Origin of the sequence: Calothrix sp. NIES-2100 (assembly GCF_963875285.1) — a bacterium.
In the GTDB taxonomy this organism is placed as follows: Bacteria; Cyanobacteriota; Cyanobacteriia; order Cyanobacteriales; family Nostocaceae; genus Aulosira.
Genome location: NZ_CAWNLA010000001.1, coordinates 8,625,659 through 8,741,001, shown reverse-complemented (window position 1 = coordinate 8,741,001; position 115,343 = coordinate 8,625,659). Strand labels below are relative to the sequence as shown.

General features: G+C 41.9%; 100 protein-coding genes, 1 tRNA gene and 2 riboswitches (2 of these 103 running past the window's edge). Of the genes, 59 read left to right on the top strand and 42 right to left on the bottom strand.

Annotated features, from left to right (window positions below; translation table 11 throughout):
- The 7 genes from AACU32_RS35625 to ntrB all read right to left on the bottom strand — a co-directional run.
- Positions 1-1,832, bottom strand: the 5' portion of a protein-coding gene (locus AACU32_RS35625; RefSeq protein ID WP_096606975.1) for an OmpA family protein. Its footprint begins 34 nt before the window's first position; 1,832 of the gene's 1,866 nt are visible here — the first part of the coding sequence; its start codon is at positions 1,830-1,832; its stop codon lies off the left edge, out of view.
- A gap of 215 nt (positions 1,833-2,047) precedes the next feature.
- The gene (locus AACU32_RS35620) at positions 2,048-2,659 is read right to left on the bottom strand and encodes a hypothetical protein (protein ID WP_096606974.1); all 612 of its coding nucleotides are present in this window, start codon (positions 2,657-2,659) and stop codon (positions 2,048-2,050) included.
- Positions 2,660-2,883: 224 nt separating this feature from the next.
- Positions 2,884-4,221 (bottom strand): SLC13 family permease, encoded by a 1,338-nt coding sequence (locus tag AACU32_RS35615; protein WP_096606973.1) that lies wholly within the window; start codon positions 4,219-4,221, stop codon positions 2,884-2,886.
- Positions 4,222-4,457: 236 nt separating this feature from the next.
- Positions 4,458-5,105: a universal stress protein gene (locus tag AACU32_RS35610; RefSeq protein WP_096606972.1), complete on the bottom strand. Its 648-nt coding sequence runs from the start codon at positions 5,103-5,105 to the stop codon at positions 4,458-4,460.
- Between the two features lie 218 nt (positions 5,106-5,323).
- Positions 5,324-5,446, bottom strand: a riboswitch (cyclic di-AMP (ydaO/yuaA leader).
- A 31-nt stretch (positions 5,447-5,477) separates the two neighbouring features.
- Positions 5,478-6,314, bottom strand: coding sequence for a nitrate ABC transporter ATP-binding protein (locus AACU32_RS35605; RefSeq protein ID WP_096606971.1), 837 nt, complete (start codon positions 6,312-6,314; stop codon positions 5,478-5,480).
- 52 nt (positions 6,315-6,366) lie between these two features.
- Positions 6,367-7,809 (bottom strand): ABC transporter substrate-binding protein, encoded by a 1,443-nt coding sequence (locus AACU32_RS35600; RefSeq protein ID WP_096606970.1) that lies wholly within the window; start codon positions 7,807-7,809, stop codon positions 6,367-6,369.
- A gap of 104 nt (positions 7,810-7,913) precedes the next feature.
- Positions 7,914-8,765, bottom strand: a complete 852-nt coding sequence (ntrB, locus tag AACU32_RS35595; protein WP_096606969.1) for a nitrate ABC transporter permease — start codon at positions 8,763-8,765, stop codon at positions 7,914-7,916.
- 88 nt (positions 8,766-8,853) lie between these two features.
- Positions 8,854-9,063: riboswitch (cyclic di-AMP (ydaO/yuaA leader) on the bottom strand.
- A 425-nt stretch (positions 9,064-9,488) separates the two neighbouring features.
- Here ntrB and AACU32_RS35590 point away from each other — a divergent pair.
- Positions 9,489-10,679, top strand: a complete 1,191-nt coding sequence (locus tag AACU32_RS35590; protein WP_096606968.1) for a sensor histidine kinase — start codon at positions 9,489-9,491, stop codon at positions 10,677-10,679.
- 77 nt (positions 10,680-10,756) lie between these two features.
- Positions 10,757-11,419, top strand: coding sequence for a Uma2 family endonuclease (locus AACU32_RS35585; protein WP_096606967.1), 663 nt, complete (start codon positions 10,757-10,759; stop codon positions 11,417-11,419).
- A 75-nt stretch (positions 11,420-11,494) separates the two neighbouring features.
- Here the strand turns inward: AACU32_RS35585 and rnc are convergent, their stop codons facing one another.
- The 4 genes from rnc to AACU32_RS35565 all read right to left on the bottom strand — a co-directional run bounded on the left by rnc (position 11,495) and on the right by AACU32_RS35565 (position 15,017).
- On the bottom strand, positions 11,495-12,178 hold the full coding sequence (rnc, locus tag AACU32_RS35580) for a ribonuclease III (RefSeq protein WP_096606966.1): 684 nt from the start codon (positions 12,176-12,178) through the stop codon (positions 11,495-11,497).
- A 156-nt stretch (positions 12,179-12,334) separates the two neighbouring features.
- Positions 12,335-13,189 (bottom strand): NYN domain-containing protein, encoded by an 855-nt coding sequence (locus tag AACU32_RS35575; protein WP_339378555.1) that lies wholly within the window; start codon positions 13,187-13,189, stop codon positions 12,335-12,337.
- 625 nt (positions 13,190-13,814) lie between these two features.
- On the bottom strand, positions 13,815-14,423 hold the full coding sequence (locus AACU32_RS35570) for a hypothetical protein (protein WP_096606965.1): 609 nt from the start codon (positions 14,421-14,423) through the stop codon (positions 13,815-13,817).
- Between the two features lie 6 nt (positions 14,424-14,429).
- Complete coding sequence (locus AACU32_RS35565) at positions 14,430-15,017, bottom strand: Uma2 family endonuclease (RefSeq protein WP_096606964.1); 588 nt, start codon at positions 15,015-15,017, stop codon at positions 14,430-14,432.
- Positions 15,018-15,114: 97 nt separating this feature from the next.
- Here AACU32_RS35565 and bchD point away from each other — a divergent pair, with 97 nt between their 5' ends.
- Positions 15,115-17,148 (top strand): magnesium chelatase ATPase subunit D, encoded by a 2,034-nt coding sequence (gene bchD / locus AACU32_RS35560; RefSeq protein WP_096606963.1) that lies wholly within the window; start codon positions 15,115-15,117, stop codon positions 17,146-17,148.
- 103 nt (positions 17,149-17,251) lie between these two features.
- Here the strand turns inward: bchD and AACU32_RS35555 are convergent, their stop codons facing one another.
- The gene (locus AACU32_RS35555) at positions 17,252-18,037 is read right to left on the bottom strand and encodes an RNA polymerase sigma factor SigF (protein ID WP_096606962.1); all 786 of its coding nucleotides are present in this window, start codon (positions 18,035-18,037) and stop codon (positions 17,252-17,254) included.
- A gap of 650 nt (positions 18,038-18,687) precedes the next feature.
- On the opposite strand from AACU32_RS35555, the gene AACU32_RS35550 reads away from it, so the two are divergent.
- The 4 genes from AACU32_RS35550 (at position 18,688) to AACU32_RS35535 (ending at position 23,279) form a co-directional block, all read left to right on the top strand.
- On the top strand, positions 18,688-19,416 hold the full coding sequence (locus AACU32_RS35550; protein WP_096606960.1) for a Bax inhibitor-1/YccA family protein: 729 nt from the start codon (positions 18,688-18,690) through the stop codon (positions 19,414-19,416).
- Positions 19,417-19,555: 139 nt separating this feature from the next.
- Positions 19,556-21,019 (top strand): tyrosine-type recombinase/integrase, encoded by a 1,464-nt coding sequence (locus AACU32_RS35545; RefSeq protein WP_096606959.1) that lies wholly within the window; start codon positions 19,556-19,558, stop codon positions 21,017-21,019.
- Between the two features lie 476 nt (positions 21,020-21,495).
- Positions 21,496-22,089: a SprT-like domain-containing protein gene (locus AACU32_RS35540; RefSeq protein WP_096606958.1), complete on the top strand. Its 594-nt coding sequence runs from the start codon at positions 21,496-21,498 to the stop codon at positions 22,087-22,089.
- Between the two features lie 85 nt (positions 22,090-22,174).
- A protein-coding gene (locus AACU32_RS35535; RefSeq protein ID WP_096608325.1) for a PCRF domain-containing protein occupies positions 22,175-23,279 on the top strand; the annotation gives its coding sequence in 2 pieces (ribosomal slippage) (positions 22,175-22,246 and positions 22,248-23,279; 1,104 coding nt in all).
- A 172-nt stretch (positions 23,280-23,451) separates the two neighbouring features.
- On the opposite strand, the gene AACU32_RS35530 is transcribed toward AACU32_RS35535, so the two are convergent.
- A complete protein-coding gene (locus AACU32_RS35530; protein WP_096606957.1) occupies positions 23,452-23,718 on the bottom strand; it encodes a hypothetical protein in 267 nt (88 codons plus the stop codon).
- A gap of 263 nt (positions 23,719-23,981) precedes the next feature.
- Here AACU32_RS35530 and prfB point away from each other — a divergent pair.
- The 6 genes from prfB (at position 23,982) to AACU32_RS35500 (ending at position 28,067) form a co-directional block, all read left to right on the top strand.
- Positions 23,982-25,104, top strand: a protein-coding gene (gene prfB, locus AACU32_RS35525) for a peptide chain release factor 2 (RefSeq protein ID WP_096606956.1) whose coding sequence is annotated in 2 segments (ribosomal slippage) — positions 23,982-24,053 and positions 24,055-25,104 — 1,122 coding nt in all. Because the reading frame shifts where the segments join, the coding sequence is not laid out codon by codon here.
- Positions 25,105-25,277: 173 nt separating this feature from the next.
- Positions 25,278-25,433 carry a DUF3285 domain-containing protein gene (locus AACU32_RS35520; protein WP_096606955.1) on the top strand — a complete coding sequence of 52 codons (156 nt, stop codon included), beginning with the start codon at positions 25,278-25,280 and terminating at the stop codon, positions 25,431-25,433.
- A 42-nt stretch (positions 25,434-25,475) separates the two neighbouring features.
- The gene (gene ybeY / locus AACU32_RS35515) at positions 25,476-26,003 is read left to right on the top strand and encodes an rRNA maturation RNase YbeY (protein WP_096606954.1); all 528 of its coding nucleotides are present in this window, start codon (positions 25,476-25,478) and stop codon (positions 26,001-26,003) included.
- A gap of 122 nt (positions 26,004-26,125) precedes the next feature.
- Complete coding sequence (locus AACU32_RS35510; RefSeq protein ID WP_096606953.1) at positions 26,126-26,581, top strand: diacylglycerol kinase family protein; 456 nt, start codon at positions 26,126-26,128, stop codon at positions 26,579-26,581.
- Between the two features lie 115 nt (positions 26,582-26,696).
- Entirely contained in the window at positions 26,697-27,296 is a 600-nt protein-coding gene (locus AACU32_RS35505) for an anthranilate synthase component II (protein ID WP_096606952.1), read from the top strand.
- A 3-nt stretch (positions 27,297-27,299) separates the two neighbouring features.
- Positions 27,300-28,067 carry an MBL fold metallo-hydrolase gene (locus AACU32_RS35500; protein ID WP_096606951.1) on the top strand — a complete coding sequence of 256 codons (768 nt, stop codon included), beginning with the start codon at positions 27,300-27,302 and terminating at the stop codon, positions 28,065-28,067.
- Between the two features lie 248 nt (positions 28,068-28,315).
- Here the strand turns inward: AACU32_RS35500 and AACU32_RS35495 are convergent, their stop codons facing one another.
- Positions 28,316-29,653, bottom strand: a complete 1,338-nt coding sequence (locus tag AACU32_RS35495) for an FG-GAP repeat domain-containing protein (protein ID WP_096606950.1) — start codon at positions 29,651-29,653, stop codon at positions 28,316-28,318.
- Positions 29,654-30,593: 940 nt separating this feature from the next.
- Between AACU32_RS35495 and AACU32_RS35490 the strand changes: the two genes are divergently transcribed.
- The 6 genes from AACU32_RS35490 (at position 30,594) to AACU32_RS35465 (ending at position 37,004) form a co-directional block, all read left to right on the top strand.
- Positions 30,594-31,904 (top strand): aminopeptidase P N-terminal domain-containing protein, encoded by a 1,311-nt coding sequence (locus tag AACU32_RS35490; protein WP_096606948.1) that lies wholly within the window; start codon positions 30,594-30,596, stop codon positions 31,902-31,904.
- 499 nt (positions 31,905-32,403) lie between these two features.
- On the top strand, positions 32,404-34,386 hold the full coding sequence (gene dndD / locus AACU32_RS35485) for a DNA sulfur modification protein DndD (RefSeq protein ID WP_096606947.1): 1,983 nt from the start codon (positions 32,404-32,406) through the stop codon (positions 34,384-34,386).
- 93 nt (positions 34,387-34,479) lie between these two features.
- Complete coding sequence (locus tag AACU32_RS35480; RefSeq protein ID WP_096606946.1) at positions 34,480-34,728, top strand: hypothetical protein; 249 nt, start codon at positions 34,480-34,482, stop codon at positions 34,726-34,728.
- Positions 34,725-35,072 (top strand): type II toxin-antitoxin system PemK/MazF family toxin, encoded by a 348-nt coding sequence (locus AACU32_RS35475; protein ID WP_096606945.1) that lies wholly within the window; start codon positions 34,725-34,727, stop codon positions 35,070-35,072. The genes AACU32_RS35480 and AACU32_RS35475 overlap by 4 nt, the downstream gene beginning before the upstream one ends.
- Positions 35,073-35,123: 51 nt before the next feature.
- Positions 35,124-35,510: a DNA sulfur modification protein DndE gene (gene dndE / locus AACU32_RS35470; RefSeq protein ID WP_096606944.1), complete on the top strand. Its 387-nt coding sequence runs from the start codon at positions 35,124-35,126 to the stop codon at positions 35,508-35,510.
- Positions 35,511-35,555: 45 nt separating this feature from the next.
- The gene (locus tag AACU32_RS35465) at positions 35,556-37,004 is read left to right on the top strand and encodes a DNA phosphorothioation-associated putative methyltransferase (RefSeq protein ID WP_096606943.1); all 1,449 of its coding nucleotides are present in this window, start codon (positions 35,556-35,558) and stop codon (positions 37,002-37,004) included.
- A gap of 401 nt (positions 37,005-37,405) precedes the next feature.
- Here AACU32_RS35465 and AACU32_RS35460 read toward each other — a convergent pair whose 3' ends face one another.
- Positions 37,406-39,160, bottom strand: coding sequence for a pentapeptide repeat-containing protein (locus AACU32_RS35460; RefSeq protein WP_096606941.1), 1,755 nt, complete (start codon positions 39,158-39,160; stop codon positions 37,406-37,408).
- A 506-nt stretch (positions 39,161-39,666) separates the two neighbouring features.
- Here AACU32_RS35460 and AACU32_RS35455 point away from each other — a divergent pair.
- The 3 genes from AACU32_RS35455 (at position 39,667) to AACU32_RS35445 (ending at position 43,639) form a co-directional block, all read left to right on the top strand.
- A complete protein-coding gene (locus tag AACU32_RS35455) occupies positions 39,667-42,714 on the top strand; it encodes a zinc-dependent metalloprotease (RefSeq protein ID WP_096606940.1) in 3,048 nt (1,015 codons plus the stop codon).
- Positions 42,715-42,896: 182 nt separating this feature from the next.
- Positions 42,897-43,316 (top strand): XisH family protein, encoded by a 420-nt coding sequence (locus AACU32_RS35450; RefSeq protein ID WP_096606939.1) that lies wholly within the window; start codon positions 42,897-42,899, stop codon positions 43,314-43,316.
- The gene (locus AACU32_RS35445; protein WP_096606938.1) at positions 43,304-43,639 is read left to right on the top strand and encodes a XisI protein; all 336 of its coding nucleotides are present in this window, start codon (positions 43,304-43,306) and stop codon (positions 43,637-43,639) included. The genes AACU32_RS35450 and AACU32_RS35445 overlap by 13 nt, the downstream gene beginning before the upstream one ends.
- 11 nt (positions 43,640-43,650) lie before the next feature.
- On the opposite strand, the gene AACU32_RS35440 is transcribed toward AACU32_RS35445, so the two are convergent.
- The 6 genes from AACU32_RS35440 to AACU32_RS35415 all read right to left on the bottom strand — a co-directional run bounded on the left by AACU32_RS35440 (position 43,651) and on the right by AACU32_RS35415 (position 46,835).
- Positions 43,651-43,911, bottom strand: a complete 261-nt coding sequence (locus AACU32_RS35440; RefSeq protein ID WP_096606937.1) for a ParE family toxin-like protein — start codon at positions 43,909-43,911, stop codon at positions 43,651-43,653.
- Positions 43,908-44,108, bottom strand: a complete 201-nt coding sequence (locus tag AACU32_RS35435; protein ID WP_096606936.1) for a hypothetical protein — start codon at positions 44,106-44,108, stop codon at positions 43,908-43,910. Before AACU32_RS35435 ends, AACU32_RS35440 begins: the two co-directional genes overlap by 4 nt.
- 114 nt (positions 44,109-44,222) lie before the next feature.
- Positions 44,223-44,957, bottom strand: a complete 735-nt coding sequence (locus AACU32_RS35430) for a DUF1995 family protein (RefSeq protein WP_096606935.1) — start codon at positions 44,955-44,957, stop codon at positions 44,223-44,225.
- A gap of 180 nt (positions 44,958-45,137) precedes the next feature.
- A complete protein-coding gene (locus tag AACU32_RS40830; protein ID WP_445223245.1) occupies positions 45,138-45,218 on the bottom strand; it encodes a zinc ribbon domain-containing protein in 81 nt (26 codons plus the stop codon).
- A gap of 204 nt (positions 45,219-45,422) precedes the next feature.
- Positions 45,423-46,241, bottom strand: a complete 819-nt coding sequence (locus tag AACU32_RS35420; protein ID WP_096606934.1) for an SDR family oxidoreductase — start codon at positions 46,239-46,241, stop codon at positions 45,423-45,425.
- A 75-nt stretch (positions 46,242-46,316) separates the two neighbouring features.
- Positions 46,317-46,835 carry an endonuclease domain-containing protein gene (locus tag AACU32_RS35415; RefSeq protein WP_096606933.1) on the bottom strand — a complete coding sequence of 173 codons (519 nt, stop codon included), beginning with the start codon at positions 46,833-46,835 and terminating at the stop codon, positions 46,317-46,319.
- A 382-nt stretch (positions 46,836-47,217) separates the two neighbouring features.
- On the opposite strand from AACU32_RS35415, the gene AACU32_RS35410 reads away from it, so the two are divergent.
- From AACU32_RS35410 to phnE, 3 genes are all read left to right on the top strand, one after another.
- Positions 47,218-48,192, top strand: a complete 975-nt coding sequence (locus AACU32_RS35410) for a phosphate/phosphite/phosphonate ABC transporter substrate-binding protein (protein ID WP_096606932.1) — start codon at positions 47,218-47,220, stop codon at positions 48,190-48,192.
- A gap of 194 nt (positions 48,193-48,386) precedes the next feature.
- Entirely contained in the window at positions 48,387-49,115 is a 729-nt protein-coding gene (locus AACU32_RS35405) for a phosphonate ABC transporter ATP-binding protein (RefSeq protein ID WP_096606931.1), read from the top strand.
- A gap of 24 nt (positions 49,116-49,139) precedes the next feature.
- A complete protein-coding gene (gene phnE / locus AACU32_RS35400) occupies positions 49,140-49,934 on the top strand; it encodes a phosphonate ABC transporter, permease protein PhnE (protein ID WP_096606930.1) in 795 nt (264 codons plus the stop codon).
- A gap of 334 nt (positions 49,935-50,268) precedes the next feature.
- On the opposite strand, the gene AACU32_RS35395 is transcribed toward phnE, so the two are convergent.
- Positions 50,269-50,949, bottom strand: a complete 681-nt coding sequence (locus tag AACU32_RS35395) for a (2Fe-2S) ferredoxin domain-containing protein (protein ID WP_096606929.1) — start codon at positions 50,947-50,949, stop codon at positions 50,269-50,271.
- Positions 50,950-51,000: 51 nt separating this feature from the next.
- A complete protein-coding gene (locus tag AACU32_RS35390) occupies positions 51,001-51,252 on the bottom strand; it encodes an Asr1405/Asl0597 family protein (RefSeq protein WP_096606928.1) in 252 nt (83 codons plus the stop codon).
- Between the two features lie 399 nt (positions 51,253-51,651).
- Between AACU32_RS35390 and AACU32_RS35385 the strand changes: the two genes are divergently transcribed.
- The 7 genes from AACU32_RS35385 (at position 51,652) to nblB (ending at position 60,444) form a co-directional block, all read left to right on the top strand.
- Positions 51,652-52,206 (top strand): Dps family protein, encoded by a 555-nt coding sequence (locus AACU32_RS35385; protein WP_096606927.1) that lies wholly within the window; start codon positions 51,652-51,654, stop codon positions 52,204-52,206.
- A 579-nt stretch (positions 52,207-52,785) separates the two neighbouring features.
- On the top strand, positions 52,786-56,055 hold the full coding sequence (gene carB / locus AACU32_RS35380; protein ID WP_096606925.1) for a carbamoyl-phosphate synthase large subunit: 3,270 nt from the start codon (positions 52,786-52,788) through the stop codon (positions 56,053-56,055).
- 560 nt (positions 56,056-56,615) lie between these two features.
- Positions 56,616-57,572: an RNA polymerase sigma factor, RpoD/SigA family gene (locus AACU32_RS35375; RefSeq protein WP_096608324.1), complete on the top strand. Its 957-nt coding sequence runs from the start codon at positions 56,616-56,618 to the stop codon at positions 57,570-57,572.
- 318 nt (positions 57,573-57,890) lie between these two features.
- Entirely contained in the window at positions 57,891-58,235 is a 345-nt protein-coding gene (locus AACU32_RS35370) for a DUF760 domain-containing protein (protein ID WP_096606924.1), read from the top strand.
- Between the two features lie 363 nt (positions 58,236-58,598).
- Complete coding sequence (gene mutT, locus AACU32_RS35365) at positions 58,599-59,018, top strand: 8-oxo-dGTP diphosphatase MutT (RefSeq protein WP_096606923.1); 420 nt, start codon at positions 58,599-58,601, stop codon at positions 59,016-59,018.
- A 178-nt stretch (positions 59,019-59,196) separates the two neighbouring features.
- Entirely contained in the window at positions 59,197-59,661 is a 465-nt protein-coding gene (locus AACU32_RS35360; protein WP_096606922.1) for a CBS domain-containing protein, read from the top strand.
- Between the two features lie 117 nt (positions 59,662-59,778).
- The gene (gene nblB / locus AACU32_RS35355) at positions 59,779-60,444 is read left to right on the top strand and encodes a phycobilisome degradation protein NblB (RefSeq protein WP_096606921.1); all 666 of its coding nucleotides are present in this window, start codon (positions 59,779-59,781) and stop codon (positions 60,442-60,444) included.
- A 265-nt stretch (positions 60,445-60,709) separates the two neighbouring features.
- On the opposite strand, the gene AACU32_RS35350 is transcribed toward nblB, so the two are convergent.
- The 4 genes from AACU32_RS35350 to rpaB all read right to left on the bottom strand — a co-directional run bounded on the left by AACU32_RS35350 (position 60,710) and on the right by rpaB (position 64,124).
- Positions 60,710-61,426 (bottom strand): PEP-CTERM sorting domain-containing protein, encoded by a 717-nt coding sequence (locus tag AACU32_RS35350; protein WP_096606920.1) that lies wholly within the window; start codon positions 61,424-61,426, stop codon positions 60,710-60,712.
- A gap of 672 nt (positions 61,427-62,098) precedes the next feature.
- Entirely contained in the window at positions 62,099-62,617 is a 519-nt protein-coding gene (locus AACU32_RS35345; protein WP_096606919.1) for a DUF456 domain-containing protein, read from the bottom strand.
- 18 nt (positions 62,618-62,635) lie between these two features.
- Positions 62,636-63,298 carry a cofactor assembly of complex C subunit B gene (locus tag AACU32_RS35340; protein WP_096606918.1) on the bottom strand — a complete coding sequence of 221 codons (663 nt, stop codon included), beginning with the start codon at positions 63,296-63,298 and terminating at the stop codon, positions 62,636-62,638.
- A 97-nt stretch (positions 63,299-63,395) separates the two neighbouring features.
- Positions 63,396-64,124 carry a response regulator transcription factor RpaB gene (gene rpaB, locus AACU32_RS35335; RefSeq protein WP_045868271.1) on the bottom strand — a complete coding sequence of 243 codons (729 nt, stop codon included), beginning with the start codon at positions 64,122-64,124 and terminating at the stop codon, positions 63,396-63,398.
- Between the two features lie 171 nt (positions 64,125-64,295).
- Here rpaB and radA point away from each other — a divergent pair, with 171 nt between their 5' ends.
- Both radA and AACU32_RS35325 read left to right on the top strand, forming a co-directional pair.
- Positions 64,296-65,837 carry a DNA repair protein RadA gene (gene radA, locus AACU32_RS35330; protein WP_096606917.1) on the top strand — a complete coding sequence of 514 codons (1,542 nt, stop codon included), beginning with the start codon at positions 64,296-64,298 and terminating at the stop codon, positions 65,835-65,837.
- A 170-nt stretch (positions 65,838-66,007) separates the two neighbouring features.
- On the top strand, positions 66,008-66,715 hold the full coding sequence (locus AACU32_RS35325; protein WP_096606916.1) for a Uma2 family endonuclease: 708 nt from the start codon (positions 66,008-66,010) through the stop codon (positions 66,713-66,715).
- Here AACU32_RS35325 and AACU32_RS35320 read toward each other — a convergent pair.
- Positions 66,712-66,936, bottom strand: a complete 225-nt coding sequence (locus tag AACU32_RS35320) for a hypothetical protein (protein WP_096606915.1) — start codon at positions 66,934-66,936, stop codon at positions 66,712-66,714. The two genes, AACU32_RS35325 and AACU32_RS35320, sit on opposite strands and share 4 nt — an antisense overlap.
- A gap of 593 nt (positions 66,937-67,529) precedes the next feature.
- Here AACU32_RS35320 and AACU32_RS35315 point away from each other — a divergent pair.
- Both AACU32_RS35315 and AACU32_RS35310 read left to right on the top strand, forming a co-directional pair.
- On the top strand, positions 67,530-69,143 hold the full coding sequence (locus AACU32_RS35315; protein WP_096606914.1) for a serine/threonine-protein kinase: 1,614 nt from the start codon (positions 67,530-67,532) through the stop codon (positions 69,141-69,143).
- Between the two features lie 134 nt (positions 69,144-69,277).
- Positions 69,278-69,517, top strand: coding sequence for a hypothetical protein (locus tag AACU32_RS35310; protein WP_096606913.1), 240 nt, complete (start codon positions 69,278-69,280; stop codon positions 69,515-69,517).
- 782 nt (positions 69,518-70,299) lie between these two features.
- Here the strand turns inward: AACU32_RS35310 and AACU32_RS35305 are convergent.
- Positions 70,300-70,767 carry a hypothetical protein gene (locus AACU32_RS35305; protein WP_096606912.1) on the bottom strand — a complete coding sequence of 156 codons (468 nt, stop codon included), beginning with the start codon at positions 70,765-70,767 and terminating at the stop codon, positions 70,300-70,302.
- A gap of 393 nt (positions 70,768-71,160) precedes the next feature.
- Here AACU32_RS35305 and AACU32_RS35300 point away from each other — a divergent pair, with 393 nt between their 5' ends.
- On the top strand, positions 71,161-72,054 hold the full coding sequence (locus AACU32_RS35300) for an SDH family Clp fold serine proteinase (protein WP_096606911.1): 894 nt from the start codon (positions 71,161-71,163) through the stop codon (positions 72,052-72,054).
- A 188-nt stretch (positions 72,055-72,242) separates the two neighbouring features.
- Here AACU32_RS35300 and AACU32_RS35295 read toward each other — a convergent pair whose 3' ends face one another.
- Positions 72,243-72,929: a peptidoglycan-binding domain-containing protein gene (locus tag AACU32_RS35295; protein ID WP_096606910.1), complete on the bottom strand. Its 687-nt coding sequence runs from the start codon at positions 72,927-72,929 to the stop codon at positions 72,243-72,245.
- A 261-nt stretch (positions 72,930-73,190) separates the two neighbouring features.
- On the opposite strand from AACU32_RS35295, the gene AACU32_RS35290 reads away from it, so the two are divergent.
- The 10 genes from AACU32_RS35290 (at position 73,191) to AACU32_RS35245 (ending at position 84,990) form a co-directional block, all read left to right on the top strand.
- Positions 73,191-74,633, top strand: coding sequence for a hypothetical protein (locus AACU32_RS35290; protein ID WP_339378553.1), 1,443 nt, complete (start codon positions 73,191-73,193; stop codon positions 74,631-74,633).
- Positions 74,634-74,877: 244 nt separating this feature from the next.
- Positions 74,878-75,342, top strand: coding sequence for a ribosome maturation factor RimP (gene rimP, locus AACU32_RS35285; protein ID WP_096606909.1), 465 nt, complete (start codon positions 74,878-74,880; stop codon positions 75,340-75,342).
- Between the two features lie 184 nt (positions 75,343-75,526).
- On the top strand, positions 75,527-76,831 hold the full coding sequence (nusA, locus tag AACU32_RS35280; protein ID WP_096606908.1) for a transcription termination factor NusA: 1,305 nt from the start codon (positions 75,527-75,529) through the stop codon (positions 76,829-76,831).
- A gap of 147 nt (positions 76,832-76,978) precedes the next feature.
- On the top strand, positions 76,979-77,272 hold the full coding sequence (locus AACU32_RS35275; RefSeq protein WP_096606907.1) for a YlxR family protein: 294 nt from the start codon (positions 76,979-76,981) through the stop codon (positions 77,270-77,272).
- A 408-nt stretch (positions 77,273-77,680) separates the two neighbouring features.
- Positions 77,681-80,818: a translation initiation factor IF-2 gene (gene infB, locus AACU32_RS35270; RefSeq protein WP_096606906.1), complete on the top strand. Its 3,138-nt coding sequence runs from the start codon at positions 77,681-77,683 to the stop codon at positions 80,816-80,818.
- A 119-nt stretch (positions 80,819-80,937) separates the two neighbouring features.
- Complete coding sequence (locus AACU32_RS35265; RefSeq protein ID WP_096608322.1) at positions 80,938-81,591, top strand: low-complexity tail membrane protein; 654 nt, start codon at positions 80,938-80,940, stop codon at positions 81,589-81,591.
- Positions 81,592-81,677: 86 nt separating this feature from the next.
- Positions 81,678-81,872 (top strand): hypothetical protein, encoded by a 195-nt coding sequence (locus tag AACU32_RS35260; protein WP_096606905.1) that lies wholly within the window; start codon positions 81,678-81,680, stop codon positions 81,870-81,872.
- 377 nt (positions 81,873-82,249) lie between these two features.
- Positions 82,250-83,953 carry a DUF1565 domain-containing protein gene (locus AACU32_RS35255; RefSeq protein ID WP_096606904.1) on the top strand — a complete coding sequence of 568 codons (1,704 nt, stop codon included), beginning with the start codon at positions 82,250-82,252 and terminating at the stop codon, positions 83,951-83,953.
- Between the two features lie 568 nt (positions 83,954-84,521).
- Positions 84,522-84,737, top strand: a complete 216-nt coding sequence (locus tag AACU32_RS35250; protein WP_096606903.1) for a hypothetical protein — start codon at positions 84,522-84,524, stop codon at positions 84,735-84,737.
- Positions 84,730-84,990, top strand: coding sequence for a hypothetical protein (locus tag AACU32_RS35245; RefSeq protein ID WP_096606902.1), 261 nt, complete (start codon positions 84,730-84,732; stop codon positions 84,988-84,990). The genes AACU32_RS35250 and AACU32_RS35245 overlap by 8 nt, the downstream gene beginning before the upstream one ends.
- Positions 84,991-85,202: 212 nt before the next feature.
- Here AACU32_RS35245 and AACU32_RS35240 read toward each other — a convergent pair whose 3' ends face one another.
- Both AACU32_RS35240 and AACU32_RS35235 read right to left on the bottom strand, forming a co-directional pair.
- Positions 85,203-86,717 (bottom strand): calcium-binding protein, encoded by a 1,515-nt coding sequence (locus AACU32_RS35240; RefSeq protein WP_339378552.1) that lies wholly within the window; start codon positions 86,715-86,717, stop codon positions 85,203-85,205.
- Positions 86,718-87,519: 802 nt separating this feature from the next.
- Positions 87,520-87,789 carry a DUF3493 domain-containing protein gene (locus tag AACU32_RS35235; protein ID WP_096606899.1) on the bottom strand — a complete coding sequence of 90 codons (270 nt, stop codon included), beginning with the start codon at positions 87,787-87,789 and terminating at the stop codon, positions 87,520-87,522.
- Positions 87,790-87,824: 35 nt separating this feature from the next.
- Between AACU32_RS35235 and AACU32_RS35230 the strand changes: the two genes are divergently transcribed.
- From AACU32_RS35230 to AACU32_RS35220, 3 genes are all read left to right on the top strand, one after another.
- Positions 87,825-87,896, top strand: a tRNA-Thr gene (locus AACU32_RS35230).
- Between the two features lie 310 nt (positions 87,897-88,206).
- Entirely contained in the window at positions 88,207-89,259 is a 1,053-nt protein-coding gene (locus tag AACU32_RS35225) for an ABC transporter substrate-binding protein (protein WP_339378551.1), read from the top strand.
- On the top strand, positions 89,228-92,455 hold the full coding sequence (locus tag AACU32_RS35220) for an ATP-binding protein (protein WP_096606898.1): 3,228 nt from the start codon (positions 89,228-89,230) through the stop codon (positions 92,453-92,455). Before AACU32_RS35225 ends, AACU32_RS35220 begins: the two co-directional genes overlap by 32 nt.
- A gap of 62 nt (positions 92,456-92,517) precedes the next feature.
- On the opposite strand, the gene AACU32_RS35215 is transcribed toward AACU32_RS35220, so the two are convergent.
- The 3 genes from AACU32_RS35215 to AACU32_RS35205 all read right to left on the bottom strand — a co-directional run bounded on the left by AACU32_RS35215 (position 92,518) and on the right by AACU32_RS35205 (position 95,537).
- Positions 92,518-92,760: a DUF7219 family protein gene (locus tag AACU32_RS35215; RefSeq protein WP_096606897.1), complete on the bottom strand. Its 243-nt coding sequence runs from the start codon at positions 92,758-92,760 to the stop codon at positions 92,518-92,520.
- Between the two features lie 147 nt (positions 92,761-92,907).
- Entirely contained in the window at positions 92,908-93,054 is a 147-nt protein-coding gene (locus AACU32_RS35210; protein ID WP_339378550.1) for a hypothetical protein, read from the bottom strand.
- Between the two features lie 1,439 nt (positions 93,055-94,493).
- Complete coding sequence (locus AACU32_RS35205; RefSeq protein ID WP_096606894.1) at positions 94,494-95,537, bottom strand: M42 family metallopeptidase; 1,044 nt, start codon at positions 95,535-95,537, stop codon at positions 94,494-94,496.
- Positions 95,538-95,607: 70 nt separating this feature from the next.
- Here AACU32_RS35205 and AACU32_RS35200 point away from each other — a divergent pair, with 70 nt between their 5' ends.
- Positions 95,608-96,384 carry a class II aldolase/adducin family protein gene (locus AACU32_RS35200; RefSeq protein ID WP_096606893.1) on the top strand — a complete coding sequence of 259 codons (777 nt, stop codon included), beginning with the start codon at positions 95,608-95,610 and terminating at the stop codon, positions 96,382-96,384.
- Here AACU32_RS35200 and AACU32_RS35195 read toward each other — a convergent pair.
- The 3 genes from AACU32_RS35195 to AACU32_RS35185 form a co-directional block, all read right to left on the bottom strand.
- On the bottom strand, positions 96,326-97,399 hold the full coding sequence (locus tag AACU32_RS35195; protein ID WP_096606892.1) for an SGNH/GDSL hydrolase family protein: 1,074 nt from the start codon (positions 97,397-97,399) through the stop codon (positions 96,326-96,328). The genes AACU32_RS35200 and AACU32_RS35195 overlap by 59 nt on opposite strands.
- Positions 97,400-97,780: 381 nt before the next feature.
- On the bottom strand, positions 97,781-99,190 hold the full coding sequence (locus AACU32_RS35190) for an S-layer homology domain-containing protein (protein ID WP_096606891.1): 1,410 nt from the start codon (positions 99,188-99,190) through the stop codon (positions 97,781-97,783).
- Between the two features lie 189 nt (positions 99,191-99,379).
- Positions 99,380-100,876, bottom strand: coding sequence for a hypothetical protein (locus AACU32_RS35185; RefSeq protein ID WP_096606890.1), 1,497 nt, complete (start codon positions 100,874-100,876; stop codon positions 99,380-99,382).
- Between the two features lie 126 nt (positions 100,877-101,002).
- On the opposite strand from AACU32_RS35185, the gene AACU32_RS35180 reads away from it, so the two are divergent.
- Positions 101,003-102,208, top strand: coding sequence for a histidine kinase (locus tag AACU32_RS35180; RefSeq protein ID WP_339378549.1), 1,206 nt, complete (start codon positions 101,003-101,005; stop codon positions 102,206-102,208).
- Between the two features lie 40 nt (positions 102,209-102,248).
- Here AACU32_RS35180 and AACU32_RS35175 read toward each other — a convergent pair whose 3' ends face one another.
- A complete protein-coding gene (locus AACU32_RS35175; protein WP_096606887.1) occupies positions 102,249-103,271 on the bottom strand; it encodes a response regulator in 1,023 nt (340 codons plus the stop codon).
- A 1,015-nt stretch (positions 103,272-104,286) separates the two neighbouring features.
- Between AACU32_RS35175 and AACU32_RS35170 the strand changes: the two genes are divergently transcribed.
- Entirely contained in the window at positions 104,287-104,547 is a 261-nt protein-coding gene (locus AACU32_RS35170; RefSeq protein ID WP_096606883.1) for a chlororespiratory reduction protein 7, read from the top strand.
- Between the two features lie 79 nt (positions 104,548-104,626).
- On the opposite strand, the gene AACU32_RS35165 is transcribed toward AACU32_RS35170, so the two are convergent.
- Entirely contained in the window at positions 104,627-105,175 is a 549-nt protein-coding gene (locus AACU32_RS35165) for a DUF2854 domain-containing protein (protein ID WP_096606881.1), read from the bottom strand.
- Between the two features lie 327 nt (positions 105,176-105,502).
- On the opposite strand from AACU32_RS35165, the gene AACU32_RS35160 reads away from it, so the two are divergent.
- Positions 105,503-105,685, top strand: a complete 183-nt coding sequence (locus AACU32_RS35160) for a hypothetical protein (protein WP_096606879.1) — start codon at positions 105,503-105,505, stop codon at positions 105,683-105,685.
- 144 nt (positions 105,686-105,829) lie between these two features.
- Here AACU32_RS35160 and AACU32_RS35155 read toward each other — a convergent pair whose 3' ends face one another.
- Together AACU32_RS35155 and ppk1 are read right to left on the bottom strand one after the other, a co-directional pair.
- Positions 105,830-106,246, bottom strand: a complete 417-nt coding sequence (locus tag AACU32_RS35155) for a response regulator (protein WP_096606877.1) — start codon at positions 106,244-106,246, stop codon at positions 105,830-105,832.
- A 155-nt stretch (positions 106,247-106,401) separates the two neighbouring features.
- Positions 106,402-108,612 (bottom strand): polyphosphate kinase 1, encoded by a 2,211-nt coding sequence (gene ppk1 / locus AACU32_RS35150; RefSeq protein WP_096606875.1) that lies wholly within the window; start codon positions 108,610-108,612, stop codon positions 106,402-106,404.
- Between the two features lie 533 nt (positions 108,613-109,145).
- Between ppk1 and AACU32_RS35145 the strand changes: the two genes are divergently transcribed.
- From AACU32_RS35145 to AACU32_RS35125, 5 genes are all read left to right on the top strand, one after another.
- Complete coding sequence (locus AACU32_RS35145) at positions 109,146-110,225, top strand: ATP-dependent 6-phosphofructokinase (protein WP_096606873.1); 1,080 nt, start codon at positions 109,146-109,148, stop codon at positions 110,223-110,225.
- 122 nt (positions 110,226-110,347) lie between these two features.
- Positions 110,348-111,757, top strand: coding sequence for an ATP-binding protein (locus tag AACU32_RS35140; protein WP_096608320.1), 1,410 nt, complete (start codon positions 110,348-110,350; stop codon positions 111,755-111,757).
- Between the two features lie 268 nt (positions 111,758-112,025).
- Complete coding sequence (locus AACU32_RS35135) at positions 112,026-113,501, top strand: WGR domain-containing protein (protein ID WP_096606871.1); 1,476 nt, start codon at positions 112,026-112,028, stop codon at positions 113,499-113,501.
- A gap of 12 nt (positions 113,502-113,513) precedes the next feature.
- A complete protein-coding gene (locus tag AACU32_RS35130) occupies positions 113,514-114,746 on the top strand; it encodes a hypothetical protein (protein ID WP_096606869.1) in 1,233 nt (410 codons plus the stop codon).
- 355 nt (positions 114,747-115,101) lie between these two features.
- A protein-coding gene (locus AACU32_RS35125) for a hypothetical protein (RefSeq protein WP_096606867.1) crosses the window boundary here: on the top strand, positions 115,102-115,343 show its start. 568 nt of this gene lie beyond the right edge of the window; only the first 242 of its 810 coding nucleotides appear in the window; it begins with the start codon at positions 115,102-115,104; its stop codon lies beyond the right edge, outside the window.

The window sequence follows — 115,343 nt, the reverse complement described above, 5'->3', positions numbered from 1 at the left end:
TTGAAGGATACTTTGCGGTTAGCAGCTTTTGCCAATTCTGGAGATAAAGATAGGTTAGAACCTGCGCCTACAGCTTTAAATTTGCTGGTGTTGATTCCTTGGGAAGCTAAATAAGATAGGATTTTATTGGCGCGGGCAAGGCTGAGAAAATTGTTGATTTGTTCTGTTCCAGTGGTACTAGTGTGTCCTGTAATTTGCAGACTTATATCTCTACCAAGATATTTACCAGCAGCTAAAAGCTGATTGATTTTTATCTCTAAATTAGCGAGTTTATCAGCTTCACCAGGAATTAACTCTGTTGTTCCCTCTACAAAAAATAGTGTTTCTTGTTCAATCTGTTGTTTATATAGTTCAAGTTGGCTCAGTTCGAGTTCTTGAAGATTTTTCTCGTTAAATTGAGTTACCCCGGGAATAAAACGCCATAATTTTCGTGTTTCTAAAATCCATTGGCGGGGTGCAGTACCAGTAGCATTAAGAATGCCATTGTTGTCAACTTTTAATGATACTGTTTTTGGTGGTAGCAGTAGTTTCTCTGCTCTTATGGTAACTAATTCTGGATCTAATGATAGATAAGGTTGCCATTTACCGATCACCTTCTGAGGATTGAGATTTGCTGGCTGTATGAGTATTTTGGGATCTACTGCTAAAGGATCGCGCATTCCGGAAATTAAATATTTACCCTGATGCTGCTTGGTATTAATGACAACGATTCCTGGTTCCGATTCAAGTTTTTGGATATAGGAATGCCAACGAAATTGCTCTTTGAGCGTCAAAAAGCCCCAAATCCCACAAGCGATCGCTATTGTACCTAAAAAAGTCCAGGCATAAGTATAATTTTTCTTAGGGGGAGATTTATAACCATCAACTAAACAAGCTTCCAAATAAGGTTTACTAGCTGCAAATGGCTCTGGATCTCCAGCAAAGGCGTTAATTTCGCTACTTAGCCTCAGGTGAATTTTGGCGATCGCATCTTGTAGAATTAACCTTAATTCTTGAGGCGGTTTCCCCCGAATAATCGCGGCTAATACAGCTGTTGGCCCTTCTTCCACCCAAATGGTGAGTTCGCCAAACTGCAAACTGTGCAATCCTTCGTTATGTTCCACACTGAAAGAGTCTTTGACAAAATCCTGGATAGCTGTCAACATCGCGGAAACTAAATCGGGATCTTGAATTGTTACCCTAGGCGCTACCAGATGTTGCAGTAATAATCCAGTTTGTTTATGAATCAAAAATACTTGTTCTACTCGATAAACCAGGGTGCGCAGCAGGATAATTTCCGCAAATGATTTTCCTGTCCTTTGCGCTTCTAGCCGCCATCGCCAACTCTGCGCTGACAAGCTATGTTCTAGGGTTTGATTGAGAGATTGCATCATCTCTTCCAGCGCGGTGGAAATCGCCTTGCGTGTGGCTGACCCGACAATGGGAAAAAACGCTTCTGAAAGTATATTATGGTCTTGTTTTACTGAGGTATGAATAGCTGTTTCGACAGTAGATACTATTGCTTCTCCTAATTGTTTATCTTGCTGCGATCGCAAAACTATAGCTTCTGGAAGCAGACGGCTGATATCTTCTGCTTGAATTTGGGGATTATCTAATCGTTCGTAGAGTTTATCAAGTTGAGTCGGCTCAACACCGAGAAGTAAACTGCGAAGTGTACTTAATTCATCGCTAGTTTTTAAATGATTATTTGTCGAACTGTCTGCGATTTCCGATAACTGCGTTAAGCGCTGGTTTTGTCGCTTATTTACAGAAATTTCTGTAATGCTGTGGCTATTACTATTGGGCAAATTAGATGATTCTTTAGATATTTCATTCTGAGATTTATTACTCATTTTTACAAAGCCAAGTTTATTTTTTCAATTTATAAAAATATATTGATTATTCAAAATTAAAAATCTTACAAGGTTAGCGGAAAAACCCCTAACTCCTTGTTTTATAGCTGTAGCCAGATAGATTAGGACATCAAGCTAAGATAAAACCCTGACAATAAAAGCCTTTCAAGTCTGTCAACAGTCAACAGTCAACAGTCAACAGTCAACAGCTATAATTAAGATTTAATATCAGCATTCAACCTGATAGCTAATTCGCTAAACAGAGAAGCTAGCTGAGAACGGTCAGTTTTTTCTCTGCGCAGTTCTTGCGATTCCCGTTCTAGTAAAGTCAAAATTTCTTCATATTTTTGCCTAATGTCATCTTGGAGACTATTAGATTGGTTAAGGAGATGTTCGCGCAGTTCCCTTTGGCTATTAGTAGTTTGTTCATCAAATTGGGCAATTTTTTTCTCTAAAGAATTAGTGAGATTTTTATGATCTTCCGCAAGTATTTTCACTGCTGTATCCCGTTCTAATTGCTCATTTTTTAAGCGCTCAGTTAAAGAATCAACTTCTTTTTTAATATAAGTTTCCAAATAATCTAAACGTTTCTTTGTCTCATCTCGCAGGTTAGTTAATTCTTTAACTAGACGTTCTTCTAAACGTGCAAACCTTTTGTCTACCTCCCTTACCTGGTTACCGAAAAGAATATCTCTGACTTTATCTAAACTGTTAAGTTCGCTCAGATTTGTCCCATTCAATTGTGATTTGTTTATCTCTTGTGCAGACCCCCCTTGCCCTAGCTCTCTCAAATTATTATTATTAATATATTCTTCAGGCGGGTTCATGGGTTTAATCCTTATCAGGGTAAAATTAGTTGTACTTATAGTTGTTTTACCAGATTTAGAGACCAAAAATCACTCCGTAAGGTAGAATCATTGAATACAACACATAGATGCATCTCCCTGAAGATAGAAATGCATCTGTATACATGTTGACGGGTATAAATATTAAGTAATAATTAAAAAATTTCTGGTTGGAGTATTTGTTGAGGATATAGTCCTCCAACTACTTAAAGTAGAAAGCGAAACAACACATACAAAGCCGAAGTCACCAGTTGCAGTAGCATCACTGGGATGCCGTAGTGTAGAAATGTTTTAAAAGATATGCGCCGTCCATGTTGCTCAGATATACCTGCGGCTACTATGTTAGAAGATGCGCCTACTAATGTGCCGTTACCTCCCAGAGTTGCACCAAACATCATGGCGTAAAACAGGGGTAACACTTCTGGCGGAAATTGTCCTTGAAAGTCTGAGGCGAGAACTGCGTCTGGTGCCAAACCGACGTTGACAAGATATTGTTTAAGTAAGGGAACCATCGCCACTACTAAGGGAATATTCGGAACAACGCTAGATAATATCCCGACAAAAAATATTAAAACCAAGGAACCCAACAGAATATTTTTTCCCAAAATTATGCCTAATATTCCTGATAAAGCGTTGATTACCCCGGTTTTTTCTAAGCCACCAATCAGCACAAAAATACTCATGAAAAATATTAATGTACTCCAGTCTACATCCCGTAAGATATTGTTAACTGAGTCGATTTTGCTCTGGTGAGATAGAAGTAAAGCTAAAGCTGCGCCTAATAAAGCAACCGCAGCAGGTGATATGGGAACTGGTAGAGATTCGCCAATCACAAAAAATAGCAATACAAAAGCGATAATGATTGCACCCACTGCTAAAACACGCGGATGATTAATTTGTGGATGTGGAAGTTGTTCGAGATTTTCTAGTTTTGTCCGCCAAATTTTGCGAAATAAAAATGGTAATGTGGCTGTCACAGTAGCAACGGCAATTACTCCACCTAAACTCAACCTTAATAAATAATCTGTAAAGCTAATATTAATGGCATCACCAACAATAAATGTAGCTGGGTCGCCAACTATTGTCAGGAGTCCAGCACTATTAGCAACAAATACCATCAAAATCAATAAAGGTACAAAATTGACTCCTACTTCCTGCGCCATTGGTGGAATTAAGGGTGCTAATAACATTACTGTTGTCGCATTGGGTAAAACTGCACAAATTGGGGTAGTAATACCAACAATACCTAGTAGGAGACGCTTACCATCACCTTTAGCCAATAACACCATTTGAGTGGCTAAGTAATCAAATATTTTTGTCGGCTCAAATGCGCGCACTAGTACCATCACACCAAAGAATAAACCGAGTGTGCCATGACTATTGCCGATATAAGCAACAGCTTCTTTTAAAGTCATGACGTTGGTAAAAACTAGTAATAATGCTCCTAAAAAGGCAGCAATGGTGAGATGTACCCATTCTGTCATGATTAAAACAATGACAGATATAAAAGTAATGACGCTCAGGACCGCTTGCCAATTTTCCACCCTATCTCTCCCAAAGTCTATTATTTGCATAATAGTGAAAAAAGCCACCTAAGGATAGGTGACTTATTGATAAAGCACTCCTATTTGATTTGTGAAATTACTCAAAAAGACTGGGAACACAAAAAAGGGAACTATAAAGAAGCGGGTTAGGGATATATAGAGTTTTTTCAGCCAATCAAACAGGAGTCCGAGGAATTTTAAGGAAATGAAGAGGAACTGAACTTCATAGCCTTTGTTTATTCTTCAATACAAGTAGGGATACCTAAAACAGCACAAGGGAAATCAGAACCTAGTGCCTGAATAATAGGATGATTAACAGATCGACAACCTATAAATAGGATATCGGCAGTTTCTAATTCCACAACTTTTTTAAGTTCCGCAGCCACAGAACCAAAGCGCAAATGAGATTTAAAAGAACCTTGCCATTCTTCAGCGAGACTGCGTGCTTGCCAAAGAATTTGGTCGGCTTGTTGGATGACAGCTAAGGATTTTTCTTGTAAGTGTGGTGCGATCGCTTGGAGTGTTGGCTGAGTTAAAACGGGTGTAACAGTTTTAGATACGTTGCTTACTGGACATTCTAAAGGAGTGAGATGTCTGGTAAAGCTAAACATATCTGAATACTGACTCTTTTGCTTATCTGCTACCACATAAACTGCTTGAACTGTTACTGGCGTGTTAGTAGCCAAGCGCGTTTGATGGGCAATCCAAAAAGCTATATCTAGGGCGGTATGGCTCTTGGGAGATGCATCATAAGCGACAATTAAGTTAATTGGTTTTGCTGTTGTAGAAGCTTTTTTAGAAAAGGTTTTTTTTGGCTCTGGTAGCAATACCATTTGCTCAATTAAGTCATCTCGACCGATGGTGCTTTGTAGGCGCACTAGCATTGGCTTGATTTTCACAGCTTAACTTCTCTCCCATGAAACAAATGACTAATGAGAAGCAGGGTAACCAACTTTGTCTTTTGTCAATTGTCAATTGTCCTTTGTCATTTGTTCAGATTTTCTACCTAATGACTAATGACCAATGACCAATGACCAATGACTAATAACTAAAATCGGTAAAAGAAACCCCAATAACAACTGGTATAAAAGCCAAAGTTTTTGGCGGTTCCTTCCACTGCCGACGGAGTTAGCTGACGGGCTAAGACTGGAAGGTGTCTCTCATAAAGATTAGCCCCAAACATTGGTTCCTCCGCTCCAAATTCAAGATTTGCCGAATTTGAATTAGGCTACCCACTAAAAGCATCATAATCTAATTTACTCGTCTTGGGTAAAATAACGATCAAGAAAATTCAGGGCGTGGTTGCGCAGTTCAAAATATTCTTTTGAGTTGCGCATAGCAGCGCGATCGCGTGGATGCGCAAAAGGTACTTCTAATATTTCTCCAATTGTGGCCGCAGGGCCATTAGTCATTAAGACGATGCGATCTGACATATAAATTGCTTCGTCTACATCGTGAGTAATCATCATCACTGCTTGGCGATGGTTTTCCCAGATATCTAATACTTGTCGCTGCAATTTACCTCTAGTTAACGCATCTAGCGCCCCAAAAGGTTCATCCATCAGCAACATTTTTGGGCGAATTGCTAAAGCTCTAGCAATACCCACACGCTGTTTCATACCCCCGGAAATTTCATCGGGATATTTGTCAGCAGCCGCCGTCAAGTTTACCATTGCCAAGTGTTCGTTAACAATGCTAATTTTTTCAGATCGATTGGCATTTTTTAGCACTTCATCTACAGCTAACCGGATATTTTCTCGCACTGTTAACCAAGGTAAAAGTGAATAATTTTGAAACACCATCATCCTTTCGGCTCCTGGTTGGCGAATTTCTTTTCCATCTAGCCGTACCGAGCCGGAAGTGGCTTTTTCTAATCCCGCTACAATTTTTAACAAAGTTGATTTCCCACACCCAGAGTGACCAATTACGGAAATATATTCATCTTCACCAATGGAAAGATTTACACCATCTAACACAACAAAATTACCTTTATCTGGTGTCGGATATGACTTGACTAAATTTTCAATTTCGAGAAATGCACGGCGGGGCATAACTTTGTTCTGAGTATTGATAGGTAGTGCGGTATATTCCATCATCAAATGCTCCTGATAATTTAGCCGTTAGTCAATAATTGGGACTTGGGAATTAAGACATGAAGAAACGAATCGGAGATTTAGCTCTAATTTCAAAACTATTTAAATAGCCCACAGGATCGCTAGGATCAAAAGCTTTTTTATCTATGAATACTTCTTTAGGTTCAACTTTGTAATCATCTTTAGGGCTTTCAATCCCCATTTCCGAGGCTATCTCACGATAAAGGTCTGTTCGCCAACCTTTTTCGGCTAATTGTTCAGCATCTTTGGGAAATTCTTTAATTTGTCCCCAACGCGCTGCTTGTGTCATCAACCAAATACTTCTGGATCGCCATAAGAATGTTGAGTGTTCTCCTGGCTGTTTGGGCAGGTTGTCAGGAATATCAAAGAAAATCGTATTATCAGCAGCTTGAATGGTGCGATCTTTGCCATCAAATCCGCCATAGTTGTAATTGCCGAGAATTGCTGGCCCTGTAAACTTGGTAATTGGCGCACCTTTCTTTTTCGGTTTTGCACCAGTAAAAGACCTATCTGTAATTAGCTCGGCTACTTCTTGGCGGTTTTCTGGTTTGCTGCAATACTGACAAGCTTCAATCATCGCCTTGACTAAGGAACGATAGGTTTTGGGATAGTCTTCGATGAATGATTCCATCACTCCCAATAACCTATCGGGGTGTCCTAACCAAACTTCTTTACCTTGGGCGAAGGTAAAACCGATACCTTCATTACCTGTAATTGCCCTAGTATTCCAAGGTTCGGCAACCATGTAAGCTTGCATCGCCCCAATCCGCACATTGGTTACCATCTGCGGCGGTGGGACAATGATGACGCGAAATTCTTTGAGCGGATCGACTCCAGCGGCGGCGGAAATATAACGGACAAAGTATTCGTAGATGGCAGAACTCAACACTACTGCCCAAACTTTGCGTTCTGGGGGTTGGTTGTCAAAGTAATTGCGAAAATCTCTACCGAAGGCTTCTAACGCACCATCGCCATATTTTTCTTGATACTCGTACCACGGACGCAGCCCAAAATCCCACATGGCTTTGTTCATCGTCATGGCGTTACCGTGGCGGTGAATTGTCATGGCGGCACATAATTTGGCATGGCGTGCGCCTTCTGCACCAATTCTGGCGTTGGTGACTGCACCAGATACTACAGGCGAAGCATCCAAGCGACCAAAAATCAAGCCATCGCGGGAGGTTGCCCAACTGGCTTCGCGGTTGAGTTTGACGTTTAAACCGTATTTGCGGAATAAGCCTTTTTTCCAGGCGATCGCAAATGGCGCACAATCATTTACAGGTACGTAGCCGACAGTAATATCAGGCTTTTCTAAGTCTTGGGATCTAACTACTGGTTTTATTGCTAAGGCTTCTTCGCTTAGTCCTTTAGCGCCAGTATTACCTTTGATAGCACAGGAGGATAGCGCCATTGAGGCGGTTGTTGCTCCCATTCCTAAAAGAAAATCGCGTCGATTCCAGTTATGATCAGCCATTGAAGTGGCTCCAGCCGAGATTAATAGGGGGAAATTAGCTCACGTAGAGGCGCAAAGGCGCAAAGGTAAGGAGATGTTGAGGGTGTTGGCGTGAAAAATGGGAATTATTTAGCAACTGAGGGGCGACGGGTTACTAATTCTTGAATTTTGCCGACGGCGTAATCAAGGATTAATCCAGTTACGCCAATTACTAATACGGCAAGAAACACTGAACTCAAATTTAAACGGCTCCATTCATCCCAGACAAAGAAGCCTATACCGATACCGCCGGTGAGCATTTCTACGGCGACAATTACTAGCCAAGCAATGCCTAAACTGATTCGCAATCCAGTAAAAATGTAGGGTAAGCTGGCAGGCCAAATAATTTTGGTAATCCGTCGCCACCGAGGAATTTCTAAGACTCTGGCGACATCTAAATAATCTTGGGGAACACTAGAAACTCCTAAGGCGGTGTTAATAATTGTCGGCCATAGGGAGGTAATGAAAATTACGAAAATTGCTGAAGGATCTGCCAAGTTGAAGATAGCTAAAGCAATCGGTAGCCAAGCTAATGGTGATACTGGTTTAAAGATTTGAATGATGGGATTTAAGGCTAACATTGCCGGTTTGGACATCCCAATTAGAAAGCCTAGGGGAATCGCTACTATTGCACCTAACAGAAAACCTAGCAATACTCTGCGCAGGCTGGCTAGCAACAACCAACCGATTCCTAAGTTACCTGGCCCTCTTTCATAGAAGGGGTTTAAAATGTAATCCAGATTCGCAACTAGCGCTTCTGGTGGGGTGGGCATTAATTCTTGGTTGAATAGCGCCACAATCCACCATAGAACAATTACCCCTAAGAATCCTAAAGCGGGGAGTATGACAGCATCCTTGACAATGACAGGTTTAGCTTTTTTCCAAGCTACTTGTCCAGCGATCGCAAAAATCGCCGCTAAATTTAGTTGCAACAGCATTCACAACCTCAACAGATATCAGCACGGGTACAATAATCCGAGCAGTACCAGCCTTGGACACTGATGAGATTACAAAAATGTCTTCTCTTCAGTCTCCTCTCAATGCCTACGAAGTTAGCTGACGGGCTAGGGCTGAGAGATGCCCCTCTCTTCAAGGATGAAGTGTTAAGTATCAAGGATGAAGTGTGAGAACACTTTTTTCCTTGAGTCTTGATCCTTGAGGAGATACGCCCCACAATTTGGTTCCTCCGCTCTAGCGTTACATACTGTGATGCGCTAGATTAGGCTGACTTACTCTAATTTTGCATAATATAACATGCTTTCTCAGTAAAAATATCTGTCCCCAGATTAAAATTGTTGATTTCACTACCTGAAGTGCATAAATATTCTAGGTGTTGAGTAATCGTTAAATTTTATATACAGAGTTAGCTATGTTAGTTAATATGCATACAACCACGTTGACTACAGGCAGAATCATCAAGCTACAAAATATTTGAGTATTTGGCTATTGCCTAAATAGAAAGGATATATATGATACGTTATCCTTTTGTTTGAAGGACAAACTATTAAGCAAACACAGCATTTATACTGAAACTAGCAGTAGAAAAATCTCTACCTTTCGGTAGTGGTAGATTTTGAAAATTTTATTACTTAAACGCGGCGCTTGCTAAAATAGTTGCATATAGCATTTTAGTCATCTGTCTATTTACAGAATTTAAAATAATGGATTTTAGTCAAGTACTGGCTGAAAAAACTGACACAATCCTCCAGAAATGGGTATTAGAGGTTCGTAAAGATCAGCATATTGAAAGCGCTGATGATTTATCTTATACAGCAATTAAAAATCATCTGCCCGATGTGCTCAAAGCAATGGTAACAGTGCTATCAAAATCTCAAGGGAATGATGTTAAATCAATAGTTGTGGCTAGTTGGCAGCATGGTGTTATGCGAGCTGAACAAGGCTTTGATCCAGGAGAAATTGCGCGGGAATATCATTTACTCAGAACGGTAATATTTGAGACTATAGAAACCTCTTTGTTGCAGGGAACACCAATAGCGATCGTGCGGGCGATGCGGTTGATTGATACTGTGATTGATGAAGCGATCGCACGGTGTTTCAATAGTTATTTTGAAGAACGCTTAGGAGAATTACAACACCTGTATCATTCCCTAACACTCCATAATGAAGAACTAAATCGCTTAGTTAATACTAATCAAGATTATCTGAATCAACTAGCACACGAACTAAAAAGTCCTTTAGCTTCAATTATTGGTTACTCAGATTTATTTTTACGCCAACAACGACAGCAAAATGGCAAAAATGACACGCCAGTAAATTTAGAACATATTGAGCGCGTGCTACGCAATGGCAGACATTTACTGCGTCTGATCAACGATATATTAGAAGTTTCGCGCTATGACACAGGCAAAATCCAACCACAACCCGAATTCATTAATGTTTGTGAATTAATTAACAATGTATTGGAAATGTTGGAGCCTCAAGCTAGGGAAAAAAACTTACCAATTATAGTTAATTGCGTACGCGCTCCTCAACAAGTATTTACAGACCCAGTAAAAATGCAACAGATTGTTACAAATCTTATTACTAATGCCATTCGTTACACAGAGTCTGGCAGCGTTAATATAACATGTCAGGTATTGGATGAGCAAAAGTGGGCGATCGCAGTTAGGGATACGGGAATTGGGATTGCACCAGAAAATCAAACTCAGATATTTGAACCCTACTTTCGCGTGACTTCTATGAATAATTCCTACGTTCCTGGAAGTACTGGGTTAGGTTTAGCAATAGTTGCGCGACTGGTAAAACTATTGCAAGGTGAAATTAATTTAGTTTCCCAGATTGGGGTAGGTTCCACTTTTTCAGTGACTTTCCCTTTGCAATTGAAGATGTGAATTAGCAATTATATCGCAGTTTTAAATAATTGGTGAAACAAATATTCTCGACTTTTTAAACGTGGAGATTATTACTTATGACTCAAGCCCAAACACAAGCACAAACCGAATCAAAATTATACACCTTTGATGAATTTATTGAATGGTATCCAGAAAACTCACAAGTCCGGTATGAATTATATGATGGAGTAATTGTCGAGATGCCTAAACCTAGAGGGAAGCATTCAAAGTTAACAGGTTCTCTGATTGAAAGATTACTGATAGCTATTAGAGAGATGGGGAAAGGCGACATTTGGACAATACCCAGAGAATCGATTGTGAAACCGTCTCGCGATAAGTCAGGGTACGAACCAGACATAATTGTTTTGGATGAAGAAACTATTGGTACTGAAACACGGTGGGAAGCCGAATCAATTATTCAAAATGCGACTTCGGTTAAATTGATAGTAGAAGTTGTGAGTACAAATTGGCAAGACGACTATTATGATAAACGTCGTGACTACGAAGCTATGGGAATTCCAGAATACTGGATTGCAGATTATGCTGCTTTAGGTGGACGCGAATATCTCGGTTATCCCAAACAGCCTACTATTTTCGTATACGAGTTAATTGAAGGGGAATATGTAAAAACAACATTTAGAGAAAATGACTTGATTAAATCCCCTACCCTTCCACAATTCAACCTCACCGCGCAACAGATTTTTGATTTAGCTTTGAAAACAGGAAACGCCGAAACGTAAAGGATGAAACAGCAAAACAAGGAAGCTTCACTTTTTAATGTTGGGTTAATTTTACCCGAATTTGTTCGAGACGATTTATAACCTACCTTGTTTTTTTAACTTAGCTAATGCATCTTCAGCCGCAGCTTTTTCAGCATCTTTCTTATTACGTCCTTTACCTTCGCCATACTCTTTTTTATCCACAAAAACTTTGGCTAAGAACTCAGGTGCATGAGATAAACCACCTGTTTGAACTGTTTCATATACAGGAGGATTTGGGGTAACGTTGCGTTGTACCCATTCTTGAAAGCGATTTTTTGAGTCTATATTAGAGCGAATTACGACAATTTGCTCAGATACAGAATCAAATAGCGGTTCAATAATTGCGCGAACTGCTTCAATATCAGAATCGTTATCTAGATAATAAGCAGCAATGACAGCTTCAAAGGTACTGCTGAGTAAATTAGGGTTATGATATCCGCCATCTCGAATAGCACCCTTTCCTAGCCGCATCTTAAAGTTTAAATCTACTTCTTCGGCGAACTTTGCTAATTGTTTCTCATCTACTAATGCAGAACGTCGCCGTGTTAATTCATCTTCTCCTTTTTCTGGATGGCGACGATAGAGATACTCGCCACTTAAGTAATTTAGCAAAGCATCACCGAGAAATTCTAGGCGTTCGTTATGTTCTCCTTCTCCTGGGTTTTCATGAACATAAGAACGGTGGGTAAGCGCACGACGCAGGAGTTTTTCGTCATGAAATGTTAGAAGTTTGTGCATTTTTATATTTTGTTCTATTGCGAAAAGTGACTGTTGGGAAATTTGTCTTTAAACATGAAAAAACCGCAAATAGCGGCGCTGTTTAGTAAATCTTTGGGTAGGGTGCGTTACGGCTTTAGCCTAACGCACCGCCAGACTAGGTTGTTAAAAGCCAATTCAATCAGCAAGTTTACCTAACTCAATTAAAAACAATTGCTGATTCTGCATTTTGACTTTTCCATCCTTCACAGCAACATCAACAAACTTGCTAAAGCGTGAAAATGGCTTACCATCAGGTTTCATAATTGAGGAAACCCCCTGATAGTTAGCACAACGCTGACGCATTAGTTTATCAATGTATCCAAATACTGTAGGCTTACCTTTTTGTAAAGCAGTTTTGATAGCCTCAGTTAGATAGTCTATAGCTTCATTGTAACTAATTTGAGAATCAACAACAGTGGTTTGAAGTTGAGTCTCATTAGCAACTAACTGAGGTAACTCGTCTATAAAGTAGAAGTTATCACTACCTACAAGTTTAATCAGTTTTGGACTAGCACTACCTTGTTGAGCAAAGATTATTACTTTTTTAACCAAAGACTTTAGCATACAAATTAAGCCCGCATAGTCCCAGTCTCCTAATACCAGGATAATTATATTAGGATTAGGCGAAGATTTTGGAGTAAACAATTGAGTACAGTCATATATCAATCGATAATCTGCACTGTTCTCTGAGGAATCAGGAACATCAACAGACTTAAAACCAAGAACCTCTAGATTATTTTTAGCGGACACTTGGTTTTGATGCCCTGAATTATAATAGACATTTTTGCACTCTATACGCCCTTGGGATTCGGCAAATTTCAGCAATAAATGACCTTTTCCTTGAATTGAGGAGACGTTCTGAATATCCCAAAAAATAGCGATATAATTTTGCTGCTGGCTTGTTTGCCTGTTGGGAAATTGATTAGCGTCTGACATTACAATATGTACAGTATTTTGATGCTTTTTACTTTGTCTCTGTTTAGGGTTCATGTTTTTTATGTTCCTTTTTTTGTTTTTGCAACAGCATCGGAACAACATCAAAACAGTTAAACCCAGTACTAGCATTTCAATTAGCTAATACTGAGTGTAGGTTAGAAGTTGCAAATCCGGCAGTTTCGGACTTGTATGTGAGGGTGTAGTAAACTAGGTGACTAACTACTAACTTAAGTACATAATTAACAAAGCAAATTTTTGTTTGATTAGTTAACTAGGTACTGAAATTAGTACTTACCCAACTAGTTGACTACATACTCACGTACAAGTCAAAAACTGCCGCATATGCAACCACCAACCTTAGCTTAAGGCTTTTGTATGATGATTATATGTGCTGCTGTTACGAAAAATATATCACTGACAATCCTAGTAATGTCAAGTAGCTAATAGTTAATTTTTTTGACGTTGCTTCTTTTGATAAATGTAGGACTGGAATTACCTGGAATCTTAAGGTGGGAAACCCTTCTAGGGAAGTTCACTATATGACAAAGTAGTAATATGGTGGTGCGTTAGGCGCTTAGAAAATTTTTTAGTGATATATCATATCGAATCAAATGCGCCTAACACACCCTACAGTGACATTCGACTCGACAATAATCTACCTTTTTACTGGATAAGTAATTTATGACTTACTTTCAGCGATCGCACTATACAAAATGCCTAATATTTTCTTGATATCCTTGATATAATACTCACTCAAATCAATCGAAACTATATTTCCTTCTAGCTTGAGAAATTGCCAGAGAGTACCAATAGTAACAGCACCATATATAGCCTTGATTTTATTTTGATTTTTATCGTTAAATAGTTGGGCGGCTACCATTTCGGCAATACATTGTGCTAAACCAAACCTTAAATTTTCATTCTTGCTTTCTACAATAACAACTACCGGAATGCGGACAAGCAACTGCTCGGAAGATAGACTCAAGATAAAATCACAAAAGCCATTTAGCCCGCGTTGGCTATCAACTGTAAAATCAACCCCAGAAAAAAAGCTAATTTCATAATTAAATTTGCGCCTAATTTCTAATAAAATTGGGCTAATAATCATTTCGCTTCGAGCTTTTTCCGAACTGATAGCTACGGCTAAATCAACGTTTTCTTTCAGTATGGTAGATAATAAATCACTACATTCTTGCTCCTGCACACCTGCAAACATTCCCGATGACTCATGGATAATTAAACCAAAAGTATCAATTATATCAGCAAGTCTGAAATCACTATAAGCCATAAAATATTAATAATTTAGTTTAGGCGGAAATACTCTGCCTAAATCAAGGTATAAATCAGGAAATCTAGGTAAAGATATCGTTTGATTATGTAAAATAATTCGCTTATTTGCATAACCATATTTTCCCAAACTATCCTGATAGGGTTCACTGTAACATTCCAGATGATTATCAAATAAATTAAATATCCAATAATCAGAAATTGCGGCTTTCGCATAAAGGGGAATTTTGACAACTTGGTCATAATCTAAAGAAGAGTCTGAAACTTCTATGACTAGTAACACATCAGTAGGTGCAGGGTGGGCGGATAGATAATTATCCTCTTTGTTTTTAACAATGGCAAAATCAGGTTCAGGTTCGCTGTTTGGAGGTAAGGTAATTGGGGCTTGAGATTGCAAAGTTGCTCTATCTTCGACTAACTTTGGTAGTAGCTTCCACAAATTTCTTAAACAGGTTTCATGTGCTTTACCCTTCGATACCATTTCGATGATTTCTCCGTTGATTAATTCAAGACGATCGCCCTCATGGAAAAAACCTAATTCTGTGAGTCTGTGATACTCATCTAAAGTGAAGCGTTTAGCCTGAGGAATTCTCATAGATCTCGCTGTTTTGGGGAAAGTTGTTACAACACTTATTCTAAATGTGCCAGAACCTTGATATGCTAAAAGCCGAGACTAGCTATATTGCCAAACCATGCCTGCGCCTACTATCACGCCCAAAATTACTTCCTTTCCCCTGACAGCCGTAGTCGGACAAGAAGCGATTAAATTAGCTTTACTATTAGCTGCTGTCGATCCGGGATTGGGTGGAGTAGCGATCGCAGGTCGTCGCGGTACGGCAAAATCTGTGATGGCGCGTGCAATTCACGCCTTGCTACCACCGATTGAGGTTGTTCAAGGCTCGATTAGCAACTGCGATCCCAGTCAACCCCAAGATTGGGATGATCTACTTTTAGCAGAATACGCAGATAAAGACATTCAAGATGTCCCTACAGAAATTATCCCTGCTCCTTTTGTGCAAATTCCGCTGGGAGTGACTGAAGACAGACTCCTAGGTTCTGTGGATGTGGAAAAGTCGGTAAAACAAGGGGATACGATATTTCAACCAGGATTACTCGCCACAGCCAGTCGAGGGGTGTTGTATGTGGATGAAATTAACTTACTAGACGACCAAATTAGTAATCAGCTACTGACAGTATTATCAGAAGGACGCAACCAAATTGAACGGGAAGGCATAAGTTTTCAGCATCCCTGTAAATCGCTGTTTATTGCCACCTATAACCCAGAAGAAGGTGGATTACGGGAGCATTTACTCGATAGAATTGCGATCGCACTTTCAGCAGATGGAGTTCTAGGTTTAGATCAAAGAGTACAAGCAGTCGAGCAAGCGATCGCCTATTCTGTGTCTCCCCAAGAGTTTCTCCAACAATACAACGAAGACTTAGACGCGCTCAAAACTCAAATTATCCTAGCGCGGGAATGGTTGAAAGATGTCACCATTACCCACGATCAAATTGGTTATTTAGTCAATGAAGCAATTCGTGGCGGCGTTCAAGGACACCGCGCCGAGTTATTTGCTGTGCGAGTAGCCAAAGCCGCAGCCGCTTTAGAAGGACGCAACACCGTCAACGCGGAAGACTTGCGCCGTGCTGTGGAATTGGTGATTGTCCCACGCGCCACAATAGTGCAGACACCGCCACCCGAACAAGCACCGCCACCACCGCCACCACCACCTCAGCCACCAGAAAATCAAGACGAATCCGAACAAGAGGAACAGGAAGAGGAAGAACAGGAACCAGAGGAACAAGAACAACAAGAACCACCCAGCATCCCCGAAGAATTTATCTTCGATCCGGAAGGGGTGATACTTGATGATAGTGTGCTTTATTTTGCACAGATGGCTAAAAGGCAAGGCAAATCTGGCAGTCGTAGCATCATCTTCTCGGAAGACCGGGGACGCTACATTAAGCCGATGTTGCCTAAAGGAAAAGTCAGACGCATTGCCGTAGATGCCACACTGAGAGCGGCTGCACCGTATCAAAAAGCACGCCGAGAAAGAAATCCTGATCGTAAAGTCATAGTTGAACAAGGAGACATTCGCGCCAAGCGTTTAGTACGCAAAGCCGGGGCATTGGTAGTATTTGTGGTAGATGCTTCAGGCTCAATGGCGCTAAACCGAATGCAGTCAGCCAAAGGTGCAGTGATGCAACTTTTGACCGAAGCATATCAAAACCGCGACCAAGTAGCGTTAATTCCCTTCCGTGGCGAACAAGCAGAGGTATTATTACCTCCTACTCGTTCCATTGCTTTAGCACGTAACCGTTTGGAAAGGCTACCTTGTGGTGGTGGTTCGCCATTAGCGCATGGTTTAACCCAAGCTGTGCGCGTGGGGTTAAATGCGCAAATGAGTGGAGATATTGGGCAAGTTGTGGTTGTAGCCATCACCGATGGGCGAGGTAATATTCCCTTAGCGCGTTCCTTAGGCGAACAGCTAGAACCAGGAGAAAAGCCAGATATCAAAAGCGAATTGTTAGAAATTGCGGCGAGAATTCGCGCTTTGGGAATACAACTGTTAGTAATTGATACGGAGAGTAAATTTGTTTCCACTGGCTTTGCTAAAGAATTAGCACAAACAGCCGGAGGTAAGTATTATCATTTACCAAAAGCGAGCGATAAAGCGATTGCGGCTATGACCAAAGGAGCGATCGCTGATTTAAAATCTAGGTAATTAGTTCAGGGTCAACAGTCAACAGTCAACAGTCAACAGTCAACAGTCAACAGTCAACAGTCAACAGTTAATAAATTTTGGACTATAGACTTTTGATTACTGACTATGACCCAGTTGCTATAGCCTGGGGTTGCAAATAGCAAATTAGATCTTGAATACCTTTTTGGAGATATCGCGTTACGGTCATCGGACTCGTACCTATATTCTTAGCAGCATCTTTGCGTGAAAGTTCTTTTAAAAATACTAATTCAACTGCCATCCGGGGCTTTTCTTCTAATAAACTAATTGCACCTTGGAGTTGTTGGCGTTCTTCTTCTTGTTGTTGCAGCGCACTGGAACGAGGACAAGGAAGGGCTTCACCTAAAGTTATTTGGCAATCAACATAGTGAACAGCGGTAGCATCTAAACTTAAAGGCATCCGGTTTTGTGCAGCTAATTTGGTTTCTTGCCATTCTTGCACAGAGACTCGCAATTCACGGGCAATTTCGGTATCCTTGGGAGGACGACCCAAAGCGATAGCCAAATCTTTGCGAACCTTTTGCCCCTCATTATATAGTTCTTGCCAACGCCGGGGAATTTTTAATAGAGTACTGCGATCGCGCAAAAAATGCAGCATCTCACCACGAATATATGGTACAGCGAAGGAACTAAACGCATATCCTTGACTGGGATCAAAGCGTTCAATTGCCCTGATTAAACCAAAATAACCAATTTGCTCTAAATCTTCATAAGGTTCATTACATTGATGGCTAAATTTATGAGCCATCTTCCGCACTAAGCCAGTATGTAGCTGCACAAGTTGATTACGCAGTTTAATAGAGGGATTCTGGTGGTATAAGTGCAATAACTCTATACCATCTATTCGCACAGAGGACTCACTTGCTGCCATATAAAAATTCCTTTGTTGTAACTCCTTTTCCTAAAAAAATGGAGTTGCGTATATTGCTATCAAAGCTGTCATTATTTTCCTTAGTCACCGCTGAATAAACCATCGTCGTTATACTGAACTTATCAGGGTCTCCAGTCGATGATTCAGTATTTCTACGCATGATTTTTTATCTCTAAGCCTGATTTTTTATAACGATTTGGTGGAGCTTAATTTTGTTTTCTAGAAAATGATTGGGATCATTCATAGTCTTTAGTTGCTGCAATATAACGTAATCATTTAAGCTGAACAGTAGAGTAATTACGCAACAGACATCTGTTATCAGCAGCAAAATCCAGAGCAGTTTTGCATTAATACTGAAAAAATATTCCAGTTGGATATCTGAATTAGAGTTTGTCATTCTACTACCAAGGCAAAACAAACAACGCTTGGCTATTGCAATTTTTGAGGAGAAAGCTGCGTGTATGCTTGATTTCTAGGGCTGTCAAGAGTCAAGGGTCAATGGTCAAAGGTCAATAAATTTTGGATTCTTGAGTGTGGACTTTTGACAATGACAAACATTATTTCTTCAGTTTGACTTACTGGTGATTAGCTAAAAATATGAGTAAAAATGGAAGTATACAGGACGTTTATTAGCAAAACAGGTTTTAAACATGAGCAATACCAGCAATTTTCGTGACGCTATTCGTGAGGCTAAATCTCACTCCCTCGTAGGCCCAAATGTCATTGCCAATGCCCTTCCCTATGTGGGTGGCGGTCTTGTGCTTACTGCATTAGGAACCTACGGAGGTTTGGGAGTTATCCGTACTCATCCTGGACTATTCTTCCCCACCTTCATTGGTGCAGTTATCGTCGAGTTAATTCTGTTCTTTGTTGCCCAAAATGTTGCCGAAAAAGGCAATAAAGGTCTGGCGCTTCCCCTACTGGCTACCTACAGCCTCTTAACTGGATATACTCTCAGTGGCTTAGTATTTCTGGCTTTGAGAACCCAAGGTGTTGGTATTCAAGGCATTGGTTTAGCAGCCCTTGGTTGTGGCGTTACCTTTATTGTCGCCCGTCAAATTGGTTCAAATCTGTCTGAAGAAGATGGGATGGCTTTGACGAAAACCATCTCTCTCGGCATTATTGCCTTGGTTGTTGTCTGTCTGACTCAATTTGTGTTTGCCTTGTTCGGTGTTTATACACCATCCTGGTTAGAAATCGCTATTTCTGGTTTGGGAGTATTTCTATTTGCGGGCGCATCTGTGGTAGATTTCTACATCTTGCCACGTACTTATCGCAACGATCAGTACTTGCCTGCGGCTTTATCTATGTACCTCACCTATATCAACTTATTCATTTTTATCTTGCGGCTGTTAATTGCCCTGAATGGCCGTGATTAATCGCCTGTAGGTACTAGAGAAAAGTAAAGTTTTGTAAAAAACCGTGGTCTACTAAGGGCAACCACGGTTTACTATATAATGCTCATATATCAGTTGTCTGACAAACCAAAATCACTCATTTGAGCATTGCTTGAGCATTATGGTAAACACGGCTAAAACGCCCACAGGGAAAGCCCCAAAGGGAGAAATAAGCATCAGGGTAAATGGTGCATCTGTTATCGCTAGCTTTCCCAGAACTCACTTTCCCAGTGAGAAAAACCAAGTCAGAAAAAGTATCGGCATTAGTTCAGTCAACTTTGACCCCAATGATAAAAGGATTAAGCTACTGCAAGACACACTGCAAGTAGACATGGAGTCAGGAAAGCTTGATGACGGTACAGGACACTTTAACGAAATACGCTATCAGCAAATTCTGAGAGATTTACACTTTATTAGTGACCTTAAAGCAGCGTCTAAATCTCAAGCTGTAGCTACGACCGTCAACGACCAAGCACCACCTAAGCCTGAGTTATCACTCTTAGAAGTCTGGGATATGTACTGTGAGTACAGAAAGCCAGGGTTAAGAGAGAGTCACTATGAAAATTTTTTTAAAGGACGATACCAAAGCTTTCTTGAGTCAGCAATGGAAGCTACCAAATCTGAGGACGCGCTTAAAATCAGAAATTGGTTGGTAGAGAACAGGAATTTACAAACCGTTAAAAACGTAATTTCTAATCTCTCAAAAGCTTACCAACTAGGGATAAAAAATAAGGTACTATCCCACAATCCTTATGAGGGAATGACGGATGACTTAGGCAAGATAGGTGCTAAAGGTAAAACACAAGATGAGATAGAAGCTGACGACGATACAGAAGACCAGTCAAAAGCTTATACCTGGGAAGAAGTCCAAGCCATACTTGATTACATCAAAAGCGCGCCAGCCAAGAAACATTGGTATCACTTCACTAAATTCAAATTCCTAACAGGTTGTAGAACTGGCGAAGCTATAGCTTTGAGATGGAATGATATCGATTGGAGCAATGAGAGAGTTTTAATTAGAACGACCTTCAATCAAACAACCAAAAAATTCTACCCTCTGAAAAATGACAAGACTTACAAAGGTAGTGAAGTTAGACGGTTTCCAATGCCTAAAGACGGTGAACTTTGGAACTTGCTAAAGTCAATACCTCAAGGGGAACCTAGTGATGTGGTGTTTAAATCCAAAACAGGAAAAATTATAAATAATAATGTTTTCCGAGATACTTGGCAGGGAAGGACAGACCAAGGAAATAAAGGTATTATCTCTGAACTCATCAAGCAAGGCAAACTCACTAAGTACTTGTCACCATATAACACAAGGCATACGTTCATTAATCACGCTATTCATGACTTAGGAATACCTGAGAAAGTTGTCTGTTATATGTGTGGACATAAGCCAGATGTCAGCAATAAACACTATCAAGATGAAGCGATATTCATGAAGGGCATTAATCCTGAGATTACCTTCAGTCAGCAACAATTCGGACTACAAACGATTGACAACCAAAAGTCAGAGATTGAGCTACTCAGGGAACAGAATGAGCAACTCAGGAGACTGGTTGAGGAAATGAGAAACAAGCAATAACCAATACCAACTAAGCATAAAAACATAGAGAGAGTATTTCTACTCTCTTTTTTTGTGTCTATCTCTATTTATTGATATTTGTTGGACAAATTGTCAGATAAAGATAGACATATTACTTATATATATTTCTACCAGATGGTGAGTATGTGATGAGTCAATCACACGTAGCTGAGGCGGTAGGGGAATACTCAGGCGATAGCGCTGGTATGTGCGATTAACGTCAATTCTCCAGGAACCCTATAGGGATGTAACAGAAAAAACTAGTGAAAAAGCACCATAGCGGGACTTATGGTAAAAGTCACCATAATGGTGGTAAACTGGGCTGTAATGTACCTTACAGAATTACTCAAGAGGAGCCTACCGCAAAGGCTCCTTGTTTATTTGTGCATTTTGGAGCGTACGCTACATTAGATTTTCAAAAGTATTGCTGACTGGAGCGTACGCTACAATACCAAAAGTAATTCTGGTACATTTCAATGCAAGAGACAGAGCAATCATTCCGGTTATTTAATATATATAACCACCTAAGAATAAATATTTTTGATGGAAAGTTACCTGAAGATACTGTTTTGAAAATTGAATACAGGGCGGAATCTGATGGTGTTTACCGCCCTGGTAAATGGGATGATACGCAAAATCAAAAAGTGCTTGACGAAATAAAGATTAACGAAAAACTTTTAATTCTTCCAAAAGAAGAATTATTGACTGCTCTTGTTCATCAAATGATTCATCAGTGGCAATTTCATTATGGCAGCCGAAAAACAGCCAGACATTACCACAACAGAGAATATGTCCAGAAAGCAGCAAGCATAGGCTTGATAGTCGAACCTGATTCTAGTGAACAATCAATTGACCCCAATGGAAAATTTATGCAAGTAAGTCAAGGCTTGGATTGTGAGTTGATATTGAAACCCCGAAATGTTATCTCGCAATCAGAGGCAAAGCCTAAAAGTAAAGGAAAGGAAAAATATATCTGCCCTGAATGTGGAAAAATTATGTATGGTAAATCGGGAATGACTGATTCTTTTTGTGGCTGCAATGGATCATGGAAACAAATGATAGAGCAATAAAGGATATGTCTCAAAACGTCAGATAAGTTATCTAACAAATTAAGAATCCTTACTATCACGGTGGTCAGCCATGAGCAAAACTATGCTGGAAATCCCCGAAATCAAACGCGAAGTAGAAAGGTTAGCGAATATCTTGGGCAAAGCTGAGGATTGTCTTTGACCAGGGAGAACTGACTGCCAGAATTCAAGAATTAGATAAAATAATTGCTCAGGCTAATTTTTGGACAAATCCAGCACCAGCCTATCAGATACTTCAAGAAATAGAATACTTGATATTTTATAGGCAGGAAAAATATCGGCGGTGGTGCGCCATTCTCGAAGATATAAAGGCTGCTTTAGAACTGTTGCAATCCTCAAATGATCAGCAATTGTTCCAAGAAACCCAATTAAACCTGAAGCACCTCCAAGAAGAACTTGAAATAGCAGAAATACAACAGTTACTATCTCACCCCGACGATCAAATGGGTGCATTGGTTACTATTACTGCTGGAGTTAGTGGTGCAGATGCCCAATCTTGGGCGGATGTTTTAATGAGGTTGTACTTTAATTGGGGAAAAAATCACAATTACCAAGTTCATCTGGTAGAGATTGTTGATGGGGATGGCGGTGGAATTAATTACGCTACCTGGGAAATTATCGGGCGTTATGTATACGGCTTTCTCAAATCAGAAACAGGTACACATCAACTACAACGCATATCTCCTTTTAATGCTAATGGCACTTTGCAGACGAGTTTAGCTAGAGTAGAAGTCATAACGATTTGGGATGAATCGATTAATTTAGAAATTCCCGAGAAGGATTTAGAAATAAGTAAATGGCGTTGGCATGGTGAAAATGTGAACCGCCCAGAAACTTGGGTCAAAGTATTTCATATTCCTACCGGAATTACTATCTTTTGTGACCAAGAACGCAGTCAAATGCAAAACCAAGAGCAGGCTTTAGCTATTCTCAAAAGTAAGCTATGGGCTTTAATGCACGCCCAAGGTGTTCAAAATGTTGGCGAAATTCAATCTAGCAGAATAAAATCTTTATCCAACGAGCTGATCCGTGAATATATTTTGCATCCCTATACAAGAATTAAGGATTTACGTACCAATGTGGAAACAACATCTGTGACGGAGGTTTTGAATGGCAACATTGACTTGTTTATCAAAGCTTATCTCCAACAGCAACATCAAAACCAGGAGTGAGTAAATATGCTTTATTAAAGTTTTTGCTTATAGCTTTTAGTGCCACAAAAGCGGCAAATAATCACACTCAAAAGATTGTTAATTTAGTTCTTGTTTACCATGAAACCTGAGAATTTTTTGATGCAATTTGCTTTTAGATATCGATTCTCAAATGCTTGAGATAAGTTGAAATTCACTCATTGCTTGCATCAATTTCTGGACATAATTCGTGGTGAAGCAAGACGCGGATCATCTCTCGCCCAGGATGTTTGAACAACACATCAAACTCACTATTGGGCATTCTCAAGTTTTCAGGAATGAGATAGGTCGGGATTGGTTCTGTTAGCACTAACCCATGCCCAGGAAAGAGGATAACAGTAATTTCACCACCACGTAGGCATCCTAAAACTCTTGCTGGGACACGTACATAAAAGGACGAGCTATCTTCTTCCTGGTGCATATTAAGATACCGTAATACCAATTCTGTATGAGGATGCGCTTAATGAGCTTAGAAAAAAACTAACCGCCAAGTACGCCAAGTACGCCAAGAAATAAGAGATTAAGAGAATGTGGCGCAGTTTCACAAAGAAACGGTATAAATAATTTTACAACTTAAATAATTGGGACGAAAGAATTTGCCAAACTACAGTTAAAATCAAAAAGGCAAACAGAATTAAGAGCTAGTTCCTAAAAATTGGAAGCGCTTTATCTTTAGCAACCACTATGGATGTCTTAGAACTCAAACGCGAAATCGAAACGTTGTCTTATCGCCTGGGTAAAACCCAGGACTATCTTTGACGTACCTGCACTGACTGCCAAAATTCAAGACCTGGAACAAATTTCTGCCCAGCCGGAATTTTGGAACGACCAAACTACAGCCCAAGAAACGCTGCAAGAACTCAACGACCTCAAAGCCCACCTCCAACAGTATCATCAATGGCAATCTAGTCTGGAGGATACCAAGGCTGTGGTTGAGTTGTTGGAGTTAGAAACCGACGAATCGCTGCTGCAAGAAGCGGAATCTACTATTAGCAAACTCAATCACGAACTCGATCAGTGGGAGTTACAACAATTACTTTCCGGCCCCTACGATGACAAAGGGGCAGTACTGACAATTAACGCCGGGGCCGGTGGTACAGATGCTCAAGACTGGGCATTTATGCTGATGCGAATGTATACCCGTTGGGCAGAAGCCCAAGGTTACAAGGTCACCTTAGCAGAAGAATCAGAAGGTGATGAAGCCGGGATTAAATCGGCTACCTTGGAAATTACTGGTCGCTATGCCTATGGTTATTTGCGATCGGAAACTGGTACACATCGCTTAGTGCGGATTTCACCATTCAACGCCAACGGTAAACGCCAAACCAGTTTTGCTGGGGTGGAAGTGATGCCACAAATAGATAGTTCTGTACAACTAGACATTCCCGATAAGGATTTAGAGATTACTACATCCCGTGCTGGTGGTAAAGGTGGGCAGAACGTCAACAAAGTAGAAACAGCAGTGCGAGTAGTTCACCTTCCCACAGGTTTGGCTGTGCGTTGTACAGAAGAGCGATCGCAACTGCAAAATAAAGAGAAAGCACTCACCCGTCTCAAAGCTAAGTTATTGGTGATTGCGCGACAACAACGTGCCCAAGAAATTGCTGAAATTCGCGGCGATATGGTGGAAGCGTCTTGGGGGAACCAAATCCGTAACTATGTGTTTCACCCATACCAAATGGTGAAGGATTTGCGTACCAACATAGAAACAACTGCCATTACCGATGTCATGAACGGCGACCTTGACGCTTTCATCCAAGCCTATCTGCGACAAGAAAACCAACTCGTAGAAAGTACGCCAGCTTAGGGGCTAGGGGGCAGAGAGGGCAGAGGAAGCAGAGGAAGCAGAGGAGGCACAGGAGAAATAACTCCAATGCCCAATGCCCAATGCCCAATGCCCAATACCCAATGACAAATGACAAATGACCATTGACGTTAACTGTTACATTTATATATAAAAGAGTTTGTTAACGAATCATCATGAGCAGTTCTCCGTCAAAAGAACCTCAACCTAGCTACGTTAAACTCGCCATGCGCAATATGGTGCGTAAAGGTGGTACTTCTGTTAAGCATTTTGTGCTTACTACTGTAGGACTTGTAGCTCTCTTCGTAGGTCTTGCTTACCTAACTCGCTGATCGTCAACCAAAACCTCGAGTTACTAGGAGACTTTGTAGCTAGTGCAAGTTGAACTAGATGTACAAGATTATTTTTATGAATCGTCCCCAGAAAAAACGGAAAATTTTGGGACTAATGATCAGCGGATTGCTTTTGAAACTTGGGAAAACTGGTTTGATAGCTGGTTAGAAATACTTCTCCCTTATCTTCCATCAGCACCAGGTTATGAAATCGGGTTGCGGTTGACAGATGATGTAGAAATTCAGTCACTCAATTCCCAATATCGTCACCAGGACAAACCTACAGATGTGTTAGCTTTTGCTGCTTTAGAGGTAGACAGCCCCCAAAACGAGGAAATGTTTGCCTCTATGCCTTTGTATCTAGGGGATATTGTGGTATCTGTAGATACTGCACAGCGTCAAGCCCAACAGCAGGAGCATAGTTTGCAAACTGAGTTGGCCTGGCTCGTGGCTCATGGTTTGCTGCACTTATTAGGCTGGGATCATCCTGATGAAGAAAGTTTGGTAAGAATGTTAAAACAGCAAGTAATATTGCTGAGAGAAATAGGTATTGCTATTGACATTGAGTAACATCTATTATTTATCTTCTGTTCTCAAAGAACTTCAGGATAAAATTGCCTAAAACTTGCTTAAGCCCTGAAAATCGGCAAAACCAAGAACTGTATCTACTTATTGTGAGGATTTTTAAGCCTATGTCCCAAAAAGTTTCTCCCCCACCAACTGCAAACCGCTTACCAACACTTGTGACGAAAGAAAGGGAATTCTCTTGGCAAGTGGCTACTAATTTATTGATTAGTTTTAAGTATGCCTGGGCTGGAATCAGCTATGGTTTTCAAACTCAGCGCAATTTTCGCATACATGTAGGTGTGTGTGTTGTGGCGATCGCTCTTAGCCTATTTTTACGTCTATCCCCAGTGGAAATATCGATAATTGCCATAACTAGTGGTTTAGTTTTAACTTTGGAACTACTGAATACGGCTTTGGAGTCACTAGTTGATTTAACAGTGAAGCAAACTTATCATGATCTGGCAAAAATTGCTAAAGATTGTGCTGCTGGTGCTGTACTTGTCTCGGCATTAGTATCACTTTTGGTAGGTAGTACACTTTTACTACCACCTTTAGTAGCCTTAATTATGTCGGCTTTTTAAGTAAGATTGCTAACTTCACTTATTTTCATTCCATAATTGATGACGTATACAGCAGTTCCCATCTGGCGACAATTAAACAAAATAATAAAAATAATCTGACCAGGAGTTATCAGCTGTGATTATCGTCATCGACAATTACGACAGTTTTACTTATAATATAGTCCAGTATCTCGGAGAACTTGCCCCAGATTTCCCTGTAGCAGCAGATATTAGAGTTTTTCGCAACGATAAAATATCTGTAGATGAGATTAGAGCTTTAAATCCTGAATTGGTCGTGATTTCTCCAGGGCCAGGTCGCCCTGAAGATGCGGGAATCAGCTTAGATTTAATTGCACAACTAGGTTCTAGTTTGCCAATTTTGGGTGTCTGTTTAGGACATCAAAGCATTGGTCAGGTATTCGGTGGTAAAATCGTTTCTGCTCCTGAATTGATGCATGGCAAAACTTCTCAGGTGTCTCATACTGGGGTGGGTGTTTTCCGGGGATTAGAAAATCCTCTAACTGCAACCAGATATCACAGTCTGGTTATTGACCGCGAGACTTGTCCCGATGTGTTGGAAATCACTGCTTGGGTTGAGGATGGTACGATTATGGGAGTACGTCATCGGAACTATCCTCACATTCAGGGCGTCCAGTTTCATCCAGAGAGTGTTTTGACATCTTCAGGCAAGCAATTGCTGCGAAACTTTCTGGAACAATTACAGTCAAGAGAGTAATTAATGAAACGACGACAGTTGATGGGCTATGCTGGGGCGGGTTTGGCAACAGCTTTTTTGACCACCTTAGGTTCTGAATTTAAAGCCCAAGCACAATCTAGCGGCTTATCAGTTCAGTGGTTGGGTCATACTTGCTTTCTATTGACAGGTAGCGGTGTAAAAATTCTCGTCAATCCATTTCGGCCCATCGGCTGTACTGCTGGGTATCGTCCCCCAAAAGTTGCGGCGGATTTAGTCATGATTAGCAGTCAACTGCTAGATGAAGGTGCAGTTGACGGACTCCCAGGAAAACCAAAACTCATCTATGAACCTGGAGTTTACGAGTTTCAAGGAATTAAATTCCAAGGAATTGCTGTAGACCACGATCGCAAAGCTGGTAAACAGTTTGGGATTAATACTGCTTGGAGTTGGAAGCAAGGCGGAATTAATATCCTGCACTTGGGAGGCGCTGCTGCACCCATTTCTGTTGAACAAAAAATTCTCATGGGGCGTCCCGATGTCGCCTTTATTCCTGTGGGGGGTAGTGCGAAGGCTTATAATGCCCAGGAAGCCAAGCAAGCAGTCGAAATTTTAAATCCTAAACTGATAATTCCTACCCATTATCGTACACAGGCGGCAGATGCATCTAAGTGTGATATTTCGCCAGTGGATGATTTTCTGAATTTAATGCAGGGTGTCACAGTACGCCGTGGTACTAGTGACAGTATTAGTATTAGCTCTGGCAATATACCAGAAAATAGCGTAATTCAGACTTTGAGTTACAAATTTTAAAGAACTGACAAATTACTTGTAGGGCTGGGGTTACCCCGACCCTACAATTTGGGATAATTTATTGTTTGGTATTCCCTAAAGGTAGAATTACCTTGATCCTCTTGTGTGTTCCGGAGTCAGAATGAAACTTTTAGGTAGAGAAAATAGTGCAGCTTAACTCTACTCAACTTGAATTTTTGTACTTGCTGATATTGGGCGATCTACAACGCTGCTAGTCTTTGCTTGACAACCGACAAACTAACTATTTTCTAGAAAGTAACCCATTTTTTCAGAGGTGTACCATCTGGTCCGAGGATGGGATTACCATCTTCTCCTACTTGAATTGGGGAAAGCTTATCTGTTTCTGCAATCGGAGTTCTAGTTACTGTTGTCCCGTCTGCATTTGTTAGCCAAATTTCGTCTGCACCTGTAGCGTAATCACGGAAGTAGATATCGGTTCTACCATCGTTGTTGAAATCGCCAAATGTTGCTTGGGCGGTTGTTGAACTGGGTGCGAGGAAAGATTCAGTGAGGATTGTACCACCATCCATCAACCAGGTGGTATTTTCACCTGTTGCTTGATTATGCCAGAAGATATCTGTCTTACCATCACCATTAAAATCAGCAATGCTAGATGTCCAGTTAGCGTCCAGTGTTGTCACAGAAGACTCGGTGAAGAAGACGTTATTGGGAATGAGGACATTGCTTAGCCAAACTTTGTTCTCACCTGTGGTAGTGTTCCGCCACAGGAAGTCAGAACGCATATCACCGTTAAAATCTCCCAAGGTGAAATTCCAGCTTGCATCTTGTGATTGGAGAGAACTCTTATTAACTTGGGTACCATCAAAAAACCAAGCGCTGTTTTCGCCAGTGGTACTGCGCCAGAAGATATCAGTTATACCATTACCGTCGAAATCGACCATAGTTGGAGCCCAGCTGGCGTCAAGTGCTTCTAGCTTGATTCCGCTTTTAATTACTTGGCTTGGGTTGCTACCATCTACTAGCCAGATAGCGTTTTCACCTGTGGTTGTATTTCGCCAGAAAATGTCAGTTTTGCGATCGCCATCGAAATCGCCAATTAGTGGTGACCAGTTTGAGTCTAGTGGATCTAGAGAAATCAGATTCGTAAAATTTGTACCATCCATCAACACCAGGGTATTAGCACCTGTTACTTTATTGCGTAACAAGAAGTCAGTCTTATTATCGCCGTTGAAATCGCCAATTTTGTAATCTATTGACCCTGGAGGGTTGTTTGGATCGGCAGGAAAAGACCCCTTGGATACAACAGTTGTACCATCCATTAACCAAATTTGAGTTTCACCAGTTTGGGCATCAACCCAGATTTTATCTGTTTTCCCATCGCCGTTGAAATCGGGCACAATTGCGGCACTGGTTAAGTAAGGATTTGGATTTGGATTGGCGTTAAATAATCCTTGTGATGATATAGGTTTTGTTGTATTTGATATTTCACTTGTTGATGATGAAGAAGACCTGAGAGAGCGATCCAACGACCTAGAAGAAGCATCAAATTTGCTTGTCATTTGGTCTGATGTGGCATAAGACGCTACGGCCCATTCACTTGTATTCAAAGACAATGGTTCAGGCATGGGTTCTTTTTATAGCTGGTTGTTATCCAAGTTGTAACTTTTTCGGTTAAATAATTTCTGTTCTGAAATAACATTTATTTGAAAAATATTTTTTTGACTTTTTTATAAAATCATGCCTTGTCAAATGTTAATACTTATAGATATATGGCTGTTGTCATATATCTATTTTACCTAATATTTTCAAGTTCAAAATAAGCAGTTATAAAAATACTTTTTGTTGATGTCAGCCTTTGTAGATAAAGCAGCAAAGCCAGATATTATCATTAATGTAGAGTTTTTTATGCTCAATAGAGAACTTTGTCTTGAATCTAAAATATCAGGATTTCCTGATGTTATTCAATTGAATTATGTTTATAATAAACAAATATGTTTTTGCAAAAAATATCACAAAATTATAAATCTATAACTAAACCTCGTCCATTTTGAAACCTGGAGTAGTGCGGAACCCAAAGCCCGCTACTACCATACGTACGCAAGATGCTCCCACTACTTTGGAAAACTATGGTGATCAAAATAGATGTGGTTTATATAGTATTGAGATTTTCTTTATAGATATCAAGATACTCACATAATAAACTTATTAAATAACCTGAGTATCTAGTTAAGAATGATTTATGATGGATAGATAACAGATTAAGACAAATATCAATAAAACATAACTTGATATATTTGAAAGATCAGGCAGATAACAAATTTATGAGGTGCTGACTATCTTCTGGAACATTGTTGTGTCCCTACATGGGTAATTGATATTTCCCAGAAAAACTTTAATACTGATAGTGGGCAATAACTACCAATATCCAGCAATAGATAGTAGAAAAAAGTCGAAAAATATTGCTTATGTTGAGATGGATTGGCACTACTTATAATAGTTGTGATATATGCAATCTGTAGTGCGAAAAGGTTAAGATATCACAATAATTGGAGATATAAAGTAGCTATGCAAGCAGAATATCAGAAGCGTCGTCAGCAGTTGATGTCAAAACTGGGTAATAGTACTGCTATTTTTCGGAGTGCGCCAATGGCGGTGATGCACAATGATGTAGAATACAGTTATCGCCAAGATAGTGATTTCTTCTATCTGACTGGTTTTAACGAACCACAAGCGGTGGCTGTGTTAGCACCTCATCACGCAGAACATCAGTTTGTGTTGTTTGTTCAACCCAAGGATCGGGAAAAGGAAGTTTGGACTGGGTATCTGTGTGGAGTAGACGCAGCTAAAGAACTTTATGGTGCTGATGAAGCTTACCCAATTACTGAACTAGATGAAAAATTACCCCAGTATTTAGAAAAAGCCGATCGCATTTACTATCATCTAGGACGCGATCGCAGTTTTAATGACACAATCCTCAAACATTATCAGAGTTTACTCCGCACGTATCCCAAAAGAGGTACAGGGCCGATCGCCATTGAAGATACAAGTCCCATTCTCGGCAGCATGAGATTGATCAAAAGTCAAGCTGAGTTGGAATTGATGCGTCAAGCAGCTGCGATCGCCACTGAAGCCCACAATCTTGCACAGCAAGTAACTGCACCTGGACGTTACGAATATGAAATCCAAGCCGAAATCGAACATATTTTTCGCTTGCGGGGTGCAATGGGGCCAGCTTATCCTTCAATTGTGGCTTCTGGTGTCAACGCCTGTGTCTTGCACTATATCGAAAACGATCGCCAAATGCAAGATGGGGAATTACTGCTGATTGATGCAGGTTGTGCCTATGGTTATTACAACTCTGATATTACCAGGACATTTCCTGTAGGTGGGAAGTTTACACCAGAACAAAAGATATTGTATGAGATTGTCTTAGAAGCACAAAAACAAGCGATCGCCCAAGTTCAGCCAGGTAATTCTTTCAACTTAGTCCACGATACAGCAGTGCGCGTCATCACAGAGGGCTTAGTCGAAGTGGGTATTCTTAAAGGCGAAGTTGATAAGTTAATTGAGGAAGAAAAATATAAACCATACTATATGCACCGTACCAGTCATTGGTTAGGCTTGGATGTCCATGATGTAGGTGTGTATCAGCACGGCGACAACCCACAGATTTTACAACCAGGACAAATACTCACAGTAGAACCAGGACTTTATATTGTCCCAGATACCAAACTCGCAGAAGACCAACCACAAACTGATCCGCGCTGGGTTGGGATTGGGATTCGCATTGAAGATGATGTTTTAGTTACTAGCACAGGCCATGAGGTATTAACGGCTGGGGTTCCTAAAGCTGTGGATGAAGTGGAGAGATCATAACAATTCTGTAAAAAAGCGCGACAGAAAATATGGTAGGGTGGGCATTGCCCACCATATCCGGGTTTTGTCAGGCTAATTAAGCTGTATAGCAATCCTTGTAGGAGTTGTGAAAAATATTTTTAATGGAACCGCCAAGTACGCCTTCTCTACGAGACACTACGTGAACGCGTTAGCGTCTCGCAGAGAAGGGCGCGAAGGAAGAAAGATAGAGAATTTTACCCATGATTTAGGACTGCTACAGGATTTCTAAATACTTATACTCTTTGCGTCTTTGTGTGACAGCTTCTTTAAGCTGTACTCTTAGAGGATATTTGAAAAGTCTTTAGTGATGTAGCAAATATTTTTAGATCCCCCTAAATCCCCCTTTCCAAGGGGGACTTTGATTCTAGTTCCCCCCTTGGAAAGGGGGGTTAGGGGGGATCAATAAGTGGAAAGGTACAGCCAAAGACTTTTAAAACATCCTCTTAGACCTATAACTTTAATTTTGCTAACTAATTAAATGATATTTCTTGAACTTGTATTACAAAACTTTGGCCCCTACGCTGGTAAACAGGTAATAAATCTCGATCCAAGAAATCATGAAAATTCTCGCCCAATTATTTTATTAGGCGGGATGAATGGTGGCGGAAAAACAACCTTAATGGATGCTATTCGGCTGGCGCTTTATGGGCATCGTGCCCAATGTTCTACCCGTGGTAATTTAAGTTATAGCGATTTTCTTACCCAATGCGTTAATAGTAAAACTGATCCAGTTGAGAAAACTCGGATTGAATTAGTTTTTGAACATATCGAAAATGACCAGCCAGTTAAATACAGGGTGGTGCGGACTTGGGAGAGAAATCCGAAAGATGGGAAAGACCATTTAGGTATTTTAGATGCTAATGAATGGTTGGATACGGCTTTAGTTAATATTTGGGATGAATATATTGAAAATCTACTACCCGTAGGAATTTCTAACTTATTTTTATTTGATGGCGAACAAGTTAAAGAACTCGCCGAACAGGAAATACCACCACCACTGGTAGTAGATGCAATTAGCGGACTTTTAGGACTAGAGTTAGCAGACAGATTAGCTGTTGATTTAGATATTTTAGTCAATCGCAAACGTAAGGAACTTGCTGATACTAAAGAATTGGCCGATATCGCAGAAATTGAAGGTAAGTTGCAAAAACTACAAGAGGATTATAATCAAGAAGAATTATTAATTACATCTTTGCAAGAGAACTTAAAAGTTGCCGAAAATCGGCAGCAAGAAGCTGTGAATAAATTTATTTCTGAGGGTGGTAAAATTGCCGGAGAACGCAGTCACTTAGAAAAACAAAAAGATGAGAAAATTGCTGCTGCGGAAAAAGCACGTCAAGCAATGTGTGAATTAGCTGCTGATGTTTTACCTTTAGGATTAATTGCACCGCTATTAAATGAAGCGCATATTCAAGGAGAACAGGAATTTCGTGTTCAACAAATGAAGGTAGCTCATGATTTATTAGTCGAGAGAGAGCAGAAGTTACTCAATTTTATTAATAAATTAACTATCGCTGAGTCAGCAGTTACTCAAATTCAAGAATTTATCAAGCAAGAAAATCAAGATTTAAATAGCGCAGTCATCAGCGAACCTTGGTTATTAGCTGATAGAGAGAGCCTGAATCAGTTAGATAATGTCATTCATCATTACCTGGGTTATGCAAAAACTCAGGCTCAAGATAAATTTACCTTTCTTCAGTCTCAGGAAGAAGAAATTATCACTCTCGAAAGACAAATTCAAACCGCAGCTTCGCCAGAAGAATATCAAAGACTAGCCGATGAATTACAACAAGCACAACAGGAAGTTGCTGAAGCTAAGGCTGCTTGGGAAATAGCGAAACGCCGCTTAGTTGAATTAGAAACAGAGATTTACAGTACCAAAAAAGATTTAGAAAGCTACACAGAGACGAGTCTGAAACGTCAAAACAAAGAACATATTATTGAATCAGCGGCTAGAGTTCAAGAAACTCTTAAAGTTTTTCGAGAAAAATTAACTCTAAGAAAACTCAATAAATTAGAAGTTGAAGTGACAGAATGCTTTCGTTACTTGCTACACAAATCCGATTTAGTTCATCGCGTCGCCATCGACACCCATAACTTCAGCCTTTCGCTTTACGACTTAAATGGTAAACCTGTCCCCAAACATCGCCTGTCTGCTGGGGAAAAACAACTATTAGCGATCGCATTTTTGTGGGGATTAGCCAGAGTCTCCGGTCGCCGTCTTCCTGTAGCAATTGACACTCCTCTCGGTAGACTCGATTCTTCCCACCGCAGTAACCTAGTAGAACGTTACTTTCCGTCCGCCAGTCATCAAGTAATACTGTTATCTACTGATACAGAAATAGATAAAAAACAAGTACAAGTACTGAGAGAGAATGAAGCGATCGCTCACGAATACCTTTTAAAATATGACTCTGCTACTCGTCAAACAACAGTAGTAGAAAATCAATATTTTTGGTAGTAGATATCGTTGAAAAATTTAGCGATCGCGATTTTATGGCAGCCCAAATATTTACAATATATATAACGACCTTGGAAAAGTAGATCTGCAATTATGAACTCACCACATTTACTCAAAATAGAGCAGGAACTACGTAATTTTTCATTAGAACAACTAGAATGGCTTTCAGAGCGGATAGCAAAACAAGTGCAAGCAAGGAAGCACTTAGATAAATTTACTAATCTTGAATATATGAATGAACAACTAGTTACAATGGCTAGTGATTTAGATATACAAACAGAAATCACCTCTATAAATAATGAATTTAGTGTGACAGAAATGGATGGGTTAGAAAAGTTGTGAGCATCGAGAGAGGACAAATTTATTTTATAAATCTTAATCCAGTACAGGGACGAGAACAAGCAGGAACAAGACCAGTTTTAGTTTTATCTATAGACGCTATCAACCAATTACCGTTGGTTGTGACTGTAGTCGTAGGGACGAAAGGAACAAATGTTAAGCGCGATTATCCAACCAATATACGAGTATCTTCAAGTGACAGTGGATTGTTAATAGAAACAGTGTTTTTATGTTTTCAGATTCGTTCTTTAGATCCAAATCGCTTTCCTGCTGATCCATCTGGGAAAATTTCTGACTCCAAGATGCTTGAAGTTGAAACTGCGGTTCGCTACTGTTTGGGTTTATAACTCAAAAGTATCATAATTTAACGTGAATTCAACAGACCTCACCCTTTAATCATGGAACCACCAATCGAAAGAATCAAACTTTCCCAAACAGCCAAAGAGCAACTTACCAAACTTAAACGCAGCACCAAGATTGACCAATGGAACATATTATGCAGATGGGCATTTTGTCGTTCCCTCGCCGAACCAACACCACCTTCCCCCGTCCCCATTCCCCAAGATAGCAACGTCGAATTAACCTGGCGTGTCTTTGGCGGCGAAATGTCTGATATCCTTGCGATCGCCCTCAAGCAACGCTGTCACAACGACGGTTACGCCACCGATACAGAAACCCTAGCTACCCAATTTCGCCTGCATTTACATCGGGGAATTGGTTACTTAGCTGGCGATCCAAATATCAAGAAAATTGAAGATTTAATTGAATTAGCGCTAAAAGATTGACAGGATATTAGTTAACTGTTAACCGTTGACTGTTAACTGAAGATTATGCCTGAAGCGTTAGAAATTGAGCGTCATCGAGCTGCGATCGCCCGCATTGACATCTCTCGCCCAGTCAGATTAGCTTTAGAATGGGCAATCATCAATCCAGAAACTACCTTTTTTGACTACGGTTGCGGCTACGGTGGCGATGTTCAGCGTGTAGCAAATTTAGGTTTTACTAGTGCAGGTTGGGACCCATACTACCATCCTGATGCATCAATTATCGCCGCCGATGTTGTCAACTTGGGTTACGTCCTTAACGTCATTGAAGATCCCGAAGAACGCCGGGAAAGCTTAATCAAAGCTTGGGAACTCACCCGCAAAGTCTTAATTGTCGCCGCTCAAATTCTGATTAATGCTCCCAGTAAGACGCAATTAGCTTACAGCGATGGTATTGTTACCCGTCGCAATACTTTTCAGAAATATTACGAGCAAGAAGAACTTAAAAGTTACATTGATGAGGTACTGAATGTAGATGCAGTACCCGTGGCTTTAGGCGTTTACTTTGTATTTCGAGATGAAGCCGAAAAAGAAAGTTACAAAGCTATCCGCTTCTTTTCTCGAAGTTCTACGCCCAGAGTCCGCATTCCTAGCAAGCGGTTTGAAGATTACCAAGAAACACTCACACCATTGATGGCTTTTTTCACCCAACGTGGGAGATTACCAGTCAAAGGGGAATTAAGCAATGAACAGGAACTACTGAGTGAATTTGGTAACTTCCGCCGTGCCTTTGCCGTAGTATTACAAGTTACTGATGAAGTAGAATGGGATGCGATCGCTTATCGTCGCTCTCTGGATATTCAAGTTTATCTCGCCCTCACCCATTTCGAGCAACGTCCAGCATGGCATAAACTAGCCCCAGAAATCCGCCACGACATCAAAGCCTTTTTTGGTAGCTATGAAGAAGCTTGTGGAGTCGCCGACCAAAAACTCTTTAGCTTAGGTCAACCTAGAGTCATCCAAACTGCTTGCGAAAAAAGCAAAATTGGTAAACATACCCGTGGTGCTTTGTATGTCCATGTTCTGGCTCTAGCAGAACTTGATGCCTTACTGCGAATTTATGAAGGCTGCGCCAGTCGTACCATTGGGCGTGTAGATGGTGCAACTTTGATTAAATTTTGCACCGACAAACCGCAAATTTGCTATTTATTTTATCCAGACTTTGACACTGATCCCCATCCAGCTTTAAAAGCCAGTATTATTATTGACTTTGATACATTAAAAATCACTCACCGCGACTACCAAACCAGAGCCAATCCCCCAATATTGCATCGTAAAGAAACCTTTGTCACACCCCACTACCCACTCTACGAAGAATTTGCCCAACTCACCCAACAAGAACAGCAATTAGGGCTACTCCAGCAGAAAAGTGAAATTGGTACTCGTGAAGGTTGGGAAAAATGTTTAGCTGCCCATAAGGTAGAAATTAGGGGACATCGAGTTTATCAAAGTTAATGGGCATTGGGCATTGGGCATTGGGCATTGGGCATTGAGTATGAGTACTCCGATATAACAAATGAGTACTCCGATATAACAAATGAGTACTCCGATATAACAAATGAGTACTCCGATATAACAAATGAGTACTCCGATATAACAAATGAATACCCCGATATAACAAATGGGTACTCCGATATAACAAATGGGTACTCCGATATAACAAATGGGTACTCCGATATAACAAATGGGTACTCCGATATAACAAATGAGTACTCCGATATAACAAATGAGTATCCCCAAACAGCAATTGAAGCAACAAAGCAGAATTAGCAAAAAACTCAATCACCAATGCCCCATGCCCTATTCCCAATGCCCCATGCCCCATACCCAATGCCCCATGCCCCATACCCAATAGCTCAACTCAACCCCAACTGCTGCTTCAATAATTCTGGGACATTTACCGCTTGCTCTAATCCCCGGACGGTTTCCCATTGTTGCTTTTCACCCCAGGTCATTTCTGCGAGGTTGGCGGCTGTCACATCAGCATTGCTGAGAATGGCACAACTGAGGTTAGTATGGCTGAGATCTGCACCATTGAGCAAAGCACCACTCAAATTACTACCACTGAGGTTGGCTTTGTTGAGGTTCGCATAGCTGAGGTCAGTACCGAAGAGCATGGTATCACTGAGGTCAGCACCGCTGAGGTCAGCTTCACTCAGCAGCACGCCACTGAGGTCAGCTTCATTTAGCAGCACTCCACTCAAATCTACACCGCTGAGATCGGCACCTAAGAACATAGCGCCGTTGAGTTTGGCATAGTTGAGTTTGGCTCCATTCAGCTTGGCATAGCTGAGGTCGGCGGCGACTAGAATAGCGTCACTGAGGTTGGTACTGAAGAGAATTGTGTCACTGAGGTTTGTGCCGTTAAGAATAGCACGACTCAAGTTAGCACCACTGAGGTCAGCGCGGCAAAGGTCGGCATGGCTCAGGTTAACACCACTGAGTTTGGCTTCACTGAGGTTGGCACCGAAAAGGTTAGAGTGGCTGAGGTCAGCATTGTTGAGCTTAGCATCTTTGAGATTTGTACTACTGAGGTCAGCACTGCTGAGGTTGGCATTTTTGAAGTTGGTGCTGCTGAGGTCAGCGTGGCTGAGGTTAGCCCGACTCAGGTTGGCGTGGCTGAGGTTAGCACCACTGAGATTAGCACTACTGAGGTCAGTGTGGTTGAGGTTGGCATGGCTAAAAGTAGCACCACTGAGATTGGCATCCCCAAAGTTAGCACCGCTGAGATCAGCATAACTAAAATTCGCTCCTGTGAGATTGGCATCCCCTAGGTAAGCACCACTGAGGTTAGCACCGCTAAAGTTAGCACCTGCTAAGTTGGCATTGCCTAGGTAAGCCCCCCGAAAGTTTCCACCTTTGAGGAATTCACCAACAATACTAGTAAAATTACCAATTTCAATCGCATCGCTATAATTTATTATGCGCAGTAGTTGGGATGTAAAAAAATTTTCCGTATCTGGTTGGTTAGATGGATAAAAGGTAATTAGCTGTTGCAATTCAGCTCGCCCTTGAGCGTAGCGGTGGAACTCCAATAGTAAAATTAATACATTCAATCCAGTATATATATCTACTTGCCTCAATCCGATAGTGATATTTTGTGCTAACATTTTTAACATTTTTTTCTGAGGCAAGTTATCATCAGGTGCAGCATCCAGAAACTCACCCTGGCACCAGCGGCGATAAAATTCCTCTAGACGGTAAAACAGCAGCAGTGGATAAAATTTTTTCCTAGCAATCAGCAACTTCATTACCTGTTCAACTATTTCTGGTGTTAAGGCTGCATGACCTAGTAGATCGTAAATCTCTTGATAAAATTGGCGATGCTTTCTTGCTTGGTGTGGCGCGATTGGTGTATCCCTTGTCAAAGGCGGTAACCCATTACCTGGTTTTCCCCATTCTTCTAATTTTTTGTGCAGCTGTTGGAGTAATAAAGAGTCTTGTAAATTCTCTGCCAACGATTTAAAGTTTTGATCTAAATCTTGAGCAGTTTTTTTCCTAGTAGGTACAACTGTTTCGGCTGACAGCGATGTTGTTTGTGGTACTTCCGGTAACTTTGTAACCCTGGCGTAATTGCTTAAACGCTTCCAAATTTGTGACAAATATGACATTTTGTATCTTGGATTACTATTTAATTACTGATTTATGAAAAATGATCTAAAGGTTGTCTTCACTCACATGCTTCTGAAATTACTAAGATACTTGTATGTTTTATAACTTTTATTATCAAGGTCTTCCACAATAGGAGCTAACTTCATTGGAGCCTGAGTATTTTTCTGCGGATAAATTAAATTTGACAGCTTGAGAAGTTGTACATTTTCCACTAATGTCATTGATTTTGCCCAAATTGTTATACTTTCTTCCCAGCAAGTTTACTCATCTGATGTAAAAATAATACGTACTATCGGCTACAGATACAATTGTTAGCAAAAATACTACAGTAAAACTGTCCAATAGGATTGAAGAATAGTAATGATAACTTAACAAAAAGGTTTACTGCTGCATATCAGCCTGCTAATAATATTTTTTAAGTGAGCTTCTGTTAGATAACAGCAAAGCTCCTTGACTTTGCTAATAATGAAAAATTAACTAATGATTGTTGTCGGGGGTAGATTTGATGAATAAATTAACTTTTTATGTAATTTTGTTGCATGGTTTGTTTTTAGGAGTAACAACTGCTAGTGCTAAGTCACCACCTGCAAATGAACTGAATACTGAGTTACGCACCCAACAAAAAGTAGATATAGTTGGTGTGACTCAAGCAAAATCTGGAGTTACAAAGCCATCTGATAGTAGTAGCCAGCCTGCTCTAGAACTTTTAAAGCTCAAAGACAATGGTTCGAGAAAAATTGCTCGTGGAGGATCGCCGATAGGTGATTCGCTGTTAAAAAGCTCAGAGCAAGTTTGGGTACTGAATCAAAACCAACAGGTACAACAGCAACCGTTTAATTGGATAGTTCCAAATCCCAAACAAGCGGGAAAACAACCTTTGTTGGTAGTGGGAAAAACCCCAGACAAGCCAAATGAAAAGCCTAGCACACCTAGTAAACCAGCAAAAAAGGATGATTTAGAAGCTTTTGATGAAGTCGTCAAAGATACAGAAAAGCAACAGGGACTGTTCACCCTTTATCGCCAGAAAGAAAAAAATAAAATTTATTTAGAAATTCAGCCAGAACAACTAAATAAAAATTACCTAGCTACGTCAACCTTAGAATCGGGGATTGGCGAACAGGGTATTTACAGCGGTATGCCTTTGCAGGATTTTTTATTTTATTTCAAACGGATAGATAATAATTTGCAATTTGCTGTCCGGAATGTTAATTTTCGTACCAAGGAAGGAGATCCGCAGGCGCGATCGCTCGTCCGCTCTTTTAGCGATTCTGTACTATATACTATTCCCATTAAAAGCATCCATCCAGAACGGAAAACTTTACTAATCGACTTGAGCGATTTGTTACTCACAGACTTAGCTGGCTTGTCTTTAAGTTTGGGTATCCCTGGCGGAACAGATCAATCTTATTTTGGCAATGCGAAAGTCTTTCCCGAAAACTTAGAAGTTGAGACAGTTTTAAATTTTTCTGGTGCTGGCGGTAGCAGTCGCGAGAGTGAAGCCCTAAACTTCGAGTCCCTACCAGACAGCCGTGGCTTCACTTTACGCATCCACTACAGTCTTTCCCAACTGCCAAACAACAAATATCAACCGCGTTTAGCTGACGATCGCGTTGGCTATTTTATCACTGCCTACCAAGATTTATCCAAAGACGATCGCGGCGATCCATTTATGCGTTATATCAATCGCTGGAATTTGGAAAAGGAAGATCCCCAAGCCCCCGTATCTCGACCCAAAAAACCGATTGTGTTTTGGATAGATAACGCTGTGCCTTATGAGTACCGCGATGCGATTAAAGAAGGAATATTAATGTGGAATAAAGCATTTTTGCAAGCAGGATTCAAAGATGCGATCGAAGTCCGGCAAATGCCAGATAATGCTACATGGGACCCAGCCGATATTCGCTACAACACAATTCGCTGGATTAATACCATAGATGGCTTTTTTGCCAGAGGGCCATCCCGCGTTAATCCCTTGACTGGAGAAATCTTGGATGCAGATATTTTAGTAGATGGCAGCTTTGTCCGTGTATTGAAGAATGAATATCGTCAATTAGTACAACCTAACCAAGTACAAAACCGGACTTCTTTAACGGCGATGATGCAAAATAACACGCTCTGCGTCAATAAATTAGGCCCAAAATCCCAAAATAATTCTCAGCAGCAGCAAAAGCCAATGTTGAGCCGTTTAGCTAAATTGGCTGGAGAGTCGGATTTATGCTATGGGATAGAAGCTTCTAATCAGTTTGCTTTGGGTGCAATGGCGATGACACTGTTAGAAGACAACACCTCCAGCCAAGACCAAATCAAAGAGTATATCAATCAATACTTACGCTTAATTATTGCCCACGAAGTAGGTCATACCTTAGGGTTACGCCACAACTTCCGTGGTAGTAACTTGCTACCACCAGAGGAGTTGAACGATAAGCAGATTACCACTAACAGAGGTCTGACTGCTTCGGTGATGGATTATATTCCCCCAAATATCGCACCCCAAGGTACAAAGCAGGGAGATTATTTTCCTAGTATGGTAGGGCCTTATGATGACTGGGCAATTCAGTATGGTTATATGCCAACTCAAGCCACAACTCCCATAGCGGAAAAGCCGATTTTAGAGGAAATTGCCAGTCAATCCGATCGCCCAGAGTTAAGTTATTCCACAGATGAGGATCGCTACGACCTCGATCCCACTGCCAACGCTTGGGACAATAGCGGTAATGTCCTGCGCTATGCTCAATGGCAGTTAGATAATTCTCGCCTCATGTGGGATCGCCTGACTAAACGTTACCCAGTAGCGGGTGAGAGTTATAGCGATTTGAGCGATCGCTTTGGCTCAGTATTGGGTAACTATTTCCAAAATATTTTTTATACCACAAAATATATTGGTGGTCAGTCTTTTTATCGCATCCATGCAGGCGAAACCCCATCCAGCAAGACAGGTATTCGCCCCCGCCGATTACCATTTGAACCTGTACCCGTAGAACAACAACGGCAGGCTTTAGAAACTTTACAAAAGTATGTATTTGCGGAGGATGCTTTTAACTTCTCACCAGACCTGCTGAATAAATTAGCCCCTTCCCGTTGGTATCATTGGGGTAGCTATCCGGCGATTGGGCGTTTAGATTACCCCATTCATGACTTGGTTTTGACCTTGCAAAGTGCAGTCTTAGTAGACTTACTTTCAGGCGATCGCCTTTCCCGTCTCAAAGACATCGAACTCAAGAGTCCCCAAGGTAAAGCCTTGAGTCTACCAGAATTATTTGATACTTTGCAAAATGGCATTTGGACAGAAGTACTCAAACCCCAAGGCAAACCACTGAAGATTTCTAGCCTGAGACGCGGCTTACAGCGGGAATACGTAAATATTCTGAGTGAGATAGTGTTACGGAAAGAATACGTCCCCGAAGATGCTCGCACCTTAGCTTGGTATAAGATTAAGCAACTCAACGAAAAACTAGCAGGAGTAAATTCTGACGATGAGTATACAAAAGCGCACATCTTAGAAACACGCGATCGCATTGAAAAAATCTTGAATGCGCCGTTAAGAAGTAATTAATAGGGCATGGGGCATGGGGCAAGAGTCAAAAGTCAAAAGTCAAAAGTCAAAAGTGAAGAATAATTAGTTATTTCTTCCTTGTCTCCCTTGTCCCCCTTCCTCATCTCCCTTCCCTTGGCTTTCCTGGCGCAGTATCTAGCAAAATATATCTAAAATGCTCACACAGGCTGAGAAAACAGTTTATGTCAGCTAAAGATAAATTTCACGACATTGTGAAATCGGCATTACAGAAAGATGGGTGGCAAATTACTCATGATCCCTTATTAATTCGCATAGAAGGCATTGCCGATATGTACATTGATTTGGGAGCAGAGAAAATTATTGCAGCAGAACGAGAAGGACGAAAAATAGCAGTTGAAGTTAAAAGTTTTATAGGCACTTCAACTATTTATGAGTTTCATACTGCAATTGGGCAGTTTATTAATTATCGATATGCTTTAGAAGAAATAAGTTCTGTGCGAGTTTTGTATTTAGCAGTTCCACTAAACACTTATAACGATTTTTTTAAAAAACCGTTTATTCAAACTATTATCAAACGTAGTCAAATAAATCTGATAGTTTACGATGTAGAAACAGAGGAAATTATTCTATGGCAGATTTAGAGAAATACCGGGAGTGTATTCGGCAATTACTGACAGAATATGCCCAATTTGCTGCATCTAATGATGAAATAGAAGCCCAAACAATTTTTGATGTAGCAAAAGATCATTACCAACTAATATATATTGGTTGGCAAAATAAACGGAGAATTTATGGGCCAGTGATGCATTTTGATATCAAAAACGGCAAAATTTGGATTCAATGGAATGGTACAGAAGAGGATGTAGGCGAGAAACTAACTGCAATGGGAGTACCAAAACACGATATTGTCGTTGGGTTTCACCCGCCTTATATGCGTCAGTATACAGATTATGCTGTGAGTTAACTATCTACTTGCTATCCATAGTCCAAAAGTTTGTCATATTCTGCGTGTGACCCAATCCAGAACCAGACAAAATCGTTATCCTGTTCCACAGCCAGCGCACGATAGTGTAAACCCACTCGTACTGACCAAAAACGTCCTACTTTCTTGAAATGTAGCGAAGGATAGCGAGGATCTTGCTTGAGTAACTCGTAGCATCGATCGGCAAATTCTTGGATATCAGTTGGTAATTGTCGATAGTAATACCAAAAATCTGGGTTTGCTCTGTGTCTCACAGATCGGTACAGCGTCCTGCTTGCAAATCTTGCAATGCTTTGTTTGCTAGGGCATCAAGCCGTCCTGCTGCTACATCTGCCTCCAACTGTTTATCCCATACAGCCGCATCGAATTCCGCAAACCAGGCACGGAAAGCAGCAAGCTCTTCCGGCGATAGTTGACTTATAGCTTTTTCAATCTCCTGTAAACTACTCATAATTAATAAACACTAAAATTTTGTCTCGACTAGTTGACCTATATAAATACCTTAATAGAGTGAGGCAGCAGATGACAAAATATCCACTGCTACCTCAGCTTTACCGAATTTCTCTTAACTACTCAACGCCTTTAAAAACCTTTGCAAACCCTTAAGTACGCTGGGCTTTTTCGCAGGTGCAGCATCGGTTGCTGCTTGGGGCTGTCCTTTCAAAAGAATGAGATCTAAGTCATCACCAGATGGTTTTTTCTCTAATTCGGCAATTTTTTGATACTCATCATCCTTTTCCACCCAAACTGACCACTGTCCTGGATAACAACGAAAAACAGCAGTTTGGTCATCTACTGGACGCAAGTAATAGCAAGATTCAATGTTACCAATGAAACGTTGACGGACTTGCCTTGCGGCATAGCCAATGCCGACAATACCGTAATCTTCTAGGCGAGGATTTAAGAGAACTACAGGGCGATCGCCTATTTCTGCCACAAGTTTTTCTATCTGGGGTACTTCAACGGAAGTTGGGGCAATAAAGAGGAAAATTTCGTCTTCTGGCTGAATTTTTGAGCCGGGGGCAGAAGCTCTACCTGTGCCGATATCATCAATTTTAAATGCAGCATCCTTCCATTCGCGGCGAGCTAGAGCAGCCGCACCAGCATCAGCAAAGAAAACCTTCAGCCGGGAACCATAATCGGCAAATACAGGTAGATAGTCTTCTGCTACTAGCATAAATTTGAGTTCGGGAAACAAAAACTCAACTTGTAAGCGAGTCTGTCCATCTGCTAGGGCTGCTTGGGTAGCTGTGCGAGATTGGGCGATCGCTTCTTCAAGACTCTTGGGAAGTTCACTCATAGTCTGGCTCTTACTTTGGTGTCTACTTTCATTGTTTCAGGATTAGCGATCCAAGTTAGCAGCCGTTAAATAACACTTACCCAAAGATACCCATAATTGGAAATATCTACTTTGGGCTTCGTTTATTTCCTGCTTCATCCTGGTAACGTCGGCGTTATCCAGTCCACAGGCTAGCTCCGTCTAACTGACGGTTTTGGACAAATTGATTGCAGCGTTCAAATCACGGTCAATAACAAAACCACACTCGGAACATTCAAACACTCGCTCATTTAATGTGAGTATTTCTTTTTTTGTTCCGCTCTGGAAGTTCAAAATTGAGTCAGCCTTGAGGATAGTTAGATACAGCCTCTAGGAAGATTAAAGAAAGCAGAATTTTTGACTAAATTAATTTGGGATGTCTGTTTAAGCACCAGGATATAATCAGGCTTAGCTAAATGCTGAGCCTTTTTCTTATAACTTCCTGTCTTAAACAGTGGTGGGTTGTGAGAAAAGCTTATCCCAGTCAATGACAGCCGGTCTTGTCCCTTTATTCACCAATTCAAAAATTTGTCTTGCACTTGCTGGCTGAAAAATGCATTCTACACAAGCTGAAGCTACATCAATGCGGCTAGCATCACCTACAAGTTTATCGCCCTTGCCGATCACCACACCCAACTTACTATCTGTTTTTGCTTTGAGAAGACTGTTGAGGTCGTATGAGGTATAAGGGCCATCAATCAAACGTCCCGGACGGATAATAGTGTAAGGTAATCCCGAATTAGCGATCGCTTCTTCACCTTTTTGTTTAGCATCCAGCACACCAAAGCCATTGAGAATACTAAAAGGTAGCTGATCTTTACGCAGAATACCGCAAGAAGAAACAAAAACGAATCGCTGAAGATTGCTAGGTGCTGCTGCTACTAAGTTACTCACACCTTGACCATCAACTTTTTGCGGACTATTTTTAGCCCTAGACTCACGCAGTTTAGGATCAACCAGCAGCCCTGGCCATTCAATCCAACTAGGACTGGGGTCAAACTCCCATCTACCAGAAGGAAAAGCCGTAGTCCCAGTACAACAGATAATATGAGTGACATTCGCAACTGCGGCTGGGAGTGTAGCGGCGTCGCGGATATCACCAACAGCAATTTCAACTCTGTCATTAAACATCTTTTGGGCTTTACTTGGATTGCGTGTCAGGATGCGAACCCCTAAGCCTTTCTCTAGTAGTTCACCTACTACCAGTTGTCCTACTCCACCAGTAGCACCAACAACCAGCACCAAATCTTTAACTGAAGAAGTCATAATTGCCCCCAATATCTTGTCTATTGCTTAATCTAATTAAAAATCCTGTGCAGGCCATCACTCTCAAGGTGCTACTCAATGATTTAAATTATTAGCCCCCTCTCGCTCGTTAGCCCCCTCCTCGCTTGCGGGGAGGGGGTTGGGGGTGGGGTTCTTCCAACTTTGCAACTCATGTGCAATCTTTGCCAACACCTCATCAATTGAATTCAAAACATCCTCATTTTGCAACCGCATCACCCGTAACCCAAGACTTTTCAAAAATTCTTGCCGGATTGCATCTTCTTGTTGGGTATAGTCGTGAATTCCACCATCAACTTCAACAATTAAATGCGCTTCCTGACAGTAAAAATCCACAATAAAGCGATCGATTACATGCTGACGGCGAAACTTAAAACCTAGAAGTTGCTTAGATCTCAACTTCTGCCAAAGTTTCTCTTCTGCAAGTGTTGGTTCACGCCGCATCTGTCGTGCTAATGGCTTGAGTTTTTCCCAGAGTTTTGGTGGAGTTTGCCAAGGAACCCCACCCCCTAGCCCCCTCCCCGCAAGCGAGGAGGGGGGATTGGAGTGGGAATTTTGGTGTTGGTATTGGGACATTTATCTTTGTGTGATTTTTAACCTATTTGTTTCATTTTTCCCAATCTTGGCGTTGCGATAAACATCATTACCCCACCCCCTAACCCCCTCCCCGCAAGCGAGGAGGGGGAAGTATAGTTAGAATTTTGTTGTTGGTGTTGGGACATTTATATTCGTGTGATTTTTAACTAAAGGTTACTTGTATTTCTCCATTTTCGTGCTGCCACAACCAGAACAACTCCACGCTATTTATGAACTTGCGGCTTTACTCTATGAGCTTCATTGATGAATTACGATACATCCTATATTGACTTTTATTCTCAAAAACTTTAGATTGCTTTATGGAATTAGTTGCAATTAGTTTGCAAAAATCTTGAGAATATTTCTTAATGGAGAGTGAGCAATGAGTGTGGGGAAAAAGGGCTTGTTGGGTGCTGGGGCTGCATTAGCTACGCTTGCAGGTATAGCAGTCACAGGATGTGGGGGATTAAAGGCAATGACTGCTAATTCAAGTAATAATCAACAAGCACCTACTTTGCTTGCTCAAACAATTAAGTCTTTGACAGTAGTTTTTCCTAGCAGAGCTGATTCCACTGATTTGCAAACTAAGGCGAATTCTGTAGGAGCATTTTTATCTAAAGAACTGGGAATACCAGTTAAAGCCCAGGTAGGCGATGATACAGCTGCGGTGGAAGCATTAAGAGCAAATCGGGCTGATGTAGCTTTCTTGAGTAGCCGTCCGGCGTTGAAGGCTGAACAACTGGCAAATGCTCGCTTGTATCTAGCCGAGGTGCGTGATAATTATTCGGGAAGACATACCTATAGCTCAGTATTTGTAGTTCCCAAAAATAGCTCCTTGAAAAGTCAAAATAACGCCAAAGGAACCTTAGAACAATTGCGGGGTAAAAGAATGGCGTTTACTTCTCCTACTTCTGGTTCAGGGTTTATTTTCCCCGTGAGTGAACTAGTAAAACAGGGGTTTGTACAGAGTAGCGATCGCTTGGGTGGTTTCTTCGGTCAAGTTAACTATGGTGGTAACTACAGCAAAGCACTGCAAGCTGTGCTGCGTGGACAAGCAGATGTGGCAACAGTGTCAGAATATGCTTTATATTCTCCGTATATTACACCAGAAGAAAAAAATCAGTTGCGCGTGCTGCATAGAATTAATGGTGTACCCGCCCACGGTATCGCCATTGATGATGATGTTCCATCTGGCGATCGCGAAAGAATTATTAACGCCCTACTCAAGTTAAATCAGTCACAAAATAACCAGCTACTACGCAACTTGTATAACTCTACAGAATTGGTGAAAGTAGATCACAATAGCCACCTAGCACCAATCCGGGATGCACTCACACGGGTTGGGATTGCACCTTAGTTAAGAAACAGGGGGACAAGGGGGATAGGGTGGACAAGGAGGACAGGCTTCTCTGCGAGACGCTCCGCGTAGCTTGCTTCCCGTAGGGTACGACTCCGCTCAGCCTTCGGGAGACAAATGATTATTGCCCCATGCCCAATGCCCAATGCCCTATGCCCCATGCCCCATAACCTTATACTGGAATCGATTTTGGGATGAACGATTATGTAATTGAGTGCCACAACTTAGAGACAGCTTATGTAAATTCTCTGAATCGCCCTATTCTTAATGGCATTAATTGTCAAATTAAACGGGGCGAATTTGTGGTATTGCTGGGACTCAATGGTGCTGGTAAATCTACCTTACTGCGATCGCTTGTAGGATTAGTACCCTTAGTACAGGGTGAAATTCAAATTAATGGTGTAACCATGACTCCTCGCACACTCCCAGCAATTAGGCGTGATGTGGGGATGTTGTTTCAAGGTGGTGGGTTAATTCGGCAATTATCAGCGATTGAAAATGTCCTGTGTGGAAGACTCGGTACTAGAACAACTTGGCAAACTTTATTTGGATTTGGGCGACGCGATCGCCTTGGAGCATTAGAGTTATTGCAACAGATGGGTTTAAAAGAGTTAGCCGATCAAAAAACTAGCCAACTTAGCGGGGGACAACAACAAAGAGTTGCGATCTCCCGTGCTTTAATTCAATCACCACAAATTCTTTTAGCTGATGAACCAATCACCGGGTTGGATGTGATAGCTTGCCAACAAGTGATGCAGACTTTAGCAGGATTGCATTCTCAACAAGGCATGACAATTGTCACAGTTTTGCATGATTTGGGGATAGCGGCAGAATATGCCCAAAGAGCGATCGTTGTCGATGCTGGACGCATTATTTATGACGGTGTTTGCGACAACCTGCAAGCCAAGTTTTCCCAAGTGTAGAGTAAAAGAGCGCAAATACAAATTATGAATTACTTCTTCAATTCAAATCTTTTTCGGCGCTACCCTTGGGTAAGTCCTCTCATCATCCTATTAATTGCAGTAGTAGTTTATAGCTGGGCGTTACAAGGACTCAAAGTCGATTTTGCCTTAGTTAGTAATAGCTGGCCTTATATCACTGACTTCATCTCCAGGTTATTCCCTCCAGATCCAACAGTTTTAGATATAGCGGTTCAAGCACTGATTGAAACTGTACAAATGTCACTTTGGGGAACCACTATCGGCGCAATTATTTCCTTACCCATTGCAGTAGCTAGCGCCAATAATGTTGCACCGCAATGGTTGCAATGGTTAGCCAATTTACTGCAAAATGCTGTCCGTTCTGTTCCTTCGATTATTCTGGGGTTAATTTTTGTCGCCGCAACTGGACTAGGCGCACCAGCAGGTACTTTAGCTTTGGGAATTTATACTATCGGCTACCTGGCTAAATTTTATCAACAGGCGATCGAAGCCGTTGACCCCCGCTCGATAGAATCTTTAGAAGTCATCGGCGCATCTAAGTTACAAATTGCCCAATATGGAATTTTACCCCAAGTGCTGCCATTGGGTTTAGGTTATACATTTTGGATGTTTGAATACAATATCCGCGCTGCTTCTGTATTAGGTGTAGTGGGTGCAGGTGGTATTGGCTTTCAGTTGAAAAGTTACATTGATGGTTTTGAGTACAACAAGGCTACAACCATGATGCTTGTACTGTTAGTAGTCGTCACAGTTATTGATGCATTTAGTAGCCAACTTCGTCGCCGCCTTGATTCCATGTAAGCTGATGTGCAGCTAAATTATATAAGTCAAAAACGCAAAATAATTGTAGTGCGGGCATCTTGCCCGCGTCTTATATACAAATTAGATGCGTCGCAGCTTAGTAGGGGCGGGTTTACAGATACGATCGCTCATGCACAAAGATATTACTCAACCCGCCCCTACGAATTTTGGGCGGAAAGGTTCGTGTAATCGGAGATTATCCGCAAAATTTATTGACTGGAGTACTAGTTTTGCAAATATTTTGCAAAAATTTGCAAAACTGTACTGCCAAGTAGGGAAAGGAAACACTAAAAAATTTCTTGTTATATATTCTCATTAAAGAGTGACAATTAAACTAGGTATTGATTCTTATTGGTATAGCTACTTCCCTAAGTTCTTCTAACTTACCTTCTTCGTTGCGATCGCTAAAATGTTTATCCATGATTGCGGGAACTTGCGCCGCATTAATCCGAGTGTAGCGGGTTTTATCTGGCATGACTACGTTAGGGCCTGCTTTGCAGTTTTTCATACAGCCAGTACCTTTGATGGTAACTTGGTCTTCTAAACCGCGATCGCTCAAAGCAGCTTCCAAAGCTTGACAAACTCCCTTACCACCGCGCTTCATACAGTCAGATTTTTGACATACTAAAATCGTGCTTTTGCTCTTATTTGACTTGGCGTTACCTTGACTAATAGATGACGGTTTCTGTTGATGAGAGATTGGTGAAGGCATACCCATCTGTGTAATTCTCTCATTTGCCACATCTTGCCGCGCCGCCATCACACGTTCAGCTTTCAGTGTAACTTTGTCTGTTCCTAGTTCGTGCTTTTTTTTACCGACAATTTGCAGCCAAGTACCTGGCGGTAAGCCCAAGTCAAAAGCAAATCTTAAATGTTTAGCCAGTTTTACATAACATTCACCGTCAGCAGTCCATATCTGCAAGCCTTTAAGCTTATACCCATCTTTAATAACAAAGTCCATAAACCTGCCTTCAAGGCAAAAATCTGATACTTCCTGATTGTGGGATTCACTCATGTTTTTTTACCTAATATTGTTGATTGGGACACATTATTAAGCGAGAAAGCCTCAGCGGTAGCGACTTTGCCAGCATTGTTCAAGACTCCAAATCAGGTCTTGACGGGTAAGTGTAAATTGGCGCATCAAACTCCAAAGTTGAATAGCTGCTATGGAATTGCTAATTTCAACTTTCAATGGCTGGTTAGGCTCACACCAACAAGGAATACCTAGTTCCTGTAAACGTTGATACACTTGCCAGCGGTCTACCCAATTCACCTCTAAAACGTGCTTGCTTTCGACTTCTGAACTAGACGGTTTCAAGAAATGTACCCTCAAAGTGCAATTAACTTGCAGTAACTACCGCGCTTTTAGTCGCTGCTGTTTCCCATTCCTGGGAGTTCAGCTTCTAAAACCAGCATAACCTAAGTGCAAACAATTCTCATTTATTTTAGATAAGAATCTCAAATAGTTGCCATGATCTCCTATTAATACGAAGGAGATGAGGGGGGTGGGGGGTAGGGGGGATGAGGGAGACAAGGGGAAATGACAAATGACCAATGACCAATGACTATTGACCATTGACACACTTTGCACAATGAAAAATTTTAATGACTAAAAATTAAAATTCCATGAAATTAATTGGAATTGCGTTTAATTTTTAGAGTGTTAATATGTAGAAACTCAGCAGTTAAACCCGAACTGATAAAAGCGAGGAGAACGATGTCTGAAACCACAACTGTGTTACGGAATTTTGGTCATGTTTATGACAATCCTGTATTGTTAGATCACAGTGTAACCGCACCAGTTACGGAAGGATTTAACGTTGTATTAGCTAGTTTTCAAGCACTTTCCTTGCAGTATCAAAAACATCATTTTGTAGTTGAAGGTGCAGAATTTTACTCATTACATGAGTTTTTTAATGACAGCTACAAAGAAATACAAGACCATATCCATGAAATTGGCGAGCGCTTGGATGGATTAGGTGGTGTACCCGTGGCTACCTTCAGCAAATTGGCCGAATTAACTTGTTTTACGCAAGAGCCAGATGGCGTATATTCTTCCCGCCAAATGGTAGAAAATGACTTAGCAGCCGAGCAAGCTATCATTGGCGTGATTCGTCGCCAAGCCGCTCAGGCAGAAAGTTTGGGAGACCGTGGTACACGCTATCTCTACGAAAAAATCCTGTTAAAAACTGAAGAACGTGCTTATCATTTGTCTCATTTCCTGGCTAAAGACAGCTTAACCTTGGGTTTTGTCCAACCTGCTCAAAACTAAAACTCTCATAATCTCGATCAGTCGCTCTTTACTGCATAGAAACTAGGCAGAAATAAGTCTTAAAAAAATATTAAATTTGGCAGAGAGTAGTTCTACTACATCTCTGCAATTTTTAATGAAGTATACAAATTATCACAATATTTAATATAAACAATTATTCTTAATTAGCTACTTAGGAATATTGCTATCTACTCTTACCTGTATCAGGTTAGTTATCAGCTATCTATATATGTACAAAATTTACTACCTTTTGCCAAAAATTATCAACTTAAATAAAAAATAGTGGGCATTGGTCATTGGTCATTGGTCATTGGTCATTGGTCATTGGTCATTGGTCATTGGTCATTGGTCATTGGTCATTGGTCATTGGTCATTGGTCATTGGGCATTTGTCAAGAAAGCAATAGGCAATAGTAATTTATCTCCCTTGTCCCCTTTCCCTTGTCCCCCCTGCTCCCCTGCTCCCCCCTCTGCCCTAGCTGTCATCAAACCTAGAAAACTTGATAATAAAAGGCGTGACCAGGGAAAAACAATCTTAAAATAATCAGGATTTGTATTCTCGTACTCCATCCCAAAGACTATGCCCCGCCGTCAAGATATTCGGAAGATACTGCTGTTAGGCTCTGGCCCGATTGTAATTGGACAAGCCTGTGAATTTGACTATTCTGGCACTCAAGCCTGTAAAGCTTTACGAGAAGAAGGCTATGAAGTGGTGCTGGTAAATTCTAATCCAGCGACAATTATGACTGATCCGGAAACAGCCGATCGCACTTATATTGAACCGCTGACACCGGAAATGGTCGCAAAAGTCATCGCTAAAGAGCGTCCTGATGCTTTACTCCCAACAATGGGAGGACAAACCGCCCTTAATCTTGCCGTGGCTTTGGCGAAAAATGGTGTTTTAGAAGAGTATGGCGTTGAGTTAATTGGCGCTAAACTTCCAGCTATTGAAAAAGCTGAAGATAGAAAACTCTTCAATGATGCAATGGCCAAGATTGGAGTGGCTGTGTGTCCCAGTGGTACAGCCTCATCTTTAGAAGAATCTAAAGCGATCGCTCGCCGCATTGGTACTTATCCCCTAATTATCCGTCCTGCTTTCACTATGGGTGGTACGGGCGGCGGTATTGCCTACAACCAAGAAGAATTTGAAGAAATGGCACAGGTTGGTATCGATGCTAGCCCCGTTTCCCAAATTCTCATCGACCAATCTCTACTTGGTTGGAAAGAGTACGAATTAGAAGTCATGCGGGATTTAGCAGATAACGTGGTGATTATCTGCTCCATCGAAAACCTCGACCCGATGGGTATCCACACCGGCGACTCGATTACCGTTGCACCAGCCCAAACTCTCACCGATAAAGAATATCAACGGCTGCGGGATATGGCAATTAAAATCATCCGCGAAATCGGTGTGGAAACTGGCGGTTCTAATATCCAGTTTGCCGTCAATCCTGTCACTGGGGATGTGGTCGTGATTGAAATGAACCCCCGTGTCTCTCGCAGTTCCGCCTTGGCTTCCAAAGCCACTGGGTTTCCCATCGCCAAAATGGCAGCTAAGTTAGCTGTCGGCTATACCTTGGATGAAATTAAAAACGATATCACCAAGAAAACTCCAGCATCCTTTGAACCGACAATTGACTATGTAGTTACCAAAGTTCCCCGATTTGCTTTTGAAAAGTTTCCTGGTTCCGAACCGGTGTTGACTACGCAAATGAAATCCGTTGGGGAAGCAATGGCTATTGGCCGGACATTCAACGAATCCTTTCAAAAAGCCCTGCGTTCCTTAGAAACTGGACGCGCTGGCTGGGGTTGCGACAAAGCCGAGAAATTACCCAGTGGTGAACAAATTCGCGCCCAATTACGCACACCCAACCCCGATCGCATTTTCTCCGTGCGTCATGCTTTACAAGCAGGACTAACTATTGACGAAATCTACGAACTCACAGGTATTGACCCCTGGTTCCTCGATAAATTGCAACAACTGCTAGAAGTGGAGAAATTCCTCAAACGAACTCCTTTAAAGCAGTTGACAAAAGCGCAGATGTATGAAATAAAACGAGATGGATATAGCGATCGCCAAATCGCCTTTGCCACCAAAACCACCGAAGATGAAGTCAGGGCTTATCGCCAACAGCTAGGAGTTATCCCCGTTTATAAAACTGTAGACACCTGCGCCGCCGAATTTGAAGCGTTTACTCCTTACTACTATTCCACCTACGAAGAAGAAACCGAAGTTTTACCCTCCACCAAGCCCAAAGTGATGATTTTGGGTGGTGGCCCCAACCGCATCGGCCAGGGAATTGAGTTTGATTATTGCTGTTGTCACGCTGCCTATGCCCTGAAAAGTGCAGGCTATGAGACGATTATGGTCAACTCCAACCCAGAGACAGTCTCTACAGATTATGACACCAGCGATCGCCTTTACTTTGAGCCATTAACTAAAGAAGATGTCCTCAATATCATCGAAGCTGAGAACCCTGTAGGCATCATTGTCCAATTCGGTGGACAAACACCATTGAAGTTAGCAGTACCTTTACAAAAGTATTTGCAGGGGCTAGAGACTGGGGAAAATCCCCCATCTCCAATTCCCAAAATTTGGGGTACATCGCCAGATTCTATAGATATGGCAGAAGACCGGGAACGGTTTGAGAAAATTCTCAACCAGTTGAATATTGCCCAACCACCCAACGGAACAGCCCGCAGTTACGAAGACGCGCTGATTGTCGCCAAACGCATTGGTTATCCAGTGGTAGTACGTCCCAGCTATGTATTGGGGGGAAGGGCGATGGAAATCGTCTATTCCGATACAGAATTAGAACGCTACATGACATTTGCGGTGCAAGTAGAACCCGATCATCCAATTTTGATTGATAAATTTTTGGAAAATGCCATCGAAGTGGATGTAGATGCGATCGCCGACCACACTGGCCGAGTTGTAATTGGTGGTATTATGGAACACATCGAACAAGCGGGGATTCACTCTGGTGATTCTGCTTGCTCTTTACCTTCCATTTCTCTCCCACCAGCAGTGCTTAATCAAATCCGCACTTGGACAGTGCAGCTAGCACAAGCGCTTTCAGTAGTTGGGCTGATGAATATTCAGTTTGCTGTTGTTGGTGCTAGTAGCTATTCGCCGCAAATTTACATTCTCGAAGCCAACCCCCGCGCTTCTCGTACTGTGCCCTTTGTTTCCAAAGCCACTGGTGTGCAGTTGGCAAAACTCGCATCCTTAATTATGTCCGGCAAAACCTTAGAAGAGCTAGGCTTTACCAAAGAAGTCATCCCCTCCCACATAGCCGTCAAAGAAGCAGTCTTGCCATTTAATAAATTCCCCGGTACAGATACCATATTAGGCCCAGAAATGCGCTCAACAGGTGAAGTTATGGGAATTGACACCGACTTTGGCCGCGCCTATGCCAAAGCCGAAATCGGTGCAGGAGAAAGGTTACCCTTATCTGGAACCGTCTTCGTGTCCATGAACGATCGCGACAAAGCCCCAGCCGTCAACGTCGTCAAAGAATTTATTGATTTAGGCTTTACTGTCATGGCGACATTTGGCACACGCCAAGTCCTTCAGGAACATGGCTTAAATGTTGAGTTAGTCCTGAAACTCCATGAAGGTCGTCCCCACGTCCTAGATGCCATCAAAAACCAGAAAATCCAACTCATTATCAACACCCCATCGGGAGAAGAAGCCCATACTGATGCTAGGTTAATCCGCCGCACCGCCTTGGCTTATAAAATCCCCATTATCACCACCATCGCCGGAGCAAAAGCCACCGTTGCTGCCATTCGTTCTCTGCAATCTACGACTTTAGATGTAAAAGTCCTACAAGATTACTGTGCTTAAGTAGGGCATGGGGCATTGGGCATGGGGCATTGTGTATTTGTCCCCCTTCCCTTGTCCCTAGCCTCTAACCCCTAGCCCCTAGCCTCCAGGTAAAGCAAAAATTAAGCAATTGTTATAGACGATTAACTATACTTATCATTGAGTTATTTTAAGAAATATGAGAAATATCTTGCAGCCTACAGAAAAACTTATGCTGAGCCACTAAATGGTATTTATCTATATGAGTGCGTTACATAAACTTGAACAGTCTGTAAACTTTAGACAAATCAATGATCAGATTTCTCTCATAAATGTTACAATTATTAATAATGAAATTATCCAAAAAATGTTCCACTCAAGACCTTTTATCTAACTCTAGATACTTGTGAAAGCGGGTAAATAACTGTAACTTCTAGAACAGTTAAGAACCTCAATAGATTAATATGAGCAGCCAAGTTTCAAAGGACAAGTAAATTGCCAACCATTGTATGGGTTCTCCTTTCGACTGGGTAGCACCCTGGCAAAGCATCTATCACTTAATCACCCCACTGTCAAATCCAACATTAGCAATGAGTAGCGCCATGAAGACCGCTCAGACAGCCACGGACCTCGTGCGGACTTACCTGCGTGAGATTGGCCGTGTGCCACTCTTAACCCACGAAGAAGAGATTTTTTATGGCAAACAGGTGCAGCGTTCAACTGCTTTGCATGACTTAAGAGAGGAGCTAGCCACCCAGTTAGGTCATCAACCCTCCTTAGAAGAATGGGCTAAGGCGACACAGTTAGAAATAGCTGAGTTGAATGAAGCGATCGCTGAAGGTGAGTATGCCAAGCGCAAGATGGTAGAAGCTAACTTGCGGTTAGTGGTATCTGTTGCCAAAAAGTATATTAAGCGCAATGTCGATCTACTTGACCTGATCCAAGAAGGTAGTATCGGGATGCAGCGGGGTGTGGAGAAATTTGATCCCACAAAAGGCTATAGATTTTCAACTTATGCTTATTGGTGGATACGTCAAGCAATTACCAGAGCGATCGCCGAAAAAGCGCGTACCATTCGCTTACCTATTCATATCACCGAGAAACTCAATAAAATTAAAAAAGCACAGCGTCAATTATCGCAAAAACTAGGACGAGCGCCTTCAGCTGGCGAGCTAGCGCAAGAATTGGACTTGACACCCAAACAGGTGCGAGAATATCTAGAAAAAGCACGTCTACCCCTATCACTTGATTTGCGGTTGGGAGACAACTACGATACTGAACTCGGAGAAATGCTAGAAGATCCCGGCGCGTCTCCAGAAGAGTTTGTTATGCAATCTTCCCTATCTTTGGACTTAGAACGCCTGATGGGGGATCTTACACCCCAACAGAAAGAAGTGATTACACTCCGCTTTGGGTTAATGGATGGACAGGCTCTTACTTTAGCGAGAATTGGCGAAATTCTCAACATCAGCCGCGAAAGAGTTAGGCAAATTGAACGGGAAGCATTAACCAAACTGCGCAAATCCAAAGCTAACATGGATGAATATTTGGCTAGTTAGTCAATTGTCAGTTGTCAGTTGTCAGTTGTTATCTGTCTTCTCTCACAAAGCCTGAGCTAAGGCTGTCTTAGCTCAGGCTTTGCGCTTTATGATATTGCAAATGACCAATGACCAATGACAAATGACAATTGACAATTGACCAATAGGTGAGAAAACACCATGCTTTTGGTACGGTTAAACCGAATGACTATGAATATATAACTTGTTACATTAGTTGACAGGAACAGCCAAGAACTAGCTAAGGTCAATAAAGGATAGGCGTTGATTCTGAAAATCCATCAACACCACAGCTAGTAGTATTAGTCAAGGAGTTGAAACGTGAGTAACCCATCCAATCGAGTCTCAGAATTTTTTGACAGTGAGTCAGATACTACCGATGTACTTTGGCAATATGTTAAGTCTTTGAGTCCAGAGACAGTGTCCCAGCTATCTAAACCTAGTTCTGGGGAAGTTCTTCAAGTAATGGAACGCAATATTGTGGGGCTTTTGGGTAACCTCCCTTCAGAACACTTTGGCGTTACCATCACTACTAATCGAGAAAATCTAGGTAGGCTTTTAGCCTCTGCAATGATCAGTGGTTACTTTTTGCGTAACGCTGAACAAAGAATGAATTTTGAAATGGCCTTACAAGGCACAGAAATCAACGATAGCGAAAAAGACTAGCAATGCTGTTGAGTTTATCCCTGGACTCAGCCAAGCTGATATCAGTGAAAAATATTTCTCTGCAAAATCCTGATACTCTCCTAATAATTTACCCCTAACTCATAGATTTAAAGAATAGCTATGATTGGGGGTTAACCACACCAAAACTAGTAACTTGAGATAAAATACTCACCATCAAAAATTAAGACAACAATAGGTATGCAAATAAATTCATAGCTGTGGAAATGCGTAATACAATATAGACTCGGCAAACTTAATTTATGTCTGCCGAGTTCTATTATTGAACTGCAAGTAGTAAGGACTTCAGTCCTTGCTTTAACTGTAAACACGCAGCTCTACTAATTTTTTATTTCCCTATCAACTATGAGTGAACCCATTTCTCTCCTACCCCACAAAATTATCGGTGTGGCCGTAATTTGGAACGACCAAGAGCAAATTTTAATCGATCGCCGGCGTGCGGGGGGAGCAATGGGTGGTTTATGGGAATTCCCCGGTGGCAAAATCGAGCCTGGTGAAACGGTCCAAGAATGTATTCAACGGGAAATTTATGAAGAACTGGCAATAGAAATTGCTGTAGGAGAACATCTCATTACCATTGACCACACTTATACAGAGTTACGGGTTACCTTGACCGTACATCACTGTCGCCATCTGACAGGTATTCCCCAAGCCATAGAATGTGATGAAATTCGCTGGGTAGGTTTGGCAGAATTAGAACAGTTTGCTTTTCCCAAAGCCAATGTGCAAATTATCGCCGCGTTGAAGCAGGGGCGCTTAGGCTAGGGCTACTAGCTAGGAAGCAGGGGGGCAGGGGAGCAGGGGAGCAGGGGGAAATGACAACTGACAACTGACAACTGACAACTGACAACTCCCAAGTAACGATGTATTAACTGCATCTGGTTGCGACCCGCAATTTTTTAAAATAAACGCAGAGACTTTGATATAAGGTGTTAGCAAACAAATGCCTAAAACAGTTGCCGACGTGATGAGCCATGACCCAGTTGTTGTTCGCTCAGAAACTCCACTGAAGGAAGCTATTCAAATTCTGGCAGAAAGACGCATTAGCGGTCTACCTGTTGTAGATGATGTTGGTAAATTGATAGGCATTATCTCAGAAACTGACCTGATGTGGCAAGAAACAGGTGTGACTCCTCCGGCTTACATCATGTTTCTTGATAGTGTTATCTATTTACAAAATCCCGCTGATTATGATCGTGACTTGCACAAAGCGCTAGGACAAACTGTCGGGGAAGTGATGAGCAAAAATCCGATTACCATTACCCCTGATAAAACTTTAAAAGAAGCAGCCAGAATCATGCACGATCGCAGTGTTCACCGTCTGCCGGTACTTGACAGCGCGGGTCAAGTAATTGGTATCCTCACCCGTGGTGACATTATTCGCGCAATGGCAGCAAGTCAAGATTAGTCCCCATAGTCAACAGTCAACAGTCAACCGTCAACAGTCTAGAATTTATTGACAAATGACAAATGACCAATGACTATTGACTGTTTTTTAAACCTTTGGAAAATTTAGGATAATTAAATGAGTATTACTCCTGAGTCGGTTAAGCAATTGCTCAGTTCTGAAGATTTGGGCGATCGCTTACGAGCTGTGAATCAAATTCGCGATTTAGATAGAGCGATCGCTTTTGAATTAATTCAAATTGGGGTTGGTGATAGCAATGCTCGTGTCCGTTACTCAGCAGTGAGTCAGCTAGATGTACTCGGCACACAAGATTTACAGTTATCATTGAATATACTACGGCAACTGCTGAATGACCCCGAACCTGATGTGCAAGCAGCCGCCGCCGATTGTTTAGGCGCGCTGAAGTTAGAAGAAGCTTTTGGCGATTTGCAACAACTTTACAACACAACCCCTGAATGGCTGGTAAAATTCAGCATCATCGCGACATTGGGCGAGTTAGGCGATCCGCGCGGTTTTGAATTGCTCAAGCTTGCACTTGAGACTGAGAATGATTTAATTAAAACTGCTGCTATTAGTTCCTTTGGCGAGTTGGGAAATATAGATGCAGTACCCCTGTTAACTCCCTATGCTCAAAATCCCGATTGGCAAGTCCGCTATAGAGTTTTGCTAGCTTTGAGCCGTTTGGGTGGTGCAGATGCTAAAGCTGTTTTGGAAACTTTGGCAAATGATCAAGTAGAAGCGATCGCCAATGAAGCGAAAAAATCTTTGCAGTCAGTATCATAATAATTGCAAAATCTGATTCCAAATAATCCTAGGGGCACAACATGTTATGCCCCTACCCATGTACTTCATTTTCCTGAAATATGCTGTATATAAGTACGTACAAAACTACAAAAGAAAATTCGTAGTAATTATTTCACAAATTACTACGAATTGAAAGCATAACACTTATTGCTAACCGAAGATATTTAGATGATTTTTAAATTTTAGTATTCTCGATAATAAATTTACCTCCTTAATTATAAACAATTTATCTTGCAGTTAATTCTCAAGAACTAACTTGAGTTTTACGACGGCGAGACAAAGCCATGACTGCACCTACAGCACCCAAACCTAATAATGTAGTTGGTTCAGGAACAGTCGCAAACGCACCCCCAGAAAAGCTCAAGTTACTAACTGAGCCGCCGCTAGCAAGAGTTGAATTCACCTGAGCAACAGTCTGATTATTTACTTGGAAAGTTAAGTTTCCTGCACCATTAGATTTCTCTCCCGTTGCACTGGTGAAGATACCCCAAAGTTGAACATCTATCGCCACGTTGGCTCCACTTTGGGCTATTGAATAATCAGCAGATTTTAAAGTAAATGTATTGATGCCATCTGTGATTGAGGTAGTATTTTCTCCTGGGAGAATTACCCCAGGTATATTCAGGTTACCAAAGTCCATAAATGGATTGTCGGCAATGTCTGATGCAAAGGAAATAATATTACCGATGTTACCTGTGTTGAAGGCTGCAAAACTTCCTGTATTTGCAGCAACACCAAAGGGAGTGATGGGCTGAGGAGTAAAGTTTAGTTTATCTTTTGATAATGTCACTAAACTAGTGGCATATGGATTAGCAGTGAAACCACCCTGAAATTGAAACTCCCCAGATAATGCAGCCGCTTGCGCAGAAGCAGCAAAGGTAAAAGTTCCAGCAGTAGCTAAAGGGATGACAGCAGTAGCGGCTAAAGTTGCGTTTATAAGTTTAGATTTAAAACCGAACATTGTAATTTAAAGCTCCTATAAAAGAATTTACCAGACCAAGTGCGCTAATACTACGCAGCAATCTTAAAGCTAGTTATGAATGCTAGAAATACTGAAAAAATAAAGTATAAATGCGTTTTGCATCATAATCTATGTAAGTTTGCTGTTTCAAAATCAGAGGTATATTAATCGCTATCTTTGTGATTAATCGCTGATGGATTTGTTACTTCTCCAGAATTACATAGGTATTTCCTAATCGGCAAGGTCTAGTTATTTAACTTGATAGAATCTTCATGACTAGCATAGTGTTATCTCTTATATACTTAAGCAAAAAGTATTTAAAGTAACTTTGTTTTTCTCAGCTTATAAATTTTATATTTAAGTAGATCTACTATAAATATATGTTTTCTTTTTAAGGTTAATATACAATTTTGTAAATGACATGCAGTAATTCTCAAAAATCAAGATGTTGATGTTTAGATAAGTTAGATTTAATTTTTGTATCAACTCAACATGAATAAACGATTAATTAAAATTAAAGATATTTTATGTCATGTTGAAAGACTGACGCAAAATTCAACTTCCGCCCTTGCAGATGCATCTGTCGCATTTTATTTTCACATTGGAATAATTTAATTAGCAGCAGAATATTAGGCAAGAGTTTAGCCTTAGATGACAACTGTACATCAAAATCTAACTAGGAAATACTTGCGGCCAAGTTGTCACTAGGAAAACTATAACTGCGGCGATCGCTAATATCCCTTGGAGTAAATTTCCCACCACTGTCCCGACGACAATTCCGATACCAGCTTTAATTGCTACTCCTAATTGACGCTGGTAAAGGTACTCGCCAATAATTGCGCCCAACAATGGCCCCAATAAAATACCTAATAGCGGCCCGCCAAAAGGTAAAGCTGGTAATAATCCGAAGAATCCTAAAAGCAATCCGACAAATGCGCCTATTTGTCCCCATTTACTAGCACCGGCTTGTTTTGCGCCTATATACCCAGCTAAGAAATCTACGCCAATACTCAAAAGCAACACAATTATTGTGACAATTAGTGGTATTTTAATCGCTGCGAAGGAACTGCTAACTACTCCCCAGATAATAATTGCAATTAATATTAAACTGGTTCCAGGAATGGCAGGAACTACAGCACCAATTATACCTACAACCATTACTGCAACTAGTAACCAATAGATAATTTGCATAATTTGTTAATTGTCAATCTAATTGTCTGATGCAACTTGCAAATAAGAACTGAGAGTAACAGCTAATTTATCAGCAATTCCGGCAATCCAGGTTTCATCTTGCTTGGTGTAACTGCGAGGTGCATTTGCGCCTAAAATCAACACACCTTGATTACCAATAGGTTGACAAATTACGCCTTGAGTATTTTCTGGCAAATAATCAAATTCAATTCGCCCTGGATAGATTTTTAACGCAACTAAATAAACTGGCTTTTGTGTTAACAATACCCTTTTTAAAATTGGCCCTGGTACAACCTCAGATTTGGGGGACAGAATACCGCGACGTAACAAAACTTTATCTTGATAAAAAACTACCAGCGATCGCGTGACGGTGTTAGTTAATAATAAATGTGATGCCCAAGCTAGTTCTGTTTTCACGGCTTCTGGTAAATCGTCAGCCAATACAAAACCTTCCTCCCCAATCAGTTGTACAGTATCAGGCGATCGCGGTTGTACTTGCTGCCAAATTAAGCCAGTTAAAATTAACACCGCACTCAAAATCACACCGAGAACATCCCCCCGCGCCTGGGATTCGGTAAGTTCAGGTGTCAACAAGCGGTTCATTAGCAAAAGTACAGCGCCTAAACAGCCAACCACTATAGGTAGACGGCGTAAAACTAGATTGGGATCAGGTTTAGTCATTTGTTATTGGGCATTGGGCATTGGGCAATAAATAGCACTAGGTAATAGTCATTTGTCTCCCCTGTCTCCCTCATCCCCCTCATCCCCCTCATCTCACTTACTCCTCGCCAGGTTCAATGATCCGTTGGAATAGATAACCGGTTCCGCGTGCGGTGAGTATTAATTCTGGGTTGCTGGGATCATCTTCCAATTTGGCTCGCAGACGAGAGATATGCACATCTACCACGCGGGTATCTACATGGCGTTCTGGTGTGTAACCCCAGACTTCTTGCAAAATTTCCGAACGGGAAAAAGCTTCTCCAGAGCGACTGACTAATAACTCTAGTAAGCTAAACTCCATACCAGTTAAGCGAATGCGCTCATCGCCTTTGTAAACTTGTCGCTTGTTCGTATCAATTTTGATATTAGCAACGTGGATGACTCCAGAACTGGGAATTCCCGAAGCACTGGTTTTGTCTACTCGTCTGAGTACTGAGCGAATCCGGGCTTCTAGCTCTTTTGGGGAAAAAGGCTTAACTACATAGTCATCAGCGCCTAACTCTAATCCCGTAATGCGATCGGCTACGTCCCCTAAGGCTGTTAGCATAATAATAGGGACATCTGACTCCTTACGTAGTTCTTGGCACACGCCGTAGCCATCGAGTTTTGGCATCATTACATCCAACACTACCAGGTCGGGGTCAGCTTTGCGAAAAGTTTCCAAAGCTTCTTCTCCATCGCCAGCCGTCACTACATCGTAGCCAATCATGGAAAGGCGCGTTTCCAAAATCCGGCGAATGCTGGCTTCGTCGTCTACCACCAGGATTTTTTCTTTATGACTTTCCAAAGTTTCTCAACGCTCCTTAACTAAAATTTTTCATGATTAATTTTTAATACCATAATATTAAGATATCATTCCATGAATCACATGAAAAAAAGCTGTAACTACTACTATTATTGAACTTTTATTTTCGCCAAGAATTAAGGAAAAATTAAGATTATTTAATAAGATTTAAGAATGGCAAAGTCCAAAACCTTTTACGTTTGTAGCGCTTGTGGAGCAGAATCATCCCAGTGGTTTGGTAAGTGTCCTGCTTGCGGCACCTACAACTCCCTTGACGAGCAGGTTTCTATCCAGTCATCAATGGATATTCCTGGGCGAGGGGGAGTGAGTGGTTGGCAATCAGCGCCAACTAATGGGAAATCTCATGCTAAACCAGCTAAACCGCGTGCATCTCTAACATTTGACCAAATTACCGATCGCCAAATTGCTCGTTGGGAATCTGGCTATGGGGAATTAGATCGGGTGTTGGGTGGTGGGGTTGTCCCTGGTTCAATGGTGCTGATTGGTGGCGATCCCGGAATTGGTAAATCAACTTTACTGCTTCAAGTATCCAATCAATTGGCGCAGAGATACCGCATCCTCTACGTAACTGGCGAAGAATCAGGTCAACAAGTAAAATTAAGGGCTTCGCGCTTAGGAGTATCCAAAAGCGTCAATGTTGTAGGTGATGAAAATACAGTTGTAGCAGAAGTTACAGATGTTTCACTAGAACCTAAAAGTATAGATCCTGACAGTATAGGTGCAGATTTATATATATTGCCAGAAACCGATTTAGAAGAAATTCTCCGAGAAATAGACTCCCTCAAACCAAATGTGGCCGTAATTGATAGTATCCAAACAGTGTTCTTTCCGGCACTGACATCTGCACCTGGTTCCGTAGCGCAAGTTAGAGAATGCACAGCCGCACTGATGAAAGTGGCAAAGCACGAAGACGTGACAATGTTAATTGTCGGACACGTAACGAAAGAAGGTGCGATCGCGGGGCCAAAAGTTTTAGAACACTTAGTAGATACAGTATTGTATTTTGAAGGCGATCGCTTTGCTTCCCATCGCTTATTACGAACAGTCAAAAATCGCTTCGGTGCAACTCACGAAATCGGTATCTTTGAGATGGTATCTCATGGATTGCGTGAAGTTCCCAACCCTTCCGAGCTATTTTTAGGTAATCGTGACGATCCAGCCCCCGGTACAGCGATTGTTGTGGCTTGCGAAGGAACTCGCCCCATCGTTGTTGAATTGCAAGCTTTAGTCAGCCCCACCAGCTACCCCTCACCACGACGCGCAGCTACAGGTATAGACTATAACCGCCTCGTGCAAATTTTAGCGGTGTTAGAAAAACGGGTAGGCATTCCCATGTCAAAGTTAGATTCCTACGTCGCTTCTGCGGGGGGTTTGAACGTGGAAGAACCAGCCGTAGATTTAGGAATTGCGATCGCCATTGTTGCTAGTTTCCGCGATCGCATAGTCGATCCAGGTACAGTTTTAATTGGTGAAGTCGGGTTAGGGGGACAAGTGCGATCGGTTTCCCAGATGGAACTGCGGTTAAAAGAAGCAGCCAAACTCGGATTCAAAAGAGCGATCGTCCCCAAAGGAACAAAATTCCCCGATCTTAATATCGAGATTTTACCAGTTTCCAAGGTAATAGATGCAATTATTGCCGCCATCCCCCATCAAGAACTCACAGAAGACGATTTTATACCCGATGAAGACGAGTAACCCCACCCCAACCCCAGACCGCCAGCGAGGAGGGGCTAAATCCCCCACACCAAACCTGTTACCACAACAGCAAAGGTTGGAAAATTACTCCCCCCTCTCTGCTTGCGGAGAGGGGGGTAGGGGGGTGAGGTTCTTTCCAACTTTGACACAACGCCAAACGAAAACCCACCATGACAGCCCTCACCCAAAACTACCAAATCACTTGGGAAAAACTACCCGACGATTACCGACTCCCAGACGATCCCGTGGACAACATCAACCAACCAGCCTTAGCTGCTGCACTCACAGAAAGCCTACAATTAGCCGGCAAAATAGCAGCTAACGCCCTGACAACTACCAATTACGGCATTTGTGCCACTCTAAATAACAGAATGGTGATTAAAGCTCCTGATTGGGCTTTCATCCCCAAAATTAATGTTAGTAGAGAAGAAGTAACACGTAGCTATACCCCTCAGCTACAGGGAGACATTCCTGTAATCGTGATGGAATTTATTTCTGATACCGAGGGCGGAGAATATTCCATCAAACCCACTTATCCCCCAGGAAAATGGTTTTTTTACGAGCGCATCCTCAAAGTACCAAACTACATCATCTTTGAACCAGATAGCGGCAGTTTTGAAATGTATCGCTTAGACAAAACAGAACAGTACATATTGACACAACCAAATGAAAACCAACTTTACTGGATAGGGGAAATAAATCTTTATTTAGGTGTATGGCAAGGTACTCGTGACAACCGCGCAGGAAATTGGTTGCGGTGGTGGGATGAACAAGGACAATTACTATTGTGGGGTTCAGAGTTAGCAGAACGAGAAAGACAACGTGCTGAAAGACTAGCAGCACAATTGTGGGCGGCGGGAATTGAACCGCAAGATTAGACTTTTTGCAAATAATTTAAGGTTGCTAGATTAGCTAATAATTTGCTAAATCTAGCAATTTTTTTGCGTTTAGCCCCAATGGGCGTTGGCTTACTGCTGGAGATGATAGCGGAAATATCAAAATTTGGCACCGCAGCTAGTTGTAGAATAACAGCGTCAAAAGGTGTTGCTCTTTGGAAAACACCAACAAATAAATTATCCCGCTTGTAGGGGCACGGCACCGATATTTTATCGTTATTACCAAAATTCTGTGGATGCCGTGCCCCTAACGATATAGTTATTATGTAATGATAATTCCTTTAAAGACCAACTGTTTAGTTCTAAACACAAAAATTTTCACTGGAAACGAAAACGTTCTCACTTCAACCCAAAACGTTCTCGTTTGAAACTAGAACATTTTCACTTAAAACGAAACCGTTCTCATTTGAAACCAGAACATTCTCACTGACAACCGCAAAATTTAAGCTTCTGAGAAGGAGTTTTTCACTTGAAACTGAAATACCCAAGCTCAGAAGCTCAAAGTTTATGCTTTTATCGAGAAACGTCGAGTAAATTTCTCAAATTACGACGTTTGTGGTTGCAATTTTTTCGCTTTGCGGGCAAATCTTCGCCCTAAATCATCAACCATTGAATCTAAACCAGCGCCTTTACCATTAGCTAATAGAGAATATTTACATCAAAAGCCAGCACGTTTATGGCGATCGCTATATTGCTATTGTAGGCTCCATCAGCAGCACCTTAAATCTTCCCACCCACGAGACTGAGTGAGTGCGTATGTCAAAATAAAATATCAGTAAAATTACAGTCTTGAGCAATGGTGTGGAATCCAGGGCAGGAGTTATTTGGCAGGCGGTACATCATCGAGAGAAAATTGGGCGAAGGTGGAATTGGGATTACCTATCTCGCTAAAAATCGACGCGGTGAATTGCGAGTTATCAAAACCCTCAGAGAACAAATCCTCAATCATCCCCAATGGATACCACATCAAGATAAATTACGGCATGACTTTCGTGATGAAGCTTTGCGACTGGCTTTGTGTCGCCATCCTCATATTGTGCAGGTAGAAAATGTCTTTGATGAGGAGAATTTGCCATGTATGGCGATGGAGTACATCGAAGGCGAAGATTTGGGGAAGCGAATCACCAACAAAGGGGCGTTACCTGAAGCCGAAGCACTGCAATATATTCGGCAAATTGGCGAAGCTTTGATATTGGTTCACGAGAAAGGCTTGCTGCATCGGGATTTGAAGCCGAGTAATATTATGATGCGTGCGGGTAAACCAGAAGCAGTGCTAATTGACTTTGGGCTGGCGAGACAATTTATTTCCGGTGGAGTTCAACGACATACAGAAAGTCTTACCCCTGGTTATGCGCCACCAGAACAATATGCACCCATCGAACAACGAGGAGAATATATAGATGTTTACGCCTTAACCGCTACATTATATTCTTTAGTGACTGGACAATTGCCCATGCCAGCACCAGCTAGACTGCAAAATTTTACGCTACAAGCGCCTAAGGAGTTGAATGGTAGTGTTAGCTACAGGGTAAATGAGGCAATTATGAAGGGGATGGCGTTAAATTATAGGTTTCGTCCCCAGTCGGTGGAGGAGTTGTTGGATTTGTTGGGTGCGAATCCCATACCGCCAACACAACCAGTAATATCTCGTCCCAATACACTCCCATCTTGGGAATGCGCCCACATCATCCCTGGTATTTCTGGAAGAGTCGCCCTTAGCCCCAAGGAAGATATTTTAGCAAGTGTGGCACGTTCAGTTATTCACTTGTTTTCATCAACTACAGGTGAACTTCTCCGCACCTTCACTGGTCATTCTGACTGGGTTAGTTCCGTAGCCATCAGTAGTGATGGGCAAATTCTCGCTAGTGGTAGTAGAGACAACACGATCAAACTGTGGTCAGTGACAACCGGAAAGGAAATTCGCACCCTCACTGGTCATTCTGACCCGGTTGTTTCCGTAGCCATCAGTAGTGATGGGCAAATTCTCGCTAGTGGTAGTCTAGACAAGACGATCAAACTGTGGTCGGTGACAACCGGAAAGGAAATTCGCACCCTCACTGGTCATTCTGAGTTGGTTGTTTCCGTAGCCATCAGTAGTGATAGTCAAATTCTCGCTAGTAGTGGTGGAGACAAGACGATCAAACTGTGGTCGGTGACAACAGGAAAGGAAATTCGCACCCTCACTGGTCATTCTAACTGGGTTAGTTCCGTAGCCATCAGTAGTGATGGGCAAATTCTCGCTACTGGTAGTCATGATAAGACTATCAAACTGTGGAAAATATCAACAGGTAAAGAAATTCACAGCCTCACTCATTTTGACGGAGTTTGGTCTGTCGCCTTTACCCCCGATGGAAATGGGCTAGCTGCGGGAGACCATAGCGGGAATATCAAAATTTGGCGACGCAGCTAGTTGTACAATAACAGCGTCAACACAGTAAACAGATAATTAAGGTGCGATCGCAGTTTTACTCGAAGGTTAACTAGTTAAAACCTATCAAAATACTAAAATAAAAGCACATATCGCTAAAATATATCGCCCTAACTATGACAACTGTAATTGCTAGACCTTCATCTTTGATTGGCAGTATCAAAATAGAAAAGCTGGATAAATTTAACCTGTTTAAATTTAATGATGAACTGCAAGCACGGATGGAAGAACTGTTAGAACGCAAAAAAGCTGACTTACTAACTCCAGAAGAAGTAATCGAACTGGAAGAAATTGGCGAACTAGATAGAATTTTTACTTACATCAATGCCATGCTAGTAGCTCAACACAATAATTGATGATGCTACTAAAGAAATTGTCCGCAAACGCACTAATTATCAGTCTCAGATCCCCGACTTCTTGAAGAAGTCGGGGATCTTTTTGTTTGTGATACCTCGCTAATTATCAGCCTTGGTGCGACGATCGCTCAATTAGCTTTGATATCCTTGGGTTGTTGCTGAAATAAACTGTATTGCTCTACAAAAATATCAGGCGTTAGCTTAACTTACCCTAGGTATGGTTCTTTAGGGAACATCAACAAATAAATTATCCCGCTTGTAGGGGCACGGCACCGATATTTTATCGTTATTACCGAAAGTCTGTGGATGCCGTGCCCCTACCGATATGGTTGTTTTGTCATGATCATTCCTTTAAAGAGCAACTGTTTAGTTCTAAACACAAAAATTTTCACTGGAAACGAGAACATTCTCACTTCAACCCAAAACGTTCTCATTTCAACCCAGAACATTCTCACTGACAACCGCAAAATTTAAGCTTCTGACTCGGAGTTTTTCACTTAAAACTGAAACACCCAAGTTCAGAAGCTCAAAGTTGATGTTTTTATCTACAAACGCCGATTTATAGCCTAATACAGTTCAGTTAAGATCCCCCCGCCTGCGGCGACCCCCTTAAAAAGGGGGTAATAGAGTGTTATTAGCCCCCCTTTTTAAGGGGGGTTGGGGGGATCAAAAGCCTGTGGAACCACTCTAAAAGTCTTGTGTGTAGAGCGCAGCCTCGCTAGCGGGGAGGGGGTGGGGTTCTTATCCCTCACCAATAACGATAAATGCTATACTTCATAAAATTACGAGGTTTGCGGTTGCAATTTTTTCGCTTTCCGGGCAAATCTTCGCCCTAAATCATCAACCATTGAATCTAAACCAGCGCCTTTACCACTGGCTTTGGCATAGTTATACACCAGCAAACCCGCCGCATAAGCTTCACTGCCAACAGCCACAGAAGTATCATCCACCAGTTCTTGCAATTGTGTCAACGACAGCAAAATCGGATACAAAGCCTCAAATAATTCAATATCTCGCCGCATTTCATCCACATCAAAAGAACGCGGTAAAAAATCAGGATTTTGTGCAGCTATTTCCAACGCCTTACTCACAAACGCCCGACTCTTATCCCCCAGCTTTGGTAAAGCTTTACGTTCCTCCGTTGACAAATCAATCAAAAACGGTAACTTTTGCCGAATAGTACTAATAGCTTCCATCACAGCTTCTCTATCTGCTGCGGAAAGTTTTGCACTGACTTTACTATCTGCCATCTTTCATACACCTTAAATTGAACTAATTTTCAGTATTCCCCAAGATATTTAGGCAGTTATAGTTATTTATAAGCAATTTAGATAAAAATTTTTATACTATTAATTTAAGTGATATTCCAGAGTTACCAGCCTGGGGGCGTTGGCTTCGACTTCGCTCAGCCAACACCGTGCCCTGCTATCTACGACACGATTTAAGCAATGCAAAATTATCAATCTGGTTGTGTGATATTGCTCAAACTGCCAGAACGTTTGCGGCAATTAAGTATGAATCCTGATGATTGAGATTAATGATTGTAATTTCCGGTAAGCTAATAGACCTACAGATAGAATTGCGATCGCCGGAAAATTGTCACAATTAATGACGAGCTCCGTTATTTTGAGACAATCAATCCTATGGCCTTTGGTATTGGCGATTTATTCTGGATTTTTCTCCTCCTCTCATCCGTGCAACCCATCTGGCAAAAGCGTCAAATCGAATATCGCCGTGTGCGCGCTTTACAAGAATTTGAGCGAGGACGTAACAGCCGGGTGATTTTGCTCATTCACCGTCAAGAGTCTCTCAGTTTACTGGGCATACCCATATCACGCTACATTACCATCGAAGACTCAGAACAAATACTGCGAGCAATTCGCCTCACTCCCCCAGAGGTTCCAATTGATTTAATTTTGCACACTCCTGGTGGTTTGGTATTAGCTACCGAACAAATCGCTAGAGCATTAATTCGCCATCCGTCAAAAGTTACCGTGTTTGTCCCCCACTATGCCATGAGTGGCGGTACAATGCTGGCGCTAGCTGCTGATGAAATTGTCATGGATGCAAATGCTGTCTTAGGGCCTGTTGATCCCCAATTAGGTAACTTCCCCGCAGCCAGTATCCTGAAAGTAGTACAAGATAAACCCATCAGCGAAGTTGATGACCAAACTTTAATCATGGCAGACTTGTCAGCTAAAGCCATTCAACAGGTACAGCGCTTTGTGCGGACTTTGCTTAAAGACAGTATCCCCAAACAAAAAGTCAGCCCAGAAAATATTGAACCAATTATCGAAGCCTTAACAACTGGACGTGTCACTCACGACTACCCGATTACCGTAGAGGAAGCAACAGAAATGGGGCTACCCGTAACAGTCGGATTGCCCCATTCTATTTACGATCTCATGGATCTGTATCCCCAACCACAAGGAGGCAGACCCAGCGTTCAGTATATTCCCATGCCTTATGATGACCGTCGGCCAATTTTACCTACACCTAAAGGTAGACCTTTAGAAGAACCAACTCAGACAAGATAAAACATAAAGGATGTAGACGCGGAGCGGCTTGCCGGAGGCTAGGATGAAGGATGAAGGATGAAGGATGAAGTAATGGCTACGCGCCTGTGGATAGAAAAGAAGGGCTTTTCCGTTCAGGTTTTCTCCATCCCTGAATGGGCGGGTTAATTTCATACTTCATACTTTACACTTCATACTTCAGGTAACGCCTAAGGTGTCGGCGATGGTGAACTTGTCGGCGTAGCTGTTGGTGTCGGTGATGGTGAAGTTGTCGGCGTAGCTGTTGGTGTCGCCGATGGTGTCGCTGATGGTGTCGCCGATGGTGTCGCCGACGGTGATGGCGATGATGTCGGCGATGGTTTAGATGTTGGTGTCGGCGATGGTGTCGGCGATGGTTTAGATGTTGGTGTCGCTGTCGGCTTACCTAAGGCTGACTTAGCCTCTGCATTCAGCTTTTGACGAAATGCTAAATCAGCAATGCCTGTTTCTTGTAACTGAAATTTTTTCTGAGCTTCCTTTACCGCCGCTTCTGTCTGAGGCCCATAAAATTGATCGCGGGGTAGGGGAGTTTTAGGCTTCAGTACTACATTTAAATTTGCTTGCAAAATCTGAATGATACCAGCAGCCCAATTTTGAGTTTTTGGGCCTGCTATCCCATCTACACCTAATTTGTAACCCCTCTGAAATTCACGGATTGCTTGTATTGCTTCCTTATCCGTCAAGGGTGAATTGTTTACGGTGATTTTATAACCTAATCCATGAAGCACAGCACGAAATTGCTGTGGTGTATAGCTACGCTGAGCCACAGCAAAAGAAGAAGTTGAGGATACCACACTTGCAGTTATTAGGCAAGCAGTAACAATGCTAGCGCTTGATTTTCCAAAGCCACACCACATAAATTAAAACTCCTTTGGTTTAAATCAGCAGAATCTAAAGGCTTACAGATGCATTTTAAGTTTCTTTAACATCTGTTTTGACAATGATTAATGATTTTTGATTAAAAATACTTTGATAGGTTAATTTATTTAATAAATTATGAATATTTTTTCATCCTTCCAGAGAAAGATTTTTTAACAGTTGCGCTGAACTCTAAAAAGTCCTAAAACTATAGAAGTTAAAAATTTATACAGGATTAGAGTATAATTCAATACTTAAAAATGACAAATCTTAAACCTTTAAAGCGATCGCAACTTTACTTTGAAAGATTGATGGCACTCACTGCCACAGTAAATTTGTGTTTAGTTTTGTTTAATTTAAGTTACGTACCGTGGCGAGATTTTTACTGGCGAAAATTACCCCAAATTACCCAAATTTACGATCCAATTAAGGGAATTGAACCCCACCGAGAAACAAATAATTATCTGAAAACAGTAGATGCATTAGAAGAACAGGTAAGCCAAACAGGGTTACAATCGCCTCAGGTACAAACAAAGCTAGAGGAAATCAGCCGTCTCAGCACTGAGATGGTTGACAGTAATCCTTTTGCAGGTGTCGGTAAGAGTGGGACATTAGAGAAAATCAAAAACCGGATGCGCGATCGCCTCGGTCAAGAATCAGCCAAACTTGCTTTTAGAACTTTTTGGAGTCAAGCATATTTATCTCAAAAGGGTTGGAATCAGGAGATTAATTTTTTTAACCAGAAAATCCGTCCTCTAATTTCCACAAACTACTACCGCCGCATTGGCGAAGATGGGGATTTAGTTGATAATTTTTGGCTAATTGACTTACCCTTTATCGGTTTATTTGCTTTCGAGTTGCTAGTACGTAGCTTTTTTATTAAACGCAGTCATCCTGGTTTTAACTGGTTAGATGCTGTATTGTGGCGTTGGTACGATCTATTATTATTGCTACCATTTTGGCGATGGTTGCGAGTTATCCCCGTCGTTATTCGCCTCGATCAAGGGCGGGTATTAAATTTACGCCCAGTATGGCGACAAATTAATCAAGGAATTGTTGCCAATTTTGCCGAAGAAATTACAGAAATTGTCGTAGTCAGGGTAATTAACCAGATTCAGGGATCAATTCAGCAAGGTGAATTCACCAGCTGGTTAAAGCAACAAGAGAACCTGCGCCCATATATAGATATCAATAATGTTAATGAAATAGAAGCGATCGCCGGACTTTTAGTACAAACCGTCGTTTACCAAGTACTACCGCAAATTCAACCAGAGATTACCGCCATTTTACGCCACAATATCAACACCGTTTTCCAGCAAGTACCCATGTATCGTAACTTGCAAATGCTTCCAGGAGTAGGGCAGACACAAACCCAGATCAGCGATCAACTAGCAACCCAAATCACAACTAACCTATATAAAGCAATAGTCAGTGCAGTCGAAGATCCCGTAGGCGCAAAACTCACCAGCAAACTAGTAGAACGTTTCAGCCAAGCCCTAGGTGCAGAAGTGCAGAAAAAACAAGTACTGACAGAACTTCAGAGTTTGCTGTATGACTTTTTAGAAGAAGTCAAACTTAACTACGTTCAGCGTTTATCGCAAGAAGATATAGACCAAATTGTCGAGCAAACCAGGCAATTACGGACAAAAACTCCATTTGGTCCAGTAGTGAACAGTAGTGCGCTAACCACAAGGGACAAGTAAAGGAGATTAGGGAAGGGAGACAAGGGAGACAAGGGAGACAAGGGAGATAAATGCCCAATGCCCCTTGTCCCGCCACAAGCCCAATGACAACTGACAACTGACAACTGACTATTGACTACCTTCAAAAGAAATGCGCTAAACTCAGATTAGGTCGAACCTTATTTAGGTTCGTCACAAGACTTCTTGGAAGATATCCCTATCGCAGGAAGTGGGTCGATGCCCACTTTTTTTATTGGATTTTTGCATGACTCATCCCTTAGTCCCACAAATTATTGAATTGGCGACACCAGTGGCACAAGAACTGGGATTGGAAATCGTTGGCGTGGTTTTTCATACTAACCAACGTCCACCAATTTTACGGGTAGATATTCGCAATCCCCAGCAAGATACTGGATTAAATGATTGCGAACGCATGAGCCGTGCTTTAGAAGCTTCCTTAGATGCGGTGGAGATCATTCCAGATACCTATGTCTTGGAAGTGTCTAGTCCCGGTATTTCGCGACAACTGGTGACAGACAGGGAGTTTATCTCCTTCAAAGGATTTCCTGTAATCGTTTCCACTTCTCCACCCCACGACGGACAGCAAGAGTGGACTGGTCAGTTGATTCGCCGGGATGAGCAAACGGTTTATTTAAACCAAAAAGGTCGTGTAGTCGAAATTAAGCGCGCCCTAATTACTAGGGTACAGCTGGATGAGCGCCGGAGCTAGGGACTAGAGGCTAGGGGCTAGAGACTAGAGGCTAGAGGCTAGAGACTAGGGACTAGAGTAAAACTTTTCTCTAATCCTTAGTCTCTTACGCGTAGTTTTTACTATCGCTTCCCTAGTCCCTAATTCCTAGTCTCTAATCCCTAGTCCCTAACCCCTAACCCCTAATTTTTAAAGGAGATTATTTATGTCAATGGTTAGTTTACCTGGATTAAAAGACTTAATTGAAAGTATCAGTCGTGAGCGTAATTTACCTCGACTTGCAGTGCAATCAGCAATTAGAGAAGCTTTGCTAAAAGGTTACGAACGCTACCGTCGTGCCCAAAATTTAGAACGCAAACAGTTTGACGAAGATTACTTTGATAATTTTGAGGTAGAACTCGATATCGATGGAGAAGGTTTCCGCGTTCTTTCTACCAAAACTATTGTAGAAGAAGTTAGTAACTCCGATCATCAAATATCCTTAGATGAAGTGCAACAAGTAGCACAAGAAGCTCAATTGGGAGATTCTGTAGTGCTGGATGTCACCCCAGACCAAGGAGAATTTGGTCGGATGGCGGCGATGCAAACCAAGCAGGTACTGGCACAAAAACTGCGGGATCAACAACGCCAAATGGTGCAAGAAGAATTCCAAGACTTGGAAAGCACTGTTTTACAAGCACGAGTGTTGCGGTTTGAGCGTCAATCGGTAATTTTGGCTGTGAGCAGTGGCTTCGGTCAACCAGAAGTAGAAGCGGAATTACCAAAACGCGAACAATTGCCCAATGATAATTATCGAGCCAATGCCACCTTTAAGGTATATCTCAAAAAAGTTTCTCAAGGACAGCAAAGGGGACCGCAGTTATTGGTGTCGCGAGCTGATGCGGGTTTGGTAGTTTATTTATTTGCTAACGAAGTTCCAGAAATCGAAGATGAAGTGGTGCGGATTGTGGCTGTAGCACGAGAAGCCAATCCCCCTTCCCGTTACGTAGGTCCACGGACTAAAATTGCAGTTGATACTCTCGATCGCGATGTCGATCCAGTAGGTGCTTGTATTGGCGCGCGGGGATCACGGATTCAAGTAGTAGTCAACGAATTACGAGGTGAAAAAATCGATGTCATCCGTTGGTCTCCAGACCCAGCGACCTATATTGCTAATGCTCTGAGTCCAGCACGGGTGGACGAAGTACGCCTCATGGACCCAGAAACTCGGCAAACACATGTACTAGTAGCTGAAGATCAACTCAGTTTGGCAATTGGTAAAGAAGGTCAAAATGTCCGTTTAGCAGCCCGTTTGACTGGTTGGAAGATTGACATCAAAGATAAAGCTAAATATGACTATGCAGGAGAAGATGCCAAATTCCTTGCAGCTCGTGCAAAATATCAAGCAGAACAAGAAGAAGATGAAGAAGATGATGATGATTTAGATGATCTATCAGAATTAGAAGATGATGAAAATCAGGAAGAATTAGAATTAGAGGATGACTCTTTTGACAATAACGATGACGAGTAGTTCAGCGATCTCTGACATTTTTAGTACAATTCTTTACAGGAACTTAACGAAAAATTACCTGAGATTTAGCAACTTGGGACAAGTAAAAATAGATGGGCAACCGCTATTTTCTGGGCCAGATAGCTGAAGTGAGGTAGTATAGAAGCAATGAAACCGAATTATCGGCGATGTATAAGTTGCCGCCGAGTAGCACTCAAAGAAGAGTTTTGGCGGATTGTCCGCGTCTTTGAGTCGAGAACGGTACAATTAGATGAGGGCATGGGGCGTTCTGCCTATATTTGCCCGCAAACGAGCTGCCTACAAGCGGCTCAAAAAAAAAATCGACTAGGGCGATCGCTACATGCAACAGTGCCAGAAACACTGTATCAGACATTGTGGCAGCGTCTAGCCAAAAGCAATAACCATTCATCAAATTTTAGTTTAGGAAATTTGTGGCGGTAATCCCTAGAGGAATTGTGCCAACAGCCGAACCGAAGCTAGGAACACATCCTCTCTAGATTGCTGGTGTTAGTGTCAAAATAGTAAAGGGATGTAGTTGATAAAAGCCTCGCATACAATCTTTGAGAGGCAAACCAATACTCCCAACAAGTTTTACTCGATTGTGTTGTGGAAGACTCAGAATCAGCAAAACAAAAAACTACAAAATGGCAAACTGGTAGCGCTACCGCGCGGTTAGGCACCCATCGTCATTGGTGGTGGAGATGCCAAAATTAACCCGAGACATCTCTCTTTCCTGATTGGAGGCACCGACAAAATCTAAACGGCAACCAAAAAACAGTAGTCAAAGGATGGAGATGTCACAAACCAGGCAACCATCCGCTAAAACTGTAAATTAAAGGGGAAGAGTGCATGAACAACGGCAAAGTTAGAATCTATGACTTATCAAAGGAATTAAATTTGGATAACAAAGAGCTATTAGCAATATGCGACCAGCTCAACATTGCGGTCAAAAGCCATAGCAGCACAATTTCAGATTCGGAGGCAGAACGCATTCGGTTAGCTGCGGAAAAACTCGCAGCTACGAATGGCATGCCTAAAAAAGAAAATATAACCAGTAATTCAGCAACCCTGTCACAAACTGGCAATAGAAACCGACCAGCCCAACCTCACAAACAACAAATTTTGGAAGTTCTTAAACCCAAAATATTGAGAAATCCTACCTCCAACGCCTCAGAGGCGTCAGTGGCGACGAATGCCCACATGGCTTCGTCTGATGCCAATCCTCCTTCACCTCCCAAGCCCTTCGCTACACCAGTCTCACCCATGCAGCCGACGGCACCAACTCGACCCGTACCCCGGAATTTATCTGAGACCCCACAGCAACCAGCTGTCACAGATGCGGCTCCCAAGCCTAATCCACAGCCCACAGAAAAAATAGCGGCAGAAAAACCGGAAAAAACAATTCCATCCCGACCGAAACCAGAAAAACCGCAAAAACCCCAACTTTCTGCCCCGCCAGCAAGACCTGTGGCAGAAGCAGCGCCAGCACCAGAACAGCTAAATCAAGCAGATAAACCGATCCTCAAGCGCGAACGCCAAAAGCGTGTCGAAGACGAACGGGAGCAGATTAAGCCCAAGGCTGCTAAGCCAACAACCGACCAAACTCCACAATCACAACCACAAAGACAGCCTCGTTCTTCTACTCCAGGTCCAGTTAAACCAGAGCAAAGAGGAAATCGAGCGCCTGGTTCATCAGCACCATTCGGGGATACACAAAGACCCAGCAGACCAGTACGTCCCAGTGAAGCCGTAGCCGCAATGCCGATCGCTACGCCACCAAGACCAATGCCTGGTGGACAAGGAAAAGCAGCAGCAGTCATCGATGAGGTAGTCCCGGGCGATATTCTCGACCTCAAACGCCCCACACCACCAAGACCAGCTAAAGGTGGTAAGAAGTGGCAGGAAGAAGAAATTATCGATGAAATCAAAGAAAAGCCAGGCAAATCTGGCGTAAAAGGCAAGCGAGTCAAGCCCGTCCTCGATGATGATTTTGAGGATGAAGATTTACTCGATGAAGAAGGGCTGGAAATACCAGCTACAGTCCAGGTCAGCCTTTCCATTGCCCGCCCTCCCAAACCAAAAGCAGCTCGACCCACACAGCAACCAGCGATCGCAATTGCCGGACCTACAGCTAGAGGGAAAAAATCTAGTTCTAGAGACCGCGACCAAAATCGCCGCCAAAATAATGAAGTAGAAACCAAGCGGGAACGTCCAGAAAAAGTCGTGGTCACAGGTCCACTGACAGTGCAAGAACTCGCTGACCTCTTGGCTGTGGCTGATACAGAAATTGTGAAAATTCTGTTCATGAAAGGCATGGCGGTGAGTATCACCCAAAATCTCGATATTCCCACAATTATTTTGGTAGCAAAAGAGCTAGAAATAGAAGTGGAAACTGCCGAGCCAGAAGCAGAAGCCCGCAAAGTCACAGAAATGCTGGATTTGGCAGACATGGAAAATCTCCATCGCCGTCCACCAGTAGTGACAATTATGGGTCACGTAGACCACGGCAAAACTACACTGCTGGATTCGATTCGCAAAACCAAAGTGGCAGCAGGCGAAGCAGGTGGTATTACTCAGCACATTGGTGCATACCATGTGGATATCGAACATGAGGGACAGCCACATCAAATAGTATTCCTTGATACCCCCGGTCACGAAGCCTTCACAGCCATGCGGGCACGGGGAGCAAGGGTGACAGACATTGCCGTTTTGGTAGTCGCTGCTGATGATGGCGTGCGTCCGCAAACCATTGAAGCAATTAGCCATGCTCAAGCCGCCGAAGTGCCAATTGTCGTCGCAATTAACAAAATAGACAAAGAAGGGGCACAACCAGAGCGCGTCAAACAAGAACTTACCAACTATGGTCTGACCGCAGAAGACTGGGGTGGTGAAACAATTATGGTTCCCGTGAGTGCGATCAAAGGCGAAAACCTGGATACACTCCTAGAAATGATTCTCTTGGTAGCAGAAGTCGGCGAACTATCTGCTAACCCAGATCGTGTTGCCAAAGGAACTGTGATTGAAGCTCATTTGGATAAAGCCAAGGGAGCAGTTGCTACCTTGTTAATTCAAAATGGTACGCTTCATGTAGGCGATATGTTGGTAGCAGGCTCGGCATTTGGTAAAGTGCGGGCAATGGTCGATGACAGAGGCAGAAGAGTCGATGTTGCTAGTCCATCCTTTGCGGTGGAAGTCTTGGGTTTAAGCGATGTCCCAGCAGCAGGCGATGAATTCGAGGTCTTCGAGAACGAAAAAGAAGCACGCGCCTTGGCTAGCGATCGCGCCGACAAACAACGTCAATCCCGACTATTACAGGGACGCGTTACCCTCACAACTCTATCGGCTCAAGCACAAGAAGGCGAGTTGAAAGAACTCAACTTGATCCTCAAAGGAGACGTGCAAGGTTCAGTGGAAGCTATTGTGGGATCGCTCAGACAAATCCCGCAAAACGAAGTCCAAATCCGGATGCTGTTAGCTACCGCTGGGGAAATCACCGAGACAGATATCGACTTAGCTGCTGCTAGTAACGCCGTGATTATTGGCTTTAACACCACCTACGCCAGTGGAGCCAGACAAGCCGCCGATGAAGCGGGTGTAGATGTTAGGGAATACAACATCATCTACAAACTCCTGGAAGATATTCAAGGAGCCTTGGAAGGTCTGTTGGAACCAGAATTGGTGGAAGAACCATTAGGTCAAACCGAAGTCCGTGCCGTCTTCCCAGTCGGTCGTGGTGCGGTTGCCGGTTGTTATGTCCAATCAGGCAAACTAGTCCGCAACTGCAAAGTGCGGGTACGTCGTGGCGGTAAGGTGATTTATGAAGGCGTTCTCGATTCCCTCAAACGGATGAAAGAAGATGCCCGCGAAGTCAATGCCGGTTATGAATGCGGTATTAACATTGATAAATTCCATGATTGGGCTGAAGGTGACATCATCGAAGCCTATCAAATGGTTACCAAGCGTCGCACTCTGACAATGACAAAGTAGTGCTGAGTCTATTAGTGCTGAGTTATCAGTCAAAGCTCTGAGTTTTGAGTTCATCCTCAAAACTCGCAACTTAAAACTTACAACTCAGTACTTATAACTCAGAAGGCATGAATTTAACTATGTCCTCATTTCGCTCTGAACCTATTTTGTGGATTCACGTCGCCGGATTGGCGACGTTGCCGATTTTTTTATTTTTGTGTTTGTTGTTCCTATCCATAGGTGAGCCACTCTTACCTGTATGGATGGAACTATTTTTAGTAGCCGCCATTGGAGTTGTGCCACTTTTGTGGATGCAATTCCGTCGTCCTTTTTACATATTTGCTATTTTGGGAGTTGCACTCAAGCCAGAAAATCTGACTGAGCAGCAACGAAAGATTCTTTGTTTAATTAATACAAATTTAAATCGCGTGCTGACCGTTTTGGCCGCAATATTGTTAGTAGGGGTGCTGTGGCAGCTACACCAAATTACTCCACTGGTAGCAAACATTGCCAGTTTTCTACCCCAATGGCGGATTGTGGGATTACTGCTGGCGGCTCTAGCGTTTTTCGCCAGCAATCTGTTTTTGCAAATTCCCGTGAGTGTAGCCAGAATTTTGGTGACAAATGACACAGAATTTGCAGCCATAAAACCATTACCTTTAGAAAAGATTCAGCAGGATTTCACAATCGTAGGGGTGCGGGTTAATCAAATAGTGCCGCAGTTATTTCAATCTCTGTTAGGTCTTAGTCAGAATACCCAGCAGCCCAAAGAGCAAAACCCCGATGAACATTAGGTAGATTTTGACAATCTCCTGTGGGCGGTAACCTCGAAATGAGAACTGCTATTAATTTTGAAATTAAAACCAAGGAATGAGAAACTATGGCTCAAATTCCAACTTCTAGCGGCCAATTTACTAATGATAGTGAAATTTGGCACAGCCTTAAATATGCGATCGCCGCTAGTTCTGGCTTTCAACGCTGGCAACTAGAACGTAATGTACAATTACAAGGGCTGCGTTTAGAACAACAAGTACAGCGGTATTTACGGGAAACTTTAGAAACACTAGCTTACTAAAAATCCATCCCATATTCTCAGTTGGCTAGCAAATAATCAAGTTGACGGTAGCCACTCTCCTTCAACTTCCACTTCAAATACTGAAGAATTTAAAATTATTTCCTAGGGACTGCCAATTAAAAAATATCTCATCAATAGGGTGTGTTCAAGAAGTTGAACGCACCCTATTGGCTTTGAATACCACATTTGGGGTATTTATTCTGAGAGTGTAATATTTATTAACAAAATAAACACAGTTTTTTATTTACGTATTTCATAATTTAGCTGATCATTCGCTGATGATCCGGTATAGTTTTGCATGGGTTTGGCAGGTAGATAAGCTGCTACCAGCAACCTTGTTTAAGTTCACGTAATTCAGCACTTCACAGACCTAAAAAATGAAATATCGGGGTTTTGACATTTTAAGAGCCAAATATCTTCGCTGTGTTTTTGGCAGTAGTCTCACATATAATCTACCATTGCGAGCCGGACTAACTACTGCGTTAATTGTTTCCACTGGTTTAACACTATTACCTGGTGTGGTAAATGCCGATCCCATCCGCCAGGAAGCGATGTCTACGACGGGCTACGCCTACGCGCCAACTCTGACAGCCCAAGTTCCCAGCACTGCAACTGTAATTTACGTTAACCCAGCCACTGGTGCAGATACTACTGGTGCTGGTGCAACAGCCGCTGCGCCTTACAAAACTATTACCTTTGCCCTGAAGCAAGCCCAAGCGGGTACAGTCATTCAACTCGCTCCGGGAACTTACGATCAGCAAAGTGGAGAGATTTTCCCACTCTTGTTGAAATCAGGAGTAACGCTGCGAGGTGATGAAGCAAGCAAAGGACAGGCAATACAGATTACAGGTGGAGGCTTTTACACCAGTAAAACATTTGCCAGACAGGATATTACTATTCTTGGTGATAACGGGACAACGATCGCAGGTGTTAGTATCACGAACCCAAATACACGGGGTACAGGTGTGTGGGTAGAATCCACCAATCCGTTGATTACAAATAACACCTTTACTAAAAGTGTCAGAGACGGAGTTTTTGTCACAGGTACAGGAAATCCGAAAATCGAAGGCAATATCTTTGTGCAGAACACGGGTAATGGGGTTTCCGTGACTAAATCTGCCCAAGGCGAAATTCGGAATAACTTATTTCAGGATACTGGTTTTGGGATTGCGATCGGTGGTGCTTCCACTCCTTTAGTTGTAGAAAACCAAATTATTCAAAACCAAGACGGTTTGTATATCTCCGAAACTGCTAAGCCCATCCTCCGGAAGAATATCATTCAGAACAATAAGCGAGATGGGGTGATAGCTACTATTGATGCCCTACCAGACTTGGGTACCAATGAAAATCCTGGTGGTAATCTCATACGTAATAACACTCGTTATGATGTGTACAATGCCACTAAAACCAATAAGATTCTCGCTATTGGCAATGATATCGATCAAAAGCGCATTAATGGTTCAGTAGAGTTTGTTGCTGCTAACGTTGGTGGTGCTACTGCCTTTATTGATGTACCAACAGGTTACTGGGCAAAAGTCTATATTGAAGCTTTAGCCTCCCAACAAATTATTGCTGGCTTTCCTGATGGCAGTTTTAAACCGAATGATCCTGTAACCCGCGCTCAATTCGCTGCTATTATTACCAAAGCTTTTGCACCGCCTGTAAAACGCCCAGGCATTGAATTTAAGGATGTCAAAAGCAATTTTTGGGCTTACGCTGCGATTAAATCTGCTTACCAAAGTCAATTTGTCTCTGGCTATCCTGATGGTACATTTAAACCACAGCAACAAATTCCCAGAGTGCAGGCTTTAGTTGCTTTAGCTAGTGGTTTAAATTTAACTGCGGACAATCAAAATGTTCTCACCTTTTACACTGATGCAGCTCAGATTCCCAATTATGCCCTGAATCAAGTTGCAGCGGCGACGGCAAAGCAATTAGTAATTAACTATCCCACAGTTAAGCAACTCAATCCTAATCGGGATGCAACTAGGGCTGAAGTTGCAGCTTTTGTCTACCAAGCACTAGTTAATGCTGGACGTGCGCCAGCAATTCCATCAGCTTATGTAGTCCAGGTTCCGTAAGTAGCAGTTATAACATTTCACTAAAAACCTGAACTTGTAAATTTCGCCTAGGGCACGGCATTGCCGTGCCCCTACCAACGTGTTTGGATCATAATTAAAGTGAAACGGTATCAGCTGATTGCCAACAGCCCAAAAGCCACAATCTGAAATTTGATTCCCAGAATTGTCGAGTTTGAGGATGAAATTTTAGAATGGCGATCGCCTGAATACAGCAGATAGTAACAATACTCCGAAAGAAGAAAATTCTGCCCTGAATTTCTTACCTATAGTTGTCACAGCAGCGCCAACTCAATACTTTTGAAAGCCACTCTCTTGCCTCTCTATTATGCGATCGCGCCTATTGGGTCGGGGGATTGGGCAGATTAAGCGCGATCGCGCCTGACAACGCAACAGACAAGGCACGATCACATCTACTTTGATGCAAACTTAACCCAATAATTACTTTCTTGCTCAAATTTAGCTATTCTTTATTTATAAATAAAATATAAAAACTCTCAAAAAAAATTGACTTTATATATTTCGCAATGATAAATTTCTTTATTCTAGAAATTTTCCTAACGTTTCGCAAATGAAAAGCCGACTTGAAATATTTGAATATAGAGGATATTCAATCCAAATTCAGCAGGATCAACAAGATGAAATTACCGGAGATATCCACTGGACTTTTTGTTGGGGTAAAAATGGACAACCTCTTAGACATATAGGAAAAATATTTACCGGGTACGATACTGCGTTGGAGGAAGCTGAAAATTTTATTGATACAAGAATTATCAATAATGCTTAATGAAATTGTTTTATTGTCAGGTAGGTTATACAAAATCACTTCAGTTGGTGATGAAATACTAGGGGATTGGGTTTATTCAAATGAGACTTCTGAATCTCATATTTTTTATTCCGATGCTGTTGCGGGAATTAAGATGGAAATTCCAAAAGAATTAATGTCAGGAGTGAAGATCGTACCAATTTGCATTCAGAACCGTAATTTAGAAATTCAGAAATTCCTATCTCCGATTCCCAATCCCAAATTCCAATTTTGAGAGTTACGTTTTAGAAAGCGGATTGGTATCACCACCTGATTTTTTATTGGCAGAAATGCGATCGCATAACTAATTTTGTTTATAGACAGCGATGCGATCGCGGTTTGTTGACTTAATTCCTGACTTGTAACGCTGCCTCAACTTCAGTATCAAAGAAAAAGAAGAAGAGGTAAACTTAGCTTACCTCTCCCTGTACTATTCGATTCTCTTAATTAAAGAATAATGTCGCTTGCCACTAATGCTGGTGCGCCTGCAAGCTGAATTTCCAACTCAGGATTCAAGTTATTGAAAACGTTAGCTTGGAGTAAACCACCTGCATAACGAACCTGACCAATTCCTGTGAATGCAGCAGCGCCAATGAAAACAAATGCTTGATTGCCGGCTAGGAAGGGGTTAGCGTCGATGTTAGATAAATCGATGCGATCGCCTAATAAGAAACCGTTGCCATTAAAGTCCGTAATCACATCGTGTGACAAACCAGGTTGACTGTCGGAAACTGAGTTGAACACGAAAACATCATTACCTATTCCACCAGTCAGATTATCCTTCCCACTACCGCCGTTAATTGTATCGTTACCAGAGCCGCCATTAATTGTATCGTTGCTTAATCCACCAATCAGGCTATCATTGCCGCCACTGCCGTTGATTTTATCATCCCCGGAGCCGCCATCAATTGTATCGTTGTCAGAGCCGCCATCAATTATATCGTTGCCTAATCCACCCAAGAGGCTATCGTTACCTAAGCCGCCGTTAATTGTATCGCTTCCAGCACCACCATTAATTGTATCGTTACCGCCATTACCGTTGAGGACGTTATTCAAGGTAGAGCCAATAATTGTCTCACCGCCTTGGCTACCTTCAACATTCTCGAAGTCGATGATAGTTTCTGTATTTCCGCCACTGATTGAAGTTAAGCCTGTTGATAAGTTGATGGTGACTGTAGAACCAAAGGTGACACCGGAATAATCAATCGTGTCGATACCAACTCCACCATTGTGGACATCGAAGTTGACACCATCATCATCAATGACGCGATCGTTGCCACTATCGCCTTTTGTTGAGTCAGTTCCGCTACCAGCGTTAATTGTATCGTCGCCTAAGCCGCCGTTAATTGAATCTTTGCCTAAGCCACCAATCAGGCTATCCTTGCCTAAGCCGCCGTTAATGATATCATCCCCAGCGCCGCCATTAATTGTATCGTTGCCGCCATTACCGTTGAGGACGTTATTCAAGGTGGAGCCAATAATTGTCTCAGCGCCTTGGCTACCTTCGACATTCTCGAAGCTGGTGATAGTTTCCGTATTACCACCACTGACTGAAGTTAAGCCTGTTGCTAAATTGATGGTGACTGGGGAGAGGAAGGTGACACTAGAATAATCAATTGTGTCGATACCAACTCCACCATTGTGGACATCGAAGTTGATAAAGTCGTCATCAATGACTCTATCGTTGCCGACTCCGCCGTTGACGCTATCTTTGCCCGCGCCGCCGTTGAGGACATCGTTACCCCCGTTACCGTTGAGAGTGTCGTTGTCTGCGCCGCCATTGAGCGTGTCGTTAGTGCCAAGAGCATTCAGAATGTCGTTACCGTTGAATCCGTTGATGATATCAGGCCTATCGATACCAGCTAAAGGATCAAAGATACCATTCAGGGCAGAGCGAAATATCAATGGAACACCGTTGACGGTGTTGTTGTCATTAAAATTGCTACCGTTAATAATTGCCATAATCAGCATCTCCTGAAATTAAAGGCTAAAGAAACTAACTCGTCACCTCCTGATGAGGAAACGAGGTGTATAACTGAAAAGCCTGACGGAGTGAAACTACCGCTAAAAGCTTTAACTACAAGCTTTTAATCTATTTTCCGAAAATATCCGGTCTGATTCACAGGCTTATTGACAATGAAATGGCGATCGCTTTGCGAACAATCCCATACTCTAGTCAAATCTTCTAGTTTTGTGATGTAACAGCCAGATAATCTTTTGTTAGGTAACTGGGCTAAAAAGCTTGCTACCTCTGGTTTATCAGTCGCTTTTCACTCTTTCAGTGTTTTTACTCTATTCGGAATTCAAATAGTATGTGTATTACCTCCAAGGGTACTTTTTTATTGGAGTCGCATATTGGCGAAATTATTTAGCAACATCCTGAAGATGATGCCTTCAGTTTGGTTAAACAAATCCAAAATTTTTATTTCTAGTCAGGACATTTCATTCGTACAAAATAAAAGCGCCAAGACTGACAATTTGTTAGCTTGGCGCTTTTGTGATTGTAAATTTTATTAAATGAGGGTCTCATAATTTAACTGACCCTTATTTAAAGTTGATTTATATTCAGGGTCTTTATATGGGCTGACCCCGTTTGAACAATTTTCAGTTTCTCAGATATTTTTTGAATTTCCGATTTTCTAATATTTTTTTTATTTTTTCTGTTTTTATATTTCTAAAGTTGAACAAAAGTTAAGTAATCTCAATAATATAAAGATATATCAAGGAAATTGTTAAAAAATTCATCACTCAACTTTTCCCCAATTTAGGAGCGTTTTTGTCGGCCTCCTTCCCAGCGCCAGAGGAATATCATCAGCGCCACAATTCCTAGCTGAAGCAATAGATTAGGTAATGCACTCTCAACATCTCTTCCAGCAAGCAGTTTAAAAAAAAATATGAATGCGCCGATGAAGCCAGAAGCACCACCAGCCACATAGATGAATTTTCGCAAGCCGCGATAGGGTGCTACCATTTCCGCTTTCAGGCGAGCATATTGTTCAGGGTTCAGGCGACTTTTGGGATTTTGTTCTACCATAAGTACATACTATGCTATAATTCTAGATTGTGTACGCCGATGTGGCTCAGTGGTAGAGCAGCTGATTCGTAATCAGCAGGCCACGGGTTCAAATCCCGTCATCGGCTTTTAATTTAAGTATTCCTGTATACAGAAGTATACATAATTTGTACAGTGACTAATTATCTGTCGTCGGTGACAGATTAATGTCGCTGTACACAAGCTGATAGTCATGACTGACAAATCTTTCTTATCAGCATACCGTTTTTTTAAAAGAGCTACATCCAAATAATTTTGCGTAACCACTTACTAAAAACGCAGGGCTAGAGAATAGTCTTTTTCACTCAGGACTCAGGTGAAAATCCAAAATACAATCAGAGTTTGAAAGATTTGTGCCAACATATTGCATACATTACGAATTAATTTCATGTACAAAGTATGACAATGAAGTTCAGCAACCTGAGGTTGGAGCTTTTGCAAACAGTTTGGTCAAAACTAGCTCTAAGTTATCGGGCTAAAAAGCTGCGGCGATGGGTGCTGGGTTTGGTGACAGTAATTTGTGCGATCGCTTTAACAAATTGCATGACACCCACCCCAAAAGCGCCATTGCTACGTATTGGTACAAATATGTGGCCTGGATATGAAACTCTATATTTGGCTCGTCATCTAGATTATTACAAAGATCAACCCATTAGCTTAATCGACTATCCATCAGGAACAGAAGAAGTCAGAGCATACCGCAACCACGAAATAGAAGGTGCGGGATTATCCATCGATCAGGCTATGCTACTGGCCGCAACGCAAAAAAATCTCCGTATTATTGCGGTGATGGATGTTTCCAATGGTGGGGATGTGATTTTGGGGAAGCCAAACATTGCTAACATCAAGGCTTTAAAGGGGAAGCGAGTTGGTGTTGAGTCAACCGCCTTGGGAGCTTTCTTTATTGCTAGGGCGTTGGAAAAAAATGGTCTGTCTCCCAAAGATATACAAATTGTCTCCTTGGATTTTTCCCAGCATGAGCGAGCTTTCAAAGAAAACAAAGTTGATGCGATCGTCACATTTGGGCCGCCGCGCTTCAAGTTGCTAGCAGCTGGTGCAAAACTGCTATTTGATAGTAGTCAGATTCCCGGTGAAATTGTTGATACCCTAGTTGTCAGTGAAGAAGCGATCGCCAATAATTCTCAAACAATCCAAACTTTGGTTAACGAACGTTTCCGCGCTTTGGATTACTTCAACAAAAATCCTCAACAAGCTGCTGGCCTGATAGCGCCACGCACTGGAGTTACTTCAGGGCAAATTTTGGATGCGTTCAAAGGGATGCACCAACCGAACCTGCAAGAAAATCAAAGATTGCTCGATCAAACTGATCCCTCCTTAGCTAATGGGATGAAACGACTCGTCCAGGTGATGGTAGAACACAAATTAATGCCACAAGCAATTGACCCTACCACCGTTCTCGATGATCGCTTTGTCAAAATCGCTAAACTTTAAAATTGCTGCACCAGATCCAGTGTCTGCTATGAAACGCTTCCCCTTTCCCCTACGCTTTTCAATTCCGGCGGTTTTAATTTTGTTCGGTACGGTGTTAGGGCTTATTTCTTTTAATCGAGAAATAGCTGAAAGTAACCGCAAAACTGAAGAAAACGCCAGCCATTACGTGCAATCACTGGGAAGTGAAATAGCAGGTATCTTAGATTACCTTTACCGGGGAGGGGATGTTGAACAGGCTGAGATTGTCATTAGTCAATTGGGAAGTAATCCCCGATTGCCCTTGATTTTCCTCGCTAATGAGCAAAATCGTATCCTGCTATCAAATCATTATGAATTACGAAAACGTTTGGTGAGGGATACGGAAGCAGCCCCTAATTTATCCAGATTTACTACCGTGCGCCAGAAAATGGCCGGGGAAGTAACGCTTTCTGGTGACAGACGCTACCTCAGAGTTATCTATCCTGTGCTTTTGCAAGCTCAACCAGGAGAAATCCGTGCCTCAAGGGTGGGCATACTGTTCATGGAGTATGACCTGGTGAGCGAAAAACAGCAAGCCTATGCTGCGGCTTGGCATCACACAATGGTATCCAGTTCCGTCTTAACATTATTTTGTATTGGCTTATGGTTCTTCTTTAACCTCACCCTCACTCGTAGAGTTGACCATTTGGTTGCTGTTACTAATCGGTTAGCCAATGGAGAATTAAGCGTCCGTGCAGATTTATCCGGCTCGGATGAACTTGCCCAAATCTCGATTGCTTTTGATCGCATGGTTGCGGGGATTCAGGAAAATACAAAAGCTTTACATCGGCAAAACGCCACCTTAAAAGCCCAACAAGAAGCGGCGATTGACGGCATTTTAATTATTGACGAAAACAGGAATATTATTGCTTATAATCAGCAATTTTGTCAGTTATGGCAGATTACTCCCGAAATTGCAGAGACTAGCGATCGCCAATTATTAGAATTTGTGCTTGCTAGTCTAGCCGATCCTGAGGAGTTTTTGGCAAAGGTAGAGTATTTATACCAACATCCTGAAGAAGCTAGCCGTGATGAAATTATTTTTAAGGACGGACGCACTTTTGATCGCTATTCTGCCAGCGTGATTTCTCAAAGCGGTGAAATTTACGGCAGAATTTGGTATTTCCGGGATATTAGCAATCTCAGAAAATCGGAAGCAGAAATTAAACGAGTACAAAGATTTTTGACTTCGATTATTGAAAATATTCCCAACATGATTTTTGTCAAAGATGCCCAAAGCCTGAAGTTTGTTCAGATTAACAAAGCAGGTGAGGAACTATTAGGTTATTCTCGACAAGACTTACTGGGTAAGAATGACTATGATTTCTTTCCCAAAGAAGAAGCAGATTTCTTTACTAGTAAAGATAGGGAAATCCTGGATTCAGGTAGCATTTTGGATATTGCAGAAGAACCAATTCAAACCAAAAATTATGGGACGCGAATTTTGCATACCAAAAAGTTACCAATTTTTGACAATACAGGTAACCCACAGTACATAATGGGTATTTCCGAGGATATTACCGAGCGTAAGCAAGCAGAAATCGAGTTGCAGCAAGCAAAAGAAGCCGCAGAAGCAGCTACTCAGGCTAAAAGTGATTTTCTAGCGAATATGAGCCACGAAATTCGCACACCGATGAATGCGGTGATTGGGATGACGGGAATTTTGCTAGATACAAACCTGAATTCTGAACAACAAGATGCTGTGGAGACAATTCGCTCCAGTGGTGAAATTTTACTATCTTTGATTAATGACATTTTGGATTTCTCGAAAATTGAATCAGGCAAATTGGAACTAGAATCAGAACCGTTTGATTTGATCAACTGCCTAAAAGAATCTATTGCCTTACTAGCTAATAGTGCCACTGCTAAAGGATTAGAAATCAGCTATGATTTCGCCGCAGATGTACCCACCGCGATTGTGGGAGATATCACCCGTCTACGGCAGATTTTAGTAAATTTACTGAGTAATGCCATCAAATTTACTCACAATGGTAGCATCACTGTGACAGTTACAGCCCAGAAGGCAGATTTAGCAGTAGAATCTGCTGCTGTCCCTTATCAACTACAGTTTGCTGTCCGAGATACAGGGATTGGCATTTCCTCAGAGAAACTCAATCGATTGTTTCAGTCTTTCAGCCAAGTTGATTCCTCCACTAGTCGCCGCTATGGGGGAACAGGTTTAGGATTAGCTATTAGCCGTCAACTCAGTGAATTGATGGGCGGAAAGATGTGGGTTGAAAGCCAAGTAGGAGATGGCTCTACTTTTTATTTCACCATCGTCGCCCCAGTTGCTTCTTCTATAGCGACAACAGAGACTAATGTGCCGTTAAATATTCGCCCAGAAAGTACACCGCCAAATCAACCCAACTCCGTCAATTCTTTTATGGCTGAACAATCTCCCCTGAGAATTCTGTTAGCGGAAGATCATCCAGTTAATCAGAAACTTGCTGTATTAATGCTCAAACAATTGGGATATCGAGCCGATGTTGTCAGTAATGGGGTGGAAGTTTTAGAAGCTATCCAGCAATTACCCTATGATGTGATTTTGATGGATATCCAGATGCCAGAAATGGATGGTATCGAAGCAACTCAGTTCATTTGCAGTAAGTATCCAGTCGGTTCTCGTCCGCGAATTATTGCCATGACAGCCCGTGCCTTGCAAGGCGATCGCGAGGAATGTCTCTCAGTAGGCATGAGTGATTATATCACTAAGCCGATCCGTATCGAGGCGCTAGCTCAGGCTTTAAGCCGATGTGTCCCTGTTGTTTGTGAAAATCAAAATCAGCTGCAAACCGATGTCGAAGAAATAGACTTGGCAGTGATTAATACCCAAGCTCTACAACAGATTCAGGAACTTGCTGGTGAAGATGCAACGACATTTCTGGTGGAAATGATTGACTGTTATTTAGAAGATTCTCCCCAACTGCTGCAACAAATCAAGACTGCTATTGCTCAGGAGGATGCTAAAACTTTGCAGCGACTAGCTCATAGCTGGAAATCCAGTAGCGAATATCTGGGAGCAACAACCATAGCTACTCTTTGTCGAGAATTAGAAGCGATCGCCGCTTCTGGAGTCAGTAATGTTGAGGAAAGACTCTACCCCTTAGAGGCTGAGTTTATAAAAGTCAATGCAGCTTTACAGCAAGAACGTCAAAAAACTTTAAGCGAAAAACTATAAAATCTGCTACATAAAATCCCCCTGAAAAAAGGGGATAATGGGGGATATAGATATGTGCAACTTCACATTAAATTGGTATTAGTGCCAATTTTCAATTGTTTTTTGCTGCGTTTTAACTCTTTCCAAAGCAATTTGATTTGTCTGTAAGCTTCATCTGGTGGAATTTTTCCACCTGTTTCCAGGTTACAGATATAGCTGACTCGTTGGCTAAATTCTTGTAAATTCGCATTGAAAACTAAATTTTTGGGCTGGACTTGACCGTAGTAGCGACTACGTGGGTAAAGAAAATCATTTTTATTAAACAATGATCTTTTCTCCTATTGGTTAATTTATCTTTTTATTACTAGTCAAAAATACAACTAAAGCAATTGATAATTTTTTTAGGCAAAGTTTTGTAACATTTGTATTTAACTATTTGCACATAAATCAAATTAAGTGAATGAGCGCTATGTTCAATATAAGCGATGATAAAATTTCTCTAATGGTTGCAAGATTTGATTGATGGTCGGATCATCAGACTGAATTCTTCCATTAAGAGTAATTTCACACTTTTGCCACCACTCTGGATCTTGCTCAAATAGAGACTTGAGGAGGCTCATAAAATAATTATGACTCCTGTGCTTCCTTTGTCGGTCATTTGTTTGTTGCTGCTGTGATTCTTGCATTATAGAAGCATAAATTCGCAAGTATGCTACAAGTTTCATCAGGTGGGCTTTTTGAGCAAAATGATTCCCTTTTATCCCAAATGACAGATCGCTTTGTATAGTGTTCTGGTTTACTGTTTTTTTAAGTATGTTGATTTTGTTTTGTGCTGACATTTTTAGCTAAATTTTACTTAAATCTCGGAAAAATGACTAATTAGTAGCAAAATAGCTGAAAAAATCTGTAATTATATGTTTTTAGATTAATACTTCCCTTTAGCACTATAGCCATCTTATTTGATGTCTGTACTTACAAGATAGAGGTAGGGAACTGGGAAAAGAGATTTATGTATCAGGGAGGCTCCTCAATGTTTAATTTCATCAGATCCATTTATGTGTTTTAAAGATGCTAACAAGGTTGTATATCTTGGCGGTAAAAAAGAGTAGGGCTAACGTAATCTCAACTCTAGAGGTTGTATAAAATCAGGTTTTTGAACTTTCTAAGTATAAACACTTAGCTTATCAAATCCTTGACGGAAAACAGTTGGACAATAAAATTCGTTAGCCCCACTGTAAACTGACGTACTCACTATAAATTTATGCCTTCTAATTGACCTTTTGTGCTAGGGGAAAAAATCATAAAAAATCAGGTATTTGCAGCAACAGGTACAATGATAGTGAAGTTAAGCAAATCAATAGCCGGATTAAATGAAAATAGATCGCTAAAGAAGCATGAGTTTATAAGTCTGATTCCGCCTGTTTAACTAGTTAATTACCTGGTAAATTTTGCGAATTTTTTCCATATATATTTAGAAAACACCAAAAAATCAAATTAAGTGGATCAGCAAAACTAATTTATTGCGCTTCCCTCCGGGACGCTTCGCTTAGCGCGAAGCTATGCCGAAGTGTTGTTTTTGGAAGGAGTTTAATACCCCATCCCGCAAGTGGCTTGGTTTTTAGGCGTTTTTGCCACTGACCACTGACCAAGTCGCGAAACCTCAGCAGACTGTGGGTGGAGTTTTTTATATAATTGCGAAACGCCCAAACCCCTGGAATTGCTTCCATAAGACAGCGCTCACCTTCTCGCTTGGGAAAGGGAAAGTTTTTTGGTGCGTCTGCTTAGCAAACGACGCATGGGTGGCGTTTATATCTGGCTACCGCTAAAAATATCTCTCCAGAGTGGAAACCAAAAAAACCAACTAGCTAACCGCAGCGAGGAAAGTAGACTCGCTGCGGACAAATGTATATTTCATTTTGCACAACTGCTTATTTCAAATTTGCTATGAGGAGGATGCGCAGTCCGAATAATTTCTCTTAATTCGCATATTTTATGACTAACGCACCGGACAATTTAATAGCACTTACAATCGGGCAAATTTTGCTTAATTCTTGAAGAATTACTCAAACTCAATTTGGCAGAAAGCAGTTAACAAATCTATACAGTTAGCGATCGCACCGAGATGAGCAATTTCGTATCCATGTGTATTTTGTGTCGGAAACGCTAAACAAGCCGCACTACCCACATGACCAAATTTCATGGCGATCGATGCATCGCTACCAAACTGACTTAAAACTGCTAGCTGTACTGTTATATCTCTCTGTTTGGCACAGTGGCGCAGTTGACTATTTAACCTTTCATCATACAAGCCATAGGCATCCTGAGACAAAATTACAGGGCTTTTCCCATCCTCAATGGGATATTCACTCGCTAGCGGACAAATCTCTAAAGCAATCAAAGCATCCAAAACCTGATTTTGGGTGAAAAATAAAGCGCCAATTGCGCCCACTTCTTCTTTAGCTGAGGCTACCAAATAAACATCTACTGGTGGTTGTTTGACTTTTTGTGCCAGAGCTAGGAGAATTGCCACCGAGGCTTTGTTATCTAAGGTGTAACTGGCAATATGATCCTTTAACCTGACTGGGCGCTTGCGATGCTTGCCAATCACCATTCTACTTCCGGGACGGATACCTGCTGCCGCTAATTCCTGTGTGGTCAGTTTTGTTTCAATCCAGGCATTTTCCCACTTGAGGACAGTATCTTCTTGTTGGACTTTTTGGGGCGATTCATGGGATACGTGACGGGAACCAAAGCTGAGAATACCGCTAATGGTTTGATTATCTCCTAATAAATCAACCACACCCTCACCGTAAACCCACGGAAAAGAACCACCAAGCTTGCGGACTTCCACCCGACCATCATCGCCAATAGTTTTAACAATGGCACCAATTTCGTCTTTATGAGCAGTGATAGCAATCGCTTTGTCTGGATTTTTACCAGCAATTTTGGCAATTACATTATCAGCGCGATCGCTCCATACTTCCACACCCAGATTAGCAAATTGCTGGAGCAAAAATTGGTTAATTTCCGTTTCTACACCACTAGGAGAATGGTGCATCACCAATTCTTCAATAATTTTAAATAACTGCTCGTAATCCCACATAGATATATAATTTTAAGCTAAAAATTAAGTATAAATATTTTTACCGAAAATTACATATACAGGGGGCGAGATGCAAGCTATATCCAGAGCCAAGCCAAACTTTTTTCAACAACCAACCTTTGCTTCTTTTAAAGAAGAACGCCTCCATCGCCAGCAACGTCTAGCAGCAGCATTTCGATTGTTTGCGCGATTTGGATTTGATGAAGGGATTGCAGGTCATATCACTGTCCGCGATCCAGAACATCCGGAGCAGTTCTGGGTAAACCCTTTAGGAAAACACTTCGGTTTAATTCGCGTCAGTGACCTAATTTTAGTTAACCAGCAAGGTGAAGTGATTGCAGGCGATCGCCCAGTCAATACAGCAGCTTTTGCTATTCATTCTCAAATACATGCAGCTCGTCCTGACGTAGTCGCAGCTGCTCACGCCCATTCTATCTATGGCAAAAGCTGGGCTAGTCTGGGTCGTCTCCTAGACCCACTAACCCAAGATGCTTGTGCTTTCTACCAAGACCATAGCCTGTTTGATGACTATACAGGCGTGGTTTTAGAAGTAGCAGAAGGTAAACGTATAGCCCAAACATTAGGCAAAAACAAAGCCATAATTCTCAAGAATCATGGCTTGTTGACAGTTGGTCACTCAGTTGATGAAGCTGCTTGGTGGTTTATCACAATGGAGCGTTCTTGTCAAGCCCAGTTATTAGCTGAAGCTGCTGGTAAACCTCACTTAATCAAACCAGAGTCTGCCAGTACCGCACATCAGCAAGTAGGAGGCCATGATTTAGGTTGGTTTAGCTTTCAACCCTTATATGAGTTGGTTGTCCACCAGGAACCCGACCTACTATCGTAAGCTGTGGCTGTTTGCGTCTACGTCTGATTGTAGCGGCTGTACCCCAAGCGGCGATCGCCAATGTACCCAAAGCTGGAGAAGGTTCGGGGACTGACTTCGCCTCAACCGCATTCAGCGCTGAGGAAGCTATCAACTTATGAGTAGCGGCTGTTGGGTGAAATTCATCCCAAAACAAATACTCGTCGGGATTAGAACAAGTGATGGAAGTTGTGGGACTAGTGAATGTTAGACAAGCGTCACTAATATTCTTGATACCCAGTTTGTCTTTATTGGCGATCGTCTGCTCAAATAGAGAATAAGTATCAACATAGATAATATTGAGATCCGGTTTTTGGCTTAAAATGCTCAGAGTTTGTTCTAAGGCTAAGTTAAAAGATTTAGTCGATTTGGTAAGTTCTTCAGCGTCTCGACCACCAATTTTAGCCGCTGGGAGCTTTCCTAAATCTGGCAAGTTAAACACCATCAGATTTTTGACACCAACTGCATCACTTGCCAGAGTATTCAACGCTTGCGATACATATTGGGCTGGGGTGGTAACGTCTGTCTCATCAAGAAACAGAAAATCATTCGCACCTGCCCAGAAGGTATAAAGCGCATCTGGGTTAGCCTTCTGGTTACTGTTTTTTAAAGAATCTGCGTAGCCAAGAACTTGTGCCAGTACTCCAGGTAAGGGTAAATCGGGACGGACAGCATTACCCAAACCAGTAGAAGCACCGCCAAAAGCGAAATTTATCCCTTCTGTAGGATTGATCGGATTAGTAAATAAAGTCGGATGTAAATTTAGCTCATCTCCAAAATCTTCCACCCATAGAGGCCCATTGGAAAAACGCCCATCCGCATAAGGTGGGCTTGGAGGATATGTTTGCCCCGATGCATTATATGTGTTACGACGATCAGAGAGACTATCGCCAAATACATAAAGCTGATCAAATGTAGTAAGACTTGCAGCATTTGCCTTGATTGGCAACATCAAAGGTAAGAGAAAAAATCCTGCTTGAACAAATTGTTTTTTCATGGTTATGCAACTCTGGTGCTATTTGCTCTCTATTAATCTAAAAGACTGGAATAATTTAGATAAAATTACTGATTTTTTCGGCATTTTTTGTAAAAAAAGAGCATATTATCTCTAATTATTCAGCTTATTTTGCGTATTTCTAATGAGATATTGGCAAATTATTTATCAACTATAAGCTAAATTCTCCAGCTATACCTAAATTTACGGAAGTTTTATATAAAAGCCCTATTTTTTTTACAAAAAATTCTAAATTTTTATCCTGAAAATTAGTAGGTTGGGCAATGCCCAGCCCACTTTGCTTAACAAGTGTAAGTACTTAAGTACTTAAAAAAACAGGAATAAAGTCCTAATTACGAAATTATTCAGCGCTCAGGATTAGGTTTATGGGCGCTTTAACTTTAAAGCCTCAACTGCTGATATTCCCTCACCCTGAGTACCAAAGTACCACAGTGCCGCTGCTGCCTCGGCACGAGTTACTGGTTTTTTCGGTTGAAACAGTGTTGTATAACCAAATACTCGACGAATATTTGATTGTTCGCCATTTTGGTAATCAGCTAATACTGCTCTTAACGCTTTGGGGTCAATTTTCCCCACATCTTGAAAACCCCAGGTTTGTTTGACAGCATCTAAGTTAGCTGCTGGTAAGGCTTGGCGGCTATCCAAAGGTATTTTCCACAATAGCAACTGCTCCCGCGTTAAGGGTGCGTCTGGACGGAATAAAACTGTTGTGGTATCTCCAGATAAGGAACTAGGAATTAATCCAGCTTCGGCTAATCCTTGAATTGCCGGAAAATCAGGGTCTTTTGCCGATAAATCAGTAAAAGCAGGTTGAGAGCTTTCAGATGCCAAGCGAATTTGCTTTGCTGGATTGTTAGCATACATTGCATTGTTAGCAGCCACTAGCCAACGAGCATATTCCCGACGGGTGATAATTTTACTGGGTATAAATTGGTTAGTTGTGGCTGGGGAATTGCTTTTAGTAACTTGGGATTCTGAAGACAAAACACCTAATTTTGCTAAGTCTTGGATATGTTGTCGCAGTTGTTGTGGTGCTTTGTTTATATCAGTAAATTCCACAGATGGGGCAGTAGTTGTAACCGCTGCTTGACTACCAGATTCGCTGGCTGGCTGTGTTGCTACGTTTGTAGATTGTACAGGGCCAATAAACTTTGGATCGCCTGGTTGAGGAACATCGTTAGGAGTTTGAGCGTTAGTAGTTTGGCTGTTATTGTTGGTTGGCGTAGGTTGTGCTGTTGTGGTGCTAGAAGGTAGGTACTCAATCAATAATTCAGTGGCTGTTTGTGGTTGATTGGGTGTAGGATTGGTGACTGATTGAGCTTGAATAGAAACCTTTAGCTGCAAATCATTACGTTGCGCCTCAAAAACGCCGCCAACATCATCGGTTGGTTGTTGCTGAATTTGCCAGTTGTTCGCTAGGAACTGGTTACGGTAGAAACTGGTGATAAAATTGCTGGGTTCAGAACTTAGCCAGCGAGTTGATACTTTATTTTCTGTGCCACTAGCAGGTGTAACTGCTTCTAATTTGGCATTGGGATATAAGGGGATATCTTGGGGAAAATCTACTGGTAGTTTAACTGTTGATTCGCTTTGCTGTGCTTGCAGTTGGTCATTTTTAGTTTCGCCAAACACAACTGGGTTAGTTTGCAACTGAGGATCAGCCGCCAAAGATTGTTCCAGGTTCTTGGCGGTGGGACTGTTTGCACAGGCTGTTAACGAAGAAAGTAAAACAGCCAAACTCAGAAAAAAAGCTGGACGTTTACAGGGAAGCACAGGAATTCATCAAATCTAGTGTCAATTTCTACCCTAGCGCAGAGTGATTTGTTATTTGTCAGTTGTCAGTTGTCATTTGTCATTTGTCATTGGGCATTGGGCATTGGGCATTGGGCATTGGGCATTTCCCCGCGTCCCCGCGTCTCTATGTCTCCCTCATCCCCCTCATCCTCCTGCCACCTGGCTTCTTCAATTAGCAGCAATTTGGGGTTCGGGGAACTGATGTAAAACGCGCCAAAGCACGGTGTAGCTACCATCAGCACGGCGACGCACTGGTCGAAAGGCTAACAGGATATCACTGCTAGGTATCTTTTGTATTTGCCCTAGAGATTGGCTCTGTTGTGGGGAAAGTGGTCTACCGCTCAAAATCATATCTGGGAGTTGAAATTGTAGCGATCGCACTAAATAAGTATGGTTTAATTCAACAGCAGCACTCGCTAAAATCACTTGATTTAAATTCCAGTTCTGGTCTTTACCAGTCAAGAACCGCCGCTGTTCTGCTTGTAAGTCCTCTAATTGTTTGGGAGGTTGGTAATTGAGGAAAAATTCTCTTTTGGATTGGGCTACAGCTTGCAACTGAGAATCTAACTTAGTCAAGGGAATATCGCCCAAATCTACCATGAAACTGTAATCTACACCTTGATGCCCTAGCTCAAAGCGATCGCCAACTATTTGAAGTGCTAGACTGGGAGTAAAACCGCCTTGAGTATCACCCAACAAGGGGAAAGGATAGCGTTCACTGACACCCGCTGCTAATCGATTCTGTTGAGTATTCAGCGGACGCTGGTAAGCCAAACCTGGCAGGACGCGGAAAATGCCAGTACGAGGCAATTTTAGAAAAGTGGCGTAGGTTTGGGGTTCTTGGGGATCTATGTCGTAGGTAAAGCGGTCAAGAATCGCCGCAGTTTCCTGAGGATCTGTAAATTGATTTTTTAATGGAAATTCCACTTGGGCTGCGGTCAAGTATTTCTTGGCAGCTGCAAGGGTAGTCAGCGCATCTTCAGGTGCAGCGATCGCAGGTTGCACCGCTGGTACATAATCAGCTATGGCCGTTTTTGCCGTCCTACCAATAATTAATTGTCGGGGTGAAGCTGAATTCTCTGCTTCTGTAGCAAACGGTGTCGCTAGCTTGTCAAGTTGCGGACGCTGTAGGGGCGCAATAGACAACACAGAATCTGATTGCCTCTCCCCCGTCACTAAGGGTAGGCTTGTGACTAAGGCTAGTTCCCCGCGCCGAGATAATAACCGATCTAGTACCGGAGCAAGTTTTAATAATTCTTGGTTAGAAGCATACAAAGAGCAGTAAATTTTTAATTGTGACCCAGTTAACTGCTCGGCTAAAGGGGAATTTTGAGTGATATCCACTCTTGAGGTACATACATTTTTCGGGCTTTGATATTGACGGTTGATAAAAGCGTCTACCGACTTGGTGTGAACTGTTAATTGTCCTGCTACAGAGCGCATCTGATTGGCATCAGGTGAGACGATAGCTTGCTCAATCCGAGCTATCAGATTGATCTGTTGCTGGATTAATTGACTAGCTGTAGTATAAAAGCTTTCATTTGCTGGTGTTGCTGCCAGATTTTGTTTCAGGGAGGATGAAGACCTAAAATCCAGGGTTTGATGGTTACCTGGAACAGCAGCAAGGCTAAAAGGAAGCAAAAGGCTGAAAAATATGTATCTCATCTAAAAAACCCAGGACTGATAGGTGTAGAAGAATCTAAAATAGATATTAAATTTAAAAGAAAGAACGACCACCGACAAGAGTCAGTCCATCTTAACTTTTCCTCAAGCGTCGCCGGGTTGTTACCAGTGCTGAAACACGATTACATGCCAGTTTCCCCAGATCAGCCCCTCTCTTCTGAGGCTCCGCTCCAGCTGTTGCTCTTTGTCGATGGACGGCCTAAGTCCCGACAGCAAGTACAGCGAATACGTGCTTACTTGAAAGAATTACAGACTGGGTATCATTTTGAACTTCAAATTGTTGACGTGGGACAACAACCTTATTTGGCGGAACACTTTAAATTAGTGGCGACGCCAGCTTTAATCAAAATCCACCCGGAACCGAGGCAAATTATTACGGGAAGTAATATCATCGGTCAACTGAAAAACTGGTGGCCGCGTTGGCAAGCTTCGGTAGATGCTTATTTGAAGCTCCAAGAAGACTTACAAGAACGTCTAGACGAAAATAGCCGCGTGGTATCACCCAAATCCACCATCACTTCAGTTGCTGTTTCCGCCGAACTCATCCGCCTGTCGGACGAAATTTTTCGCTTGAAACAGGAACAAGAGAAACTTCAAGAGCAGTTGCAATTTAAAGACAGGGTAATCGCTGTGCTAGCGCACGACCTCCGTAATCCCTTAACTGCCGTGGCGATCGCCATCGAAACTCTCCAATCTAACTACAATATTGAAACTGGCCAATTTCAGCGCCTCAAACCCGCAATGACAGCTCACTTATTAAAACAAGCTCGCAGTCAAACGAAGATCATTGACCGTATGATTACTGATCTTTTGCAAGTTGGTAGAGGTAATGATACTGAGCTACCAATCGTACCCCAAAAAATGGACATCCGCAAACTCTGTATAGATGTACTAGAAGAGTTAAGCGATCGCTATACTGCCAAATCTCAGCAACTAGAAACAGATATTCCCAAAGACTTGCCCTATGTATATGCTGACCCAGAACGGATACACCAAGTATTAGTAAATTTGTTGGACAATGCCATTAAATATACACCTGTCAGTGGCAAGATCAGTGTTACTGGACTGCACCGCACTACCCAAAAAGTTCAGATTAGTATTGGTGACACTGGCCCGGGAATTCCTTACGAAAACCGCGAGCAAATTTTTGAAAATCACTTCCGCCTGCAACGGGATCAAGGTACAGAAGGTTATGGTATTGGTCTTTGTGTATGCCAACGAATTATTCGGGCACACTATGGTCACATTTGGGTAGACTCTGTTGTCAATGGTGGCGCTTGGTTCCACTTTACATTGCCAGTCTATCCTTCTTAGTCACCGCATTTTTTGCTGGGAAATCTTTCATAATTGTTCATCATTTAAGGATAATGCGATCGCGCCCCTCTGCCTTGGCTTGGTAAAGAGCCTTATCTGCCTTCACAATCAAATCTGAGGGAGAAGATTCCCAACTCGGAACCATCGTCGCCACACCCATACTCAGGGTGACATACTCACTCACATCTGACCCGTGATGAACAATTTTTAAATCTCTGACTCCCGCTTGCATCGCAGCAGCAACATGAACTGCCCCAAATGCATGGGTATTAGGCATAATGACAGCAAATTCTTCGCCGCCATAACGGGCTACTAAATCTTGATTTTTCTGTGCTGTATGGCTTAAGACCTGACCGACCTTTTGTAAGCACACATCTCCCGCCGGATGACCATATTTATCATTGTAAAATTTAAAAAAGTCAATATCACATAAAATCAGTGATAGAGGTAATTCCTCTTGTGCTAAATTAATCCATTGTGTATTTAGGTAATCATCAAAGCGGCGACGATTAGCTAACCCTGTTAAACCATCAACGTTGGCGATATGCTGTAATGCCTGGTTTGCCGCCTCTAACTGTTTATATACTTGTGCTTGTTGTAACAACCGCCGTAAACGCTGTCGCAACACAGCCCAGTGGATTGGTTTGGTTATGTAATCCATTGCCCCTGCTTCAAAGGCACGGTTGACAGACTCTTCATCATCCAGGCATGTAATCATCAATATGGGAGTCCGCTCCCATAATTTAGAGATGACAGTATTACCTAAAGCAGAGTCAGTATCAAAATTTGCCAGAGCTGAAATTAAGTTATTTCTAGCAATCTTGAGCAATTGCTTACAGCATGTAAAGCCATCCATCACAGGCATTACCGCATCTAACAAGACTATATCCGGTTTAATAGTATCGTAAGCATCTAAACATTGCTGACCATCATTGACCTCGACCACTCGATAGCCTTCTTGTTCCATAGCTTTACGCAACAGCACTCGCATGGTCTTGTCATCATCAGCCACCAAAATCAGTGGCGGTTGCTTGGAAAGAGAAAATGGACTTATGCCTGACATGAGTTGCGTTCCACAGAAATTGAGAGTATCAGTAAGGGGAAACCTGGTAAAACTTGCCCCCCTAACCAAATCGCCTGTGAGCGAAAGTTTTTTGTAGTAGTCACAATCCTATTGAACAAACGATTTGGTAGAAGATACGTAGGCAACACATGTGTTTTTGTTACAATGATTGCCAAATTTTAACTGGATTTCTGGCAGATGGCAGAGATTTGCTTTCTGATGCACTGATTTTGCGTCCAGTTGTGTAAATATCGCTCTTAATAATTTCTCCAAGCAAAAAGCTTTGAGAAAAAGCACAACCAAGGGTGTCCTAAGAGACAAGAGGGATGATTGCGTCCTCATCGCCAACACTTGCCGCATAGGGGTATCCTGAGGTAGGAAAATATAATCTTCAATTATGAAAAGCCAAGCAAACGGTAGATGACTAGGTTGCATAGAAAGTTGATTTGAAACACTAGAGCAATTTTTACCTTCTTGTCCAGCTAAGGACATGGCAAGAAATGTATTATTTATATTTCCCTACTGCTCAAGTCGAATTGTCATTTCTGGGAAAACTTCAAATACTTACCTTTCTTTTTTCAGTTATACGATGATTTTTGCCACTAGCTGGAAAAGAGGGGAACCAGGGCTGAGGGCGATTAGGGGTTCTAACTGGAAAATGAGCCATGAAGAATTGGGCATAGGGCATAGGGCATGATTTAAGTAAAAACCCTGAGATGGAGCTTGCTCTACTTATATTTACTTTCAAAAAAACAAATTTTATGAAATTTAATAAATTCGCTCGCTAAAATAAGATAATCATTTAAAAGATTCAGCGGTTCATGAGATTAGTTGTCTTGGATGAATAATTTCGTAGTCAGGACTTCAGTCGGTGGATTTTAAAGCACGCTTTGTGCTTACTACGAATTCATCAAAACTTTGGCGATAAACCAAAGCGAAAAATTCATGGTAGTGGAAAAAATTTGCCATCTCCAACAATGAGTGACATCTTGACAATCAGTTAAAAATACCCTTTATGCCAGATTCATTAATGTATGCCCAGGACTATTTTGTTGTCCTAGAAACAAACCAAGCCGAGCAATTTTTAACTGCCTCAGAGTTATTGGAAAAACTCAAGACAGTTTTGCAACAGATGGATTTTCAAGATTTACCACCTGATGTTCAAAAAATTGATACAGTAGCAGATCAAGCTAAATATTTAATAGATACAAGTTGCGAGTTGGATCTAGGGCCTGGAGAATATCTACAGTGGTACGCTGTACGCTTAGAAAAGTAAATTTGTCAGTCAATAGTCAATAGTCAATAGTCAATAGTCCATTGCCTAGAATTTCTTGACCAATGACCAATGACTTATACTATTGTGGAGTAGTAATCAGTGTCAGTTCAATTTTGTCTTCACTGGGCTGTGTGATTTCCACTCTTACCCCAGGGCCAAAATAGCTGGTCATTTTTTCCTGTTTTTGCTGCCAAACATCAATTGTCAGCAGTGGCGAATCAAATTCTAAAATTAAAGCGTAAGCACCATTAATTTCTTTTTCTTGTAAACCTGTAATGATTGGTCTTTCTTCATCTGTCGGACTTAAACCTAGATAAGAAAGTGCCCTATCTAAATGGGCATCTTGACCATAGCAATATCTGGTGATATCTTTACGAATTTTATTTTGAGTAACAGTAGCTTGTTGTTCGCGGAGTTGCAAAACTGCGGGTGTGGTAGTTTGGCTAAATGCTATAGGCTTGAGTTCGTTAGCTTTGAGTGCTAATCCTCCTAGCAATAGAGGAAACCCATAAAAAAATCCGACAAGATTAAGTGTGGCGTTATCGGCGGCATAGGCGACAAATCCGACGATGGTTAAAATCCCACCGACAGTTAAACCGAGTGTTCCCAAAGAAATTTGGCGTAACATGAGCTGAGGTTAGTATAAATTCATAAAACCTGAATTCTACTATCATCTGATATAAGTGGCAGATCGGGAAAGAGCTTTAGCTCAAGCTACTCATACTAAGTTGCGGTCTGTTGTAGTAGCTTGAGATTAATGAGATTGCTTCCCTCCACTGCGTTCCGGTCGCAATGACAGATACTACCTTTTATAGCAACTTGGTATCAGTAACTTGAGAGTGGGCAAAACTGAAAGTTATTTTTCAACTTCACCAGGTTTAACTAGTTAATTCCTGCCATAGCCTTTTTTTTGCGTTAATTTTAAACTTGTAGATAGTTAAGGAATGTAAAAACAATGGATATACAGACTATAAAAGAACGTATTGCCGCAGTTGAAAGCAAGCGCGAATACCTACTCAGCCTACTAGAACAACCTAATCTAGGAACTTTGAGAATTGATGTCAATCAAGCTTTGGAAGAATTGGATGAGTTAGTGGACGAATTTAGACGCACTATTCCACAGACAGGAAATAACTAAGCCTATCTAGGCGTTAGCAATAATAAAAACTGCGTCGGTATACCCTGAGTTAATGGTTATACCGACGCTTTTATGTAAGCGAATTTTCCTAAGTCTCCAGAATTTAACTGCGCCTCGGTTCATCCAGATCCTTTGCTGTTTCATCTATCCTGCACCGAAGCTATCTCCTTTCCGGTTTCCTAGTTGTCTGACTAAAGCAATGAGTTCGTGTGTGGGGACATCCTTTTTACAAACTTCATCAAAGCTGGGCATAGCTTTTGTCTGGTACAAACTTGCGTCTTCTACTGAAGAGTAACCAAGGATCTGTGTCTTAGGACAGATGGCTTTAATATGACTAGATGCACTCCAACCATCCATAACTGGCATTTGCAAATCTAGAACAATCACATCAGGATGATGGCGCTTAACCATTTCTATAGCTTCTTGGCCATTCTTGGCTAAACCTACTACTTGAATATTTTCTTGGCAGGAAAAAGCTAATTGTAGAGTTAAGCGGGTTAATTCGTGATCATCAACCAAAAGAACACGTAAGGTAGAAGACTCACAGGACAACATTAACATTCAAGGTAAAAGACTAAATAATATAACTTTTATAGTTTAGGGGAACAAGTACGAGGAATTACTCTATCCTATGGTTGAATAATTGCCTTCATCCCAAGGATAAATAATACAGATATTGTGAGGAAATATTAAAGTTTGATAAAGACTAGATTTAGCTAGTTGTCAAGATAGAAAGAATTCTTTTTGGAATCAATGAGATTTGAAGCAATGCTAGTTGAACGTAATGCCATATTGATGAGAGTTTTTTGTGAGTTACCTTCGGGAGCATGATCGCAGGGATGGCGTTGAATGTAGCTGCCATTGGCTTGCAATTCCCAAGCTTGGCGATTATCTGCCAGCATAATTCCGAGGATTTCTTGCAAATCTTTGGCAATATCTGGGTCTTTGATGGGGATGATTACTTCTACTCGGCGATCCAAGTTGCGACGCATCCAATCTGCGCTGCCAATATAGATTTCTTCTTGACCATTGTTATAGAAATAAAAAATGCGGGAGTGTTCCAAAAAGCGGCCGACTATGCTAATAACACGAATATTTTCACTAATGTCTTTTAGTCCAGGTCGTAAACAGCAGACTCCGCGAATAATTAAGTCAATTTGTACTCCGGCACGGGATGCTTCGTATAAAGTGGCGATAATTTGGGGATCGACTAAGGAATTCATTTTGGCGACAATCCGCCCGGTAACTCCATTTTTAGCATTGTCAATTTCCCGATTAATTAATGCTAAAAAGCGATCGCGCATATTTACAGGAGCTACTAGTACTTCGCGATAGGACTTTTGCCGGGAATAACCTGTTAAAAAATTAAACAAATCGGTGATATCAGCACCTATTTCTTCCTGACAGGTGAATAATCCTAAATCTGTATAAAGTCGTGCGGTTTTCTGGTTATAGTTCCCTGTACCTATATGTACGTAGCGCCGCATCCGGTCTTTCTCGCGGCGGACGACCATGATAGTTTTACAATGGGTTTTCAGCCCGACTAGACCATAAACAACGTGAACCCCAACTCTTTCTAAACGTCTAGCCCAGTAAATATTATTCTCTTCATCAAATCGCGCTTTCAATTCCACTAATACTGATACTTGTTTACCATTTTCCGCAGCAGCAATCAAGGCGTTGACGATGGGCGAGTCTCCCGAAGTGCGATAAAGCGTCATTTTAATCGCTAGCACATTCGGATCGTGGGCTGCATGGGTAATAAAACGTACAACTGTGGCGGAAAAAGATTGATAGGGATGGTGTACTAATAAATCCCGTTCGCGAATAACGGCAAAAAAGTCTTTTCCTTCCTCTACCTCTGGGATTTCCGAACTAACACTAGGTTCGCGCAACCATTGTAGGCGGTTAGGGACTACAGATTGTCGTGGTGGATCTTTGAATTCTGGTAGGGGTAATGCCATAAAATACATTAAATCCCGCAGTCCTAAAAGTCCATCTACTTCGTAAACATCGCTTTCGGTTAATTCTAAATCTTGTAATAGACGCGATCGCACTCCTTCGGGAGTTTGAGATTGAATTTCTAACCTCACCGGTGTTCCCCCAATCCGCCGTTTTCTGAGTTCCTGTTCGATGGCTAACAGCAAATCGTCGGCTTCATCTTCTTCTAAGGCTAAATCAGCGTCACGGGTAATCCGGAAGGGATGATATTCTTGAATATTCATTCCCGGAAATAGGGAATCTAAGTTATGGGCGATCGCTTGTTCTAAAGGTACACCAGTCCAGTGGGCAGGTTGACCGTGGTGCTGAATTCCTAATTCTGGCGGTAAAGGTAAAAATCGCGGTAAAACTTTCGGTACTTTTACTCTGGCAAAAAATTCTTCTTCTGTTTCGGGATTTTTGACGACTACTGCCAAATTTAGACTCAGATTAGAAATATAAGGAAACGGATGGCTAGGGTCAACAGCTAGGGGAGTGAGAACGGGAAAAATTTGTTCTTCAAAGTAGTTATCGAGATAATTCCGCTGTTTATCACTTAAATCTATATAATCCAGGATGTGGATGTGATTATTTGCCAATAGCGGCCTGAGTACTTGTTCAAAATGTTGGTGCTGTTTGGTGACCTGGGGACTGAGTGTAAACCTGATATCATCTAGCTGTTGTTGCGGTGTGCGACCATCAGGACTTAACAGCGTAACTTTTGCCTCTACTTGTTGCTTTAAACCTGCAACCCGTACCATGAAGAATTCATCTAAATTCGAGGTAAAGATTGCTAAAAATTTCAGTCTTTCCAGAAGTGGCGTTCGCTGGTCGCAGGCTTCATGTAACACTCTGCTATTAAACTCCAGCCAGCTTAATTCTCGGTTGAGATAATATTGTGAATCGCTGAGATTAACAGAACTACCGCTCTTCTTGGATTTTGGCATGATCACCTGAGAACAAAAAGTTGCCGCCCATACTAGACCATAGTAAAGGAAATAGTGTCAAGCTCTGCGGAGTTAAGCAAAATTGCTTGTTAAAAAGCGATCGCTAATTGTGTTGATTTGTTAAAAACTTTTAAAAAAGCATTATATATTATTGTACGCAAAAGTTTGTAAAATAGGCATCTTGCGTGAATCATATTGGCAATGCCAAATAGATAAATTTCTCTTTATTCTCTGTTTCTCTAGCGCCTAGAGCGTGTTTTCAAACTACTCATTATTCCTAACATTCCTCGGAGATACCCCATTATTACCCTTAAAAAGGGGGAATTTAAGGCTCTCTTTGCTTCCTTTTTTAAGGGGGGTTGGGGGGATCTCAAACTTTGAAAATACGCCCTAAAGCGTGAAAGTAATATAGGTTCAATTGATGATTGCTTGTCAAAGATTCAAGGGCAAGGGCAAATAAATTACCAATGTAGTCAGGCAAAACCGCACGTAAGACTACTGAAAATATTTCCTTTTTGAAATGTAACAAAAATATGGGAGAATCTAAGCGTATTGGCATTCTTACTAGTGGTGGAGATTGCTCTGGTTTGAATGCTGTGATCAGAGCTGTAGTCCATTGTGCTTGTGAAAAAGGTTGGGAAGTATTAGGAATTCGGCAAGCAACTCTGGGATTAATGGCGCGTCCACCGCAATTTACCAAACTGGAAATCGAGCAAGTTGACCCGCTATTAACTTCTGGTGGGACAATGTTAGGCACGACCAACAAAGGCGATCCTTTCGCTTTTCCGATGCCTGATGGTAGTTTATGCGATCGCTCCGCAGAAATTATTGCAGGTTACCATCAACTCGGTTTAGATGCTTTGATTGGCATTGGTGGTGATGGTAGCTTGGCGATTCTCCGGCGCTTGGCACAACAAGGCGGAATTAATTTAGTCGGTATTCCCAAAACAATTGATAATGATATTGGCATTACCGAACATGCCATCGGTTTTGATACAGCCGTTAATATTGCCACAGAAGCACTCGATCGCTTACATTTTACAGCTGCTTCTCACAGTCGAGTGATCATTTTAGAAGTCATGGGTCGAGATGCGGGACATATTGCGATCGCTGCGGGAATTGCTGGCGGCGCAGATGTAATTTTAATTCCCGAAATTCTCTACAATATTGAGCATATTTGCCACAAAATTAAACAGCGCCAAGAACAAGGCAAAAACTATTGTTTAATTATTGTTTCCGAAGCCGTTCGGACTCAAGATGGTGCAGCAGTCACCTTGACCAATAGTTTAGGTCAATGGCGATATGGTGGTATCGGTCAATACTTAGCCGATCAACTGAGCGATCGCATTGGCGCAGAAACCAGAGTCACCGTCTTAGGACACCTGCAACGGGGTGGAACCGCTTCACCACTAGATCGCCTAGTAGCAGCCGCCTTTGGAGTCGCCGCCGTCAACCTGATAGAAGAAGGTAAATATGACTACATGGTAACCTGGCAAAATCGCCAAGTTTTCGCCGTACCAATTGCCGAAGCGATCGCGCAATATAGAGCTGTTAAGCCAGAAGATACCCTAGTCAAAACCGCTCGTGGTTTGGGTATTTATTTAGGAGATTAAAAGAAAGAGAACAAGGGAGTGTGGGGAGTGTGGGGAGTGTGAGGAGAAGATAAAACAGCTTCCTACCCTTCGCAATGCCCAATGCCCCATGCCCCATGCCCCATGCCCCATGCCCCCTAACAATGTTCCAAGCTACCCGACGCCGTCTAGCACTTTGGTACACTGCTGTAACAGCGGTATTACTTCTATTATTTGCTAGTGGAGTATATTTATATGTTCGCAGTACGCTAGTTGAGCGGATTGACGATACTCTTAATCATGTGGTGGAAATTGTAGAGCGATCGCTTGTAATTGAACCTGTTAACAGTGGCAGTGAGACATTACGTATTAATGTAGAAGCTAGTTTCCGCGATAATGCTGATACCGTAGAAGACGATCATATTGATTTGGAATGGTTTAGTGCTACTGGTGAATTACTCTGGTCAACTCTATCTACGCCTTTGAATATTCCCATTCATGGGAATCGCACGGGTGAAACTGTGCGTGTGGGGAATGAAGGCTGGGAAAAATCACCTGTATTATTGCGTCAAGTTACACACCGGGTAGAATTTGGGCGTCAGGTGTTAGGGTATCTGCGTGTTAGCCATCCCTGGTTTGAAGTCACTAAACCTAGCCGTCAATTCATGTTGGATTTGGCTATTGGTACTTGGTTAATGGTGATTTCTGTGGGTGCAAGCGGTTGGTTTCTTTCTGGTAAAGCGATGGAACCTGTAGGTGATTCCTACCAACGCCTGAAACAATTTACCGCCGATGCTTCTCACGAACTGAGAAATCCCATAACTTTGATTCAAACTAACGTGCAAGTGGCGCTGGCTGATTTAGAGTTAGCAGAAGGCGAAGCAGCTACTACTTCTTTACATTATCGACAACAGTTAAAATTAGTGGAACGACTAACCCAGCGTTTGGGTAGGTTAGTCAATGATTTACTATTTCTCGCTAGGCAAGATAGTGGTATCAGCAAAGATAACTTTTCATCTTGCCCACTTGATGCTTTGCTGATGGAAGTGCTGGAAGAACAGCAATTATTAGCGACTGAAAAGAAAATTAACCTTTCGTTGCATTTAGTTGATTCTCATACTGAGGAAACTAGCCCCGAATTGTTTGAGAATTGGTTCACGCTTTTAGGTAACTGGGATCAGTTGGTGCGACTGTTTACGAATTTGATTGGCAATGCTTTACAGTACACGCCATCTGGGGGACGAGTGAATGTGGAATTGGCGCGTTTAGAAGGTAGCGATCGCATTTCTGGGCTGCGCTATAGTATTGCCCAATTACAAGTTAAAGTGAGTGATACGGGAGTTGGTATTCCCACAGAATCACTACCACGCTTGTTTGATCGCTTTTATCGGGTAGATCCAGCACGTACGCACACCACAGGAAATACAGCTTGTGACATTTCTACTGGTTCAGGATTAGGACTAGCGATCGCTTACGCTATTGTCGAACATCACCAAGGTCAAATTCAAGTAGAAAGCAGCCTCGGTAAAGGTACTACTTTCACAGTTACTTTACCTGTAACTTTTGAGTCTTAAAGTTTCAATCTTTAATAGGGATTAAGTGAGATTTCAAGGTGACAATCGCTTCCGCCACTATGGACTCTGCGCGCTCAGCAAAGCCGCGCCCAAGGCGATCGCCTGTTCTAGTCCTGTTGAGGAAATTCTTACATAGCAGGCTTTTTACGCTTTCCTATCCGTCGAACTCACGTTAAGAAAAAACAATCCAAGTCGTGCTTCATCAACTATGATTTTTGGGAATCATAAGCAGTATAAAAGCGAAGCATGATTTCATTGCCCATAAACTATGGCTGGCGAAGTTACCTATCTGGAATTTTCTGATGCAGACAGCAATAGTCAAAAGTTTTACGAAGTATCCGTGGCGGAGCAAACCCTAACTATTCGGTTTGGGCGAGTTAAGACTTTTGGTACAACCCAAATAAAAACTTATGCTACCTCAGAGCAAGCTCAAGCTGAGGCTCATAAACGCATTCGCGACAAGCAACGCAAGGGTTATCAAATCCGCTCAACTGTTGCTAAGACAGTTACACCAATCCATGTAAAAGAATCAAATCCGCAGCCCATCTCACCTGTTGTTCCAGTTGCTCCGCTTCCTGTAATCAATAATTCTGAGCCAATATTGCCTTATCCAGCCCCTATCCTGTGGCGATTTGACTCTGGCTCTAGTACCTTTGGTTTAGCTGTAGAAGCAGAACATTGTTGGTTAGGAAATGAAAAAGGTCAGGTTTTAAAGCTTGATCGCCAAGGGAAAATTTTGCAGCAGTATCAGCTGCCGGATGCGGTCAAATGTATTGTGATTGATGATATTTGGATTTACGCTGGTTGTGACAATGGCAGTGTCTATGACCTCACGGGTAAATTTCCTTATCTTGCCTACGAACTAGAAAAAGGTGTTGATATTTTCTGGTTGGCGATTTATGACGGAATGCTGGGGGTTTCCGATGCTAACGGTGGTCTCACCAAAACCGATCCCGAAGGACAAATTCTGTGGACTCGATTAAGTAGTGGCAAAATGGGCTGGATGTTGTGTTGCGATGCCCAAGGATTCTATCACGGCCACACCAAAGGAGTAACGGGATATGACTTCGCAACAGGTCGCCAAATCTGGCATCAACTGACACATGGCAAAGTTCTGTTTGGTTGTCAGACTAGCGATCGCCTTTATGTTGCAACCAGTGGTAAGCAAATTCAAAGCTTTAGTAAAGAGGGAGAAGTTCTAGAAAGTTATCCCTGTGGAGCATCTGTCTATGCTTGCACCACTGATAGTCAAGGAAAATATATCTATGCGGCAGATAGTTCAGCCTTTATCTACTGTTTTAGTCAGCAGGGACAGTTGCTGTGGAAAGTTGCTACTGGGTGCGGTTCTGCTTTATCGATACAGTGGTTTGAGGAGCGGCTTTACATTGTGACCAATCAAGGCGCGATCGCCTGTTTGGATATCAGTACAACAGCACTGCAAAGCGCTCAGGCGGGAAACTTACCCCCCGCGATCGCCGTTACCCATGCTCCCAGTCTTCCCCTACAAACAACCACGTCGTTAGAGATAGCCACTGACCCCACCCAAGGTGTAATTTTGGAGTGTTTTCGAGAAGGTCAAAAATTACGAATACGCGCCATTTCTGATGGATATCGCCAAGATTGGATGGTACAGTTTCCCCGAGATATCCGGCGTGAGGGCGATCGCTATTGGGTCGAAGCATTGAAAGCAGCCAAGCAGGGAAACTATTACCGTACCTACGGCGAAATCAAGCGTTTAGGTTGAGATGAACTAGCTATGAGTCAAGAATATTATTTACATCGGGATGGCAAAGGGCGATTTCTGCTCCAGAGTGTTGAAACCGGAATCCTAGAAGGCTTATTATTTCCGGCTATGCCTGGGGAAAGCGCCCATGCCTTTTCCTATAATTTCGGTTCAGTCGAGTATCCCAATCAACTGATCAATTTGGGTGACTTTCCAGAACTGGAAAATATGCCATTCTTCACTATCGAATCCTGCGATCATTATCAATTAAGTAATTACTTACAAAAGCCAGAATTCCAAGCTTTATGGCCGCTATTAGGCAGTTTTGGCAGATTTTTAGGCTTGAGTCTGAATGCCAATCAGATTCCCCCTAGCACACACAATGATGCGGGGCAAATCCTTTGGCAATACAAAGTTGCTAATCCCAATGGTAGCTGGACAATTCCGATTTTAGATTTATGGGTGAATGAGCAGGGCTGTTGGTTCTGTACCAGGGAAGGCCAAGTTTTGGTAATTAATCATCAAGGTGAGGCGATCCAGCAATATACTTTGCCTAAATTGACTCGTTGTTTAGCAGGCTGTGAAGATGCTGCCTATGTGAGTTGTGACGATGGCAACCTCTATGACCTGACAGCAAAATTACCTCAACCGATATATTCTCTAAAGTCAACAGGTGATTACAGATACAGTTATTTAATATTGGCTGTGGCACAAACCCCTGATGCTTTGTTAATTGCCGATGCATACGGACATCTTCAAGTATTAAATACTGACCTAGAGCTTCAGTGGCAACAGCACCGAGCCGACTATTGGCAAAGCTGTTTTCTGCGAAGCGATTCAGAGACAGCTTATCTGGGAAACTATCGTGGGGTGAGTGCCTATAATCTCAAAACAGGTCAGGAGAAATGGATACAACAACTATCAGCACCTGTTCTATGTGGTGATTTGACCGCGCAAGAAGTAATTGTTGGCTGTAGTGACCGAATAATTTACGGATTACAGAAAACACCAACTCCGCAAACTGCTGGCACAACTGTCAGACCAATTTATACCTGTAATGGAATGCCCTATGTGTTAACCCTATCAGTAGATGAGCAGTCATTATTTGTTGGAGATTACACGGGTAAAATTGAACAAATCGACTTTAATGGCAACCTCAAACAAGCAATCCAGACACAAGCAGGTGCCATCACCGCGGTGAAATTTTGGGGCGATCGCTTGTATGCCACCACGAGTCAAGGCGTTTTAATTTGCCTGAACTTCTAGGTCAAAAATAAATGATGCATATTCAAGCGTCTCGCAGAGAAGGGATGCGCCATGCCCATTTTCATGTGTCCTTGTGTACGCCGGGAATGGCGGCTACTTATGTAATTATAACTAACGATTTATTTCCTCATTCTTCAGAAATAAACAGTAGCTGTGATTCAGCTAAATTTTCAACCCTTTAGCTAGATATAAAAATCTAAGTTAATCGTTAAATTAAAATCATCGAAATCAACATTATAAAAAGTAAATCAATTCAAGGTTAAAGGGTAATAAGTAACAAATTTATTACCTGATTTAATTTGCTGATTTATCAATTAACCAATAATTCCAGTTGAGATTTATCTAGGAGTCAACAATGATTAGCAATTCGCAAAAGTTTCGCAAGCCGGCTGAGTTTTTAGTAGCTATCTGCGGCGGTTTACTGATGAGTGTACCAGCACTAGCCCAAACACCAATACCAGTAACACCACAGCCTAGTTCTGTTGGTAGAGTGAATCCTTGTCCCCGCATTTTCTACGAAGAACCACACAACAGTCGTGTTTTGGTTCCCCAAGGATGTCCACCCAATGCTTTAACTCAACAAGTCCAATCCCAAGG

Excerpts from the sequence above, each read along its gene's own strand:
- AACU32_RS35545 (WP_096606959.1), top strand. The coding sequence starts at position 19,556 with ATGGTAAACACGGCTAAAACGCCCACAGGGAAAGCCCCAAAGGGAGAA.
- AACU32_RS35395 (WP_096606929.1), bottom strand. The coding sequence starts at position 50,949 with ATGAGTGAATCCCACAATCAGGAAGTATCAGATTTTTGCCTTGAAGGC.
- AACU32_RS35145 (WP_096606873.1), top strand. The coding sequence starts at position 109,146 with ATGGGAGAATCTAAGCGTATTGGCATTCTTACTAGTGGTGGAGATTGC.
- AACU32_RS35480 (WP_096606946.1), top strand. The coding sequence starts at position 34,480 with ATGAACTCACCACATTTACTCAAAATAGAGCAGGAACTACGTAATTTT.
- AACU32_RS35410 (WP_096606932.1), top strand. The coding sequence starts at position 47,218 with ATGAGTGTGGGGAAAAAGGGCTTGTTGGGTGCTGGGGCTGCATTAGCT.
- AACU32_RS35620 (WP_096606974.1), bottom strand. The coding sequence starts at position 2,659 with ATGAACCCGCCTGAAGAATATATTAATAATAATAATTTGAGAGAGCTA.
- AACU32_RS35130 (WP_096606869.1), top strand. The coding sequence starts at position 113,514 with ATGAGTCAAGAATATTATTTACATCGGGATGGCAAAGGGCGATTTCTG.
- AACU32_RS35175 (WP_096606887.1), bottom strand. The coding sequence starts at position 103,271 with ATGTCAGGCATAAGTCCATTTTCTCTTTCCAAGCAACCGCCACTGATT.
- AACU32_RS35160 (WP_096606879.1), top strand. The coding sequence starts at position 105,503 with ATGGATATACAGACTATAAAAGAACGTATTGCCGCAGTTGAAAGCAAG.
- AACU32_RS35310 (WP_096606913.1), top strand. The coding sequence starts at position 69,278 with ATGACAACTGTAATTGCTAGACCTTCATCTTTGATTGGCAGTATCAAA.
- AACU32_RS35405 (WP_096606931.1), top strand. The coding sequence starts at position 48,387 with ATGAACGATTATGTAATTGAGTGCCACAACTTAGAGACAGCTTATGTA.
- AACU32_RS35375 (WP_096608324.1), top strand. The coding sequence starts at position 56,616 with ATGAAGACCGCTCAGACAGCCACGGACCTCGTGCGGACTTACCTGCGT.
- carB (WP_096606925.1), top strand. The coding sequence starts at position 52,786 with ATGCCCCGCCGTCAAGATATTCGGAAGATACTGCTGTTAGGCTCTGGC.
- rimP (WP_096606909.1), top strand. The coding sequence starts at position 74,878 with ATGACTCATCCCTTAGTCCCACAAATTATTGAATTGGCGACACCAGTG.
- AACU32_RS35550 (WP_096606960.1), top strand. The coding sequence starts at position 18,688 with ATGAGCAATACCAGCAATTTTCGTGACGCTATTCGTGAGGCTAAATCT.
- nblB (WP_096606921.1), top strand. The coding sequence starts at position 59,779 with ATGAGTATTACTCCTGAGTCGGTTAAGCAATTGCTCAGTTCTGAAGAT.
- AACU32_RS35135 (WP_096606871.1), top strand. The coding sequence starts at position 112,026 with ATGGCTGGCGAAGTTACCTATCTGGAATTTTCTGATGCAGACAGCAAT.
- AACU32_RS35155 (WP_096606877.1), bottom strand. The coding sequence starts at position 106,246 with ATGTTAATGTTGTCCTGTGAGTCTTCTACCTTACGTGTTCTTTTGGTT.
- AACU32_RS35200 (WP_096606893.1), top strand. The coding sequence starts at position 95,608 with ATGCAAGCTATATCCAGAGCCAAGCCAAACTTTTTTCAACAACCAACC.
- AACU32_RS35250 (WP_096606903.1), top strand. The coding sequence starts at position 84,522 with ATGAAAAGCCGACTTGAAATATTTGAATATAGAGGATATTCAATCCAA.
- AACU32_RS35495 (WP_096606950.1), bottom strand. The coding sequence starts at position 29,653 with ATGCCTGAACCATTGTCTTTGAATACAAGTGAATGGGCCGTAGCGTCT.
- AACU32_RS35570 (WP_096606965.1), bottom strand. The coding sequence starts at position 14,423 with ATGGCTTATAGTGATTTCAGACTTGCTGATATAATTGATACTTTTGGT.
- AACU32_RS35300 (WP_096606911.1), top strand. The coding sequence starts at position 71,161 with ATGGCCTTTGGTATTGGCGATTTATTCTGGATTTTTCTCCTCCTCTCA.
- AACU32_RS35445 (WP_096606938.1), top strand. The coding sequence starts at position 43,304 with ATGGCAGATTTAGAGAAATACCGGGAGTGTATTCGGCAATTACTGACA.
- AACU32_RS35590 (WP_096606968.1), top strand. The coding sequence starts at position 9,489 with ATGGATTTTAGTCAAGTACTGGCTGAAAAAACTGACACAATCCTCCAG.
- AACU32_RS35575 (WP_339378555.1), bottom strand. The coding sequence starts at position 13,189 with ATGAACCCTAAACAGAGACAAAGTAAAAAGCATCAAAATACTGTACAT.
- radA (WP_096606917.1), top strand. The coding sequence starts at position 64,296 with ATGGCAAAGTCCAAAACCTTTTACGTTTGTAGCGCTTGTGGAGCAGAA.
- AACU32_RS35455 (WP_096606940.1), top strand. The coding sequence starts at position 39,667 with ATGAATAAATTAACTTTTTATGTAATTTTGTTGCATGGTTTGTTTTTA.
- AACU32_RS35275 (WP_096606907.1), top strand. The coding sequence starts at position 76,979 with ATGAAACCGAATTATCGGCGATGTATAAGTTGCCGCCGAGTAGCACTC.
- AACU32_RS35195 (WP_096606892.1), bottom strand. The coding sequence starts at position 97,399 with ATGAAAAAACAATTTGTTCAAGCAGGATTTTTTCTCTTACCTTTGATG.
- AACU32_RS35305 (WP_096606912.1), bottom strand. The coding sequence starts at position 70,767 with ATGGCAGATAGTAAAGTCAGTGCAAAACTTTCCGCAGCAGATAGAGAA.
- AACU32_RS35290 (WP_339378553.1), top strand. The coding sequence starts at position 73,191 with ATGACAAATCTTAAACCTTTAAAGCGATCGCAACTTTACTTTGAAAGA.
- dndE (WP_096606944.1), top strand. The coding sequence starts at position 35,124 with ATGGAACCACCAATCGAAAGAATCAAACTTTCCCAAACAGCCAAAGAG.
- AACU32_RS35360 (WP_096606922.1), top strand. The coding sequence starts at position 59,197 with ATGCCTAAAACAGTTGCCGACGTGATGAGCCATGACCCAGTTGTTGTT.
- AACU32_RS35295 (WP_096606910.1), bottom strand. The coding sequence starts at position 72,929 with ATGTGGTGTGGCTTTGGAAAATCAAGCGCTAGCATTGTTACTGCTTGC.
- AACU32_RS35530 (WP_096606957.1), bottom strand. The coding sequence starts at position 23,718 with ATGCACCAGGAAGAAGATAGCTCGTCCTTTTATGTACGTGTCCCAGCA.
- AACU32_RS35420 (WP_096606934.1), bottom strand. The coding sequence starts at position 46,241 with ATGACTTCTTCAGTTAAAGATTTGGTGCTGGTTGTTGGTGCTACTGGT.
- AACU32_RS35555 (WP_096606962.1), bottom strand. The coding sequence starts at position 18,037 with ATGGCAGCAAGTGAGTCCTCTGTGCGAATAGATGGTATAGAGTTATTG.
- phnE (WP_096606930.1), top strand. The coding sequence starts at position 49,140 with ATGAATTACTTCTTCAATTCAAATCTTTTTCGGCGCTACCCTTGGGTA.
- AACU32_RS35265 (WP_096608322.1), top strand. The coding sequence starts at position 80,938 with ATGTCCTCATTTCGCTCTGAACCTATTTTGTGGATTCACGTCGCCGGA.
- AACU32_RS35605 (WP_096606971.1), bottom strand. The coding sequence starts at position 6,314 with ATGGAATATACCGCACTACCTATCAATACTCAGAACAAAGTTATGCCC.
- AACU32_RS35205 (WP_096606894.1), bottom strand. The coding sequence starts at position 95,537 with ATGTGGGATTACGAGCAGTTATTTAAAATTATTGAAGAATTGGTGATG.
- AACU32_RS35585 (WP_096606967.1), top strand. The coding sequence starts at position 10,757 with ATGACTCAAGCCCAAACACAAGCACAAACCGAATCAAAATTATACACC.
- AACU32_RS35340 (WP_096606918.1), bottom strand. The coding sequence starts at position 63,298 with ATGACTAAACCTGATCCCAATCTAGTTTTACGCCGTCTACCTATAGTG.
- AACU32_RS35600 (WP_096606970.1), bottom strand. The coding sequence starts at position 7,809 with ATGGCTGATCATAACTGGAATCGACGCGATTTTCTTTTAGGAATGGGA.
- AACU32_RS35235 (WP_096606899.1), bottom strand. The coding sequence starts at position 87,789 with ATGGTAGAACAAAATCCCAAAAGTCGCCTGAACCCTGAACAATATGCT.
- AACU32_RS35500 (WP_096606951.1), top strand. The coding sequence starts at position 27,300 with ATGAAACGACGACAGTTGATGGGCTATGCTGGGGCGGGTTTGGCAACA.
- dndD (WP_096606947.1), top strand. The coding sequence starts at position 32,404 with ATGATATTTCTTGAACTTGTATTACAAAACTTTGGCCCCTACGCTGGT.
- AACU32_RS35520 (WP_096606955.1), top strand. The coding sequence starts at position 25,278 with ATGAGCAGTTCTCCGTCAAAAGAACCTCAACCTAGCTACGTTAAACTC.
- infB (WP_096606906.1), top strand. The coding sequence starts at position 77,681 with ATGAACAACGGCAAAGTTAGAATCTATGACTTATCAAAGGAATTAAAT.
- AACU32_RS35415 (WP_096606933.1), bottom strand. The coding sequence starts at position 46,835 with ATGTCCCAATACCAACACCAAAATTCCCACTCCAATCCCCCCTCCTCG.
- AACU32_RS35510 (WP_096606953.1), top strand. The coding sequence starts at position 26,126 with ATGTCCCAAAAAGTTTCTCCCCCACCAACTGCAAACCGCTTACCAACA.
- AACU32_RS35225 (WP_339378551.1), top strand. The coding sequence starts at position 88,207 with ATGACAATGAAGTTCAGCAACCTGAGGTTGGAGCTTTTGCAAACAGTT.
- AACU32_RS35565 (WP_096606964.1), bottom strand. The coding sequence starts at position 15,017 with ATGAGAATTCCTCAGGCTAAACGCTTCACTTTAGATGAGTATCACAGA.
- AACU32_RS35350 (WP_096606920.1), bottom strand. The coding sequence starts at position 61,426 with ATGTTCGGTTTTAAATCTAAACTTATAAACGCAACTTTAGCCGCTACT.
- AACU32_RS35260 (WP_096606905.1), top strand. The coding sequence starts at position 81,678 with ATGGCTCAAATTCCAACTTCTAGCGGCCAATTTACTAATGATAGTGAA.
- AACU32_RS35460 (WP_096606941.1), bottom strand. The coding sequence starts at position 39,160 with ATGTCATATTTGTCACAAATTTGGAAGCGTTTAAGCAATTACGCCAGG.
- ppk1 (WP_096606875.1), bottom strand. The coding sequence starts at position 108,612 with ATGCCAAAATCCAAGAAGAGCGGTAGTTCTGTTAATCTCAGCGATTCA.
- AACU32_RS35490 (WP_096606948.1), top strand. The coding sequence starts at position 30,594 with ATGCAAGCAGAATATCAGAAGCGTCGTCAGCAGTTGATGTCAAAACTG.
- bchD (WP_096606963.1), top strand. The coding sequence starts at position 15,115 with ATGCCTGCGCCTACTATCACGCCCAAAATTACTTCCTTTCCCCTGACA.
- AACU32_RS35430 (WP_096606935.1), bottom strand. The coding sequence starts at position 44,957 with ATGAGTGAACTTCCCAAGAGTCTTGAAGAAGCGATCGCCCAATCTCGC.
- AACU32_RS35245 (WP_096606902.1), top strand. The coding sequence starts at position 84,730 with ATGCTTAATGAAATTGTTTTATTGTCAGGTAGGTTATACAAAATCACT.
- AACU32_RS35450 (WP_096606939.1), top strand. The coding sequence starts at position 42,897 with ATGTCAGCTAAAGATAAATTTCACGACATTGTGAAATCGGCATTACAG.
- ntrB (WP_096606969.1), bottom strand. The coding sequence starts at position 8,765 with ATGCTGTTGCAACTAAATTTAGCGGCGATTTTTGCGATCGCTGGACAA.
- AACU32_RS35165 (WP_096606881.1), bottom strand. The coding sequence starts at position 105,175 with ATGTTACGCCAAATTTCTTTGGGAACACTCGGTTTAACTGTCGGTGGG.
- mutT (WP_096606923.1), top strand. The coding sequence starts at position 58,599 with ATGAGTGAACCCATTTCTCTCCTACCCCACAAAATTATCGGTGTGGCC.
- AACU32_RS35435 (WP_096606936.1), bottom strand. The coding sequence starts at position 44,108 with ATGAGTAGTTTACAGGAGATTGAAAAAGCTATAAGTCAACTATCGCCG.
- AACU32_RS35610 (WP_096606972.1), bottom strand. The coding sequence starts at position 5,105 with ATGCTAGTGCGCCTACAAAGCACCATCGGTCGAGATGACTTAATTGAG.
- AACU32_RS35325 (WP_096606916.1), top strand. The coding sequence starts at position 66,008 with ATGACAGCCCTCACCCAAAACTACCAAATCACTTGGGAAAAACTACCC.
- AACU32_RS35220 (WP_096606898.1), top strand. The coding sequence starts at position 89,228 with ATGATCGCTTTGTCAAAATCGCTAAACTTTAAAATTGCTGCACCAGAT.
- AACU32_RS35345 (WP_096606919.1), bottom strand. The coding sequence starts at position 62,617 with ATGCAAATTATCTATTGGTTACTAGTTGCAGTAATGGTTGTAGGTATA.
- AACU32_RS35240 (WP_339378552.1), bottom strand. The coding sequence starts at position 86,717 with ATGGCAATTATTAACGGTAGCAATTTTAATGACAACAACACCGTCAAC.
- AACU32_RS35170 (WP_096606883.1), top strand. The coding sequence starts at position 104,287 with ATGCCAGATTCATTAATGTATGCCCAGGACTATTTTGTTGTCCTAGAA.
- AACU32_RS35210 (WP_339378550.1), bottom strand. The coding sequence starts at position 93,054 with ATGAGCCTCCTCAAGTCTCTATTTGAGCAAGATCCAGAGTGGTGGCAA.
- AACU32_RS35315 (WP_096606914.1), top strand. The coding sequence starts at position 67,530 with ATGGTGTGGAATCCAGGGCAGGAGTTATTTGGCAGGCGGTACATCATC.
- rnc (WP_096606966.1), bottom strand. The coding sequence starts at position 12,178 with ATGCACAAACTTCTAACATTTCATGACGAAAAACTCCTGCGTCGTGCG.
- nusA (WP_096606908.1), top strand. The coding sequence starts at position 75,527 with ATGTCAATGGTTAGTTTACCTGGATTAAAAGACTTAATTGAAAGTATC.
- AACU32_RS35185 (WP_096606890.1), bottom strand. The coding sequence starts at position 100,876 with ATGAGATACATATTTTTCAGCCTTTTGCTTCCTTTTAGCCTTGCTGCT.
- AACU32_RS35255 (WP_096606904.1), top strand. The coding sequence starts at position 82,250 with ATGAAATATCGGGGTTTTGACATTTTAAGAGCCAAATATCTTCGCTGT.
- AACU32_RS35540 (WP_096606958.1), top strand. The coding sequence starts at position 21,496 with ATGCAAGAGACAGAGCAATCATTCCGGTTATTTAATATATATAACCAC.
- AACU32_RS35385 (WP_096606927.1), top strand. The coding sequence starts at position 51,652 with ATGTCTGAAACCACAACTGTGTTACGGAATTTTGGTCATGTTTATGAC.
- AACU32_RS35140 (WP_096608320.1), top strand. The coding sequence starts at position 110,348 with ATGTTCCAAGCTACCCGACGCCGTCTAGCACTTTGGTACACTGCTGTA.
- AACU32_RS35465 (WP_096606943.1), top strand. The coding sequence starts at position 35,556 with ATGCCTGAAGCGTTAGAAATTGAGCGTCATCGAGCTGCGATCGCCCGC.